The sequence below is a fragment of the Cryobacterium sp. M23 genome (assembly GCF_002929655.1).
GTDB lineage: Bacteria > Actinomycetota > Actinomycetes > Actinomycetales > Microbacteriaceae > Cryobacterium > Cryobacterium sandaracinum.
In genome coordinates, this window is record NZ_PJJV01000081.1 from 56469 (window position 1) to 168986 (window position 112518).

Sequence of the window (112518 nt, forward strand, 5' to 3'; positions counted from 1 at the left end):
GCCGTTTTTCTGGTTGGAGCGGCTGAAGAGGCCGTCGAAGAGGTCGGGGTGAGCGGTCAGCATCCGGCTGTAGAAGTTCTTCGCGATCTCGGGCATGCGCTCGCCCACCAGGGGCAGAGTCGCTTTGATGAGGGGCAGTGACTGGGTGGATAGCATGCAAACTCCAAGCAATTGAGGGACGTACCCAAAAGTATCATTTCAAATGCTTAATATCTGGTTGTATCCCATTACCCCCGATCGGCGCGGCGCGGCGGCGGGGGTGCCAGCGTGAGGACAACGGGAGCGGGGAAGCCGATATGGGGGAGAGCCGCGATCACAAGGTCGTCGAGTTCGGCGTAGAACGCCTCCCGTGCTCGTCGGAGCCCCCCGCGGAGTCCACAGCCGCCACTGAGCGGACAGTCACCGTGGGGCGTCTCGCAGTCGGCGACATCGTCGCGGGTGTCAAGTTGGCGCAGCAGCCAGCCTACGGTAGCCGTGCGCCCGACCGGGCTGATCCTCACTCCGCCGGTACGGCCGCGCAGTGACTCCACGAGTCCCAGCTCGCGGAGTCGCATGACGGCCTTGCTGACATGGCTGTACGGGGTGGCTACCGCCTCGGCGATGACCCGCGAGGTCTGAAGCTCGCCGTCGGGGAGCGTCGCCAGGAACATGAGCGCTCGCAGGGAGACATCCGAGAAGGCATTGATCCTCATGGGTCAACAGTATGGCCGCGGGTCAGCGCGATGCGCCGGCCAGGGTGCCGGTCACGGCGCCGGCCGGGTCGGTGATCAGGCACGAGACGTCGCGGCTGCCCGGGCCGTTCGGGCTGGCCAGGACGTCGGCGTCGGCCCAGCTCTGCGCCGTGGGGGTGAGGTAGGCGAAGTCCAGACTTGACGCCCGGTACTCGAGCAGCACGAAGTCCTCGAACAGGGAACCGCAGCCGGTTTCCGCCATTGCAGTCACGGCGTTGTCGCCGGGGAAGGCGTCGCCCGGCACCGGGAACCGGGCGAATACCTCGAACTCGTGGCTCTCGTCGCATGAAACCCGCGGAACGATCGATGCGTTCACGTCCAGTCCCTCCGAAACCTCACGCAGGCAGTCTCCGACGAGAAGGTCGGCCACAGCGGTGACCTCTCCGAGAGCGGATGCCGGCACGGCAGCCACGCTGCGGATCGGCGTCGGCAGCATGTCGCCGATCACGCTGCAGCCGGTGAGGCTGCCGGTCAGGACGCTGGCCGCCGCGATCAGCAGGGTCAGGGTTCCGGGGTGCGTGCGCGGCGGGATCATCGGTTAGCGGGTCGGCGCGCTCGGGGACGCGGGGGCATCCGTGGTGGTGGTCGCGGTGCCGAGGGCCCGCAGAGCCGGCTCGTGCAGCAGGCCGTTGGTGGCCAGAGCGCTGCCGTGCCAGGGGCCGGGCCGGCCGTCGGCGGAGGAGAACCGGCCGCCGGCCTCTTGCACGATCGGGGCCAGGGCCGCGAGATCGTATGGCTGCAGGTCGTATTCCGCGACGATGTCGAGCAGACCCTCGGCGAGGAGCATGTACGACCACATGTCGCCGTAGGCGCGGGTGCGCCAGACCTGGCGGGACAGTGTGATCAGCTCGTCGAGGTGCCCGGTCTGGTCCCACTGCTGGATGCTGTTGTAGCTGAGCGAGGCGTCGGCGAGCTCGGCCACTCCGGACACGGCCAGGCGCACGGGGTCGGCGCCGGGCGTGCGCTCGTCGGTCATCCAGGCGCCGCCGCCGGTGCGCGCCCACCAACGCTTGCCGAGGGCTGGGGAGCTCGCCATCCCCACCACCGGATCGCCATCGACGGCGAGGGCGATCAGGGTGCCCCAGATCGGGATGCCGCGCAGGAAACCGGCTGTGCCGTCGATCGGATCGATGATCCATTGCCGCACGCTGGTGCCCTCGGTGCCGAATTCCTCACCGAGGATGCCGTCGGCCGGGCGCCGCTCGGCCAGGGCAGTCCGGATCGCGCGCTCCACGGCCTGGTCGGCATCCGTCACCGGGGTGCGGTCGGGTTTGGTCGTCACGACGAGGTCCATCGCGGTGAACCGGTCGCGCGAGATCGCGTCGGCCAGATCGGCGAGCTCGGTCGCGAGCTGGAGGTCGTCATCGAGGGAGTACTTCTGGGGCTGGGTCACAGACCAAGACTAGTAATTTTGGCGCGACTCTCCGGTTTGTACCTCGATTGGCGCCGAAGGCAATCGTGCTGTTAGTATCTAGAGTCGGTTCGGGTCACCCTGGGTCGGAGAGTAAAGAAACACGCACCTCTAGCTCAATTGGCAGAGCAACTGACTCTTAATCAGTGGGTTCCCGGTTCAAGTCCGGGGGGGTGCACCACCAGGCCCCTTTCATCAGGTTTTCACCGAATGGAAGGGTTTTTTTGTGCCCTCCCCAGGTGCCCTCCCTAGGTGCTCGAGCCCGTCGAGACCCGGTCAGATGATCCCTGAAGGCTCCCCGTCTGACCTCCCCTCTCCCGGCGCACGGTGAGGAAGCAGGCGCACGTTAGAACGTCCGCCACGGTCCATAACCTGCGCCGCGAGACCGACACGCCGGCCCCAGACCATATCGGCATGCCAGCGCGACCTCCGCGTTCTGGTACTAGAACAAAGATCTGAATTTATCACAGTAATTGATGCATAAGTCTCGACTATACGTACCCGACGAGGTATCCTCATAACATGACGAACCTCGCGGATGACCTCAGGCGGGCGGCCGACGCTGTCGCCCTGCTGGGCTCCTCGAGCGCCGACCTCGCGGCTCTTCCCGACGCCGAGGCTTTGGCCGGCCAGAAGCGGATCGCCTGCGCGCGCCGTCTGCTCGACACCTATGCCGCGTTGATGGCCGCAACCATCGCCGAACGTTCCCGCCCGGAACTCGGCCAGTCGGGGCTGGCCGCGCAGCAGGGGTTCCTCTCGCCCGAGGCCCTGATCCAGAACTGGACCGGCTCATCCAAAGGCGACGCCTACAAACTCGTCGCGGTCGGCACGATGATGGCCGACACCGAGGCGGCCGACAAGCTGGTCGAAGAGGCGCTCTCGACGCTCTCGACGCCCGACGCCGATGCCGATGCCGACGCTGTCGACGTCGCGGCGTTTGTTGCGAGGGTGCCGTGGCAGGCGCCGATCGCCCGGGCCGTGACCGCCGGCACCCTTTCGGTTGACGCGGCCGAGTCGATCCGGGCCGGGCTCGGCCAGATCGACGCGGCAGTTACCGCGGAGAAGCTCCGGGTGGCCCTCGCGGCGCTCCTCACCGAGGCGTCAACGTTGAATGCCGACGAGGTCTTCAAACGGGCGAGACGGATGCGCGACCACCTCGATGAGGCCGGCATCGCCGCCCGGGAGAAGCAGGCCCACGACGACCGCTACCTGAAGGTCTACCGGCTGAGCAATGGCAACGTGCGCCTGAACGGGCTCTTCGCCCCCGAAGACGGCGAGTTCGTGCTCTCCACCTTCGACTCCATCACCGGACCCCGCCGCGGCGGAGTGCGCTTCGTCGACCCGGAACGCGCCGCCTGGGCCCAGAAAATGCAGGACGACCCGCGCAGCACCGAGCAGATCAACGCGGACTCCCTCGTGCAGCTGCTCACGATCGCCGGCGAGGCCGACCCCGGCCGGGTCTTCGGCGGCCGCCGCCCGGCGGTGCGCGTGATCGTGACCGAGAAAGCGCTCACGGCTGAGACCGGCGAGCCGGGTGCCGCCGAACCCGCCGCGCACGGGCAGATCGAGGGCAACCCGGTCCCCATCTCGCAGGAAACCATCGACCGGTTGCTCTGCGACACCGGCACCCGCGGCATCAAGTTCGACGACATCGGCCAAATCATCGACGTCGGCCGTGACGAACGACTCTTCACCGAGGCACAGCGCGCCGCGATGGGAGTGCGCGACGGCGGATGCCTCTGGGTCGGCTGCGACCGATCACCGGCCTGGAGCGAAGCCCACCACATCAACGAATGGCTCACAGACACCGGAGACACCAACCTCGCCGACGGAGTACTGCTCTGCCACCCGCACCACCTGCTGCTACACAACCAGCACTGGAAGATCACCCGCACGGGAACGCAATACTGGCTCCGGCCACCGGTGGAGAACGATCCGGAGCAGACACTGATCGCACTGCCGAGCAAGGCGGTGGGGCTGTAGGGCGTGGCTCTCGTCCCGGGTCTTGACAGGCTCGACCAGCGTCGTGGGGACCTCGGGAGGGCGGGTCACCGGGACTGGGCAGGCTCGCCCCCCCCCCCCCCCCCCCNCGGGCTTGACCGTTGGGGACGGGAAAGAGGCACTCCGTGGAGGGCGATGGGGTTTGGCTCGGGGGAGCAGACCCCAGCCAGATGCGAATCCGACTGGGGTTGCGTTGGTCCCCGGGTCCCCCTGAATCCCCCCGGTCAGTCGAGAACTGAATCTCACCCGGGGACTTGTACGATCGTACAGCACTCTCAGGTGAAGGCGTCCCGGCCCGATGGTTAGGCTGGTATATCGCACCATTCGGTCGAACGGTGACGATTCCCGGAGGTGCTGGTGGCTGGAAGTGATGCTCGCAGGATCGAGGCGCGTGAACGCATCCTGGCAGCGGCGGCAATCGAATTCGCCGACCGCGGCTACGCGGGCACCTCGATCGGCCTGGTTGCCGAGAAGTCGGGCACCGGCAAGGGGTTGGTACAGTACCACTTCAAAGCCAAGTCGGATATGGCGCTCGCGCTCGTGCATTCCTCGTTTTCGCGGGCTCCGTTCGCCAACGTACTGGGCGATGCGTCACCCATGCGCGGGATCGAGGCCATCGTGGCGTCGATCCGCGGGGTTGCCGGCGCTTTCCGGAACGACGTGCGCGTGCGGGCCTCGGTGCGGCTCGTGCGGGAATATCACCTGATCCCGGCAATCCTGCCGACCCCGTACGTGGGCTGGGTCGCGCGCATCGCGATGCTGCTTCGTGAGGCCGAGGCAGCGGGGGAGATCCCGTCCGGACTCGACCACGACCGCGAGGCCTGGCATCTGGTGGCGTACTTCAGCGGCGTTCAGGAGGTATCGAACCGGCTTGCCGAACGGGAGGACCTACCAGAACGGATCGAGGAGATGCTTGCGCGGTCCCTGGCTACGCTGGGTGTGGTGGACCTCGACCGGTTCCTCTGAGAGCCTGGCCCCGCGCTGCCGTTGCGACAATCATTCAGATCTCCTGTCTCACCGTTTCTCACAGACGGGCACCACCGCCGTTCACCCGCCCGCCGGCGCCGAGTGCCCCGCCGCGGGATACAACAACCGTTTTGGCGCTGGTTTCGGTTGCGCCTGAGGATCCTCCTTCGGTGCTGCGGTCCGCGCCGGTGGCCACGTCCGCCCCGACCCGCTGCCGGCTCCGCCCGTCGCGGCGTAAATCCGGCGGCCACTCGGTCTACTCTGTCTCCGACCGATCGGGGCCCACCGAAGGTTCGCCGGCTCACGACCAGACGAAAGACAACGAATGCTGTCGAGCTACCTGATTCGCCGAATCGTACGGGCGCGTCCGCGGAGTCGTGCACGCCGTGCTCAAGGATGCCGGTGCGGAGCTGCTGAACCTCCGGCCCGTCCCGGAGGCGAACAGCATCGCGTCGCTGATCCGGCATCTGACCCGGGCGCAGGACGACCACCTGTCCGAGATCATGAAGGAGGAGCTCTGAAACAGCTACCCGGACGGTTCACCGGCGCCAGACGTATTCGTTCTCTGGCCGCCCCGGCGTGCCGTAGCGCGGCGACCGCTCGAGCGAGCCGGTGTCGGCCAGATGCTCAAGGTAGCGCCGGGCGGTCACCCGCGAAATGCCGAGCTGCTCCATGACCTCGCTGGAGGAGACCGGAACGGTCTGCAGCTTCAGGAACTCGATCACCGCGCCCAGGGTGCCCTCGGACAGACCCTTCGGCCGCGGCAGCTCGGTGGGCGTGCGCAGGCTCGCGAACGCCAGGTCCACGTCGGTCTGGCTGGTCATCGCGGACAGGCCGCCCAGCTGAAGCCGGAAGTCCCGATACTGCACCAGCTTCTGCGCGAAGGTCGAATAGGTGAACGGCTTGATCAGGTATTGAACAATGCCGGCCGCCACGGCGCCGCGCACGATGTGCAGTTCGCGCACCGCCGTGATGGCGATGATGTCCGTGGTCAGGCCGGCCGCGCGCATCCGTCGGCTCACGTCGAGGCCGTGCAGGTCGGGCAGGGTCATATCCATCAGCACCAGATCGATGGGCTGCCCGGCGGTGACGGCCGTAGCCAGGGCGCGCAGGGCGGAATGGCCGTCGCCGACGGTGCCCGCGTGCACGAAACCGGTCAGACGCCCGAGGTAGGCGGCGTGCGCCTCGGCCGCAATGGCTTCGTCTTCGACGACGAGCACCCGGATGTCCCGGTCAGTCATGCGATCCGCCCATCATCGCCGCGAGGTCGGGTTCGATGCCCGCGGCGGGCTGCTCCGGCTGCCGGGGGAGGGTGACCGTGAACACGGCCCCCTCGCGTCGGGTGATGCTGAGGCTGCCGCCGAGCCGGTTGACCGTCTGCCGCACCAACGCCAGTCCGAGGCCGCGGCCGAAACTGCCGGGCTCCTTGGTGCTGTAACCGCGGCGGAGGATGTCCGTCACGGCGTCCGGGTCGACGCCGGGCCCGGTGTCGGCCACCTCGATCGCCACCGACGAGGGCGTGGAGCCGACCGAGAGGTGCACCCGGCGGGGTGCCTCGCCGCCGGCGGCCGCGTCGAGCGCGTTATCGACCAGGTTGCCCACGACCGTGACCAGGTCCTGCGCCGTCAGGCCGGAATCGGCGAGGGTTCCGGCCGCCTCAACCGTGAGCAGCACGCCCAGCTCGCTGGCTTGGGCGAACTTGCCCATCAGCAGGGCGCTGAGCACCGGTTCGTCCACCGAGTCGAGCATGTCATCGGTGAGTTGCTGGCTGAGCTCCAGGTCTTTGGTGGCGAAATCGAGGGCCTCGGCGCTGCGCCCGAGTTCCATCAGGGACACGATGGTGTGAAGCCGGTTGGCGTGCTCATGGGTCTGGGCGTGCAGGGCATCCGAGAGGGTGCGCATCGACCGGAGCTCGCTGCCCATCGATTGCAGGTCGGTGTGGTCGCGGATGGTCGCAACCCAGCCCATCGGCGCGGGTTTGGTGCGGCCGCTGCCCGGTTTCAGTGCCGGCAGCTGGCTGACGACCAGCACGCGCGTGTCGGTGACGTGGATCTCGTCGGTGGCGGGGCGGCCGCTCTTCAGTAGCTCGGCGAGCGCCGGGGGAAGGTCGAGACGGTCAAGGCTCTGCGTGGCGGCGGAGGATGCCCGGCCCTCAGTCGGTGAGCGCGGCGGCAGGCCCAGCAGCCGGGCAGCCTGATCGTTGTAGAGCACGACCTCGCCCGTGAGAGTGACGAGTACGAGACCCTCCCGAACCGAATGCAGCACCGAGTCGTAGTAGACGAAGAGCTGGGCGAGCTGCTCCGGTCCCCAGCCGAGCGTGACCCGGCTCAGATAGCGACCGAGCAGCCAGGCGGCGAGGGTGCCCGTGGCCAGCAGCATCAGGGCCACCCCCAGCACGGCCGGCAGCCGCGCGCTCAGCGCGATGGAGAGGTTGCTCGTCTTCACCCCCGCAGCCACCAGGCCCTGAACGGCTCCCTGCGCGTCGGTGATCGGAACGACGGCCCGCACCGAGGGTCCGAGCGTGCCCGTGGTCACCTCGGTGAACGGTTCCCCGGCCAGGGCGGGCGTGACGGTACCGATGTAGGGGCGGCCGATCTCCAACTCGGTCGGGTGGGTCCAGCGGGTGCGGTCGGGCGCCATGATCGTGATGAAGTCGAGGGTGGCGTCGGCGGTGACCCGCTCGGCGTACGGCTGGAGCACCGCGCTGGGATCGGCTGAGCGGCTGGCATCCAGTACGAGCGGGTTGTCGGCGATGGCGCTGGCGACGGACAGCATCCGTTCCTCGGCGGCGACGAAACCACGGTCGCGGGCGTCCACGAAGGCCGCGGTGCCCGCGAACACGGTTATCGCCATGATGACCAGGGCGTTCGCCAGGAACAGGCGGCGCGCAATGCTCCAGCCTTGCCCCATCGCATCCTTCTTCCATTTGCGCGACCGTGACCAATATGACCGCAACAGTGACGCGGGCGCCTCGGTCGTCCAGTGTGAAACACACCACGGATGGTCCGGGCGCACCAGCGCCTCACCCCAGCCTAGTTACTAGACAAAGGAGTCTTTTATGGCATCACTGCCTCGCGCTCGCGCTGCACAGCCCGCGAAGAAGTTTGACAAGTCCCACTACCTGTACATGGCGGTCATCGTCGCGGTGATCCTCGGCGTCATCGTCGGCCTGCTCTTCGGCGGCACAGGCGGATTCGCCGTCTCGCTCAAACCGCTCGGGGACATCTTCATCGCCCTGATCAAGATGATGATCTCGCCGATCATCTTCTGCACGATCATCCTCGGCATCGGGTCCATCGCGAAGGCCGCCACGGTCGGCAAGATCGGCGGACTGGCCCTCGGCTACTTCCTGACCATGTCCACCTTCGCCCTGGCGATCGGCCTCGTCGTGGGCAACGTGATCAAGCCCGGCTCAGGGCTCGATCTCACCGCGACCACCTTCGTGCCGCCGGAAGCCGCCGAATCGGACTTCTTCCTCGGCATCATCCCGACCACACTGTTCTCCGCACTGACCGCCGGCAACATCCTGCAGACCCTGCTGGTGGCCCTCATCGCCGGCTTCGCGCTGCAGAAGATGGGAGCCGCCGGCAAGCCGATCCTCGAGGGCATCGCGCACGTGCAGGCCCTGGTCTTTCGCATCCTGATCATGGTCATGTGGCTCGCGCCGATCGGCGCCTTCGGTGCGATCGCCGCCGTCGTCGGTGCCACCGGTTTCCAGGCCGTTATCAGCCTCTTCACCCTGATGGGCGCCTTCTACCTGACCTGTGTGCTCTTCATCGTCGTCATCCTCGGCGGGTTGCTCAAGATCGTCACCGGCATCAGCATCTTCAAGCTGATGCGCTATCTCGGCCGAGAGTACCTGCTGATCTTCTCTACCTCCTCCTCCGAGGCGGCGCTGCCGCGCCTGATCGCCAAGATGGAGCACCTCGGCGTCTCCAAGCCGGTCGTGGGCGTCACGGTTCCCACCGGGTACTCCTTCAACCTCGACGGCACCGCGATCTACCTGACCATGGCGTCGCTCTTCATCGCCACGGCCATGGGTCAGCCGCTCGCCCTGGGCGAGCAGATCGGGCTCCTCGCCTTCATGATCATCGCCTCCAAGGGTGCCGCCGGAGTGTCCGGTGCCGGGATCGCGACCCTGGCCGCCGGCTTGCAGGCCCACGCCCCGCAGCTGCTTGAAGGAGTCGGCTTCATCGTGGGCATCGACCGCTTCATGTCCGAGGCCCGCGCGCTCACGAACTTTACCGGCAACGCCGTCGCCACCGTGTTGATCGGATCCTGGACCAAGGAGATCGATCGTGCCCAGGTCGACCGGGTGCTCGACCGTCACGAGCCGTTCGACGAGACCACGATGATCGCCCACCACGGTGCGCCCAGCGCCGCCGAGACGGCCGCGGCGACCGAGAAGTCCGCGCAGATCGCGGCGCTCAAGGCCTGAGTCCGGCCCGGGTCGTCGAACGCGACCCGGCACGGATGCTCCGCGGCGGCTGTCTCGCGGCCTGCGGTAGGGCCGGTTCTCCCCGCTACCCGAAACCGTCGAAATCGCTGCTTCTGCGACGCAAATACCCCCGTGTTAGGGTTGCTGCTGGTCTTACGACCCTTCACCAGGACGCGAATGTACAGCCACGGCCCCATCGGTACGGCGCTTCGTATGGTGAGGCCATGACGGATGCGATCCCCATGATCGCCCCAGCCCACGCTTTCCATCGCGTCGAGGCCGGTCACGGCCTACCCGTCCGACACAGCGTGCATCCGTTCCGTCGGCCGTGATTCGGCCCCGCCCGGCGTGCACCGGGAGAATCCGTGACCGAAACTATTGCCGTGAAGGCAGATCGACTGTACAAAGCGTTCGGGCGTCGTCCGCACGAGCTCGTCAAGAAGCTGACCGCGGGAGCCAGCCGCGATGAGGTGTCCTCGCTGGGCACCGCCGCCGTTATCGACGCCTCATTCGAGGTTCACCGCGGCGAAATCTTCGTGGTGATGGGGTTGTCCGGTTCGGGCAAATCCACCCTGATCCGCATGCTCAACGGGCTACTGGACGCCACCTCTGGCAGCGTGACGGTGGCCGGCCAGGCCATCACCGGCATCTCCGCCGCCGCGCTGCGCGAGGTGCGCCGCACTAATATTTCCATGGTGTTCCAGCACTTTGCCCTGCTACCACATCGCACCGTGATCGACAACGTCGCCTACGGACTCGAGGTGCAGGGCATGGGCCGCGAGGAGCGGCTCGCCAAGGCGCGCACCATCATCCGCCTCGTCGGGCTCGACGGCTGGGCCGACAGCCTGCCGTCCGAGCTTTCCGGCGGAATGCAGCAGCGAGTCGGCCTCGGCCGGGCTCTCGCCGCCGACACCGACGTCCTCCTGATGGACGAGGCGTTCTCGGCCCTTGACCCGCTGATCCGCCGCGAAATGCAGGAGCAGTTGATCGAGCTGCAGGCCGAGCTCGGCAAAACCATCATCTTCATCACCCACGATCTCAACGAGGCCATGTTCCTCGGCGACCGCATCGCGGTCATGCGCGATGGTCGCATCGTTCAGATCGGCACCCCCGAGGAGATCCTGACCGATCCGGCGAACGACTACGTCGCTCAGTTCGTGCAGGATGTCGACCGCGCCCGGGTGCTGACCGCGGCCAGCGTGATGGAGCCCGTGCGCTCCGTGGTCACGATCACCGGCGGTCCCCGAGCTGCGCTCCGCACCATGCGCGACCTGCAGACCTCCGCCACCTTCGTGCTCAACCGCGACCGCACCTTCGCCGGTGTGGTGCGCGATCGCGACGTGCTGGGGCAGGTCAAGGCCGGCGAGACCGATCTGCGCGCGATAGTGCGCACGGATGCGATCTCCGTCAACCCGGACACCCCGCTGGTCGACCTGGTCGAACCCTCGGTCGGCAGTGATCTGGCCATCGCCGTGGTCGATGAGAAGAACCGTCTGCTCGGCGTCATCCCGCGGGTGACCCTGCTGGCCGCGCTCGGCAACGTGAGCACGAATACGGGGGACGTGCCCGTGATCGAGCCCGCAGCCACGATTTCCATCAGCGTGATCACCGAAACCCTCCGCGACACCGCTCTGGAAGGAGCCGACCTGTGAACGACTTCCGACTTCCTCTGGGTACCCTCGTGGAGGGGTTCATCGACTGGATCACCGACACGTTCGGGTTCTTATTCGACTTCATCCGGGCCGTCTTCGACGGTGCCTACGAACTGGTCGACTTCCTCCTGGTGGCGCCGCCCTTCTGGGTGATCATCGTGCTCTCGGCGGGGCTGGCCCTGGCCACCCGCGGTTGGAAATTCATGGTCGGTACCGTCCTCGGTCTGATCGTCGTCGTCGGCGTCGACCAGTGGGAGAACGCCATGGACACCCTCGCACTGGTGCTGGTCGCCAGTGTGCTCGCGATCGCCCTCAGCCTGCCGCTCGGCATCCTGGCGGCGAAGTCCGCGGTGGCGTCCAACATCATCCGGCCGATTCTCGACTTCATGCAAACCATGCCGGCCTTCGTGTACCTGATTCCCGCGCTGATTCTGTTCCGCGTGGGCGTCGTGCCCGGAATCGTGGCCACCATCATCTTCGCGATGGCTCCGGGAGTCCGCCTCACCGAGCTGGGCATCCGCGGGGTCGACCGAGAAGTGGTTGAGGCCGGGCAGGCCTTCGGCGCCTCGCCCTGGCGCATCCTCCGGCAGATCCAGCTTCCGCTGGCGATGCCGACGATCATGGCGGGTATCAACCAGGTCATCATGCTCTCCCTGTCGATGGTCGTCATCGCCGGTATGGTCGGTGCCGGGGGGCTGGGAGCGGATGTCGTCGCCAGCCTGAACCGCATCGACGTCGCACTCGGTTTCGAAGCCGGCCTCGCCGTGGTGATCCTCGCCATCTTCCTTGACCGCCTGACCGCCGCACTCGGCACCGGCGACACCCCGCTCGGTCGAATCATGTCGGCCCGCAAGCGCCGCGCCCAGCAAGCCCTGGCCGCCTGAGCCAGTGCGCCGCGCACACGACCTCCTGATTTCTGATTCTGCCCCGGTCGCCCACCAGGCGACACGAAAGGAAACAATATGAAAAACCGATCACTGTCCCTCATCGCCCTCGGAGCCGTTGGGCTCCTCGCACTCAGCGGCTGCGCCTCGGCCGAGGCCGCCGTCGTCGGCGACGGGAACAAGGACCAGAAAGACATCACCATCGCCGTGTTCAACGGCTGGGATGAAGGCGTCGCGGTCTCCGAACTGTGGAAGGCCATCCTCGACGAGAAGGGCTACAATGCGGAGTTGGAATACGCCGACGTTGCCCCCGTCTACTCGGGTCTCTCCACCGGAGACTACGACATCAACATGGATGTCTGGATGCCACAGACGCACGCGTCCTACGTGAAGGAGTACGGCGATGACATCGTCGACCTCGGCGCATGGAACGAGGAATCCCGCCTGACCATCGCCGTCAACAAGGATGCCCCCATCGATTCCCTCGATGAGCTGGCCAGGAACGCCGACAAGTTCGGCAACCGCATCGTCGGAATCGAACCCGGAGCCGGCCTGACCAAGGCCACCACTGAGAAGGTCATCCCGGCCTACGGCCTCGACGACATGGAATACCTGACCTCATCGACCGCAGCCATGCTCACCGAGCTGACCGCGGCCACCAAGGCCGGCGAGAACATCGTCGTCACCCTGTGGGAGCCGCACTGGGCCTACGGTTCGCTGCCGATCAAGACCCTCGAGGACCCCAAGGGAACCCTGAAGAACACCGAGTCGCTCCACAGCTACGCCAAGTCCGACTTCGCCGAGGACTTTCCGCAGGCCACCGAGTGGATCAAGGGCTTCGACATGGACCTCGACAAGCTGTACTCGCTTGAGAAGGCCATGTTCGTCGACTACGACGGCAAGGACTACGAGCCGATCGTGGCGAAGTGGATCTCCGAGAACCAGGAGTACGTGGACTCTCTGACCACCACGTAACACAGAACACAACCCGAGAGCGGCAGGAGAGGCCCCGGTCAAGGAGACCCGTGCCTTTCTTGCACCTCAGCGGGACAGCACGGATGTGCGCCCCCGGGTGTCGAAGGCGGCCGACCGCGCCCCGCAGGGTGCCGGGGCGACGCTGGGCGAGGAAGGCCTGCAAGCGTGGCGAAGGTTTCCAGCCCACGACCGCGCTGTCGACGGGAACTGCCCTGGTGCCGTCGCCGAGCTCGACGGCGATTGTCTCGGCAATGGTTGCCCTGGTTTTGGAGGTCGAATCGAAGATGACCAGGGTGCTCACGCCGTGCTCCAACGATCGGGTTCGTCAGGTGCCGGCCGCTTCAGTGCACCGCAACCGCGGACCGGGGAAGGTTGCCGACTACGGGGTTGTCTGTGTCAGGAATTCAGTGAGCTCGCGAGTGATTTCGGCGGCAACGGCATCCGTTGACATGGTGGCAACACCGTCGCCGTTCTCGACGCCGTAGTCGCCGAACCGCGCATGGTTGGCTCCTTCGATTTCGACGAAACGGGTGTCGGGCACAAGTAGATCTGCGCTGTCGGTGATCTTCTCCGGGGTGCTGAGGCCGTCGGCGCTCCCGCTGAGGCTGAGGGCCCGCAGATCGGTGCGCTCCGGCGCGGCCGCACAGTAGCTGCCGAACAGCACCAGCCCGGCCACCGCGGGATCGTCCGCCAGCATGCAGGCTCGCACGCCGCCGATCGAGTGGCCGCCCACGAACCAGGTGGAGACGTTGCGGACGGCGTCGGTGAAGGTGGACAACGTCCGGCGGTCGAAGATGGCGAGGTTGAGCACCGGCTTGGTGATCACAACGGTCACCCCGGTGTCTTCGACCGTGCCCGCCAGCTTGTAGAGGTAGGCATAGGGGTCAACCCGGGCACCGGGAACGAAGACCAGGCCGATGTCGCCGGCGTCGTCGGCGGGCGCGAGGACGACCGACGTGGGGGTGTCGGTGACGGTCACGTTCGGGTTGGCGAAGACCTCGTCCGCCGCGGCCCGATCGGCCACGCGCACCGTGTTCGCCCAGGCCAGGAACACGATCACGACGAGTACGAACGCGGTCAGGCTCCACCAGCCGCCGGCCCGGATGCCGCGCCGCAGCCGTCCTCGTCGCCGTGCCTCGGTCGTGCCGCCGGGCTGGGTCATCGCGCTCCGCTCCTCGCCTGTCCGGTCGGGGTGAGACCGGAAACCGCTGGTGGTCTCAACCTAGCCGCAACCGACCTGCCGGGGCCGAACCGCTCCGGCCTCAGTCGTCGAGACCGCGGGCGGCCAGAGCCTCGCCGATCGCATCCGCGGCGTAGAGCGAGCGCACGACCACCGGCACGGCCAGGGCGAGCAGCGAACCCTGGGTGCCGCGCGCCCGACGGGCCTCGATCACCTCGGACACGATCTCGGTGACGAGCGGGATGCACCGCAGGGTGAGGGCGAGGAGGAGGCCGACCCGGTCGGCGTCGACCCAGCGACGGAACGGTCGCAGAAGCTTCTGAAAGCCCTCGAGCACGGCCGTGACCGTGGTCGTCACGGTGAACAGCGCCGCCAGCGCCACGGCGATCAGCAGCCGCCCGGCCATCAGGCCGGCCGTGGTCCAGCCGGCGAACAGCGCCTGAAGTGGAACGGCGATCACCAAAATCCACAGGAGCGGGCCGATCTGCTGCCACGCCGCGCCCAGCGGCACCCGCGCCGCCAGGAACAGTGCGGCGACCCCGAGAAGGCAGGCGCCCAGCTGCCAGAGCTCGCCGAGCGAGCCGACGAGCAGCACGGCGAGCGAGAGAAGCACGAGCTTGAGCAGCATCGGCGCGCGGTGGATCAGCGAGTGGCCGGGGTGATAGAGCCCGATCATGCCGGCCCGATCATGCCAGCAGCTCCCGGTACGCGCCGAGCGCGGCATCCGGTGCACCGTCGGCGACCACCCGGCCGTCCTCGATCACAATCACGCGGTCGAAGGCGGCGAGCAGGTCCAGCTGGTGGGTGACCACGATGACCTGCTGGCTCAGGCCGAGCAGAAGTTCGGTGATGCGCCGGGCATTGCGTGCGTCGAGCAGCGTGGTCGGCTCGTCGGCGACCACGATCTCAGGCTCCGCCACGAGCACGGCCGCCAGCGCCAGCAACTGCTTTTGGCCGCCGGACAGCCGGTGCGCCGGATGGTCGGCGTGCTGGTCGAGCCCGAAGCGCTCGAGCGCCGCCCGCGTGCGGGTCGAGATCTCGAGCGGGGTCAGCCCGCGGCGGCGTAGGGTGAAGGCGACGTCTTCGGCCACGGTGGGCATCACGATCTGGTTGTCCGGGTTGGTGAAGATGAAGCCGACCTGCCGGCGCACCGCCTTGGCGTTCCGGGCCACGTCGAGCCCGCCGACGCTCACGATTCCGGTGTCGGGCTTGATCAATCCGTTGATCAGGCGCACGAGGGTGGACTTTCCCGACCCGTTCGCACCGACGATGCCGATGCGCTGTTCGGTGAGGGTCAAACGGATGTCCCGCAGCACCATCCGTTCACCGAACGCATGCGAGACACTGTCGAAGTCGATCCTGCTCATGATGCGGGCGTGACTGCTCCGGCGGTGACGTCGTCGGCCTCGGGCGCGGGAGCGGCGCGGCGGCGCGGCGGGATCAGACCCGGGTAGGCCCTGTGAACCTGGCGGGCCACCAGTACGGTGACGACCACCTTGATCAGGTCGCCGGGCAGAAACTTCGCGGCGTCGACGAGAGCAACCCAGAGCGGCAGGCCCAGGTTGATCGCGGTGACGGGCACGCCGATCAGGTAGACCACGACGATGCCGCCAAGCGTGGTGGCGCCGAGCGCCGCCCAGAGCCGGTAGCGGGGGAGGAGCAGGCCGGTCAAGTAGCCGATGACCAGGGCGCCGAGCAGCCAGCCGTAGAGGTAGCCGGCGGAGGGTGAGGTGGTGAACCAGACGATGCCACCGCGCCCGCCAGACAGCAGCGGGAGGCCGGCTGCGGCGAGGGCGAGCAGGAGGAGCACGGCGAAGAAGCCCTTGCGCGCCCCGAGGATCGCCCCGGCCAGCATCACCCCGAGGGTCTGGAAGGTGATCGGCACGGCCACCGCCCCAATACTCAGGGCGCCGGGCAGTCCGAGTGCGGCGATCAGGGCGGCGAAGATGGCGATCTGCGACAGGTCGCGCACGCTCATGATGCGGGGTGTCGGGGTGCGGGCGATGAGGGGGCTGGAAGTCATGATCTTCAATCTAGAATTCCGCGGCAGCGCGAGTCTGAAGAAGACCTACAAAGAATGCGGCGGAACTCTATACGAGCGCGTCCGGCAAGCTCCCGACGCAGGGGTGTCTCGGGGTTTCTGCCGGTAGAGCGTTTCCCCGCATTCGAGCATGCCGATGTAGGTCGCAATCTTCGCGGCGCGAGCCTCGGGCTGCTTCGTACCGTCGAGGCGGAACAGGATCGCGAAACGGTTCTGGGACGTGAGCGCCGGGAAGAACCCGGCGGGACGCATCCACCCCTCCGCGATGAGGGTGGCTGAGTCCCGGTTGAGCTGTGACCACACGCTGCGGGCTCGGCGGGGAGTGAAGGCCTGCGACAAGTAACCGTCGAGAGAGTTCACTTGCCCGTCGATCCAGCCGCAGCACAACGCGATCTCGAGCGCCTGGGATGGGTGGTCTCCGGTGCCGCGGGGCGTTTCTTCCGCAGCTGCAAACGGATGCGCTCGTCCGACGGAGTACTGCTGTGCCATGCTCACCCTTTGCTCCTGCACAACAAGCACTGGACGATCATCCGCACCGGAACTCAGTGCCGACTGCGGTCACCGATGCAGGTTGACCCGGAGTGGACGATAATCGCGTTGCCGAGCGAGCAAACAAGCGGGGCCGAGGGTCAGGCGACGAGGCGGGCGTTGTTCGTCGAAGCAGCGGCGGAGAAGCGCGGAAGGGTGGCCGTCGGCGCCCGCTCCGGTTCGGCCCAAACGGAGATCGGGGCGGGAATGAAGGGGAGCGCGGTGGGCTCGGCGGTGACCTCGCCGCGCAGAACGGCGGTCTCGGTGCGGAGCACGGAGGCCAGGGACGAGGCAATCTGGTTCGCCTTCAGATCGTGGAAGATCACGTCGGTGTCGTCACTGCTGCGGGGAACCAGAGTCCACTGGCCTTGGGCGCCGACGAGACGAGCGATTTGGATGTGCAGGAGCTCGAATATCTGAGCGTCGCTGAGCTCGGGAACGGGCGGGGGGATGACCGGTGCGACCGGTGCGACGCGACGTCGTCGACCAAACATCGGGAACCCCTTTCGGCTAACGTACCGTGAACTCTTCAGTTTGCCGTGCGGCGCGCTACGGCCCGCGTTGACACGCCGACAGCGGAGGACTTAGTCCTCGATTCGGCGATCGTCGGCATCCTGGATGACGGTTCCGATGGCGACGGCGGCGCTGAGCAGCCAGCCGATCCACATCAGCGCCAGGCGCCAGTCGCGCGGACCGGTGCGGGTGGCGCTCAGAATGTTCCAACCGCCGGCGAGCACGCCGATGATGGCACTGCTGAAAATGAACTTTCGCATGGAGACCTCCGCGTCTAACGCTACCCGGAAGTTGCCCGACTGCACGTTTCCCGACAATCTGACCGATCGGACAAGCTCTGACCGATCGGTCAGGTACCGTAATCGGGTGACTCCAGAGCCCGTTGTGCCCCAGCCCCCACACAACCGCCAGAGCACCAGCGCAGAACTGCGCGCGACAGCGCTGGAGCAGTTCGCCTCGGTCGGGTTCGCCGGCACCTCGCTGCAGCAGATCGCCGACGCGGCCGGGTACTCCAAATCGAGCGTGCTCTACCACTTCGCCTCCAAGGAAGCGCTCCTCGACGAGGTGCTCACCCCGGCGGTGAACCGGCTGGAGGCCATTCTCGAACGGTTCCTCGCCACCGAGGAGAGCGCCCTGACCCGGAGCCGGTTCGTGAACGACTTCATCGACTTCATCCTCGAATTCCGCCTCGAGCTGCACACCTTCATCAACCAGTCTCAGTCGCTGCGCGGCATCCCCGTGATCGACCGGGCAGGAGTGGTGATCGTGCGCCTCTCCGACACGCTGTGCCACGGCGATGCGAGTACGGAGGACCGCATCCGCTTCGGTATCGCCCTCGGCGGCGCCGCCTACACCCTGGTGGCCGGCATGACGTTCCTCGGGGAGGAGATAACCCCGGTGGAAGAGGTCCGACCGGCTCTCCTGACCGTCATCACCGAGCTGCTTGCCCCTGTCACCGTTCGCACCGCCCCGTCCCGGAAGTAGCACCCATGGCAACCCTGCTCTATCGAATCGGCCACTTCGCCTACCAGCGTGCGGGCCTGGTGCTCGGCATCTGGGCCATCCTGCTGGTCGGGATCCTCGGCTCCGGGGTGGCCCTCGGTGGCCAGACCCAGGAGTCGTACGCGATTCCCGGCACGGAATCACAGGACACCATCGACAAGCTCGGCGAGGTGTTCCCCCAGGCGGCCGGCGCCGCGGTACAGGTTGTCTACACGGCCCCGGACGGGGCATCCGTCACCGACGAGCCTTACCGCACGGCCATCGTCGACATTGCGGCCGAACTCGCGGACGTGCCCGGAGTCGACTCGGTGCTGACGCCCTATGACGAATATGCGTCGGGCGCGATCTCCGACGACTCAGAGAGTGCGTTCAGCCAGGTTCAGTTGTCCGGCTTATCAACCGACGTCACCGCGGAAACCCTCGACGACGTGACCGCGACGCGGGATATCGCCGAGCAGGCCGGCCTCGAGGTAGCCTTCGGCGGCCAGGTTTTCCAGGACAACACCTTCGGCATCACCATCTCCGAGGTTCTCGGCCTGATCTTCGCGGGCGTGGTGCTGGTGATCACCTTCGGTTCGCTCGCATCCGCCGGGATGCCGCTGCTGATGGCCCTGATCGGCGTCGGCGTCGCCATCGGCGGCATCACCGTGATTTCCGCATTCGTGCCAGTCTCGAGCACGGCCCCCATGCTCGCCCTGATGCTCGGGCTCGCCGTGGGCATCGACTACGTGCTCTTCATCCTGTCGCGGCATCGCACGCAGCTCGCCAATGGGGTCGAACCACACGATTCGGCCGCCTCGGCCGTGGCCACCGCCGGCAGCGCCGTCGTCTTCGCCGGGATCACCGTGATCATCGCCCTGCTCGGGCTGCTCGTGGTCGGCATCCCGTTCCTCAGCGTGATGGGGCTGGGCGCCGCCTTGGCCGTGCTGGTCTCCATCTTCGTGGCGGTCACGCTCCTCCCCGCCGTTCTCGGCCTCGCCAAGGGGCGCCTCACTCCCAAGACAGGCAGCCGCGCGCACCACCGGGCCACCCGTCCAGACACCGGCCGGCCCACCCTCGGCCACCGCTGGGTCAACCTCGTGCTCAGGGCGCCGGTCGTGGCCGTGCTCCTCGTGGTGGGCGTGCTCGGCACGCTGGCGATCCCGGCCCTCAGCCTCGACCTGAACCTGCCTGACGGGGCGTCCGAGCCGGCCGGTTCGACGCAGCGAGAGGCGTTCACCATGCTCAAGGAGGGCTTCGGTCCGGGCTACAACGGTCCGCTCATCGTCGTCGTCGACATCACCCAGACGACGGATATCTTCGGTGACCTCGACACCATCGGCGCGGCCCTGCGCACCCTGCCCGGCGTGGCCTTCGTCGGCAAGGGCACTCCGAACCCGACCGTCGACACCGCCATCATCCAGGTCATGCCGGACAGCGCGCCGAACGCGCCCGAGACCAAGGCGCTCGTGCAGGCCATCCGCGATCTGGCAACATCGATCGACGACGACTTGCGCACCCCCATCGCCGTGACCGGCGCGACCGCCGTGTCGATCGACATCTCCAACCGCCTCAGCAACGCGCTCGTGCCGTTCGCCCTGATCGTGGTGGGGCTCTCGATCATCCTGCTGACCATGGTGTTCCGGTCGATCTTTGTGCCGATCAAAGCGGCCCTCGGGTTCCTGCTCTCGGTGGCCGCATCGATCGGTGCGACCGTGGCGATCTTCCAGTGGGGCTGGTTCTCCGAGCTGCTCGGGGTGGAAACCCCCGGGCCGATCCTGAGCTTCCTGCCCATCCTGCTGATGGCCGTGCTCTTCGGTCTGGCCATGGACTACGAGGTGTTCCTCGTCTCCGGCATGCGGGAGGAGTTCGTGAAGACCGGCCTGGCCCGCGAATCCATCGTGCACGGGTTCTCCCACGCCGCCCGCGTGGTCACGGCCGCCGCCCTGATCATGTTCTTCGTCTTCTTTGCCTTCGTGCCCGAGGGCACCGGGGCGATCAAGGGCATCGCGTTCGCCCTCGCCGTCGGAGTCTTCCTCGACGCGTTCCTGGTGCGGATGACATTGGTCCCGGCCGCGATGGCCCTCGCCGGCGACGCCGCCTGGTGGCTGCCACGCTGGCTCTCCCGCATTCTGCCCAACGTCGACATCGAGGGTGAGGGTCTGCGCCGGCACCTGGCCGACAAGGAATGGGCCATCAGCCAGCCGCACGCCATCACGGCCGAGGGAGCCGTCTTCGGGCTGCCGGAGAGCCCCTTCGGGCCGCTGGACCTCACCATCGACGCCGGCGCGGTGGTGGTACTGACCGGCTCCGCCACCCACCGCCGCGTCGTCGCCGCCACCCTGGCCGGCCGGCTCGACCCGGTGTTCGGCCGCCTCCAGGTCATGGGCTTTCCGCTGCCGTCCGAGCGCAGCCGCGCCCTCCGCGCGGTGGCGCTCGCCGACGTGGGCGACAGCCGCGACAATGGGCTCACCGTGGGGGAGTTGCTGGCCGAACGGCTGGACCTGGCGCATCCGTGGTACCGCGCCGCGTCGCGCCGCTCGCTTCTCGCGGGGTGGATCGCGCGTCTGAACGGTGCGCTCGGCACCCCGTCGAGCGGCCGGGACGCCGGCCCGATCGTGGCCGGCACGACGGTATCGTCCCTCTCCGCCCTAGGCCGTGCCGCGGTGCACCTGACCGCGGCGCTCACCGAGACCCCGGGAGTTGTCATCGTCGACCTCGGCGAGGGACTGCCCGTCGACCCGGCGGGGCGGGACCTCGTGCAGGTGCTGGCGATCCTCGCCCCGGCCTCGACCGCCCTCATCGTCGGTGCCGCCTCCTTCCCCGAGGCGATCGCGGTCTACCGCGGGGCCCGCCCGCTGCAGACCCTCGAACTCGATTCCCGTGACCGAAAGGCCCTGCAGCGATGAGCACCAGGCTTGAGAAACTGTTCAGCCGCACGCCCGGGCAGCGCCGAGGGGCCCTCGGGGCCCTGCTGGCGGGCCTGATCGTGGTGCCGCTGGCGGTTGCCGGACTCTTCGCCGGGGCCCTCGCCACCGCCGATCAGCGCGGGGACACGCTGCCGGCGATCGTCGTCAACAACGACGAGATCGTCACCACCACCCTGCCCGACGGCACCGAGCAGCCGGTGCTCGCCGGCCGACTGCTCGTGACCGAACTCACCAAGCCTTCCGATGAGGGGTCCGAGGCCACCGGGTTCGACTGGACCATCTCCAACTCCGCGGATGCCGCGGCGGCCCTGGCCTCCGGCGACGCCTACGCGGTGCTCACGATCCCGAAGGACTTCTCGGCGTCGGTGACCTCGCTGGGCGGGGCGGCTCCCACCCAGGCCGACCTGGGCATCCGCACGGATGACGCGCACTCGTTCCTGGCCGGATCGGTGGCCCAGTCGGTGGGCACCGCCATGTCGGGCGTCTTCGGCCGCGAGATCACCTCGCAGTACCTCAACGGGCTCTACACCAGCCTGGCTGTGCTGGGCGAGTCCCTCACGCAGGCGGCGGATGGCGCCGCGCAGGTTTCGACCGGGGTCACCGGCGTGGCCACCGGACTCGATTCGCTGGCCGGCGGCACGGCCGCCGCGGCATCCGGGGCCTCGTCCGCCGCGACCGGCGCCGCCAGCTTCTCCTCCGGCGTGGCCGAGTACACCCAGGGCGTCACCGGACTGAGCGACGGCCTGACCCGGCTGAGCACGGGCGCGGCCGGGCTGGCTCCGCTCGCGACCGGCCTACCGGCCTACGCGGCCGGGGTGCAGTCCAACGCCGACGGTTTCAGGCAGCTGAACGCGGCCATGCAGAGCGACCCGCGGGTCGCCGACTACGCGCCGGCCCTGCTGCAGCTCCAGGGCGGATTCGACGCCCTCGCCGCGCAGAGCACCGGCATCGGCCAGGCCGGTCCGGGCCTCGAAGGCGTGCTCGATGGGGTGTCTCAGAGCGCCAACGGTGCGAGCCTGCTCTCCGCCGGCGGCAGCGACCTCCGCGGCGGTGCCAGCGACCTCGCCACCGGCGTTGCCGGCATCGCCACCGGCCTCTCGCAGCTGGCCACCGGAACAACGGATGCCGCGGCGGGCGCCCGCCTGCTCGAATCGGGCGCGGTCGAACTCGCCAGCGGGCTGCAGGACGGCGCGGACAGCGCGGCCCCGCTCACCGACACCGACCCGGTGACGACCGCGGCGGTCGTCTCCGAACCGGTCGGCATCACCGCGGAGCGCGACAACGCCTTCGCGTCGATCGGCCCGGTCATCGGCATGGTCTTCGTGCCGATCGGCCTGTGGATCGGTGCCCTGGCGATCTTCCTGGTGATGAAGCCGCTGTCCGCGCTCGCGCTCGCGTCGACCGCGTCGACCGGCAACCTCGTGGCCCGCAGCCTCGGCCGTGCGTTCGGAATCGCCGCAGCGCAGGCCGTGGTCGTGGTGTTGTTGCTGCACAGCACGCTCGGCGTCTCGTGGTCGATCCTGCCGTCGACCCTGGCCTTCGCGGTGTTCCTCGCCTTCGTGTTCGCGGCGGTGCACCACTTCCTCACGGCGGCGTTCGGCCGGGTCGGAATCGTGGTCTCCCTGGTACTGCTCGCGCTGCAGCTCACCGCGGTGGGTGGGCTCTACCCGATTGAGCTGGTGTCGGCGCCGTTCCAGATGATCAGCCCATTCCTGCCGCTCACCTGGGCGGTGCGGGGCATGCAGGCCATTGTCTCCGGGGGAGGCGGCAGCGCCGGCGGGCCCGCGGCCATCCTGCTGATCTTCGCACTGGTGAGCGTTCTGGCCTCGTATTGGACCGTCGCCAGCCGGCGCGGCGCCCGCTCGTTCGGCCTGGCGCAGGCCCGCAGCTGATGCGGGGTATCTGTTCCCGGAGGGAACGTGTGCCCGCCCGCGTGAGGTTGCGCCCCGTGCGCCGCACGAATTCGCCGGAGATTTTGGCTCACCCGAGCAACCGTGGTTCAGGTTCAGGTTCAGGTTCAGGCTCAGGCGAGCTTGCGTGTGGGGCTGACTCAGGACATCCGTCGCCCAAATTCTCCAGTCGGCGCGGACCAGTGCGGAACAGGTGCGGATACCCGGCTCGGCCCGGCCGGATCTCCTGAGGTGGCCACACCTCCCGCCTGATGCGCCGAAGTGCCTGTGCGGTTCGGGCGTGCACCTCGCGCTTTGTTCTGCCCCGCAGCGCGAACGAATTCGACGGAGATTTTGCCAAGATCGGTCCAGGATGCCCCGGAAAGTAGCGTTTCCGCCAAAATCTCCGTCGAATTGGTTCGACGACCTGGCTCAGAGTTGGTCGACGACCAGGATCAGGGGAGAGACGGGCCCTGGCCGATACTCAACCAGGCGTCGGTTCCTCCGCGAGCGTTCGGGCCAGGGCCTCGGTTCATGGCGCGGGCCTCCTTCATCGCTTGAAGCTGGCTGTCGACAGCCGCTCTGGTCGCCCCAGCCGAGAGCTGCCGCTCGAGGTCCGCGTCGAGCGGGGCCGTGACATCGTTCAGAGCGCCGCTGGAGAGCAGCTCGTCGGTGGCGGCGGCGCGGGCCTGCATCTGGGTGACCCGGTCCTTGGCCCGGTCGAGGTCGGCACCGACCGTGCCCAGTTGCGAGCCGATGCCGGACGCGGCCTCGTTGGCCTTGACCCGAGCCTCGGAGGCAGCGTAGGTGGCCTTGATGGTCTCCTTCTCCAAGCGGAAGGCGGCGACCCGTTCGGCGAGGCGTCGTTCGTTGTCCTGCAGTTGCGTTTGCTGCTGAGCCAAAACGAGGTACTGGTCACGGATGGCTGCCACCTGGCCCTCGAGGAGCGACCGGCGTTCCAGCGCCGTGCGGGCCAGATCTTCCCGGCCCTGGTTCAGCGCCTCCTGGGCCTGGTCGGCCAGCCGCTGGTAGCGGCCGCCCATGTCCTGCCCCTGCAACTCAATTCGCTTCTTTGCCGTTGCGACCTCGGCCAGCCCCAGGCGCACCTGCTGGAGCGACTTCACCTGCTGCTCGTAGCTGTCGTCGAGGGCCTCGCGGGGGTCTTCGATCCGGGTCAGGGCCTGGTTTGACTTGCTGCGGAGGATGACGCGCAGCCGCGAGGTGAGGCTCATGATTCAGTCCTTCTGTTGAAAGTATTCATGGGCAGGGGCCGGCGCGGATCGGAGAACCCGTCGTTGCCGTTATGGGAGTGGCCGTCGAGGGAGTGGCCGTCGAGGGAGCAGCCGTTGAGCGAGCGGCCGTTGAGGGAGCGCAACTCATCGACCCCAGCCCGGAGCGCGGCCACCTCGCGGTCGACCTCGGACCGAAGGGCCGTGAGGGTGTCATCGGTGAGCTCTCCGAGACCGGCAGCGACGGCCGAGCGCAGCCGGCGCACCAACCCGGCCACTTGGTCGACACGGCGGCCGGCCACCGACAGCGCCTCGGCGAGCACGACAGGATCGGCCTCGCTCGTCAGCAGCCGCAGTTGCGATTGCAGCGTGACGCTTTCGCCCTGAATGCGACGGAAAAGTCGCGGAAGCTCGCCGAGCGGGCCCTGGCTGCTCCGGGCCAGGTCGACGGCTGCCTGACCACTGTCGAGAGATTCCTTCAGCCGCAACTGCAGCTTCAGAACCTCGTGTTGCGGGCCCCGACTCAGGATGGTGCGAGAACGCAACACCGCGCCGGTCAGCCTGCGGCTACGGCGAATGCGCCGGTACAGCCTCCGCACCAGAACGAAGAACGAGACGAAGACAACGAGGCTGATGGTCGCGAGTGAGATCGACACCCAGCTCAGCAGTGAATTCAGGTCCATTGGTCCGCCTCTTTCAAACAGTCAGCCGGGGTCGCGCCACACCCGGACACGATCCACGGGTTAAATTACGCGCGTTACCTCAAAGTTGTCCCCATGTCGGGCGACCGTGGCCGAGGGGCCAGCCCGGCCACCGCTTTCGGCCCACTGGTAGCCTTGGGAGACCACCAAGGCGTCGCTCTGCGCCCGCCGGAACGGACGATCCCATTACCTCTGCAGCCGAACCCACGGCATCCGCCGCCCCGGACTCCACCTATTCGCTGGTCGTGGTCTCCAACCGCCTCCCGATCGAGATCGAGGTTTCCGAAGACGGAACCGAGGGCTGGCGCACCTCGCCCGGCGGCCTGGTCACCGCCCTCGAGCCCATGATGCGCAGCTCCGACGGCGCCTGGGTGGGCTGGCCCGGCATCGCCGACCGCTCGTTCGACCCGTTCGAGAACGACGGCATCTCCATCGTGCCGGTGCGGCTCAGCGAGTCGGAGTTGGAGGATTACTACGAGGGCTTCTCCAACGACACGATCTGGCCGCTTTACCACGACGTGATCGCGCCGCCGCGCTACCACCGCGAATGGTGGGAGGCCTACGTTCGGGTGAACCGCCGCTTCGCCGACGCCGCCGCATCCGCCGCTGCGCCCGGCGCCACGGTGTGGGTGCACGACTACCAGTTGCAGCTCGTGCCACGGATGCTGCGCGACGCGCGGCCCGACCTCGTGATCGGGTTCTTCAACCACATCCCTTTTCCGCCCTACGGGATCTACGCCCAGCTACCCTGGCGCAAGCAGATCCTCGACGGACTGCTCGGCGCCGACCTGATCGGTTTCCAGCGCCTCGCCGACGCCGGTAACTTCTCCCGAGCCGTGCGCCGCCTCTACGGCTATCCGACCCGCGGCGTCGCCATCGATGTGCCCGCACCCGAGGGCAAGCATCGCCGGGTGATCGCCAAGCACTTCCCGATCTCCATCGACGCCGCCGCCTACGAGGAACTGGCGCGGCGCCCCGAGATCCAGGAGCGGGCGCGCCAGATCCGCGAAGACCTCGGCAACCCCCAGACGATCATGCTGGGCGTGGACCGGCTCGACTACACCAAGGGCATCGCCCACCGCATCAAGGCGTTCGGCGAGCTGCTCGCCGACGGCAGCCTAAGCGTGGAGGACGTCACCCTGGTGCAGGTCGCCAGCCCCTCCCGGGAACGCGTCGGCCCGTACATCGCCCTGCGCGACGAGATCGAACTGGCCGTCGGCCGCCTCAACGGCGACTTCTCCACCATCAGCCACACCGCCATCAGTTACCACCATCACGGCTACCCGCGCGAGGAGATGGTGGCGCTCTACCTCGCGGCCGACGTGATGCTCGTGACCGCGCTCCGCGACGGCATGAACCTCGTCGCCAAGGAATACGTGGCCGTGCGCTTCGACCGCGACGGCGTGCTCGTTCTGAGCGAGTTCGCCGGCGCCGCCGACGAGCTCAAACAGGCCGTGCTGATCAACCCGCATGACATCGACGGCGTGAAGGCCGCCATCCTCAGGGCCGTCGCGATGCCCCGCCAGGAACGGCTGCGACGCATGCGCGCGCTCCGCCGCAAGGTCTTCGACAACGACGTCGACGCCTGGTCCTCTTCCTTCCTCCGAACCCTGACCGAAGGAGCCGCCGTGCGTCCCGGGATCCCCGACACCCTCGCCGGTGCGCTAAAGGATCTCAGCCGCGCCGACAACATCCTCGTGGCCCTCGATTTCGACGGGACGCTTGCCCCGCACGTCGACAAGCCCGAAGACGCGCGCGCAGTGGCAGGCACCCGCGAGGCCGTGCAGCGCCTGCTCGACCTCGACGGGGTGCGGGTCGCGTTCGTCTCCGGCCGGGCCCTGGTCAGCCTGCGGCACGTGTCGCAGCCGCAGACCGATGTGCTCCTCGCCGGCTCGCACGGGATCGAGGTGCAGCTGGACACCCCCGAGATCGAACTCGACCTCGTCACCGAGGAACTCGAGCAGCTCGACGCCCTCGCCCGGGTGCTTGAGCGCATCTCCGGCAGCATCGACGGAACCTGGATCGAACGCAAGCCGGCCGGTCTGGCCCTGCACACCCGGCTGGCGACGCCTCGGAAAGCGGCGGCCGCCCTGAAGGCCGCACGCGAGGAGCTGGGCACGCTGCTGCCCGGCCTGACCGTGCGGGACGGCAAGGACGTGATCGAATTCGCGGTGCGTGCCAGCACCAAGGGCGACGCCCTTGAGCGGTTGCGCCGGCACGCGGGGGCCGACCGGGTCTTCTACGCCGGCGACGACACCACCGACGAAGACGCCTTCGCCGTGCTGCGACCCGGCGACGTCGGCCTCAAGATCGGGGCAGGCGACTCGCTCGCCGGCTACCGGGTGCGCGGCCCCGAAGACGTGCCGCTGGTGCTGGGCCTGATCGCCGATGCCCGCGCGGCCGTCGCCGCGGAGCGTGAGGCCGCCGCCGGAGCATGACCCCCGGGCGACGTTCCGCCCTCAGCGGACGTTTAGACTCAGTGCATGACTGAGATCGATATGAAGCCTCGCAGCCGGGACGTCACCGATGGAATCGAAGCCACCACCTCGCGGGGGATGCTCCGGGCCGTCGGTATGGGCGACGCCGACTGGGAGAAACCCCAGATCGGCATCGCAAGTTCGTGGAACGAGATCACGCCCTGCAACCTCTCCCTGGACCGCCTCGCGCAGGCCGCCAAAGAAGGTGTGCACGGCGGCGGCGGCTACCCGCTGCAGTTCGGCACCATCTCCGTCTCCGATGGCATCTCGATGGGCCATGAGGGCATGCACTTCTCCCTCGTCTCCCGCGAGGTCATCGCCGACTCGGTCGAGGTTGTCATGCAGGCCGAGCGCCTCGACGGCTCCGTGCTGCTGGCGGGCTGCGACAAGTCGCTGCCCGGGATGCTGATGGCCGCGGCCCGCCTCGACCTGGCCAGCGTTTTCCTCTACGCAGGATCGATCGCTCCCGGCTGGGTCAAGCTTTCCGACGGCACCGAAAAAGACATCACCATCATCGACTCCTTCGAGGCGGTGGGCGCCGTCAAGGCCGGGCGGATGTCCGTGGCCGACGCCAAGCGCATCGAGTGCGCCTTCGCTCCCGGCGAGGGTGCCTGCGGCGGCATGTACACCGCCAACACCATGGCCAGCGTGGCCGAGGCTCTCGGCATGAGCCTGCCGGGATCGGCCTCCCCGGCCTCCGCCGACCGCCGCCGCGACTACTACGCGCACCGCTCCGGCGAGGCCGTCGTCAACCTGCTGCGTCTGGGGATCACGGCCAGGGACATCCTGACCCGCAAGGCCTTCGAGAACGCGATCGCCGTGGCGATGGCGTTCGGCGGCTCCACCAACGTGGTGCTGCACCTGCTGGCCATCGCGAACGAGGCCGAGGTCGAGCTCACACTCGACGATTTCAACCGCATCGGCGACAAGGTGCCGCACATCGGCGACCTGAAGCCGTTCGGTAAATACGTCATGAACGACGTCGACCGTCACGGCGGCGTGCCGGCCGTGATGCGGGCCCTGCTCGAGGCCGGCCTCATCCACGGCGACGCGCTCACCGTGACCGGCAAGACCGTGGCCGAGAACCTTGCCGAGATCGACCCGCCCGAACTGGACGGCGAGGTGCTGCGCACCCTCGACAACCCGATTCACGCCAGCGGCGGAATCACCATCCTCAAGGGCTCTATCGCCCCCGAGGGTGCCGTCGTCAAAACCGCCGGCTTCGACTCCGACATCTTCGAGGGACCCGCGCGCGTGTTTGAGCGTGAGCGCGCCGCCATGGACGCTCTCACTGCGGGGGAGATCCAGAAGGGCGACGTCGTCGTCATCCGCTACGAGGGACCCAAGGGCGGGCCCGGAATGCGGGAGATGCTCTCGATCACCGCCGCCATCAAGGGCGCCGGGCTCGGCGCCGATGTACTACTCTTAACGGACGGTCGATTCTCAGGCGGCACAACCGGACTGTGCATCGGCCATATAGCACCCGAAGCGGTGGACGAAGGTCCAATCGCCTTCGTGCGCGATGGTGATCTGATACGGGTCGATATCGCAGCTCGCACGCTCGACCTACTGGTCGACCCTGATGAGCTGACCGCCCGGAGTGTTGGCTGGGCACCTCTGCCTCCGCGCTACACCCGGGGCGTTCTCGCAAAGTACTCGAAGCTTGTCCAGTCTGCGGCCGTCGGCGCCGTCACGGGCTAGAACTCACTATTCGTCATCGAACTAGGGAACTGATCACATGACCGCGGAAACACCCGTGCCATCACCGTCGCCCTCGCCTGCCGCGGCCGCCGGGGCGCCCGACTCGGGGGCGCCGGAAATCCTCACCGGTTCCGGTGCGATCATCCGCTCGCTGGAGCTGCTGGGCGTCACCGACGTCTTCGGTCTACCGGGCGGCGCCGTCATTCCGCTCTACGACGAGCTGATGAGCCAAACCGTGATCCGGCACATCCTGGTGAGGCACGAGCAGGGTGCCGGCCACGCCGCGGAGGGCTACGCCTCGGCGAGCAACCGCGTCGGGGTGGCCATCGCCACCTCCGGGCCCGGCGCCACCAACCTTGTCACCGCCATCGCCGACGCGTACATGGACTCGGTGCCGATCCTTTGCATCACCGGCCAGGTCTTCTCCACCCTGATGGGCACGGATGCCTTCCAGGAGGCCGACATCGTCGGCATCACCATGCCGATCACGAAGCACTCCTTCCTGGTCAAGCGTCCCGAGGACATCCCCGCGGCTATCGCGTCGGCTCACCTGATCGCCTCCACCGGCCGGCCCGGCCCGGTCCTGGTGGACATCACCAAGGATGCCCAGCAGAAGAGCGCCCCGTTCATCTGGCCGCCCAAGCTCGACCTGCCCGGCTACCGGCCGGTCACCAAGGCCCACGGCAAACAGGTGCAGGCTGCGGCCCAGCTGCTTGCCGAGGCCAAGAAGCCCGTCCTCTATGTGGGTGGCGGTGTCATCCGTGCCCGCGCGTCGGAAGAACTGCTCGCGTTCGCCGAACTCAGCAAGACGCCCGTCGTCACCACGTTGATGGCGCGCGGCGCGTTCCCGGACTCGCACGACCAGCACCTGGGCATGCCCGGGATGCACGGCACCGTGTCCGCGGTGCTCGCGCTGCAGGAGGCCGACCTGATCATCGCGCTCGGCTCCCGCTTCGACGACCGGGTCACCGGCAAGGTCTCCGAGTTTGCGCCGCACGCCACGATCGTGCACGTCGACATCGACCCCGCGGAGATCGGTAAGATCCGCGCCGCCGACGTTCCCATCGTCGGTGATGCCAAGGAGGTCATCGCCGAACTCACCATCGCCTACGCGGCCGCCATCACCACGACGACGCTCGACGTCAGCGTTTGGTGGACCTACCTCAAGGGTCTGCGGGAGGAGTTCCCGCTGGGCTATTCCGAGCCGACCGACGGCCTCATGAGCCCGCAGTTCGTGATCCAGCGCATCGGCGAGCTGACCGGGCCGGAAGCCGTCTATGCGGCCGGTGTCGGCCAGCACCAGATGTGGGCGGCCCAGTTCATCAAGTACGAGCGGCCCAATTCCTGGCTGAACTCCGGGGGCGCCGGCACGATGGGCTACTCCATCCCCGCAGCGATGGGTGCCAAGGTGGCCGAGCCCGACCGGGTGGTCTGGTCGATCGACGGCGACGGATGCTTCCAGATGACCAACCAGGAACTGGCCACCTGCACGATCAACAACATTCCAATCAAGGTCGCCATCATCAACAACTCCTCGCTGGGCATGGTGCGCCAGTGGCAGACCCTGTTCTACGACGGACGGCACTCCTTCACCGATCTGCACACCGGGCACGGGTCCGCCATGGTGCCGGACTTCGTGAAGCTGTCGGAGGCCTACGGTGCCCTCGCCATCCGGGTCACCAGCCCCGATCAGGTCGACGACGCCATCAAGCTGGCGTTGGCGACCAACGACCGGCCCGTGGTGATCGACTTCATCGTGAGCCGGGACGCCATGGTCTGGCCGATGGTGCCGCAGGGTGTCAGCAACAGCTATGTGCAGTATGCCAAAGAGCACGCACCGACCTGGGAAGAGGAATAACCCGTGAGCACTCACGTTCTGAGCCTCCTCGTCGAGGACAAGCCCGGCCTGCTCACCCGGGTCGCCGGCCTCTTCGCCCGCCGCGGTTTCAACATCGAGAGCCTCGCCGTCGGCCACACCGAAATCCCCGGGCTCTCCCGCATCACGATCCTCGTCGACGTCGAAGACGCACCGCTGGAGCAAGTGACCAAGCAGCTGAACAAGCTGATCAACGTCATCAAGATCGTCGAACTCGACCCGGCCCAGTCGGTGCAGCGCGAACACCTGCTGGTGAAGGTGCGCGCCGACAACACGACCCGGTCGATGGTGCTCGAAGCCGTGACCCTGTTCCGGGCTCGGGTCGTCGACGTGTCCGTCGACGCGGTCGTGATCGAGGTCACCGGGGACTCCGGCAAAACGCAGGCGCTGCTGCGCGTGCTCGAGCCCTACGGGATCAAGGAAATCGCCCAGTCCGGCCTGCTCGCCATCGGCCGCGGGTCGAAATCGATCAGCGAGCGCGTCTTCAAAAACTAGAGCTCGACCACCGACTACAACAACAAGGAGAACATTTACTCGTGTCTGAGATTTACTACGACAAAGACGCCGACCTGTCGATCATCCAGGGCAAGAAGGTAGCCGTCATCGGCTATGGCTCGCAGGGTCACGCCCACGCGCAGAACCTGCGCGACTCGGGTGTCGAGGTCGTCATCGGCCTCAAGGAGGGCTCGAAGTCCAAGGCCAAGGCCGAAGAGGCCGGCTTCACCGTTCTCAGCACCGCCGAGGCATCCGCCTGGGCCGACGTCATCGTCATCCTGGCGCCCGACCAGGTGCAGCGTCACCTGTTCGCCGACGACGTGCTGCCGAACCTCGCTGCGGGCAAGGCCCTTGTCTTCGGACACGGCTTCAACATCCGTTTCGGCTACATCAAGGCCCCCGAAGGCATCGACGTCACCATGGTCGCCCCCAAGGGACCGGGCCACACCGTGCGCCGCGAGTATGAGGCCGGCCGCGGCGTTCCCGTGATCGTCGCCGTCGAGAAGGATGCCTCGGGCGCGGCCTGGCCGCTCACCCTCAGCTACGCCAAGGCGATCGGTGGCCTGCGCGCCGCCGGCATCAAGACCACCTTCACCGAAGAGACCGAAACCGACCTGTTCGGCGAGCAGGCCGTTCTCTGTGGTGGCGCGTCGCAGCTGATCCAGTACGGCTTCGAGGTTCTCACCGAGGCCGGCTACCAGCCGCAGGTCGCCTACTTCGAGGTGCTGCACGAGCTCAAGCTCATCGTCGACCTGATGTGGGAGGGGGGCATCGCCAAGCAGCGTTGGAGCGTCTCCGACACCGCCGAGTACGGCGACTACGTCTCCGGCCCGCGCGTCATCGACGCCCACGTCAAGGAGAATATGAAGGCCGTTCTCACCGACATCCAGAACGGCGCCTTCGCGGCCCGCTTCATCGCGGACCAGGACGCCGGAGCACCGGAGTTCCTCGCTCTGCGCAAGAAGGGCGAAGAGCACCCCATCGAAGCCACCGGCCGTGAGCTGCGCAAGCTGTTCGCCTGGAACGCCTCCGCCGACGACGACTACACTGACGGCGAAGCCGCGCGCTAACACCCGAGCTCGCATCGGCAGCGGGGCCAATCCACTGGATTGGCCCCGCTGCCGCGTCAACGGCGCTGATTGTCCCGAGGATGCGTTCGGGGTGCTTGCCACGCCCGGTCCGGGTGTTCACCATTGATGCCCGTGGATGAACCCGGCCTGCCGGTTCGCACAGGACACGACCCCCATTCGCAGCCGGTTCACGGCAGCCCCGACGGCCCGGCGGGGGAGACGGTCACGGCCGCGAAGCTCGAGCGCGCCTCGGACCCGGACACCGTCTTCCGGCTCGTCGCGCAGAAGAAGATCCCAGCCGACAAGCTGGCCACGCATCGGTTCCGGATGGACCAGATCCTCGAGGCGTACGACACCTTCTCCCGCGCGGCGGAAACCAAGGCACTGAAAGTCGTGATCAGCCGGTAGTGTGCGCCGCCCGGGCGGCGCCTCGGTACGCTGGACTCATGACTTCTGGACACTCCGGTGACGACAACCGGGACGACGCCCTGGGCTGGGCCGGCGACGACGACCCCACGCTCGTCTCCGGCGGCGAGTCTGGCGCGACCGCACGGCCCGCCGAGCCCGATTCGGGTGCTTTCGTCACGACCGGCGACGGCTCCGGCTCCGGCTCTGAAACCGACACCGGCACCGGCACCGCGGCCGGTACCGAGACCGGTTCCGTCGCGCCGCCGGAGGGATGGACCGTGGCCGGTCCGGCATCCGCTGTCGCGGCGAAGGCGGCGGCCGACGCCGCCCTGACCCGCACGGCCACGAGTTCCCTGGCGCTCGTCTCGCTCGGAATCTTCGGCGGAATATATCTGCTCTACACGGTGGGCTGGTTCATCGGCGTGGGCCGCATCCAGACCCCGCCCGCCGACGGGTTGTCCGAGTTCATGTTCTCCCTAGGTCTCTGGCTGGCCGTGGCCGCTCCCGCGGTCTGGTTCGCGGTGACGTTCTGGCTGACCAGAACGCATCCCCGAGCCCGGATCGGCTGGCTACTCCTCGGAGTCGTTCTGCTCGCCCCGTTGCCGTTCATCTCCGGACCGGGGGTCATCGCATGACCGATTCACCGGTGACCACGCCCGCGACCGTCCCCTCATCCCGGCGGCGCACCCCGCGCTGGCTGTCGACGGGCATCGCGATCCTGTTCGGCCTTTGCTATGCCTACGACATCTGGGAGGGCGTCGGCAACCTCGTCGGCCTCAACATCCTGGCTCAAAGCCTCGACACCCAGCTGAGCGGACTCGGTATTTTCGTGCTCCTCGTCGGCATCCTGGGCCCGCTCCTCGTCTTCGTGCTTGCCGCATGGATCGGGCGCTCACGCGGACCCGCCGCGCAGGCTGCCCTGTTCCTGGCCGGCCTGGGTCTGAACGCCGCGATCGCCGCCAACATCTTCACCCTCGGCGCGGGCAGCCTGCTCGCCTAGCCCTGCCTGCTCGCCTGGCCCTGCCTGCTCGCCTAGCCCTGCCGCTCGCCTGGCCCTGCCGCTCGCCTGGCCCTGCCGCTCGCCTGGCCCTGCCGCTCGGTGTCCCGAACGAATTCGACGGAGATTTTGCTCTCAACAGCGCGTTTGGGTTCAAAAACGGGTGTTTGACCCAAAATCTCCGTCGAATTGGTTCGACACCGGGCAGGGCGCTCCTCCAGTGTTGCACGGCGTCGCCTAGCGCTCAGGCGATCGCGACGACGATCAGCCCCATCAGCACGAGCTGCCCGGTCAGCCGCGGCACGAGGGGGATCGCGGCCACGCCGAAGCGGTCCGGGTAGCGCGCGGCGAAGGCGTTGGCCGGGAAGATCGCCGCCAAGAACACGATCAGGCAGACGCCGGCCGTCACCATCGTGGGTGGATACAGCAGTCCGAGCCCGCCCGCGATCTCGCAGACTCCGGTGAGGATGACGAGGTTGCCGGGGCGAAGCATCCCGGTCGTTCGCAGCCGTGGCGGGATCATCGCCCTCATCGTGCGCGCCACACCCGGCACGAAATGTGTGATGCCGGCGCCGATGAAGACCACCGCCAGCACGATGCGCACGGCGAACTGGAGGTCGGGGAATGTAACGCTGCTCATGGCTCTATTCTCCAGCCGATAGAGTGATTTCACATCTGGCGCCCCACGGTCGCGGCGCAAGCCATTTTTCTGCTGCAATCGGAGGATCCGTTTTCGTGTCAAAACCTGTTGTCCTAATCGCTGAAGAATTATCGCCTGCCACCGTCGACGCCCTCGGGCCCGACTTCGAGGTTCGCTCCGTAGACGGCACCGACCGGGTCGCGCTACTCGCCGAACTGGCCACGGCGCATGCCGTTCTGGTGCGCTCCGCCACGAAGGTGGACGCGGAGGCAATCGCCGCCGCACCGTTACTGAAGGTCATCGCCCGCGCGGGCGTCGGCCTCGACAACGTCGACATTAAAGCGGCCACGGCTGCGGGCGTCATGGTCGTCAATGCCCCGACATCCAACATTATTTCCGCCGCAGAACTGACCGTCGGGCACATCATCAGCTTGGCCCGTCACATCCCGGCCGCCCACGGCGCGCTGGCGCAGGGGCAGTGGAAGCGCTCCAAGTACACCGGCGTCGAGCTCTACGAAAAGACCATCGGCATCATCGGCCTCGGCCGCATCGGTGCCCTCATCGCGGCGCGGATGCAGGCCTTCGGCACGAACATCATCGCCTATGACCCCTACATCACCTCCGCCCGCGCCCAGCAGCTCGGCGTGGTTCCGGTCAGCCTCGATGAGCTCCTTGCACAGTCGGACTTCATCACCATCCACATGCCCAAGACGCCCGAGACCAACGGCATGATCGGCGCCGAACAGTTCAAGCTGATGAAGCCCACCGCGTTCGTCGTGAACGTGGCCCGCGGCGGCCTCATCAACGAGGACGACCTCTACGACGCCCTCACGGCCGGCACGATCGCCGGCGCCGGCCTCGATGTGTTCGTCAGCGAGCCGCCGACCGGGTCGAAGCTGCTCGGCCTCAACAACATCATCACCACGCCTCACCTCGGCGCCTCCACGGACGAAGCCCAGGAAAAGGCCGGCGTCTCCGTGGCCAAGTCGGTTCGCCTCGCCCTGTCGGGGGAGCTCGTCCCCGACGCGGTCAACGTCGCCGGAGGCGTTATCGACCCCTACGTGCGCCCCGGCATCCCGCTGGTGGAGAAGCTCGGCCAGGTCTTCTCCGGTCTCGGCGCCCACAGCCCGCTGACCAGCGTCGACGTCGAGGTGCGCGGCGAGCTCGCCGACTATAACGTGAGCGTGCTCCGGCTCGCCGCGCTCAAGGGCATTTTCACCAATGTCGTCAGCGAGACCGTGTCCTACGTCAACGCGCCGTTGCTCGCCGAGCAGCGCGGCGTCGCGGTGCGCATGATCACCGACAAGGAGTCGCCGGAGTACCGCAACGTCATCACGCTGCGTGGCGCCCTCGCGGACGGCTCGCAGGTATCGGTGTCCGGCACCCTGACCGGCACCAAGCAAATCGAGAAGATCGTCGAGATCAACGGCTACGACGTCGAGGTTCCGTTCGACGACCACCTGATCGTGATGCTCTACACGGACCGTCCGGGAATCGTGGCCGTCTACGGCCGCGAGTTCGGCGACGCCCAGATCAACATTGCGGGCATGCAGATCGCCCGCCACGTGGCCGGCGGCAAGGCCCTGAGCGTACTGACGGTCGACTCGCCCGTTCCGGCGAGCCTGCTGGCCGCGGTGCGCGACGCGATCTCGGCCGAGGCCATGATCGAAATCTCCATCACCGAATAGCAGTTCCGTCGGTCATCCGCCCGATCACCGCGAGCAACCGGTCCAACCTCGTCGTCGATGTGCCATCGACGGCAGGCTGGCCGGGGTTCGCGAGGGTGGATTCGTAGTACAGCCCGTCACTGACGAGCATGATCACCTCGGCCACGTCCGGGTCTCCCACCGCCTCCTCGATGACGCTCAGCCACTGGCGCCGAGTTGCGGCCAGGGCCGCATTGGCCAACGGATGTGCCCCCTGCGCCAGTCTGACGGCCGCACCGATCGACTGGTCGAGCACCGTCCCCTCGCTCATCGACGTGCGGATCAGGTAGTCGACCGCTCCGGCCGAGGCCGCTCGAATTTGTTCGACATCGTCGGCGACGAGCGCGTCGAGCCGGGCCAGGAGTCCCTCCACGAGCGCGTCTTTCGACCCGAAGTGGTAGAGCAGGCCGCCCTTGGACAGGCCGGCCGCCACCGCCACCGCCTCGAGGGTGGCCGCCCGCTCGCCCTGGTCGATCAGGAGGTGCGCGAACGCGTCCAGGATGCGATCGCGCGTGGGGGAGAGGCGGGGCACGTTCCGGGTCGGGGCTGCGGTATCAGAGCTCATGGTGCTACTATACCGTCTGGACGGTTTACTTTACCGTCTGGACGGTACAGCATCCGTCCCTGGAGCCGAAAGAAGTCGTTCCCGTGTCGAATACCGTCCGAGAGACCACCCCCGTCATCGCCGTCAGCCGTGTGATCAGCCCCCGCCGCCGGTGGTGGGCGCTCGTCGTGCTCATGCTGCCCGTGCTCCTGGTTTCGATCGACAACACGGTGCTCAACCTCGCCCTGCCGGCCATTTCCGAGGACCTGCGGCCGACCGGCACGCAGCTGCTCTGGGTAATCGACATCTACCCGCTCATGCTCGCCGGCCTCCTAGTGGCCATGGGCAGCCTCGGTGACCGGATCGGGCGCCGCCGGCTGCTGCTGATCGGCTCCGCCGGGTTCGGCGCCGTTTCCGTGGTGGCCGCCTTCGCCCCAAGCGTCGAGTGGTTGATCATCGACCGCGCCGTGCTGGGCTTCTTCGGCGCCATGCTGATGCCGCCGACGCTGTCGCTGCTCCGCTCCGTCTTCACCGAGCGCAACCAGCGGCGGCTGGCGATCGCGATCTGGGCGAGCGGTTTCGCCGCAGGCAGCGCGCTCGGCCCCGTGGTGGGCGGCGTGCTGCTGGAGCACTTCGCCTGGGGCTCCGTCTTCCTGCTCGCGGTGCCGCTGCTCCTGCCGCTGCTGGTTCTCGGGCCCCTGCTCGTGCCGGAGTCCCGCGACCCGAACCCCGGATGCATCGACGCCCCGAGCATCGCGCTCTCGCTGGCGACCATGCTGCCGATCGTCTACGGGATCAAGGCCCTGGCGGAGCACGGACCCACGCCCTTCTCGCTCGGCCCGATCGTGCTCGGACTCGCCGCAGGCGTGCTCTTCGTGCGCCGCCAGCCCCGGCTGACGCACCCGATGATCGACCTCGGGCTGTTCCGCCAGGGGGCCTTCAGCGGGGCGATCGGCGTCAACCTGCTGAGCGTCGTGGCTCTCGTCGGCGGCCTGTTCTTCGTCTCCCAGTACCTGCAGCTCGTGCTGGCCCTCTCGCCTCTGGAGGCGGGGCTGGTGCTCGTGCCGGGACTGGCGGCGATGATCGTGTCCGGCCTCGTTATCGTGCCCATCGCCCGGCGCGTGCGGCCGTCGATCGTCGTTCCGGTGGCACTGCTGATCTCGGCCGTCGGCTACGCGGCCGCCGCCCTGGGCGGGGGAGACCTCGACGCGGTCGGCATCGCGCTCGTCTTCGTGGCCCTCGGGATCGGGATCGGCGCGGCCGAGACGGTCTCGAACGAACTGATCGTGGCGAACGCCCCGGCGGACAAGATGGGGGCGGCATCCGCTGTCGGCGAAACGGCCTATGAACTGGGCGCCGTGCTCGGCACGACCATCCTCGGTACCATCCTGACGGCGTCGTACCGCAGTGCGGTCGTGTTGCCGGAGGCCCTCACCGCGGCGCAGAGCGCGGCGGCGGCGGAGACCCTCGGCGGTGCGGTGGCCGTGGCCGACGGGCTGCCCTCCGGCCTGGCAAACGTGCTGCTCTCGTCGGCCCGCGATGCCTTCACCGGCGGAATTTCGCCCACGGCCTGGATCGGAACCATTCTGGTGCTGGCGGCGGCGTTTGTGGCGCTGGTCACCCTGCGTAAGGCGACCTGATCACCTGAGCCGCCGCCGGCGAAGGCCGGTGCCGGGGCGCGTGTCGACGTCGACCTCGACACGGGCCCCGGCACGACGGACGTCGACCTAGACGTCGTCGACGGAACGCTTCTGCGACGTGACCTGTTCCCCGCTCGCCTGGTCGACGGCGCTGCGGGTCGTGGTGATGCTGCTGCGCTTGCGGGTCAGCAAGACGATGCCGATGACCATGATGACAGCACCGGCGCCCATCAGGATGTAGCCGACCAGCTCGATGTCCATCCACTCGACGGTCACGTTCAGGGCGAACACCATGATGGCGCCGACGACAAGAAGGAAGATTCCCAATCCGAGACTCATGCGGAACTGCTTTCTATTGGTTGTCAGGAATTGACCAGCTTAGACACTCGTTGCGTCGCAGTAGGGTTTATCTACAGCCAACTTTCAGACATACGGAGTCGAATGTCCCCTCTCATCAAGCTTGCTGTCATTCCCGGCGACGGGATCGGCCCCGAGGTCGTCGCCGAAGCGGTCAAGGTTCTCGAGGCCGCCACGTCTGCCGACGACGTCACCTTCGACGCAACCTGGTTCTCCCTCGGCGCCGCACGGTTCCTGGAAACCGGCGATGTGCTGACCGATGACGACCTCGCGGCGATCGCCGACCACGACGCCATCCTGCTCGGCGCCGTCGGCGGCGTGCCGGGGGACCCCCGCCTCGCCAACGCGAATATCGAGCGCGGCCTGCTGCTCAAGTTACGCTTCTCGCTCGACCACTACGTGAACCTGCGCCCGAGCGTTCTCTTCCACGGCGTGCCCAGCCCGCTGGCGTCTCCGGGCACCGTCGACTTCGTCGTCGTGCGCGAGGGCACGGAGGGTCCCTACGTGGGCAACGGCGGAGCGATCCGCCAGGGCACCGCGCACGAGGTGGCCAACGAGGTCTCCGTCAACACGGCCTTCGGCGTTGAACGCGTGGTGCGCTACGCCTTCGCCCAGGCCCAGGGTCGGCCCCGCCGCCACCTCACACTCGTGCACAAGACCAATGTGCTCGTCTTCGCCGGCAGCCTGTGGCAGCGAATCGTCACCGCCGTCGCAGCCGAATACCCCGAGGTGACCGTCGACTACCTGCACGTCGACGCGGCCACGATTTTCCTGGTCTCAAATCCGAGTAGATTTGACGTCATCGTCACGGACAACCTCTTCGGCGACATCCTCACCGATCTCGCGGCGGCAATCAGCGGCGGCATCGGCCTTGCGGCCTCCGGGAACATTAACCCTGAGGGCAGGTTTCCCAGCATGTTCGAGCCGGTACACGGTTCGGCACCGGACATCGCGGGCAAACAACTGGCTGACCCCACGGCGGCCATCCTGTCGGTGGCGCTACTCCTGGAGCACTTCGGACTCACGGATGCCGCGGCCCGGGTGACTGCCGCCGTGACCGCCGACATCGTGGCCCGGGCGGCTCTCGGCACACCCCGGAGCACCAGCGCCGTGGGCGACGCCATCGTGACTCGACTGACAGACAAGGGAATCCAATGAGCCAGCCAGCGCCCCCGACGACATCCGGCACCGCCACCTTCCCGCTGAGGTTCAGCCTGACGCCGTCGACCGCGGCCCGCACGAAGATCGAGCGCGAAGAGATCCTCGTCGATCCCGGCTTCGGCAAGAAGTTCACCGATCACATGGTCGCCATCGACTGGACCCTCGACGCGGGCTGGCACAACGCCCGGGTCATGCCCTACGGTCCGCTGCACCTCGACCCGGCCTCCTCGGTGCTGCACTACGGCCAGGAGATTTTCGAGGGGCTGAAGGCCTACCGTCACGCCGACGGGTCGATCTGGACCTTCCGCCCGGAGAAGAATGCAGAGCGCCTGCAGCGCTCCGCACGCCGCCTGGCACTGCCGGAGCTCTCCGAGGTCGACTTCATCGAATCGATCCGGCAGCTCGTGGCCGTGGACGGCGACTGGGTGCCCTCTGCTGCGGAGACCAGCCTCTACCTGCGCCCGTTCATGATCGCCAACGAGAGCTTCCTCGGCGTGCGGGCCGCGCACCAGGTCGGTTACTACGTGATCGCCAGCCCGGCCGGCGCCTACTTCGCCGACGGTGTGGCCCCGATCAAGATCTGGCTCTCGACCGAGTACTCCCGCGCCGGCCGCGGAGGCACCGGCGCGGCCAAATGCGGCGGCAACTACGCCGCCAGCCTGCTGCCTCAGATGCAGGCTTATGACAACGGCTGCGCCCAGGTGCTCTTCCTCGACGGGGAGACCAGCAGCCGCATCGACGAACTCGGCGGCATGAACGTGTTCTTCGTTCATGGCACCGACACGCTCGTCACCCCGCGCTTGACCGGCGCGATCCTCGAGGGCGTTACCCGCGACAGCATCATCCAGCTCGCCCGGGACCGAGGCCTGACCGTGGAGGAGCGCGACGTGACCCTCGGCGAATGGCAGGACGGTGTCGCATCCGGTGCCATCACCGAGGTGTTCGCCTGCGGCACGGCTGCCGTCGTCACCCCGATCTCGCAGCTCAAGGGCCCGAACCTCTCCATCGGCGACCCGGATGGCCCGGCCGGCCAGATCACGATGGCGCTCCGCCAGGAGCTGACCGACATTCAGTACGGCCGCCTGCCCGACCGCCATGGCTGGCTCACCCGGCTCGACGCCCCGGTGGGACCCGCGTGAAAATCGCACGGTTCAGTCACGAGGGACGCATCTCGTTCGGCATCGTCGACGACGACGAGATCGTCGTTTTAAAGGGCGACCCGATGTTCGCGGGCTATGACCCGTCCGGGGAGCGCGTGGCCCTGCGCGACGTGAAGCTGCTCGCCCCGGTGATCCCGCGGTCGAAGATCGTGGGCATGGCGTGGTCCTACTTCGCCGACGCGGCCGAGCAGTCCGCCGCGGCCCGCTCGCCCGGTGAGCCCAGGTTTTTCCTCAAGCCGAACACCTGCGTCGTCGGCCCCGGCGACCCGATCACCGTGCCGGCGTCCACGGACAACGTGCACGTCGAGGGCGAGCTCGCGATCGTGATCGGCAAGATCACCCGCAACGTGTCCGTCGACGCCGCCGAGGACTCCATCTGGGGCTGTACGGTAGCGAACGATGTCACCGCCCGCGATCTGCAGGAGCGCGACGGCGACCTCACACGGGCCAAAAGCTTCGACTCGTTCTGCCCGCTCGGACCGGTCATCGACACCGAATACGATTGGACCACGCTGACCATCGAGTCCCGCATCAACGGCGAGGTCTTCCAGAAGGGCAATGCGACGCTGCTCAAGCACACCGTTGCGGAGATGATCTCCTTCGTCTCCAGCGTGTTCACCCTGCTGCCGGGCGACGTCATTCTGACGGGTGCCCCCGACCGGTCCGCCTCCGTCGTGCACGGCGACGCCGTGCAGGTCGAGATCGCCGGCATCGGCGTGCTGGCGAACCCGGTGCGGCGCGCCTGATCGTCAGGCGTCGGTCGCGGCGTGCACGGGAAACCAGGACCGGATCTGCTCCGTCGCCGTGTCCAGCAGCGCCACCGATTCGGTCGCGTTGACCCGGGCGAGCAGCATGGCGCTCATGCCGAGCGAAGCCAGGGTGCGGGCGCGTTCCGGCGCGCGGTCCGGCGCGCTTCCTCCGGCCGCCCGGAGGGCGTCCTGCAGGGTGTCCTTCAGCTCGGACCGGTAGCCGTCCACGACCTGGCGGGCCAGGTCGTCGTGCCCGGCGAGGCCTGCGGCGCAGTTCACCAGCAGGCAGCCGCGGCGCGGGGAGTTCTCCGGCAGGGCGGAGACCGCCGACCTGAGTTCGCTGAAGTAGGCCAGCAGCGAGGCCCGGCCGATCCCCGGCCCGGTCAGGGTCCGCAATCTCGGGCGGATGACGGAGGTCTGGTAGTCCTCGACGGCGGCGTCGAAGAGGCCACGCTTGCTGCCGAAGGCGTGGTAAAGGCTGGATCGCCGGAGACCGGTCGCATCTTCGAGGTCGGCGAGCGAGGTAGCCTCGAAGCCCTTGTCCCAGAACAGGTCCCTGGCCGCCTGGACGACGGTTGTGCGCTCGAAACTCTGCAGCCGTCCCATGGTGTTTCCTCCGTTTTCGCTGTGAGTGGTTTTGTGTATCGATCAGTACACAATATATTAGACTATCCGTTACAAAAAAGCAGAGGAGCCGCCATGGCCTCGTCCATCACCAGCACCCAGATCCAGCTTGTCGCCCGCCCCACCGGCTGGCCAACGGATGCCGACTTCGGCACCATCCGCATCGACCTGCCCGAGCTGACCCCCGGTCAGGTTCGCGTGGCCAACGAGTTCGTCTCGGTCGACCCCTACATGCGCGGCCGGATGAACGACGCCAAGTCCTACTCCGCCCCCTACGCCCTCAACGAGACGATGACGGGCGGGGCCGTCGGCCGCGTCGTCGCATCCGCCTCTGACGCGGTTGCCGTCGGCGACGTGGTCGTGCACCAGTTCGGCTGGCGCGACCTGGTTCAGGAGGAGGCCGCCGGCTTCCGCGTTGTCCCGGAAATCCCCGGCGTGCCTCTCTCCGCCTACCTCGGCGTGCTGGGCATGACCGCACTCACCGCCTACGTGGGCCTGCTCGAGGTGGCCGGGCTCTCGGAAGGCGACACCGTTTTCGTTTCCGGCGCGGCAGGGGCCGTAGGCAGCATGGTCGGCCAGATCGCCCGTCTCAAGGGCGCGAAGCGCGTGATCGGTTCCGCCGGGTCGGCCGAGAAGGTTGCCCTGCTGACCGAGAAGTACGGCTTCGACGCCGCCTTCAACTACAAGGACGGCGACATCGCCAAGCAGCTCGCCGCCGCGGCTCCGGACGGCATCGACGTCTACTTCGACAACGTCGGCGGCGAGCACCTCGAGGCGGCACTGGCCAGCTTCAACGACGGCGGACGCGCCGCCCTCTGTGGCGCGATCTCCGTCTACAACAACACCGAGGCGACCGGCGGCCCGCGCAACCTGGCGAACATGATCGGTCGCGGGCTGACCCTCAAGGGCTTCACCGTGGGCAACTACGTGCAGCATTTCCCCGCGTTCTCGGCCGACATGGCCGGCTGGCTCGCCGCGGGCGACGTCGTCTTCGACGAGACCGTGGTCGACGGGATCGACCACGCGGTCGACGCCTTCCTCGGCCTCATGCGTGGCGAGAACACCGGCAAGATGGTCGTCCGCACGAACGTCTGACTTTCCCGACAGCATTCATTTCACACGATCACACACTCTGGAGAACCCATGAATTCCGTACTTTTTGTCGTCAGCGCCGCTGATCACTGGACCCTCAACGACGGCAGCCTGCACCCCACCGGCTACTGGGCCGAAGAGCTCGCCGAACCGCACCGCCTGTTCACCGAGGCCGGCTGGCGGATCACCATCGCGACGCCCGGCGGCGTCGCCCCCACCATCGACGCGGGAAGCCTGGCACCCCAGGCGGCCGGCGGGGAAGACCGGGCCGCGGCCATCGTCGCCTACCTCGACACCATCGGCAGTGAACTCGACGAGCCCCGCTCGATCAGTGACATCACGGTCGCCGACTACGACGTCGTCTTCTACCCCGGCGGCCACGCCCCGATGGAGGACCTGGCCGTCGACGCCGACTCCGGACGCATCATGACCGAAGCCCTCGACTCCGGAACGATTCTCGGCGTGCTCTGCCACGCCCCGGCCGCTCTGCTCGCCGCCCAGCGGGCCGACGGCAGCTGGCCCTTCACCGGCTACCGAATGACCGGCTTCACCGACGAGGAGGAGACTCTCGGTGGCCTCGCCCCCAAGGCGCCGTGGCTCGTACAGAGCCGCCTGGTCGCGCTGGGCGCCGACTTCGTCGCCGGCGCACCCTGGGCCGAGCACATGGAGATCGACCGCAACCTGTACACCGGCCAGAATCCGGCTTCCTCCGCCGCTCTCGCCGGCGCGATCATCACCGCCGTCACCTCCGTCACCGCACAGAAGTAGTCGAGTCGCCGCGAGGCCCTGTGGCCGAGCAAGCCCTGCGGTCACGCCCGTCGGGACCCGGCTATGTCCGTAGGGCGCGCAGGGCGTCGGCGACGTCGTCCTCGTCATTCCACAGGTGGAAAGCGACGCGGGCCCGCCCGGCCCTGCGCGACGCTGTGAGACCTGCCCGGGTGAGGCGGTCAAGGTCGGTGCCGTCGGCATCCGGCCAGGTCACGATCGACTGCCCGGCCGGGGCGAGCCCGAGCCCGGCGCAGAGCGCGTCGCCCAGCGCCACCGCGTGGTCGCGCACCGTCGACAGGTCGAGCCGCCCGAAGAGCTCCAATGCGGGTTCGGCGCCCACCCAGGCGTTCCAGGCCGGGGAGACGTCGAATCGGCGCGCATCAGCCGCGAGGTTCATGTCCGGTCCGTAACAGGAGGCCCACGGGTCCCGGCCGGCATACCAGCCCGCCTGCACCGGGTGCAGCACTACGGCCAGCCGCTCGGCCACGGTCAGGAAGGCCACGCCGCGCGGGGCGCAGAGCCACTTGTAACTGTGGCAGATAGAGGCGTCGAAGACGGATGCGTCCACCGGCATCCACCCGGCTGCCTGCGTCGTGTCGCAAACGGTGAAGCACCCGTGAGCACGGGCGGCGGCCACGATCCCCGCGGTGTCGGCGACGGCACCGGTGGCGGACTGCACGAGCGAGAACGCCACAAGCCAGGTGTCGGCGGTGATCCCGACGGCCAGCTCGGCCAGAGGCAGGTGCCGCACGGTGACCCCGCGGTGCGCTTGGCTGAGGAACGGGAACACCATCGAGCTGAAATCGCCGTCGACGCAGAGCACCTCGGCGCCGTCGGGCACGCTCGCGGCGAGAAGACCGGCCAGCACGGATGCCTGAGACCCGATCGCGACCCGGCTCACCGGAACAGCGACGAGTCTGGCATACGCGTGCCGGACCCGTTCGACCACGGCGGCATACCCCGCCGCCGACGCGGTGCCCAGCGCCCAGGCGTCGGCGTCCACGCGCAGGGCCGCTTCCGTTTCCCGGGTTGGCAGCCCGAGCGTGCAGGCTGCCAGGTAGCCGCGGCCGCCACGGAACCGCTCGCGCGCCTCGCGCACGCCGATGCGGGCCGGCAGCGTCGAACGGGACGCGGAAGAGTCGCTCTGGATCATTTCTCCAGCATGCGACCGGCCTATTCATTTGACAACAACCAGTAGCTGAGGCAATCCATAAGCATAAGTTATGATCACTTCGTGCCCGCCATCGCCCAGCCCGAACTCGACTCCACCATGCTGCGCGTCGTGGGTGCGCTCGCCGACTACGGCTCGATCACGGCGGCCGCGGCGGCGCTCGGCTACAGCCAGCCCGCCGTGAGCCAGCAGCTCAAACGGCTCGAGCAGCGCATCGGGATGACCGTGATCGAACGCATCGGCCGCGGCGTGCGGCTCACCGAGACCGGCCGGATGCTCGCCCGGCACGCCGCCACCGTGAGCGGGGCCCTGGACGCCGCCGCGGGGGAATTGTCCGAACTTCGCGGCCTGCGCGCGGGCCGGGTGCGTCTGGCGGCGTTCCCCTCCGCCTCGGCGACCATCGTGCCGCGCCTGCTCGCTGACCTGCAGCGCCGCCATCCGGGAGTCAGCGTCACCTACCTCGAGGCCGAGCCGCCCGAAGCCGTGGCCCTGGTGCGCCAGAATCAGGCCGATCTGGCGATCACGTTCAGCTACCCCGGCGACCGGGTCGACCCTCACCGGGACAGCGCCGAGGGCCTCGTCGTGACCCGGCTCCGCCGCGACGAGATGATGCTCGTGCTGCCGGCCGCACACGCCCTGGCCAGAGACAGCGCAGTCGACCTCGGCGACCTGGCCGAGGAGAATTGGATCGGCGGATGTCCTCGGTGCCGCGGCCACCTGCTGGAGCTCTGCGGTCACAACGGTTTCACGCCCCGCATCTCCTATGAGACCGACAACGCGGCCGCCGTGCTCGGCCTCGTGGCGGCCGGCATCGGGGTGGCGATGCTGCCCGCGCTCGCCCTCGACTCCGTCGGCGCGCAGCCCCTCGTCGCCATCCGGCCCACGCGCGGCCGCGACCACCGCACCTTGCACACGGTCACGGTCACCGGGGCCGCGGGCGTGGCGGCCATTGCCGTCACCCTGCGCCGGCTCGCCGCGCTGGCCGGACCGGACGCGGCACCCGCGGCACCACCTATATCCCCACGCGCGCCCTCACCCGGAGGCAACTAGAATCGGGGATGATGTCTGAGACAATTGCGCACCCGTTTTCCACTGCCACCGGCACCGACGTTCGCGTTCGGTTCTGCCCCTCGCCGACCGGAACGCCGCACGTCGGCCTGATCCGCACGGCGCTCTTCAACTGGGCTTACGCCCGGCACACCGGCGGCACGTTCATCTTCCGGATCGAAGACACCGATCCGGCCCGCGATACCGAGGAGAGCTTCGTGCAGCTCCTCGACGCGCTGCACTGGCTGCGCCTGGACTGGGACGAGGGCGTCGAGGTCGGCGGACCGCACGCTCCCTACCGCCAGTCCGAGCGCTACGACATCTACCGTGACGTGATCGAGCAGCTCAAGGCGTCCGGTCACATTTACGAGAGCTTCGCCACCGGCGAGGAGATCGAGGTGCGAAACGTCGCCCTCGGCCGCGACCCCAAAGCCGGATACGACAACTTCGAGCGCGACCTCAGCGATGAGAAGAAGGCGGCCTTCCGTGCTGAGGGCCGCTCGCCGGCGCTCCGCCTCAAGGTGCCCGACACGGACATCTCCTTCGACGACCTGGTTCGCGGCGAGATCACCTTCCCGGCTGGCTCGTTCAGCGACTTCGTCGTCGTGCGGCCCAACGGGCATCCGTTGTACCCGTTCGTGAACCCGGTCGACGACGCCATGATGGGCGTCACCCACGTGCTGCGCGGCGAAGACCTGCTCTCCTCCACGCCGCGCCAGATCGCCCTGTACCACGCGCTGATCGACATCGGACTGGCCACGTTCGTGCCGCGTTTCGGGCACATGCCCTACGTCATGGGCGAGGGCAACAAAAAGCTCTCCAAGCGCGACCCCGAGTCCAACCTGTTCCACCACCGCGCCCGCGGCTTCGTTCCCGAGGGACTGGTCAACTACCTGTCGCTGCTCGGCTGGTCCCTCTCCAGCGACCGCGACGTGTTCACGATCGATGAGATGATCGCCGCGTTCGACGTCGTCGACGTGCTGCCGAACCCGGCCCGCTTCGACCTCAAGAAGGCCGAGTCGCTCAACGGCGACCACATCCGGCTGCTCGACCCGGCCGATTTCGCCGCCCGGGTCATCCCGTACCTGGTGGCCGCCAGCGACGTGACCGAACCACTCAGCGAGGTGCAGCAGGCTATTCTCGAGGCCGCCGCACCGCTCGTGCAGGAACGCATCGCCCTGCTCGGCGAGGCACCCGGCATGCTCGGTTTCCTGTTCATCGGCGGCGACTCGCTGGCCTACCAGCCGGATGCCCTCGCCTCGCTCCCGCAGAACACGCGCGAGATCCTCGCCACGTCCACGGCAGCGCTGCTCGACATTCCCGAAGCGGAATGGACGCACGACCGCGTGCACACCACCCTGACCGAGACGCTGATCGACGGGCTCGCGCTCAAGCCGCGCGTGGCCTTCGGCCCCCTGCGGGTCGCGGTCTCCGGCCGGCGCATCTCGCCGCCGCTGTTCGAGTCGATGGAGATCCTGGGCAAGGCGGAGTCCGTGCTGCGTCTTGCACGTCTGGCTGCCACCACTCTCGAGTGACTGGCCGCGCGGGGCCGGGCCCCTCGGGGTCTGCCCCGGCAATCGGCTCGAGCCGGCGGCGATTTCGGCCCTGGGTTTGTCCCGGCCCTCTGAGTGGGTTAGAGTTACGAGTCGGTCCGTTCTGAGGAACAGGCATTGGGGTATGGTGTAATTGGCAACACGACTGATTCTGGTTCAGTTGTTCTTGGTTCGAGTCCAGGTACCCCAGCAGTAGCAGGTGCAGGATTCCGCGGTGAAATCACCCATCGCTCATCGTTGGGGCCCGAAACGGGCCCGGTGTCCAGAACCAATACCACAACAAGCGCCATGCGGGGCCACAGCGGCGCTGCCCGGGTTGATTCGCTCTCGTCACTACGCAACCGGGCTGACACTCGACGCCGTTCGGCGTTCAGCCCGCGCCGCCAAGGTGCACACCGCGATGTCTTTCCTGGCTCGTCCGGATGCGGTGGACAATCTGATTTTCAGACGATGACTCGAACAGTTGACGGATGGTTTGCCGCACCGTCGGTATCAGGAAGCGACGCATAACAACCGTCGGCATGCGCTTTGCGGCTTGGTATGAGCCTGGCCAGCGCGTTTCATCAAACCTTCACATGCTCGGGGGCTGGAGCTTCATGCGCGGTCTGCATGCTGGTGTGTAGACACCAACCTGGTGGCTGAACGTGAAAGGTGTTGAGACTGATGAAATTCAATCGGAAGAACATGACCGCTGGTATTGCGGGACTCGGGCTTGTCGGAGCGCATGTCACGGGCGGTGTTGCCGCGGCGCAGGCATCTACCGGTGATGGGGCCATTTCCCAGCCACCATCGACGACCTCGTCGTCAGTTTGCGACCACCGGTCAGGCCACTTGGCCGGCATAGCATTCGGGCAGAGTTCGCCCATGGTCGCGATCGCGAGCTACCTCGGCTTGAGTCGGACGGAGCTGCAGGACCGGCTGCAGTCGGGTGGGTCCCTCGCGGATGTCGCTGAAGCCCAGGGCAAATCGGTTTCTGGGCTCAAAGATGCAATGGTCTCACAGCAGAGGACCACGCTCGACTCCAACAGCACTCTGTCATCTGATGACAGGGAGTCAGCCGTAGAACAGATGAGGAGCCGCATTGACCCGATGCTGAACGCGACCCACACCCCAGGTGAGGGGAAGGGCATGGGTTCGGGAGTCGGTATGCACTCGGGCGCAGGGACGGGCACAGGGATGGGCTTGGGAATGGCGACGACCTGACCGTCTCCTGAACAGGCAGACCGGTCCACGGGCTGCCTGGATGTACGAAAATAAACACGAACTGAAGGAGCAGAAGAAATGATGTGGGGAAACGGATACAACGTGACGTGGGGATGGCCGGTAGGGCTGCTCATGCTCGTCGCAGTCATCCTCCTTGTTGTCTGGGTCGTGCGGGCTTTTGATGGCGGAACTGAACGCGGTGGGTTCCGCGGGACTACTCCGCTGACCCGCGGACAAGGCGAGCGCAGTCAAGCGCGTCAAATACTCGATGATCGCTTCGCGAAGGGTGAATTGAATGAAACGGAATACCGAGAACGGTTGCAGGTGCTCGAGAGGTAAGGCCTGAGGACGTCCTCCCTCGCCGAGTCCCTGGGGCGCAGTGCAGAGACCGTGCCGCCGGACGGCGATAATCAGAAGAAAAGGGTTGAGCGATGCAGAAGGTCCTGGTTGTCGACGACGAGGCGCAGATCAGGACGGTCCTGCGCGGCTACCTGGAAGCGGAAGGTTATGACGTAGCGGAGGCCGCGGACGGCGCCGAGGCGCTTGCGGTACTCCATAAGGACCCTCCCGCTCTCGTGCTGCTGGATGTAATGCTGCCGGGGATCGACGGGCTGGAGGTTCTCCGGCAGTTGCGAGGCTTCAGCGACGCGTACGTGATCCTCGTCACGGCCAGGGCGGAGGAGGTCGACAAGCTCGTGGGGCTCGGTGTGGGTGCGGATGACTATGTGACCAAGCCATTCAGCCCGCGCGAGGTGACGGCTCGAGTGAAGGCAATGCTCCGTCGTGACAATCGGGATGAGCGGACCGACAGAGACGCCCTGCTTCGCTTCGATGGCTTGTCCATCAAACCCGCCCACCGAGAGGTTGAGGCGAATGGAGTCTCCGTGGGGTTGTCGAGCCTGGAGTTTGACCTTCTCACCGCACTCGCAACCGAGCCCGGGCGGGTGTTTTCCCGGGCACAACTGCTTAAAAAAGTCTGGGGCTACGATTTCTACGGCGACGAACGGGTCGTCGATGTCCACATCCGCAGTTTGCGCGCACGACTCGGCGACGATGCCGGCGATCCACACCTGATCGCCACGGTGCGGGGCGTGGGCTATAAGTTTGTGGCCGGGCCCAGATGAAGATGCGCCTCTCGCTGCGCCTGTTCATCTCCTATGCCGCTATTGCCGTGGTCGGCGGCGTGGTGGCTTATCTGACGATCTCGCTGCTTGCTCCTCGACTGTTCGAAGACCGGCTGGGGATGATGATGGACAGTGAGGGCACCGGAGTGTCGATGGGGGCCATGGACGCGACCAGCGTGCGCTCCGCCTTCCTATCCGCGCTCACGACCTCGCTGATCGTCGGGGTACTGGCCAGCGTCATCGCCGCAGGTTTCGTCGCCGCGGCAGTCACGGGGCGCCTACTTCGCCCCCTCAACGCTGTGCGGGCCGCGACCAAGCTGATCGCTGCCGGAAAATACGGAGGCAGGGTTCCCGTCCCCTCCGAGCCGGAACTCGCAGCGCTGGCCACCGACGTCAACACGCTGGCCCAGGCCCTGGCCGATACCGAGTCCCGGCGAACCCGGCTGCTTGGGGAGGTTGCGCATGAAATGCGAACCCCACTGACCGTTCTGGACGGCTACGTCGAGGGGCTGATCGATGGCGTGTTCACCGCCAGCCCCGACACATTCGCCTCCCTCAGCGGGGAACTGCGCCGCCTGCACCGCCTCTCCGATGACCTGTCCAGCCTGTCGCGCGCTCAAGAACAGCGGCTCGACCTGCATCCAGTCGATGCCGACCTGGCCGATCTTGCTCGCCGCACGGCCAACCGGCTCGCTCCGCAATTCGAAGATTCGGGCGTGACGTTGACACTCAACGTCGCCACGCCGCTGCCCGTGCACGTGGACCCGGACCGGATCACCCAGGTTCTGACCAACCTTTTCGGCAACGCCCTGCTCGCCACCCCGGCGGGCGGTGCGGTCACGATCACGACGCACGGCGCCGACGGCCGTGGTGAGGTCGTCGTGATCGACACGGGAGTGGGCCTGGCCGAGGAGGACACAGACCGTGTTTTCGAGCGGTTCTACCGTGTGCCCGGACAGGCCCGCCGCTCCGCCGGATCAGGGATCGGTCTCACGATCGCCCGGGAAATAGCGCGTGCGCACGGCGGGGACGTGACGGCCTCGTCGGGAGGGACCGGGCAGGGAGCCAGCTTCGCGGTCGTGGTACCCCTGCGCGCCGCCGCCAGATCAGGCTGAAACTCCGACGTCATTCCCTGCTCCATCAGTCAAGGTGGTGGCCGATGTGCTCTCGGGCTGTCGCGGGAGGCGCAGCCGCTTGAGCAGCAGCGCGTTGACCGCGACGATGACGCTAGAGCCGGACATGGAGATGGCGGCGATTTCCGGACTGAGCCGGATGCCGAATGTCGGAAAGAAAACGCCCGCGGCAATGGGAAGCGCGATCGCGTTGTAGCCGACCGCCCAGCCGAGGTTCTGGCGCATCTTGCGCACGGTGCCTTTCCCGATGCGCAGGGTGATGGGGATGTCGAGGGGGTCGGACCGCATCAGGACCACGTCCGCCGTATCGATGGCGACATCCGCTCCTGCCCCGATGGCGATGCCCAGGTCCGCCTGTGCCAAGGCCGGAGCGTCGTTGACTCCGTCGCCGACCATCGCGACTCGTTTGCCGGAGGCCTGCAGCTCCTTGATTTTCGCGGCTTTGTCTTCCGGGAGCACCTCGGCGATCACAACATCGATGTGGAGCATGGATGCGATCCGCTGCGCGGTCGCCTCATTGTCGCCGGTGAGCATGACGACCTCGATGCCCGTTTCGTGAAGAGCGACAACGGCGGCCGCCGCGGTCTGTCGAACGGCGTCAGCCAGGGCGATGACCCCAGCGGCCTTCCCGTCGACGGCGACGAGGACCGCCGTCCGTCCGGTCGCGGCCAGCGTCTGACGCTGGGCGGACACCGGATCAATATCGATGCCCTGGGCAACCATGAGTTTGCGGTTGCCGACGAACACCTGGCGTCCTGCGACTGTGGCGCCGGCACCATGTCCCGGAACATTGCGGAACGCAGATGCTTCCAACGCTTTCGCGCCGCGCCCGACGGCGTAACTGACGACGGCTGCGGCGAGCGGATGCTCGGACTCCCGTTCCACTGCAGCGACAAGGGCCAGCAACTCGACCTCATCCATCCCGACAGCTATGAAGTCCGTCACCTCTGGTTCGCCCCTGGTCAGAGTTCCCGTCTTGTCCAGGACGACCGTGTCGATGCGAGCCGAAGTCTCCAACGCGGTCGCAGTTTTAAAGAGGACACCGCGTTTGGCGCCCAGACCGGTGCCGACCATGATGGCGGTCGGTGTCGCCAGGCCCAACGCATCCGGGCAGGTGATGACGACGACGGTGATCGCAAAGAGGATCGCGGTAGGAAGGCTCGCGCCGGCCAAGAGCCACGCACCCAGGGTGGCGCTGCCGCCAATGAGGGCTACGAGCACAAGCCAGAAGGCCGCGCGGTCGGCTAGCCGTTGTCCGGGGGCCTTGGAGTTCTGTGCTTCCTGAACCAGGGCCACGATCTGCGCGAGTGCGGTATCGGCGCCGACTTTGGTCGCCCGCACGCGAAGGGTTCCGGTGGTGTTCACTGTGGCGCCGATCACGGTCGATCCGATGCTCTTGGCGACGGGAAGGCTCTCCCCGGTGACCATGGATTCGTCGATGTCGGACTCACCGTCTTCTACGACGGCGTCAGTTGGAACTTTTGCTCCGGGCCGAACCAGGAGGAGGTCGCCCGGGACAACCTCCGCGGTCGGGACCTCAACCGGTTCCCCGTCGCGGATGACGAATGCCATCGACGGTGCCAACTCGAGCAGCGTACGGATGGCGTCGTTTGCGCCGCCCCTGGCACGCATTTCAAACCAGTGGCCCAGGAGGACGAAGCTGGTCAGAACGGTCGCAGCCTCGTAGAAAACTTCCCCACCACCGGTAAGGGTGACAGACAGGCTATAGAGCCAGCCCGCTCCAACACCGACGGCTACCAGAACCATCATGTCCAGGGTTCGGGCCCGCAGCGCCCGGAAGGCCCCATCGAAAAAGATCCAAGCCGAATAGAAAATGACCGGCAGAGACAGGATCAACGCGAAAACGTCATCCCGCAGCCCGAACGGGGCAGGAATCGCGAAACCGAAAACGTCCCGGCCGATCGGCGACCACAGGGTGATCGGAACTGACAGGATCGCCGCCACCATGAACCGGTTGCGCATGTCCCGGATCATGCCGGCCATGGACATGTCGCCGTGCGCTCCACCATGCCCCATGGTCTCCTGCATGGTTCGAGGCGGTTGTCCGGTCTTCATTTCATGTTCGGTGTGGTCGGTGACGGATGACGCCATCGGATCGCAGATGTGATCGGGCACGGAGCGTCCAGCGCAGTGGTAACCGCATTCCCGGACCCATGCCGCCAGATCAGTGACGGAGGTCTGCCTGGGATCGAAGGTCACGCTCGCGGTTTGCGCTACCGGATTCGCATCAACGCTTAACACGCCGGGGCGGCGGGCGAGCACCGACTCGACGATCGCTCGCGAGGATGCCCATTGAACGCCCCGCACTTCGAGGACAGTAGTTTCGGCTTCCTGAGTCATGTGAATCTTCCATTCTGAAGAATCGGCCTCACAGCGACAATCTCCGTGTCGAACACTCTCACCCTATACCCATGGGGGGTATACGATCGGGGCGATCCACCTCGTCGGTGGGAGGCTGTCGTAGGGCCTCTGGGTCGTTAATCAGGCAACGCTACTAGGATAGATAGTATTCCGGAATGCTTCTACCGGCTCACGGCTCGCTTGTCGTTCGTTGCTCGCCGTGACGGCTTGAGGCGCACTGAACGACTACCCCTTCCGGGAGGATGCACCGCCTGAAAAAGGGGAGTGGTGCACGCCGTTTGATTGTCCAAAATACCCCAAGGGGTATGCTTATGGCAGTGTCTATTCACGAAATATGAGTCGAAGGAGTCGGATCATGATGTGGGGCTATGGAGGAAGTATGGGGCTGTACTGGCTCTTCGGGCTGCTGACAATTGTCGGTATCTCGTTGCTGGTCGTGCTCATGGTTCGGCTGTTTTCTGGAGATCGTAGTGTCGGGCCGAAGCAGGGGGGAGAGGTTGGGCCTGGCCGCGCGCGCCAGATACTGGATGAACGTTTCGCCAGGGGTGAGCTGACCGCGGAGCAGTACCGCGAACAGCGCGCAGTCCTGGGCGAGGATAAGTGGTGAAGCCTCTCAGCCGTCGAAGCGCTCTCACGCTCGGTGGCCTCGGGCTGGCGAGCACGGTTGCCGGGGGAGCGGGACTTCTCTGGAGCCAGCAGACAGCATCGCCTTTGGCCACCGGCTCAGGCTTTGGGGCGCCCTCCGGGGATCCACTGGTTCAGCCGCCCGAGTTGCGTAGCGCCGATGGCCGCCTCAAGGTACGCCTGGATGCTGCACCGGGGGACGTGAAGATTTCCGGTCGCGGTGCCACCGTGCTGAGCTATAACGGGGGCGTGCCGGGGCCTACCCTACGCGTTCAGGCGGGCGACACGCTCAGTGTGCGCCTGCACAACGGCCTCAACGATCCGAGCAACCTGCACGTGCACGGATTGCATGTTTCTCCGTCGGACAACGGCGACAACATGTTCGTGACCGTGAAGGCCGGAGACTCATTCGACTACGAATATCAGCTGCCGCCTGATCACCCGCCGGGAGTGTACTGGTATCACCCGCACTACCACGGGTTCGTCGCCGATCAGGTCTTCGGCGGCCTTTACGGGGCCATCATTGTCGAGGACCCCACGCCTATCAGGGCAACGCGAGAGCGCGTGCTCGTCATCTCAGACATCACACTGGACAGCCTGGGCCGCATCCCTCCCGTCACGCCGATGGAACAGACGGCGGGACGGGAAGGACAACTCGTTCTGGTCAACGGGCAGGTGAATCCGGTCATGACCGCCCGTCCGGGGGGACGCGAACGTTGGCGCATCGTCAACGCCTGTGTGTCCAGGTATCTGCGGCTGCGCCTTGACGGGCAGCAGCTGCAACTTCTCGGCATCGACTCCGGGCGGTTCCAGACCCCCGGCGACGTCGACGAGGTGGTGCTGCTTCCCGGCAATCGAGCGGACCTGCTCGTTTCCACTATCGCAGGAACGTCCATCTTCCAGGCCTTGCCCTACGACCGCGGCAGCGCGAACGGAATGATGGGCGGGATGATGGGCGGCGGCGCTGGACCCAGCGGACAGGACGCTCAGGCCAACCCTCGCGGCGTTTCAGTGGCGACGCTGACGGTGTCCGGTGATGCGGTTACTGCTCTGTCCGCAGTCCCCGAGCAGGCCGCGCCCTCCGATCTTCGTTCGCGGCCGGTGACGGCTCGTCGCGAGCTCACGTTCGGGATGGGCATGGGCGGAATGAGGGGCGGCTCGATGATGAGTTTCACCATCAATGGGGAGGTGTTCGACGCGGCTAGAACGGACACCACGGTTCAGTCCGGCAGTATCGAAGAATGGACCCTGACCAACCCCACCCAGATGGACCACCCCCTGCATCTTCACGTGTGGCCAATGCAGCTCGTTGAGGAAAATGGCAGGGCAGTCGAGTCTGTGGTTTGGCAAGACGTCCTAAACGTTCCGGCAGCGGGGCGGGTGAAGGTCCGCGTTGCCTTCGACGACTTCGCCGGACGGGCTGTCTATCACTGCCACATCCTCGATCACGAGGACAACGGGATGATGGGCGTCATTGAAGCAAAGTAACAAGGACCGCTGACAGGGACTTTCCTGTGTGACCGCGGTTCACTGGGACGGGAGCCAACCCCGGCGACTACTATGAAAGATAGTAGACAAAGAAGGAGGCGCTCATGCGCTCACGAATCTGGATCATCTCCCTGGCCGCTGGTGCGTTGCTTGCAGCAGGCACCGTCGCTCCGGCCTACGCGGCCGAGGGCAGCAGCCCTCCGGCCCCGGCGGGTCAGGCCGAGGATAGCGCCCGCGGACACGTGGCCGCGATGCACAGAGCACCCGGTCTGGTGAAAATGCACGAACAGATGATGGCCGGGATGTCCGACACGGCTGACATGACGGCCGGTGCACCCGGCATGGCGAAAATGCACGAAGAGATGATGGCCCATCACCCGGCTGGCGACGCTTCGTCGGAGGCTGGCAATAAAAGCCCGGAGGCGTCACGGTGAGTACGGCGCTCTATGGTCTGGCCCTCCTGGCCTGCCCAGTGGTTATGGGCTCGATGATGTGGTTCATGATGCGAGGGAAGAAGACAGCTGATGCGCCGAAGTCGCTGTCGGCGGCCGATGAAATGGAGTTGACCACACTGCGCGCCGAGGTGGACACGCTGCGGGCGAGCGGGAATGGTGTGGGCGCCACGCGACGGTCGGATGTGGGCGCCCGGTGAGTGAGTTCAGCCCGAAGACCAATGAGCTGTACGAACGTGCACGTTTGCGTAAGGAAGTCTCAGCTTCGCGAGCCCAGGACTGACTAAAACCCCAATCCGACATCTGCCGGATTGGGGTTTTTTTCCTGCCTAGACACTTATTTTTTGATGGCCGTCAGTGCGGTTGCAGTGTGAGATCCGGGCTTCCGGGGGGAATGCGCAGCGTCGATCACATGGTCAAGGACTGCTCGTCCTCCGGGCACGGGTCCATTGTTCCCGCTGCGGATGCGGGGGCGATGGCGAGGAACAAGGGCAATGCGATCAACAATCCCATAGCCAAAGCAGCGACGGTTGTCTTCCCGGCGCCGAGGGGCCGAACCGGTGAAATGAGTCTCCTGACTCGGCTGGAAGCTGACTCTCCCCCAGCGCCGAGGGCCGCCGCCGGGGTCAGACCGTGTTCAGCCAGGCGCACCAGGGCGGTGGCCACTGTGGTCCGGTCGCTGTGTCTGCCCGCACTGTCATCGGCCAGCATCTCGACGAGCCGGCCGAGTTCTCTGCGTGCGGTTCGAAACGCTGTGACGCGGGGGAACGCATGCTGCAGCGCGTCGGATGCCGCGAGGATGAGGTCGTGGCGTCCTCGCAGGTGCGCCCTTTCGTGGGCCAGAACGGCGAGGAGCTGATTGTGATCCAACGCCGACAGGGCGGCGCTGGTCAAGACGACCTGGTGAATCCTGCCTGGTAGGCAGTACGCGGCGGCGGCCGGATGGTCGACGACGAGAGCGTCGTATCGGAGGTGGGGTCGCGCAATGAGGGCCAGGGCGTCCAGTTGCACTTTCCTGTTACGGGCTGCGATTGCCCGGTCCGCGGCCAGGCAATAGGCGACCCGGACGAGGATGGCACTTGCGGCGGCAGCGCCGGTGGCGCTGACCACGGCACCGCCTGGCGTGGAGTATTGCGCGAGGAGGGCCATCGCGCAGGTTCGGATCCAGTCGGCGAGGTTGATGGTCCAGGGAATCGCGGGGATGGCCAGGCTCGAACCGGCAAGCAGCACCGCCAAAACAATTGAGACGCTCAGCGTTTGCCAAGCAGCGATCCCGATCCGGGGAGACCGCTCGAGCCACGACATCCGGCGCAATAGGGCCGGCCCCAGGACGGCCAGAATCACGGCGAGGACCGTCAAAACAGCTGGAGCAATCATGGCGCGGTGCTTGTGCGACCCTGAAGGTGCTCGTCAAGGGCAAGACGGAGGCTGGCGACTTCCTCTGGCGGAATATGGTCGAGGAAGTGCAAAAGTGTCACCGAAGTGTCAGCTCCTCCGGCAAGGACTTCCCCCATGAACGCGGCAGTGTGCTGCTCACGAGTCTGCGCAGGTCGGTAAAGATACGCACGGCCGTCCTTCTCCCGGGTCAGCAAGCCTTTGCGGCGCAGGTTGTCCATAACCGTCATTACCGTTGTGTAGGCGAGTGTGCGCTCGCGTTGGAGATCCTCCAGCACCTCGCGAACGGCGACCGGGCGCCCCCAGGACCAGATGCGATCCATGACGTGCTGTTCCAGCGTGCCGAGTGGGCGCACCATGGGTTGCTCCCTTCTACGCTCTAATGGAAACGAAAACCCCTAATCAACTACCTTCCATAGTAACGTACGGTCCCTGCTGCGCCCGCGGGTTCCTGTGCTGATCAGCCCTGGACGCCACCAGAGCAGGGTGCGCCGGGTTCGGGTGTCTGTGGCCCCTGTAGGTAGGTCTGCAGGAACAACTGCAGGCGCGGGTCATCCACGCTGTCCAGTTGCAGTTGTTTTCCCCAGGCGCTGGCGATAATCGGGGCGGGGAGGTCGGGATACGGGCTCAAGAGTTCGTATGGGTTCGACTCGGCATCAGCCGTCAGAGTGTCGATCTGCTCTTGCGGCAGATCGGATCGGTAGGTGACCCACACCGCGCCATGCTCGAGCGAGTGCACGGCCCGCCAGGTGTCTACCGGCTTCGTATACACGCCGCAGTTTGTCAGCTCGGCGGAATGTTCTCCGCCGACGGGGGGAAGCGTTGGAAACGCAACCTCGTTGACCACGTGGTCGCGGCTCAATCCATCAGAACTCTCCACGCCGCTGATTGGCTTGTCTGTTGCCGATCTGGCCGCGTCCTGGTCTTTCTGGTTGACGATGAAGATGGAGACAACGGTTGCCACGAGGGTGATTGCGACGACGGTGCCCAAGCCGTAGATCCAGAACCTCCGACGCCGCTCGCCCCGCTTCAGCTCCGCTCGTGCGGCCGCAACGATCGCCTGCCGATGTGCTCTGTCCTCTGTGTTCGGGTGTTCCATTTGGACGGTCCTCTCTATTGCTGTTCTGCATTGTGATGTACGGCAACGCCCTGTGAGCTGCCGTTCGAGCCCGGCTGCCCCTGGGCGGCTACGTCGGGGCGGGACAGGTGGTGCCGCAGCTTCTTCTCCGATAGCCTCCGTAGCTGAACATGACGTCGTCGATCAGGATGCTGGGGGCAAAGATGATGCCGTTCCGAGCGGCCAGAGCCCGGCCTTCATCGGTGTCGAGGCCGATCGTCTCGACCTGAAAGGAGTAGTCCGCGGCGAGTCGGGACAGTACCAGCTTGGCTTGATCGCAGGCGTGGCACGAGGCTTGCGTCAGTACGGTGATTCGCATCAGGCGTCGGTCCGGAGAGCCTGCATCTGGGTGAGGATCTCGTCTACCGGCACGTACATGGTGTAGTTAGGCGGGCCGCCGTAGTCGGCTCGCCACTCAATTTCCCCCGTCGGCCCAACCAGGATGAAGCTGTGTCCGTTGCGGGATTCACCCATCATTCCGTACTTGTTGGTCTGGTAAGTCAGGGAGAAATCCAGACGGATGTCGGCCAAAGCGACCGCCGTCAGCTTGTCGTCGGCCATTTTTTGGGCGATCAGGTCCACCGGCCCGCTGGTGATGGTGAGGAGCTGATCGACGCCGACGGACTGCAGCTCGGTCTCGGCGGCGTCCAGATCGCGGATTTGGTCCCAGCACGGCTGGCACCCGATCCCCTCATGGAAAAAGAGCAGGACGGACTCGCCACGGTAGTCGCTGAGATTGACCGTCCCCCCGGCCGTGGAAGCGAGAGAAAAGTCGGGGGCTTCCGCGCCCGGGCCGGGAGCACCCACGGCATAACTGACGGAGGCGGTGTTTTCCACAGCCGTGGGGGTCCCGTTCCAAGTGCTTTCCATGACCACCAGGATGGCTGCCGCAACCGCCATGATGCCCACTATCATCGTTGCCCGGCGCAACCCGGTGCTCCTGGCGCGTGACTGCAGGCATGTGCCCGGACGGCCTTTCTTCCGTGATGCCACTACTGTGACTCCTCTGTCTGGGTGCGCGTATGCGCCTGGTCGGGTCGGTTGCCGGAGGCGGTCGGCGTGGCTGCGTGCTTTCGGCTGCGCAGCGCCGTCCAGACCAAAGCGCCGAGAGCGGCGAAGACGGCGAGCGTCGATATCCACCCTGGAATGAAGGCCAGGAACTGCTGGATGACGGCGGCCCAGTGCCCCAGTGCTGCGGCAAGTTCAACCTGCCACCCGTCCGGTGCCATGCCCGGTCCCTGCACTGCGAGGACGACGGTGAGCACGCCCATGGCGATCATCAACCCGCTTGAGAGCACTGTTCCCACGGGCAACCGCCACCGGGCCCCGGGCCCGATCGGGATGGTCGTGGCCGCGAGCAGGCGACTGGCTCCCCAGTCTTTTCTGTCCCACACCAACGCCAAGGCGCACACGGGAGCGACCATCCCGAATACGTAGGCGACGCCCACTGCGGCGGCGGCCGGGAAAGACGAAGTGGCACCGGAGAGCGCCGCCACTCCGGCGAGGACTGGGGCGCAGCACGCGCTGGCGGCACCGGAGAACACTCCGAGTCCGTACACCGAGCCGATGCCCGTTCCGCCGCCGCGTCCAGAAGGCATCGATAGCGTCATTTTCCAGCCCCCCAGGGTGGCAACGCCCACTGCCACCATCGCGAGACCGACGACACTGAAAATTCCCAAAATGGTACTGGAACAAAATGCGGCTGAGGAACGCAGCGCCCAAGGCGATGGGGAGGATGATGGTGCCGACCCCGGCGGCGAACACCAGTGTCATGCCGAGGATCTGGCTCCGGCTGCGGAAGCTGGAAGCGAAGAACGCCGGCAACATGACGGAGGCGCAGCATGGGACCAGGAGGGCCACGCCGCCGCCGAGAAACGCTGCCAGGATCGTTGTCGAGAGCAAGACCTGCCCCATGAACGAGCTCCAATCAATACCAGTCGGGCGCATCCCAAACTACTATTCACCATAGTAGTTAAGCGTGGCTGAGCGTTCACCCTACGGCCGACGACGGCTCCTGGAGGCTGCTGCACTGTCTTGAATGACGACGTTTGGCTGGACGGCGGGGGTGACCGCCTGGACGCTTCCGCCATCGATCAACCCGTGGAGTAGCTCGCGGGCGCGCGATCCGAGATTCGCGAAACTTTGGTTCACTGTCGTCAGCTTGGGCAACCAGATCTTCGCGAGCGGATGGTCGTTGACTCCCACGACGCTCACGCCAACCGGAACTGACTTGCCACCGTCGGCGAGGCCGCTGATGACCCCTATCGCCAGGACGTCGTTGCCGCAGAAGATGGCTGTGATCTCACCGATCTTCGCGAGTAGACGGCCGATCTCTCGTCCTGAGTGGGGGTCTCCACTGGCGTGAATGACCTCGGGTGGGACCACCCCGGCGGCGCGGAGAGCACGTCGCCAGCCCGCGCCTCGGTCGTCTTCTTCCTGCTGTGGGGGAGCGTTGGCGTAATGAACTTGCGAGTGGCCGAGGTTCAGGAGGTAGGTGACGAGTTCTTCGGCTGCGCTTGTGCTGACCCGCGCGGATCCGTTGACAACGCGAGAGACGGTCGCCACGGCAACGCCGGTTAGGCGAGCGACGCCGTTGATGACCGGCTTGGTGTTGTGGTCAGTATCAGGCATTAGCCGGCGCATCGATAGTGTGAACGGGGACCCCGGGTCGAGCCTGCGGAGCCCAGCACCTCGAATTCGGGTCGTCCATAAGTTGGCTCCGGGACACAAATAGTCCGTCGGATGGGTGGCCCCATGGTGGAGCCGCCCGCTGATGACCCCGAAAGGGACTGCCCACAAGGTGAAATCAAGGACGATTCCGGGTCCTCCACCACGGTGGGTGAGCCGCCGGGAAGTCAGAATGAGGGCGGCTGCGATGGCCGCGAGGATGAACAGGGCGTAGAAGTGGAGCAGGATCGGCTCCAGTTGGATGGACCTGACATCGGGGCTCGGGATGCGGGCATGAATGTTCATCAGCGGGGAGATCTTTCGTGGGTTGAGTGTGGATGGCGCGTATTGCTGTGGGGCTGGCGGAGGGCCCGTCTGATGCTGCCGCGCGTTTTCGGGACCCCCGCCTGGGGCTAACCAAGGGTGATTCCTCGCGCGCTCATGAAGGGTGCCGGGTCAATGCGCGCTCCATCAACCCGAGCCTCGAAGTGCGAATGGCAACCGCTGGACGCCCCGGTCGTGCCGACGAGGGCGGTCGTCTCGCCGGCGGCCACGCTCTGGCCATTGCCGACAAGGATCTGGCTGTTGTGGGCATAGCCGGTCTGCACACCGTTGCCGTGATCGAGGAGAACCCAGTTGCCGTAACTGCCGAGATAACCGGAGTAGATGACGGTGCCGCCGGTGGCCGCCGAGACCGCCTGCCCGCACCCGGCAGCGATGTCGGTGCCGTAGTGAAAGGCTCCGACACCGTCAACGGGTTTGGAGGCTCGTGGGCCGAAGGAGTCGCTGATCCATCCAGACACAGGAAGCGCCCATCCCTGGCCGCTGAGTTGACCGAGATCGCGGTCCGCGCTCCCAGCGTCACCGCCGGTGCTGGGGGCAGCGGTTGCAGCGGCGGCCGCCGCAGCCGCCGCCGCCGCCGATCGTCGTGCTTCCTCGTCCGTGGCAAAGTCAGCTTCTGTTGCCGCACGATTTTCGGTCAGGACCGCCAGTTGAGCCTGGAGGGTGCCCGAGTTCTGTTCTTGTTCGGTGAGCTTGGTCTCCAAGGCGGTGCTGGCGGTGGTGGCATCGGTCAGAGCCGTCTCCGCTTTCTTGGCCAACGCGCCAAGCTCCTTCTGTGCAACATTCGCCTGGTCGGTCAGGGAGGTCGCGGAGTTACGGTCTGCTGCTGCCTGGTCATAGATCTTGCTTGAACGCTCGGTGAGATTGCTCATGGCGCCGAGCTGGTAGAGCAGCGCGTCGGAGTTTTCTCCTTCAAGGAAGATGTTCATCGAGAGGTCGGAGGCACTCGCACGCGCCAGCAAAGCCGCCAATCGGCCGGCTTGTTGCTGCGAAATGTTGGCGAGCTGGTTCGCTTTATCGGCCTGGCCCTGGAGCGTCGTGGCACGGTAGGTGGCCTCGTCGAATGCGCCTTGAGCGTGCTCGTAATCAGCGCCACGGCGCGTGGCCAGGTCACGGGCCGCAGCCACCTCGGTCGTCAGCCCGGCGATGAGGTTTTTGAGCACCGTGATTTGAGTTTGCTTCGCCGTCTCGTTTGTACGGGAGGTCTCAACGTCTGACCATGACGGGTATTCGGCTGCCGCCGCACGCGGCGCGACCCCGATGATGGCGAGGAGGGAAAGAGTGGCCACCATCCCTCCAGCCCACTTCGGGAGAAGCGGGTGTCGAGGTCGTGATTCAGTTTGCGTCATTGGGGCGAACTCTCTCTGTGAGCCAGGCGAATGGGTCCGTCGGCTTTGAACCGCCGAGGAGGATCTCGAAATGAAGGTGTGGACTGGTGCTCTGCCCGGTGCTGCCGACGTTGCCGACGAGCTGGCCGACGAGTACGGGTTGCCCGATTTCGAGAGCTAGGGTGCCTTCCGACATATGGGCGTAGAGGCTTCTGACCAGGCGGCCGTCGATCATGTGCTCGATGATGGCGTACACGCCGAGGCCGCTGTCGTCGGTTGCCGAGACGTCCTTCACGATGCCGTCCGCGATTGCCTGGATGGGAGTGTTCACGCCGGGATTCATGTCCAGGCCCTTGTTGAAGCTTGAGTAGCCGTCGCAGGACGGCACACGCGGACCGAAGGCCGTCGTGATGGGGACCCCGACTGTGAACGGCCACTGAACTGGCGAAGTCACGTCCTTGACATAGCTGGCCGACCTTTGGTTATAGGCGCCTGGCTACGGCTTCTGCACTCGTCCCACGGTGAAACCGTCGCGTAGGATTCTGACGGTGTCTGCTTCGTTGATGGGCACGACCTGGGGTGCGTCAGCGGCCAGTTGGCTCTGTGGATTCGCCGCGGCCGGGCCGGGTTTCACAGCGAGAGCGGGGAGCGAGACACTGACGGCGAAAAGCGCGACGAAGGCCATCGCCACGACGCCGAACAATAGCCGCCGCACTGGTGGCGGAGCCGGTCGGTCGGACTGTTGTCGGCGCGGTTTGTGTGCCAGCCTGCGGGGCTGCCGATAACGCTGTTGTTTTTCTGCCGCCCGCAGAAGGCGACGGGTCTCGATAGGCTTTACCGCCGGGAAAGGTGAGGGGTCCTACAGGGTGGAGAGGATGTCCTTCATGACATCGATCTCATTGGTCTGGCTCGTGACGATGTTCGACGCCATGGCCTTGGCGTCCTCGTTTTGACCTTCATCCAGTTCCACCTCCGCCATCATGATCGCGCCCTGATGGTGGACGATCATCTGTTCCAGGTACAGCTCGCCGGCCTGCGGGCCCGACGCATTCTCCAGGGCCATCATGTCGTCGTCGGACATCATTCCATCCGAACCGTCACCCATCCCCGACATTCCATCCATGCCGCCGGTGCTGGTCTCATCGGTGCCCCACTCGGTGAGCCAGTCTCTGAGCTGCTCTATTTCCGGTTCTTGGGCAGCTTTGATCTGCGTGGCGAGGTCAGTGATGCGCACGTCGACCTCGCCCTTGGCGAGGATGTCCTCGCTCATCTCGACGGCTTGCTCGTGGTGAGGGATCATCATCTGTGCGAAAGTCACATCAGCCGACGCGAAAGAAGCGGAGGCAGTGGGGGCGCTGGATGACCCGGACGAGCTGCTGGGCTCCGTCCCGTTGGTGCAGGCGCTGAGCGTGAGAATGGCGGCGAGGGCCGCCCCTGCCAAAAGATACGTACGTGGTTTAACCATTGTTTTTCCATTCATGAGTAGACCTGAGAAACCGAGGCGCCGGCAGGGCGCAAGAAAGCCACGCGGCCACGAGGGCGCGTCGGTGGCGGTTCGGTCTAAATGCGACTGATGGAAAGAATGGTCAGATTCGGCCTGTGAATATCCAGTACAGGGCGGAGAGAGAGCCAAACGATGTGACCGCCCGCGTCGAGCAGTCGGCGGTACGTTGACGGCAACCGAGCCAACAAGATCAATGATGCAATCACCAGCAGAATGGTGCAGGTCATCGCGACGATCGCACAGTCCAACAAGCAGTCGGAACAATCGACGGCTCCGAGACCGGTGTGGGCGATGACGGACATCGCCGGGACTGCGACTGCCGCGACGTTCGGGACGACACCGGCCTGTGTGGTGTGGTCGGACGCAACTTGGGTCCAACCTGTCTCGTGCCCGGCATGCGTTGAGTTCATGGCCAGCACACCGAACAGAAGTGCGGCCATGGCGACCAGCGCCACCAACCCGGACGTGAGGACGGGGCGGTTGCGCGAAGCAATGTGTGCCGTGCTATCCAGCTTCATGTCACCTCCGGTACCGTGCCTGGCGGAGTCGATTCCCGCACATGCCTGCCCCAAGAGTATCGACTTTCACATGGTGTGACCTGTGAGATGCGATTCCACAGGTCACCCGATGGTGGCAGGATGTTCGGTGAGCGTTCCGGTAGGTATCGGGGCACTCGCCACGTTGAGTCCGCGAAAGCCGCGCAGCCGAAGGCTGTTGCTCACCACGAAAACAGATGACAGCGCCATGGCCGCGCCGGCGATCAACGGGTTGAGCAAGCCCAGCATGGCCAGCGGGATCGCCGCCACGTTGTAGGCGAAGGCCCAGAACAAGTTGGCCTTGATGGTCGACAGGGTGCGCCGGGAGAGTCGGATCGCATCAGCTGCCGCGATGAGGTCGCTTCTGACCAGGGTCAGATCGCTGGCCTCGATGGCGACATCCGTTCCCGTTCCCATCGCAATGCCCAGGTCCGCGGTGGCCAGTGCCACAGCGTCGTTCACGCCGTCGCCGACCATGGCAACCACGCGACCCTCGCTCTGCAGCTCCCGGATGATCTGAGCTTTCTCGGCCGGCAGCACACCGGCACGAACGTCGCTGATACCGACCTCAGCCGCAACGAAGGCCGCGACGGCCTCGTTGTCGCCGGTGAGGAGCACCGGCTGCAGACCCAGGCGACGGAACTCCGCGATCGCGGCAGCGCTGGTGTCTTTGACGACGTCAGAGACGGCGAGGATACCCCTGGCCTGGCCGTCCCAGGCGACGGCGACCGCGGTTCGACCCTGTGCCTCGAAGGCGGCCAGCACCGTCTCGAGCTCTGACGGAAGCGGGATAGTCCACTGTTCCGTCAGCCAGCGCGGACGTCCCACGAGAACGACCCGACCGCCGACCAGGGCTTGAACGCCGAGACCGTCCGTCGACGCGAAGGACTCGGGTGACGGTAGTTCGCCGGCGCGTTCCCGGGCACCAGACACAATCGCCTGGGCGATGGGATGTTCGGAACCCGTTTCCGCGGCTCCGGCGAGGTGAAGCAAGAGCTGCTCGTCTCCACCAGCGACGGGAACGGCGGCCACGAGCGTCATCCGGCCGGTCGTGACCGTGCCGGTCTTGTCGAGCACGATGGTGTCTACCCGGCGGGTTGATTCGAGAATCTGGGGTCCCTTGATCAGGATGCCCAACTGCGCACCACGCCCGGTGCCCACGAGCAGAGCGGTCGGGGTCGCCAAGCCGAGCGCGCACGGGCACGCGATGATGAGCGTCGCCACGGCCGCGGTGAATGCGACGACGGTCCCTGCTCCGAGCAGCAGCCAGACCACAAGGGTGGCCAGCGACAACCCGATCACGATCGGGACGAAGATCGCTGAGACCCGGTCGGCGAGGCGCTGTACTTCGGCCTTACCGGTCTGCGCCTGTTCGACCAAGCGGCCTAGCTGGGCGAGCTGCGTGTCCGCGCCAACGCGGGTGGCCCGCACGACCAGGCGACCACCCGAGTTCAAGGTGGCGCCGACCACGGCTGCGCCGGGCCCGACCTCGACCGGAACGGACTCGCCGGTGAGCATGCTGACGTCGATCGCCGAGTTACCTTCTACAACGGTTCCATCCGTGGCGATCTTCTCGCCGGGACGGACGACGAACTGGTCGCCGACGACCAGCGACGCGGTGGGGACGGTGGTCTCGACACCATCCCGCAGAAGGGTCGTCTCTTTCGCCCCGAGTTCGAGCAGCGCCTTCAGCGCGGCACCAGACTGTTTCTTCGCACGGGCCTCGAAGTAACGGCCGGCCAGGATGAACACCGTGACGGCGGATGCGACCTCCAGGTAGATTTCATCGGCACCGCTTCCCGGGGTGGTGGTGAAGCTGAAGGCCATGGTCATGCCCGGGACTCCAGCCATTCCCAGGAAGAGGGCGTAGAGCGACCAGCCGAGTGCGGCGAGCACTCCGATACTGATCAGGGTGTCCATAGTCGCAGCACCGTGGCGCAAATTCACCCAGGCAGCGCGATGGAACGGCCATGCTCCCCAGACGGCGACCGGGGCGGCAAGGGTGAGAGCCAGCCATTGCCAATTGGTGAATTGCAGCGGGGGGATCATCGAGAGCAGGAGCACGGGGGTGGCGAGCAGGGCGGACAGGATCAGCCGCTGGCGCAGGCTGGCCACTTCGCGGTCTTGGTCCGTGGGCATATCGAGTGTCGGCGCCTCAGGCGGTTTCGGACGTGCGGCCGTGTATCCGGTCTCCTCAATCACCGCGATGGCATCCTCAACCGTCGTGCCGTCAGGGATGAGGACACTGGCCTTCTCGGTGGCGTAGTTCACCGATGCCTCGACCCCGGGCATCCGGTTGAGTTTTTTTTCAATTCGCGCCGCGCAGGAGGCGCAGGTCATGCCGCCGACGAGAAGGTCGACCTGCTCTCCACTCATCGGGTCGCCGTGACCAGTTCGTAGCCTGCCTCATCGATGGCGGCGGCCACAGCGGCGGGATCGAGGGGTCCGGAGCTGGAGACGGTGACCACGGAGACGCCGCCCGGAACAAGGTCAACGTCCACGGCTTCGGCTCCGGCGACCTGGCCCACTTCGGCCGTCACGCTCTTCACACAGTGAGAGCAGGTCATTCCCGATACCTGGAAAGTGGTGGTCATGCCGGTAGGTTCTGCGGTGCGCTCGGATTTGTGATCGTGCGACCCGCACGTGCACGAAGAGTCAGAAAGACCAGGGTCGTTCATATTCAACGTCGACATAGTATTCGCGATTCCTTTCGTTCCTCGGCGATCGAAGCAACCGTCGGGACGTACTCCCAGGGGATACACCCACGGTATACCCCAGGGGGGTACCCGGTCAACATGAGACCGGTGCGCACAGTTGGTCACCCCGCCGCGTGTGAGGTATACCACCCGGGGGTATACTCGGAAAATTCAAAGTGCCACCACTCGCCGGCAGGCCACCGGGATCGCGCGGGGCAGACCAGATCGGATACACACATCAATGAGTGATTTCAACGACGAGAGCGCGATGACAACCCACGCTGGCCCGCGCGGCTATATATCGAGCAAAGACGCGTATGTGAAGCGCCTCCGACGAATCGAAGGACAGGCCAGGGGATTGCAGGGAATGGTCGCAGATGAGCTGTACTGCGTCGACATTCTGACGCAGATATCAGCTATGACCAGCGCTCTGCAGTCCGTGGCCTTGGGCTTACTCGAGGACCACATGAGCCACTGTGTTGTTGCCGCTGTCGCTGCTGGCGGTGAAGAAGGCGACGCCAAGATCAAGGAAGCTTCAATCGCAATCGCACGATTGGTCCGCTCCTAACCTCCCCCATGCGCACTGCGCCGCCAGCGCCTGACAGTGCCTAGTGCTTCATCGTCGACGAGTCGCCAGAAACCACCGGAAGCTCCAGCTTTGTTTCCGGGGACGGTTCGACGGTCTGCGTTGAGAAGCTAATTCCATTCGGTGTGGATCCGACCGGGATACGTGCCACGACGGTGAGCGACTTCAGATCGAGGACGGCGACCGTGTCTGCGGCCATGTTGGTGACGTACGCGTGTCGGCTGGAGGGGTCAATGACGACGCCGTGGGCGCCGTCGCCCGTCTTCACGCTCTTCACAACCTTGAATGTATCGACACTCAGGATCGAGACTGTTGTGCCTGGTTCGTCGTCGGTGCCCTGGTTGGCTACCAGTAGGTACTTGTTGTCCGGGCTCACGAACGTCTGGATCGGTCCGGAGCCGACCGCGGTCTTTCCAACCAGCTTGCGGGTGGCCACGTCTACCTTGGCAACGGCATTTTCCCCACTGAGCGAGGCGTACACGAAGCGTCCGTCCGGCGAGAATGCCACTTGGGCGGGCGCCGCGCCGACCTCAATCTCTGCGACCTGTGAGTTAGTTGCGGTATCGACGACGCTCAGAGTCGTTCCGCCGATGTTGGCGACGTAGATCCATTTTCCATCGGGGCTTGGCCGGAGCCCGTGTGGGCCTGTCCCGACGGGGATGGTGGCCACCGACTGCATCGTCGAGGCATTGACTGCCGTCACGGTGTCGTCAGCGTTATTGGTTGTGTAACTCGTCGTGAGATCCGGAGTGACGACAACGTGAGCAGGCATGGCGCCGGTGGCGACCATTCCCGTCACAGCCAACGTTGATGCGTCGAGCTTGATCGCCATAGACGTGGATCCACTGACGGCCCACACGGACTCCCCATCGGCTGTCGCCTGCACATTGTGTGGGCTCTTAAGACCGGTCAGGGTGGTTGCGACCTTGTTCGAGGCCGCGTCGATCGCGCTCAGGCTGGCGCCATCTTCGTTGGCGACCCAGACCGTTCCGGTCACGAGACCCTCATGCATGGCTACCCGGGCCTCCGGGTCATCGGTTGTGGTCATCAGAATTGTCGTCGCGGCCGCCACGATGACAAGGGGGATCGAGCCCATGGCCACTGCACGTCTTCTGTTCATTGCATTCCCGTCACTCATGCCGTTGTCTCTTCGGACGGACCCTCAGCGAGACCATGATTCGTCGAATTGTATTATTTACGATAATACTGCTTTCTATACAGGCCTGAGCAAAAACTCGCCTGCGCATCGGCTGCTGATGTGGTCGCGGCGACCGGCGGTCGGAGCACGTGCTCTCCGATGCCGCTGTTCCCGCAGCCCATGGCACGGTTCAATGTGTTCGACGCGAGGTCTTCAGGTAGTTGCAGATCTCGTCAGGATCGCATCCTGTGGGGTCTGCCGCAGCGACGTCTTGATGGAAGCCGGCAACTGTCGCGCGCCCGCCGAAAGCTCAGCCGACTGAGGGTGTCGTGCCCATATTCCCGATACCCCTTCGAGGCTCGCTCCGGCGGAGGAAGCAAGCCTCGATCCTCGACATAGCGCAGCGTTTTCGCCGTCATCCCGGCCACATCAGCCGTTCCTCCTATGCGCACCCTGTGCTCCTGCCATGACCGGACTCGTGGTCCGTGCACACCGCACTGCGCGGCGGCAGCGCGATTGCCGATTGGAAGCACTTGGAGGATTCATGTGTAAAACAACGCCGACCGACTTTGACTTGGCGATCATCGGTTCCGGTGGTGCAGCATTCGCGGCCGCGATCCTGGCGACCAGGCTTGACAAGCAAGTGGTAATAGTCGAGCGTGCAACTATCGGAGGCACCTGCGTCAATACGGGATGTATGCCGTCTAAGGCCCTGTTGGCGGCCGCCGAAGCTCGCCATGTTGCCTTCGATACGAGGCGATTCCCCGGCATCGCAGCCTCTGCGGAGCCGGTGGATATGAAGGAGCTAATCGAGGGCAAGCGCGCTCTGGTCACCACGATGCGGGCCAGCAATTAGGGGGACTTGATCGCCGAATACGATTGGGCCTTCCGTCACGGCGACGCAACGTTTACGGGAACTACGGAGGAGCCGCTACTGGAGATCACCTCGGACGACGGCAGCGTGGAAACCATGCGTTCGGACCAGTACCTTGTGGCCACCGGCTCCGCCCCGTGGGCACCACCCATTGCGGGGTTGTCCGAGGTGGGCTACCTGACCTCGGCGAACGCCATGGAGCTAGACGAAATGCCCGAGTCATTGCTGGTCCGGGGGGGGGGGGGCTACGTGGCCNTGTTCTCCCGGCTCGGCTGCGAGGTGACCGTCCTGGTGCGCTCCCGGCTGGCGTCGCAGGAAGAATCCGAGGGCACCCGCGACGTGATCGCCGAGGTGACAAGCGCCACCGGCAAGGAGACAATCCGGACCAGCAAGCTCCTCGTGGCCACCGTACGTAGACCCGCCACCGCGGACCTGCACTTCGACAAGGTCGGCGTCACAGTCGGGACACGAGGGCAGATCGAAGTCTCAGGCATGTTGACTCACACGAAGCCGTAGTCCTTCACCTATTGGCCTTCTGAAGCTGTGTTGACGCGGATGTCCACGACCGGACCGCCGCGAGTCCGGCGAGTACGGCGATGGCGGCCAGGGCGAGGGCAGTCGGGGCAAGTCCGAGCGTTGCCCCGAGGATCCCGGCCAGCAAGTAGGTGATGATGAAGCAGGCGTGGGAGAGCGAAAACTGGGCGGCGAAGACCGCGGGCCGGTTGGTGTCGTCGGAGTAGCGGCGGAGGAGCCGGGCCGACGGCGTGAGGATCAGTGCGGTCGCGGCGCCGAGAACGAACCAGACCGTGAGCACGCCGGGCCAGGCCGGCGCGGAGTCCTGAGCCAGGACCAGCAGCGCGACGGCGACGAGCCCGCTCGGGAGGATGGCGCATCCGGTCAGCATCACGCGTCGATCCGGATAGCGATCCAGCACCCGCGGCAGGTTGAGGGCGACGAGCATGGAGCCGAGTCCGTAGCAGGCGAGGGTGATCGCGAAATCGACCTGGGTTCGTTCGAGGCTGTTCCGCACGAGGATGACGGTGTTGACGATCACCATCGCGGTAGACGCGGCGACGACGAGGTTCATCGCGAGCAGTGCACGGAGCGGCGGGGTGCGCCAGAACACGCGCACGCCTCGAGTGAGCCGGTCGACGAACGGTGCGGCTGCGGTGGATCTCATCGCCGGGAGGGTGGTGGAGAGCACGAGTGTGGCCGAGCCGACGAGGCCGAGCGCTGTTCCCACGAACAGGGAGTGGTAGCTGATCACGGTCAGGAGCGCGGCCGCCAGGATGGGACTGAGCAGGGATTCCAGGTCGTAGGCCAGACGGGACAGCGACAACGCCCGCGTGTATTCGCTTTCCTTAGGAAGAACATTCGGGATCAGCGCCTGGAACGCGGGCGTGAAGGTCGCGGAAGCGGCCTGCAGCACAAAAATGAGAATGTAGATCTGCCAGGCCTCGGTGACGAACGGGAGCGAGATCGCAACCCCGGCCCGGAGAACATCTGAGGACACCAGCAGCACCTTGCGGGGGACGTGGCTGGTGAGCGCGGACACGACCGGGGCGACGCCCACATAGGCGAGCATCTTGATGCCCAGGACGATGCCGGCGTCCCCGCCGGCCAGATCGAAGGCGAGCAGCCCCAGTGCGACGGTGAGCAGGCCGGTGCCAATCAGCGCCACAACCTGGGCGCTGAACAGTTTTCGGTAGGCGGTGTTCCGCAACACGTCACGCATGCGCGTCCACCTCAAGGTCTGTGCTGGCGGTGTCGTGCGGGTGCCGGTGGTGGGCCGGAACGCCATCGAGGGCGTGCTCGGCCTGAAAGATGGCGTCGGCGACAAGCTGGCGGGCGTGCTCGTTCGCGAGGCGATAGAACACCCGGGTTCCTTCGCGCCGGGTAGTCACGAAGCGGGCGAGGCGCAGCTTCGCCAAATGCTGCGATACGGCGGCCTGGGACTTGTTGACGATTTTCGCCAGTTGGTTCACCGACAGTTCCGAGTCGCGCAACGCGAGTATGACCCGGATGCGCGTGGCGTCTGCGAGCATCGCGAAGACCTCCACGGCCAACTCGACATACTCACTTTCTGGGCCGAGCGTGCAACCATCCTCATATGCATTTATGCGCAGATTATTGCACACGGGCGAGCACGTTGCGGTGGCTGATACGGCCAAGCCACGAGTGTCCGCCTGTCGAGCCAGTCGATGGAGTTTCTGGCGTCTCCGCTGAATCGTTGGGCCGTGCCTGCGTGGAGGGTCCTGACCTGCCCGGCGCCGGAGGGATGGTGTACACGGTCAGCGCTGCATTGATCAGACCGGTGATCGCGGTAATGGTCTACGGGTCCAGCTGCGCGTTGATCGCCGCGTCGGTCGCGGCCCGCACGGCCACCCAGCCGATATGCGCGGACCTGAATCCTCGTGCCGTCCCGGCGGACGCGCGGGGGTTGTAGAGGAGCCGGATGCTGATCAACCCCAGGTCGGGGGCCACCCCGCGCGAGAGCATGGCTTCGGCGTTCACGCTGCCGCTTCCAGTGCTGGGGCGGACTGCGCGGCTCCCAGCGCGGTTGTGCGGCTCAGCCGGCCCGCCCGGACGCCGTTGGCGATCACGACGATTTCGGCCAGTTCGTGGATCAGGACCACGGCGGTCAGGCCGAGCGTGCCGAATAGTGCCAGGGGAATGAGCACGGCGATCAGCAGCAGGGACAGGCTCACGTTCTGGACCATGATGCTCCGGGTTCTCCGCGCGTGGTCGAGCACCTGGGGTAGGTGGTTCAGGTCCTCGCCCATCAGGGCGATGTCGGCTGTTTCGATGGCGACGTCGGAGCCCATGGCGCCCATGGCGATGCCGGTGTCGGCGGTTGCGAGGGCCGGCGCATCATTGACGCCGTCGCCGACCATGGCTGTGGGCTGGCGGGCTTTGAGGGTGCGGATGATTTCCGCTTTGTCCTCGGGGCGGAGGTCGGCGTGGACTTTGGTGATGCCCGCAGCCTTCCCCAAGGCGGTGGCGGTGATCAGGTTGTCGCCGGTGAGCATGACCGTGGTGTATCCGGATGCGCTCAGCCGGTCTATGACCTGCCGGGTTTCGGGACGCAGCTCGTCACGGACTGCGATGGCGCCGATGACCTGCCCATTGTCCTCGATGAGGACAGCGGTGGCGCCGGCCTGTTGCATCCGCTGGACGTCGGCGGCCAGGGGGCCGGCATCGATCCACCCCGGCCGGCCGAGACGCACACGTCGCCCGTCCACCCGGCCCTCCAGGCCGGCGCCGGGGACGGTATCCACGTCGGTGACAAACGCCCGGTCCGGAGCCGCGGCGAGAATGGCGTGGGCGAGGGGGTGTTCGCTGCGGGATTCCAGACCGGCCGCGAGGAAGAGGACATCGTCTTTGGAAGCGGATCCGGTGGTGGCGACATCGATCACGGCGGGTTTGTTGCGGGTGAGGGTTCCGGTCTTGTCCAGTGCGATGGTGCGGATCCGGCCGAGGGTTTCCAGGGCACCCCCGCCCTTGATAAGAACGCCCATGCGGCTGGCGGCGCCGACGGAGGCGACCACGGTGACCGGGACAGAGATGGCCAAGGCGCAGGGCGAGGCGGCGACCAGAACGACGAGCGCACGTTCGAACCACAGCAGTGGTTCGCCGACGATGAAGCCGAAGATGATGATCAGGACTGCAACGATCAGGATGCCCGGAACCAGCTTGCTGGCGATCGAGTCGGCCAGCCGCTGACCGGGCCCCTTGCGGGACTGCTCGGCCTCCACGATCCGAACGACCCTGGCCACCGAGTTGTTCTCAGCGGTGCTGGTGACCTCAACTTCGAGCGGGCCTGTGCCGTTGATGGACCCGGCATAGACCTCGGTTCCCGGTCCCGCCTCGACGGGGACGGACTCTCCGGTGAGCGCAGAGGTGTCCAAGGACGTGCGGCCGATGATGATCCTCCCGTCGGTGGCTAGACGTTCCCCGGGCCGGACGACCATGCGGTCGCCGGGGGCGAGTGCTGACAGGGCGACGGTGACCTCGGCGCCGTCGCGCAGGACGATCGCCTCAACCGGGACCAGGTCCAGCAGTGCGCGCAGACCGCGGCGGGTTTTCGCCAGGGAGTATTCCTCAAGCCCTTCCGAGATCGCGTAGAGGAATGCCAGCATGGCTGCTTCCTCGAACTGCCCGAGCGCGACCGCGCCGGCGGCGGCGATCGTCATCAGTGTACCGACCCCGATTTTGCCTTTGAGCAGTCGTCGGAGGGTGGACGGAACAAATGTCCAGGCGGCAATCAGAAGCGCCATGATTTCCAGCGGTAGCAGCAGCCCCTGGGGGCCGCCGGTCAGCGAGACGATCCACGCGGCAAGGAGAAGTGCACCGGAGGCTGCCGCCGCCCGGATCTCGCTCACCTGCCAGAAACTGGCGGCCTCCTCCTCTTCGGATTCCTCGGTCCCGTTTTTCTCGTCGCTGCAACCGCAGGCAGCACTCATGGTGTGCGCTTCTTTGTCAGGGGGACGCCGGTACTGCCGGTGCCGTAGATCGGGCACAGGCTGACCGCGTTGCCGGTTGCGGCGAGTAGAACCTCGGCCTGGGCGAGCATGTCAATCAGCTCCGGACGGGACAGCGAGTAGTACACGCTGCGGCCCTGCATACGGCCTTCCACCAGGCCGCACTCACGCAGGCACGCAACGTGCGCCGAAACCGTGGACTGGGCGAGGCCCAGCTCGCCGGTAAGGTCACTGACCCGTACCTCGCCGCCGGCCATTCGCTTCACAATGCTCAACCGGGTTGGGTCACTGAGGGAGTGGAACAGCGCCGCCGCAGGATCGCGTTGCCCGCACCCATCGGACAGAACCGAAGATTTGATCGTCATTAAACGATGATAGCGCTCAAGATGGATCCTTCTTCGCTCACCGCCGGGAGTCGGACATCGGCCCATCCGACGCGAGGGTAAGGGCGTTGTGCGTTTGCACGATGGCGGGACCCGTGCGGTAGATGGAGCGCCGGCGGATTGTGGACATCCGTTTTCTGGGCACCGTGATTGCCGTCAACTTCATCGTCGTTCCGGTGGTCGCGTTCGGCCTGTCACGATTCGTTGCCGGCGACCGGGCACTGCTCCTCGGTGCCCCGCTCGTGCTGCTGACTCCGTGTGTCGACTATGTGATCGTGTTCACCGGTCTGGCCGGCGGGGCACGTGAACGACTCTTGGCGGCCACACCTCTGCTGATGCTTCTGCAGATTGTTCTACTTCCCATTTACCTGCTGCTGTTCGCCGGCCCGGACACCGTCTCGATGATCGAGATTGAGCCGTTCCTCGAGGCGTTCCTCGTCTTGATCGTGATTCCCCTGCTGGCTGCGGTCACGGTTCAATGGGTTGGCCGTCGGCACCGGTTCGGCCGGGCAATCGAAGCCGTCATGCAGGTCCTTATGGTGCCGCTGATGATGGCCACCCTGGCGGTGGTGAGCGGATCCCAGATCGCGGCGGTGGGCACGCGGATCGCCTCGCTTCTGCTGGTGATGCCGCTGTACATCGCGTTCCCGGTCATCATGGTCGTCGTCGGGTTGTCAGCGAGTCGACTCGCACGCCTGGAAGTGCCGGCGACCCGTGCGCTCGTCTTCAGCGGGTCCACCCGCAATTCCCGGGTGGTGCTCCCTCTGGCGCTTGCGCTACCGGAGTCCCTGTCCGTGGCCGCACTGGCCGTGGTTCCCCAGACGCTCGTGGAGCTGGTCGGCATGGTGATCCTCGTGCGTCTCGTACCTCGGCTCACCGGCCAGCGTCGAGCCGCCGACAAAATCGCACATCGATGACGGATGTGGCGGCGCATCCAGTGCCGCCTTCGGTCTATGAGAGGCCTTTCACTCTGTGTACGGCACGCGCGAGGATGTGACCGGAAACGCACCGAAAACCCCTTGGCGTGACCAGAGTAGGCCCGTATTCGTCCGTGCCAGCGCGTGCACTAGCCATATCAAAACCGCGGAAATCCGCGGCATTTTGCCCCTATTGCGGGTGGGCCGCACGGCCGAGATTACTATCAGTTGTTTGGGTTCGAGTCCAGGCACCTCAGCACTACCGTGAGTTTTCATGAAAACCTGAGATTTGCGTATTTCCAGTCACACTGTTCGCACCGGGGACACTCAATCGCTGTCGTCGGCATGGTGTCTGTGAACGACGTCAGGGCACTAGGGAAGACTCTTCCCATGACGAGTGGAGAGTGACATGGTGACTGCGCGCCGAGGAGTGCCGGAAGTTGATGCGATCGTGGTCGGCTCCGGGCCCAACGGCCTCGCCGCCGCGGTCACCCTCGCCCGGGCCGGACTCTCTGTGCGCGTCTACGAGAAGTCCGCCGGCGTCGGTGGCGGCGCCGCGACCGCGGAACTGACCTTGCCGGGCTTCCACCACGATGTCTGCTCCGCCGTGCACCCACTCGCGCTGGCTTCGGAGTTCTTTCAACGATTCGGGCTCGCGGATCGGATCGAACTGGCAGTTCCCGAGGTTTCTTACGGCCACCCGCTGCCGGGCGGCACCGCCGGCCTCGCCTACCGCAGCTTGACGCGCACCGTCGCCGAACTGGGCAGGGACGGCGCGGCCTGGAATCGGTTGTTTGCGCCCCTCGTGGCGCATGCCGAGCAGGTCGCTCAGTTCACCGGTGCGCAGCTCCTGCGACTGCCGAAGCATCCGGTCACCGCACTGCGCTTCGGCTTACGCTCCCTCGAACAGGGCAGCCCGCTCTGGGGCCTGCGCTTCTCGGGCGAAGCCGCGCCTGCCCTGTTCTCCGGCGTCAGCGCCCATACGATCAGGTCGATGCCGAGCATCGTCACAGCCGGTGCGGGCCTCACCCTCGCCACGTATGCGCACGCGGGCGGCTGGCCGATACCGGTCGGCGGCAGCGGCGCGATCGTGACCGCGCTGGTCGACGATCTGCTCGCTCACGGCGGTGAGATCGTCACGTCGACCGAGGTGCGGCGGCTGAGCGAACTGCCGCCGGCCCGCGTGGTGATGCTTGACCTGACGCCGCGTGCGCTCCTGCGACTCGCCGAGGGCGAGCTTCCCGGCGCCTACGCGCGACGGTTGCGCGCCTTCCGGTACGGAAACGGCGTCGCCAAGGTCGACTTCGCGCTTTCGGGTCCGGTGCCCTGGCAGGCTGCCGGGGTGCGGGCGGCTGGCACCGTGCACGTGGGCGGCACTCGGGCTCAGATCCGGCGAGCCGAGAACACCGTTGCGCGCGGCGGACACGCCGAGGAGCCGTATGTTCTCGTGTCCCAGCCCAGCGGCACCGACCCCAGTCGCGCACCGGCCGGTCAGCACACTCTTTGGGCGTACACCCATGTTCCGCGCGGCTCAACCATCGACCAGACCGAAGCGATCGTGCGCCAGATCGAGCGCTATGCCCCGGGTTTCCGTGACACGATCCTGGCCAGCGCCGGTCGCACCGCGACGGAGATGGAACAGCTCAATCCCAACTACGTCGGCGGTGACATCTCGGCCGGCGAGGTGAGTCTGACCCAACTCGTGCGCCGCCCGGTACTGTCCACTGACCCTTGGCGCACCCCCCTGAGCGGCGTGTACCTGTGCTCGTCGTCCACACCGCCGGGCCCCGGCGTGCACGGCCTGGCCGGCTGGTACGCGGCCCTGAGCGCTCTTCGACACGACCTCGGGGTGCGCACAGCCCCAGATCTTTCCCCGACTAACCAGAAATAGGTGACACAGTGGCTGTGAACTACCGCACCATGAGCTGTCCGCCCGAGAACGTCTTCGCCGTCCTCGCTGACGTCTGGCTGTACCCGAGCTGAGTCGTCGGAGCCTCCCGCATGCGGGCTGTCGACGCGGCCTGGCCGACAGCCGGAAGCTCCATCCATCACTCGGTGGGCGTCTGGCCGGCTCTGATCGACGACTCCACCTCTGCTCTGGAGTGGGAATCACCTAGGCACGCGCTGTTCACGGCCAGTGGCTGGCCGATCGGGGAGTCCCACGTGGCCCTCGATGTGAAGGCACGAGGTGGCGGATGCGTCGTGCGCATCACCGAGGACGCCACCGCCGGCCCCGGCCGGTTCGTGCCCTCCTTCCTGCGCGACCCGGCCATCAGTATGCGAAACGTGGAGACTTTGCGCCGACTCGCTTTCCTGGCCGAGGGCGGTGCCGGGAGGGGCCCGAGAGCGCTCACCGACGCGTGACCACCCCCGGGACCGCGGCCATGATTGAGATGACCTAGTCCCAGTCCCAGCACGCTGGAGCGCACAGGAACAGCCGGGTCACGGGTGACCTCGGCCAGCAGATCACCCAATGAGGTGTCTGCGGCATGTCGCTCGGATGGGACGGGCCAACATATTATTGACGGCACTGCCGCGGCCGCGGTGAAGAGAGTCGTGCCGTTCCATATGCACCTGGAAGGACCACAATGTCAAACGTCATCAATACTCTGCCGGCGTAGTCCCGTATGAGCGCAGGGAACCCGAAAAAGTGACCATCCCGAATCGTTTAGACGCCGATGAGTACGACCGGCCTCGACACAAGAAGTCCGACTCCGTGCCCGATCCCGCCGCGCAATCGGGGAAGTAGATCGTGTTCCTTCTCTTCGGCACGCGTGCGCATCGTGCCGTGATAAACGTTGTCTCGTTTGTGTGCGGATATTGTGGGATTCTGGCCCAGCAGCGGGTGGTGAAAAAGTCGACGAAGCTTACGCTGTTCTTAATGCCATTGTTTCCCCTTGCCAAGTCGTACGCCAACGAGTGCACCAACTGCGGTGGCACCACACGACTCACCGCCACCCAGGTTCGGCACTCATTGGATTGGGCGACATCACGGGCCGCAGAAGACTAGGAAAGTTCAAAACAGCAAAGAGTTGTCTGCCCTGAGCCCGTGCCGCTGCGCACTGGCGTCGACGGACAGGCCTGGTTCGGAGAGCAACGCCCGAAGTCCTCCGGGAAATGGTTCGATTGAGTCGACCGCGTTGTCCTCAACGACCGTCTTATCGACACCCAGCAAAGTCCGCCATAAAGTTAGAGACCGCACGCCGTTTTCCTGCCCCTTGAGTTTCTGTTCCTAGACAGTCAGAAACCTAGACAGGAAGCGGCGTGCGGCCGTTAAGGCGCTCCGCAACACCCACGGATGAAGCAGGAGAGCCAAAATCTCCGTCGAATTCGTTCAGGACGGAGTCGTCCATCCGTGAAACCGTCACCGCCGAAAGCAATTGGTGCGCACTCCTCTCACACCACCGCAAGCGCGCGTGAACATCCATAGGGACGATTTCTGTCATCCGACGACTCTCAGGATCAGTCCGGTCGGGCGTCTAGGATCGAAAGTCCACGACGTCCTGGAGGAATCTTATGAAGTGCCCAAATGACTCAACCACCCTCGTGATGAGCGAACGCAGTGGCGTGGAAATCGACTACTGCCCCGAATGCCGCGGCGTGTGGCTGGACCGCGGCGAACTCGACAAGATCCTCGACCGCGTGGAAAAGGAAGCCGCCCAGGCGGCGCCGGTCCCGCCGGTCGCCGGGACACCGGTTCAGCCGTATCCGGACACCCGCAACCGCGCGCAGTACGGCGAGCGCGACCGGAGTTATGACGACCGAGACCGTGGCTACGACAAGCGTGACGGGTACCGTCCCAAGAAAAAGGAGAACTGGCTCGGCGAACTCTTCGGTTAGACGTGCGCGGGCTCACCCGCTCACGGCTCGGCGTCTCTATTTGTGAGCAACCTCCCAGCGGGATTCCGAGCCGACTGTCAGAGCCCCGGCGTAGCATCAGGGTATGAACCGTTTCGGAACAGGTCGTTGATCATGTCACGCAATTCAACCAAGTGGCTTCCCGCCATCGTCGTTCCGGTTGTCATCGTCGCCGGTGTGATTGCTGTACCTCTGCAGGCCGGTGCAACCGTCGATTTGCCCGACAAAACGCCCGAGCAAGTGCTACTCATGGTCAGTGACAGCACGATCAGCGCCTTCTCCGGCACCGTCGAGAAAACAGCCGAGCTGGGACTACCCGACATCGACCTGAGCGCTGGCATGTCCGAGTCCATGAGCGACTCGATGCCCGAGCCCGCACCGGAAGGTACGACCGAACCGGGGGCGGCGGCCACCGGAGCGCTCGCCTCCGTGATGGAACTCTTCAGCGGCTCGCACACGGCCCGCATTTACGTAGACGGCAGCGACTCCGACGGCCCCGCGAAAGCCCGCGTGCAGATCCAGGACCGCATGGCCGAACGCAACGTGGTGGGCAACGGCACGGATGTCTGGACCTACGACTCCAAGACCAACACCGCCAGCCACCTGAATATCCCCGCCGACGCCCGGGCCATCGCCGAGGCGAAGATCGCCGAAATGGTTGACTCTGCCCCGGCCGGCCTGTCGACGCCCTCGCAGGTTGCCGAGCGCTTTTTGAGCGAGATCGACCCGAGCACCACCGTCTCGGTCGGCACCGACGGCACCGTGGCCGGTCGCACAGCCTACGAGCTGGTGCTCACCCCCAAGACCACACGGACCCTGGTCGAATCGGTGTCGATCTCGGTCGACTCTGAGACGGGGGTGCCGCTGCAAGTCACCGTGCGCGCCGACGGCCAGGTAGACCCGGCTTTTCAGGTCGGCTTCACCGCCGTCGACTTCAGCACCCCGTCCGCCGATTTGTTCGACTTCAGCCCGCCAGACGGCACCACCGTCGAAGAGGTCGCCCTTCCGGTCATGCCCGAGATGACCGAGATGCCCGCCGACCAGGCCAAGCCTGAGATTCCGGCTGAGAAGCTTCCCCTCGTGACGGGAAGCGGCTGGGACGCCATCGTCGAGGTGCCCGCGGCATCCGTTCCGTCCGAACTCAACGCCAACCCGCTCATGTCGGAACTGGCGACCGCGGTCGACGGAGGGCGACTATTCTCGACAGCCCTGGTCAACGTCTTCCTGGCCGATGACGGCCGTGTCTTCGCCGGATCCGTTCCGGTGGAGATGCTCCAGGCCGCCGCCGCCCAGTGATCACGACACAGTGACAGCAGCAACCCCGGCTCCCGATCTCGCGATCGAGAGCCGGGGTCTCACCAAGCGCTTCGGCGAGCAGATCGCCGTGAACGAGATCGACCTGGCCGTCCCGCGCGGAGCGGTCTTCGGATTCCTCGGGCCGAACGGCTCCGGTAAGACCACCAGCATCCGCATGCTGCTCGGCCTAACCCAGGCCAGCAGTGGGCAGATCAGCGTGCTGGGGCAGAGCATGCCCGACAGTCTGCACGCGGTGCTACCGCGCGTGGGCGCCCTCGTGGAGGGACCGGCGTTCTACCCATTCCTCTCCGGAGCCGCCAACCTGCGCCGGCTCGACACCGCCGACCGCAACGCGCCGTCTGGCACGCGAGGCGCCCGGGTCGAGCAGGCACTGGCGCGCGTGGGCCTGACCCACGCCGCCGGCAAGAAGGTAGCTGCCTACTCGCTGGGCATGAAGCAGCGCCTCGGCATCGCCAACGCGCTTCTGCAGCCGCGGGAACTGCTCGTGCTCGACGAACCCACAAACGGGCTCGACCCGCAGGGCACCCGCGAGGTGCGCAGCCTGGTGCGGTCGCTCGCGGCCGAGGGCACCACGGTCTTCGTCTCGAGCCATCTGCTCGCCGAGGTGGAGCAGATGTGCACTCACGCCGCGGTGATGAGCGGCGGCAACCTCGTGGCCCAGGGCACGCTGGCCGACCTGCGCCACGTGGGCCAGACGCGGGTCCGCGTGCGCACACCGGATGCCGCCGCGGCCGCAGCCGTGCTGACCGGCCTCGGTCTGGCACCCGTGCACAGCGACGTGCCCGAGCAGGACCCCTGGATCGCGGCTCCGCTGCCCCGAGAAATGTCGGTCGACCTGACCGGGCAGCCGGAGTCCATCGTCACGGCTCTCGTCGCCGGTGGCGTGCGCGTGCGCGGTTTTCTGATCGAGGAATCCAGCCTGGAAGAACGTTTCGTGGCCCTGACCGGAGAAGGTTTCGATGTCCTCCAATAGCGTGGCGAGCTCGAAGGTGTCGGGCAACGGCGTTCCGAGCCGGCGCCGATCAGCCGGACCGGCCCTGCTCGGCTCCGAGTTAACGGTGCTGTTCCGCCGCCGCCGCACCTGGGCGATGCTGGTCGCCATCGCTCTCATCCCCATCCTGCTCGCCGTCGCCGTGCGGCTTTCGTCGGAGACCTTGGCACCGGGCGAGGGCCCGCCCTTCCTGGACCGGGTCACCCAGAACGGCCTGTTCGTGGCGTTCACCGCCATGATCGTGGCCATCCCGTTGTTCCTTCCGCTCACCATCGGCGTCGTCGCCGGCGACACCATCGCGGGGGAGGCCGGGCAGGGCACCCTGCGCTACCTGCTCGTGGCCCCGGCCGGGCGTTTGCGCCTGCTACTCGTCAAGTACGCCGGCGTCGCCGTGTTCTGCCTGGCCGCGACGTTGACCCTTGCGGTGGCCGGGACCCTGATCGGGGCCGCACTGTTCCCGGTCGGGCCGGTGACACTGCTTTCGGGCGATGTGATCAGCGTGCCGGAATCGCTGCTGCGCTCCGGGCTGATCTCGCTCTACGTGACAGTCTCGCTGCTCGGCTTTGCGGCGATCGGGTTGTTCATCTCCACCCTCACCGATGTTCCCGTGGGGGCGATGGCCGCCACGGTCGTGGTGTCGGTCGTCGTGCAGATCCTCGACGTGCTCCCGCAACTGTCGTGGCTGGATCCGTGGCTCTTCAGCCACTACTGGCTGGGCTTCGCCGACCTGTTGCGGCAGCCCATGGACCTGGGCTCGTTCGGCGACAACGTGCTCCTGCAACTGGGCTACATCGCCGTGTTCGGTGCCCTGGCCTACGGCCGGTTCTCCACCAAAGACATCTTGTCCTGACCCTTCGTCCGGTTGGGACCACCACGCCCGAACAGCCGACGACGTTTGGCCCGCGGATGCTCGACATCTGTCGATCAGGTCTGGCCCGCGGCCGCGGGGTGCGGGCTGGGGTGCGCCTCGGCTGCCACCCGGGTTCGGGGGACGCCCGCCCGAGGACGTAGCGTTGCTACTTCAGAACCCGAGTCGGGCCGCTTCACAACCGTGAGGCCCCAACGGGTTGACACGGTCGTCCTCTAGGTGGCTGCGTCTGCGCCGTTTTGAGGAAGAAGCCCCATGCCTGAACGCACCACCGCGGTACCCGGAACCTCACGTACCGGGGCCGCAGCCCGAGACTCGCACGCGGATCCGAGCCTTGCTCGCTCGTTGAGTCGGCGGCACATCCAGATGCTCGCCATCGGCGGCACGATCGGAACCGGGCTGTTCATGGGCGCCGGCAAGACCATCTCCCTCGCGGGGCCGGCCGTGATCTTCGTCTACATGATCATCGGCTTCATGCTTTTCTTCGTGATGCGGGCCATGGGCGAGATCCTGCTGTCCAACCTGGACTACAAGTCGTTCAGCGACTTTGCCGGTGACCTGCTCGGCCCGTGGGCGAGCTTCTTCACCGGCTGGTCGTATTGGGCGTTCTGGGTGGTCACCGGCGTCGCCGACATCGTGGCCATCTCCGGCTACGTCGACGTGCTGGCACCGGGCACGCCGCTGTGGATCCCCGCGCTGCTCACTCCGGTTGCGCTGATCCTGCTCAACCTGCCGAGCGTCAAGGCGTTCGGTGAAGCCGAGTTCTGGTTTGCGCTGATCAAGGTCGTCGCCATCGTGGCCCTGATCGGAACCGGCCTGGTAATGATCATTACGCACTTCACCTCCCCGTCGGGTGCCGTGGCCGGCTTCGAGAACATCTGGAACGACGGCGGGATGTTCCCGCACGGCGTCGCCGGCTTCGTGCTCGGCTTCCAGATCGCCATCTTCGCCTTCGCCGGAATCGAGCTTGTCGGCACCGCGGCCGCGGAGACGAGGGACCCGGAGAAGAACTTGCCCCGGGCCATCAACACCATTCCGCTGCGGCTGCTGCTCTTCTACGTGGGTGCCCTGGTGATCATCATGTCGGTCAACCCGTGGCGCACCATCGACCAAGGCAGCAGCCCTTTCATCGGCATGTTCGCCCTCGCCGGGCTGGGGGTCGCGGCCATCGTCGTCAACCTGGTCGTGCTCACCTCCGCCGCCTCGAGTGCCAACTCCGGCATCTACTCGACCTCCCGGATGGTCTACGGCCTCGCGCAGGACGGCAATGCCCCGAAGACCTTCGGCACGCTGAGCAGCCGCAAGGTGCCGAGGAACGCCCTGCTGTTCTCCTGCATATTCCTGCTGGCCGGGCTGGTGCTGCTGTACACGGGTGATTCCTTCATGGGCGCTTTCACGCTTGTCACCTCGGTGGCATCTGTGCTGACGATGTTCGTCTGGTCCATCATCATGGTCAGCTACCTCGCCTTCCTGCGCCGCCGTCCCCACCTGCACGCCGCCTCGAAATACAGGATGCCGGGCGCTCGGTTCATGCCCTGGGTCGTGCTGGCGTTCTTCGCCTTCATGCTCTGGGCCCTGGGCCAGGCTGACGACACGCGCCTCGCGCTGGTCGTGGCCCCGGTCTGGTTTCTGGCCCTCGGCGCCGCGTGGTACGTCAACCGCAAGGCGCCGCTGCAGCAGGCCCGGATCGTGGAGTGGAAGGCCGACGTTCAAGCAGAGAAGGCCACGCTCGTCCGGCGCTAGATCCGCGGCCGCCGCGACCAGCGGTCTGCCTTCATCGCGAGGTGCAGTTCCAGCCGCACCTGGCCGCCCAGCGGGTCAGCGCCGATCAGGGTGCGGATCTTCGCCAGCCGGTTGTAGATGCTGCTGCGGTGCAGGTGCAGGGCCGCCGCGACATCCTGAACCGACCCGTCGGTGTCGTAGAGCAGTTCCAGCATCGGAAGCAACTCGTGGTTGTCGTCGAAGTCCCGCAGCTCGGCGAAGTAGACCGATTCCACGGGGGAAAGGTTGCGGCTGCTGGCCGCGAGGAACTGGTAGACGCCGATCTGGCGGAAATCGGCGATGGTGCCCAACCGGGCGTCGACGGCGGCGGCCTGCACCGCTTTGCGGGACTGGATGTAGGCATCCGGGAACCGTCTGAGATCGGTGAACACCTCGCTGAAGCCCATCAGGTCGGGACGCTCGGGGGTGCCGCCACGCCGGGCGAGTTCGGACCGATAGCGGTGAAGCATCTCGGTGTGTGCCACCTTGCCCGGTGAATCGCGCAGCAGCACAACCGCGTGGGTCTCGGTGCCGGCGCTGAACCGGGCCGCGTCGATGCCGACCGTGGCGTGCAGCGCCGAGATCCGCTGGAGCAGAACGCCGGCGGCGAAATCGGGCGTGGCCTCGCCGCCGTCGGCCTGCTCGACGGGGCGGGGCATCAGGGTGGCGAGATGCCACGGTCCGGTCCCATGAATCTGCGGCCAGCCCGCGATCTCCTCGATGGCGGATGTCTCCGCGTGGCAGGCCGCGAGGAATAGGGCCTCACGTTGCCGGCGGTGCTCGGATTCGGCGGTGTTGGTGTCGAGCAGGGTCTCGGCCAGCCGGTCCAGCTGGCCGCGCACAGCGGGCAGCTCACGGAGGATCGCCTCCGGGGATTCGTCGTGCGACCCCTGCATCGCCCACAGGTAGCCGACCCGGAACCCCCGCACCATCAGCGGCACACAGACGCGGCCGAGCATGCCCAGCGCGGCGTTGGCGGGAACGGCGACGGGACGGACCGCTGTGCTGATTCCGTGCTGCAACTGCCAGGCGCTGACGTCGGCGGGCACCTTCTTGCTCAACAGGAAATTGACACGCACGCTGTCGGCGAGCGGCTGGTCCCTGCTGTACGCCAGCAGGCCTCCGTCGAGGTCCTCGAGCGAGAGGGCGCGGTCCAGGCCGGCCGCGAGGTGTTCGACCAGGTCTTCGATTTCCGCGGTTCTCATTGGCTCAATGCTAGGGGGCCGGAGCAGGCCGGAAACGGACATCAGGCGACGCTTGCCGGGTTGACGCGCGACAACTGTCGAGTGACAAAGCGGTTCCCCGTCTCGGTGACCGGTGCGGTCCGGAGCGAAGCCGACCGTGATCACCAGGAAAACCCCTGAACGCGAGGCTTATTTATGCTGCGGTGGAGCCGTTGTCGGCATCGGTCTCCGCCGCTGGAGCGCAGGGCCGACGGCGGCGTGCGGCTCGGGCCGAATTGGTGGATTTAGTCTTGACCCCGCTGCGGTTCACCGTCGAAAGTGGCGCCGCAGCCACCTGTCACAAGTTCAACGAAGCAGTACTGAGCAACGGAGTCGGCCATGATCATCGGTGTACCCAAGGAAATCAAGAACAACGAATTCCGCGTAGCCATCACAGCCTCGGGCGTGCACGAGTTCCTGGCCGCCGGCCACACCGTGTTGGTCGAAAAGGGTGCCGGCCTCGGATCGCACATCACCGACGACGAGTACCACGTGGCCGGCGCCGAGCTGGTCGACTCCGCCGACGAGATCTGGGCCCGCGCCGACATGGTGATGAAGGTTAAGGAACCGGTCGCTTCCGAGTACCACCGCTTCCGCGAGGGTCTGATCCTCTTCACCTACCTGCACCTGGCCGCCGAGCCTGACCTCACCCGCGCCCTGACCGAAGCCGGCGTCACCGCCATCGCCTACGAGACGGTGCAGACCGCCAACCGCGCGCTGCCGCTGCTGGCCCCGATGAGCGAGGTGGCCGGCCGACTGGCCGTGCAGGTCGGCGCGCAGTCCCTGATGGCCCCGGCCGGCGGCAAGGGCGTGCTGCTCGGCGGCGTGCCCGGGGTGCGCCCCGCGAAGGTCGTCGTGCTGGGCGCCGGCGTCGCCGGCACCAACGCGGCCGCCATGGCAATGGGCCTCGGCGCCGACGTCACGATCCTCGACATCAACATCGACCGGCTGCGCCAGCTCGACGCGCAGTACCAGGGCCGGCTGAAAACTGTCGCGTCCAACTCCTACGAGATCGAGAATGCCGTGACGGATGCCGACCTGGTCATCGGCTCCGTGCTGATCCCGGGCGCCAAGGCCCCGAAGCTGGTCACCAACGCCCTCGTGGCGCGCATGAAGTCCGGCTCCGTGCTGGTCGACATTGCCGTGGACCAGGGCGGCTGCTTCGAGGACACCCACGCGACCACGCACGAAAACCCGACCTACCGCGTTCACAACTCGATCTTTTACTGCGTCGCCAACATGCCCGGCGCCGTGCCGAACACGTCGACCTACGCGCTGACCAACGTCACCCTGCGGTACGCCCTCTCACTGGCCAACCTCGGCGTGAAGGCGGCGCTCGAGCGCGATGACGCCTTGGCCCTCGGCCTGAACGTCGCCGCCGGAGCGGTCACGAACCGTTCCGTGTCCGAAGCCCACGGCCTGCCGCTGGCCGACTGGCGCGAGCTCGTCACCGCGTAGCGCCGCGAGCGTTCCTGGCCTGCCGCCGGTCGAGCAACCGGTGGTCGGGCTCGTCGAGAAGCGGCGACCCGACGTCCGGAGGCTCCCGTTCGGCGCTCGAGCTCGTCGAGACCCGGTGCGCCACCCCGCGCTAACTTCGGAGATTTTCGCAACACGCCGCTCAGCCGGGCGCGAAAACCGGGGTTTCCCGAAAATCTCCGAGATTGCGTCACGATGGATGCCCGTTTGCGACGCTGCGGCGCCCGTTAGCGGGGCGCCGGAACAGCCGTCTCCGTCAGGCGCTGCACCAGGGTGAGGGAGTGGTGCAGTAACTCGCCGGGGCTGCCGGTGAAGCCGCCGGAGAACCACTTCTGCATCGAGTAGCGCATGACACTGCCCGCGAGGGCGACGACCATTCTGGCCTCGTCGGCCAGATCGGGGGTGCCCGTCTCGGTGCGCCCCTGGGCGTGGAAGCGGTCGAGGACGAGCTGCACCAGATGCTCCTCCAGCTCCGCGATGCGGGACGTCTCCCCGGTGAGGAGTTCCGGGGTGCGCTCGATCAGCATCCTACGGTTACGGAGGAGTTCCGTGTCGGGGGAGTGGTCGGCCACGGCGGCAGCGATCATTTCAACGAGGTCGCCCAGCACGTCCCGGCCGGTGCCGTGCACGAACGCCTGGTGCTCGGCATCCGTCGGCTGAGGCGGCGCACCGCCGAGGAACGCGCCGTCCTTTGTGCCGAAGTAGTTGAAGAAGGTGCGCGGCGAGACCACGGCCGCCTCGCAGATCATGTCGACCGTCACCCGGTCGTAGCCGTGCTCGAGGGCCAGCGAGATGGCGGCCCGCTCCAGCGCCGACTGGGTGGCCGCGCGCTTGCGGGCGCGCAGCCCCAGGTCGGCGGCGGGGCCGGCCGGACCGGGGCCGTTCGGGCCCGCACCGCTCGGGCCCGTGCTACTCATACCGCAGGGCGTCGATCGGGTTCTGCCGCGCCGCGGCCCGGGCGGGCAGGGTACCGGCCAGGAAGGCGATCAACATGACGACGCCGATGATGATGGCGATCGAACTCGGCGCGAACTGCACGACCTGAAGTCCGGGCAGGTTCTCGAACACGGTCGTAGCGAGGATGTTGCTGATCACCGAACCGACGCCCACCGCAACGAGCGCGCCCAGGGCGCTGCCCAGGAAGCCGATGAAGACGGCCTCGGTGCTGAACAGGGCGTAGACACGGCCGCCGTTCATGCCCATAGCCTTCATCAGCCCGATCTCCCGGGTGCGTTCCTGCACGCTCATCAGCAGCGTGTTGATGATGCCGAAGCCGGCGGCGATCAGCGCGATCACGGCGAAGGCGTTGAGCACGCCGATGATGACGTTGATCACGGTTTCGAACGAGCCGATCTGGTCCGCGACGGTCTGTGAGGCGTAGCCCTGGTCGGCGAGGTCGGCCTTGAGCGCGACGATCTCCTCGTCGGAGGCGTCCAGGTCGAACCGGGCGGTCGCGCTGGCGTAGCTCTGTGGTGCCCCGGCGGAGGTGCCGGCGAGTTCGACGTCGTGCAGCCGGTCGGTCAGCGGCTGGTTGAGGCCGGCCCCAGCGCCAAGGATGGTCTCGTTCTGCACGCCGACGATGGTGGCCGGAACCTGCTGCGGGGTGCCCGCGAAATCAGTGATGCCGATGGAGACGGTCTGGCCGATGGCCGACTCCGGGGTACTGAAGCCCAGCGCGTCGAGGTAGGTGGTCGGCAGCAGAAGCTGGTCGGTGGCGCTCTCGTTGTCCAGTTGAGCCCCGGCCGCCAGGTCGGCCGTGGTGAGGGTGGCGGCCGCGTTCACGGTCAGCTCGAACTTTCCGCTGCCGTCGTACTCGATGAAGTCGGGCGTCACCTGCACCGCCGGGTCGACGCCGAGGATGCCGCTGGTGGCCTTGATCGTGTCGAGATCGGCGTCGGTGAGCGCCTGGATGGTGCTGCCAGGGCGCGAGCCGTTGCCCAGGCTGATCGTGGTGGCCTTCTCCGGGTCATACGCCGCCGGTCCGTCGCTCTCCGTCGCCGCGGCGTCGTCGGTCTTGGAGACCGTGAGAACATCCGCCGCACCGATCGCCGAGACCTGGCTGTTGATGTAGCTCGTCACCCCGGTGCCGATGCCGCTGGTGATGGTGAGCGTGAACGCGCCGATGAAGATGGCGATGACGGTCAGGCCGGTGCGGAGCTTGCTGCGAAAACTGTTCGCGATCGCGGTTGTGATGATGTCGACGAATTTCATGCGCGCGCTCCCTCGGGCTTCGAGATGGCTTCAGGAGATCTGGTGACGTCCTCGATCCCGTCCCGGATGAAGATCTGGCGGTCGCAGCGGGCAGCGAGATCGATGTCGTGGGTGACGATGATGAGCGTGATGCCCTTGTCCTTATTGAGGGAGAAGAGGATGTCCTCGACGACGGCTCCGGTGGCCGTGTCGAGGTTGCCGGTCGGTTCGTCCGCGAAGATCACCTTCGGGTTGTTGACCAGGGCCCGGGCGATGACGGCGCGCTGCTTCTGCCCGCCGGAGAGGTTCATGGCCTTGTTCTTCGCCTTGTCGGCCAGCTCCAACTGCTCCAAGGCCTTCATTCCGCGCGCCCTGCGCGCCTGCGGGCTGACCCCGGCTATCTTCAGGGGGAGCACGACATTCTCGAGCACACTCGCATTGGCGGTGAGGAAGAACTGCTGGAAGACGAACCCGAAGTCCTGGTTACGAAGCCGGTTCACCTCCTTGCCCTTGAGCTTCTTCGCATCCGTTCCCTCGACCAGCAGCGCGCCGCTGTCCGGGTCGTCCAGCAGCGCCAACAGGTGCATGAGCGTGGACTTGCCGGACCCGCTCTTGCCGACGATGGCGACGGATTCACCGGCGCGGATGTCGACGGAGACTCCCTTGAGCGCGTCGAAACGGTTCGCCCCGCTCCCATAGGACTTGCCGATGTTCTGGGCCGAGAGAACGGGAACAGTCATAGGGGCAGCATCCTTCGGGGGAGACGTCATCGGGTCGCACTTGTGCAGAGCCATCAAAATTACAGTAGCTGCACCGATGCCCCGTCAGCTGGGTGCGCCCTGTGCAGGGGCGGTGCATCCCCTTCTTTGGTTTTGGGCCGGACAAAGCGGGGCCCGGATCAGTGGATCCAGGCCCCGCGGCCTATCGGTTCTCGGTCAGCGCCCCATTCTCAGGCGGCGGATCAGCCAGACGGTTGCCCCTGCCAGGACCAATCCGATTAGGACCATGATCCCGGGAGCCGCGCGATTGAAGCTCAGCGTCTCGGCGCCATCGGCCAGCTTGCCTGAACCCGCGGCCACCTTGGCATAGCCGGCGCTCAGCTCGGCGGTGCCGGCGGCGAGCGTGTTCGCACCGTCGAGGAGCGTCCCGGATCCGTCCGACACTTTCTCGGTGCCTTCGGCCAGGGCAGTGGACCCGGTTTCGAGCGCAGTGGTGCCGGCGACCAGCGTGGACGCCCCCGCCGCGAGGGTCTGCGTGCCGTCGGTCAATGACCCGGCGCCGACCGAGATGCGGGTTGCGCCGTCGGCGAGACTCACAGCGCCAGTTGCCAGGGTCGTCGCTCCCGTGAACAACGACGAGGCGCCGGCGGCTACTCGGCTGGTGCCGCCCTGGAGGGAGCTTGCACCGGTGGAAACCGCGCTGGTGCCGGCCGCAACCCGTTCGGAACCGGCGGTGAGGGCCTGCGTACCGACCTGGAGTTCCGAGGCCCCCGTCGCGACGGCACCTGTCCCCGCGGCCACCGCGGCAGCTCCGCCGGACACCTGGGCCGCGCCGGCGGCGAGGGTTGTGAGCCCGTCGCGCAGTTCTGCGGATCTCGTCTGGAGCACCGCAGTGCCCTCGCTCAGGGGCGTCAATCCGTCGCGGAGGACGGCCGAACCGTCCCGAAGGGCAACAGCCCCGGACTCAACCCCCGTGGTGCCCGTGTGCAGGCTGGAGGCGGCGGAGCTCAGCCCCTGGAGAGTGGCCAGAAGGGCGTCCGGGGTGATCGTGTCCGCCTCGACCTGGTCGGCCAGGGTGGCGAGGGCGGCATCCAGCCTCGTGGCGCCCGCAGCGACGCTGCGGGCTCCGTCGCTGAGCTCGGTCGCCCCCAGCGCGAGGGCCTCGGCGCCGCGCCGGGCCTGGTTCGTGCCCTGGGCGGCGGATGCCGTTCCAACGGCGAGCAGGACCGAGCCGTCGCGAGCCGTCCTGGCGCCGAGGGCAGCCTGGCCGGCGCCGGTGGCCAGGGTTGCCGCACCCGCGGCAACCTGCGTTGCGCCGGCGGAGACCTTCATGGCGCCGGTCCCTGTCGTGGCGACGCCGGCGGCGAGAGTCGCCGCACCGGTCGCAGCAGCTCCGGCACCGGCGGCGAGAGCGCTCGCTCCGCTGGCGGCGGTGGCGGCGCCGGCGGACAGCGTCTCCGCGCCCCGTGCGGCCGATTCGGCGCCGAGCACCAGCCTGGTGCTGCCGCTGACGCTCGTGAGTGCTCCGTCGAGGAGGGTGCCGGCGCCGGCCGAAGCGTTCGCCGCACCTGTCGCCAGGCTGATGGCGCCCGTGTTGGCCCGGGTCGCCCCAGCCTGGAGGTCGGTCGCACCGGCGGCCGCGGCGGCCGCGCCCTCCGACAGCGTTTCGGCGCCCACGGCGAGTTGTGCCGCGCCGCCGGTGACTTTCAGGGAGCCGGTTTCCACCGTGACGGCTCCGGTGGAGAGTTCTCCGGCGCCGCTGGCCAGCCGCCCGGTGGTCAGGAAGAAGAACGTCAGCAGCATGACCAGCATGAGGCTGAGCCCGGCCACAGTGGAGCGAATGCCAATGGTGCCTGGGCGGGATAGTGCACGGTCAGATCTCGTCATTGAGGCTCCTTGAAAGACGTGAGCAGGCATGCGGGCATGCCGGAACTCACATGGTGTGGTGTGCGGTGCGCGGTCAGACTCCGACGTCACGGCCGGTGGTTCACGGCCGTGCGGCACGGTGGCGCGCCGGAGTGACACGACCGTAGCAGTGGGGAGAGGCCACGAACCGAAGCCCGGAAAAGTTCGGGGCCAGGGCTAACGCATTCCGCGCTGACTATATATCGTTTGTGGGATTCCTACAGGGCTACCCCCCGAAAGGAGCGTCAAACATCACAGGTCAAGGGACTCGTTCGGCTCGAGCGGGAAGAACTCGCCGCCGTTCTGCTCGGTGGCCCACTGAATCCGGGCGTTGGACAGTTCCTTGCCACCCCGGGAGAGTCCCATTTCGTGGGTGGGGAAGGTGCGGCGCGGCTCGAGGGCCAGCACGTAGTCCATCACCTCGCTGATCTTGAGCCAGGGCGCGCCGGCCGGAACGGCGAGGGTCTGCACTGTCACGCCTTCCGGAATCGCAAACGAGTCACCGCCGTAGTAGAGCTCCTCGTCGACGAGTACGCCGAGGTTGTCGATCACCGGAATCGTTTTGTGGATGATAGCGTGCGTGCCGCCGAAGAAGCGCAGCCGAAACGGCCCGGCCTGCACGGTGTCGCCCGCGCTGACGACGGTCACGGGATAGCCGGCGGCGGCGGCCGCGACCCCGGCCGGGGCAAAGATCGCCACGTCGGGGTTCAGGGCGATGATGCGGTCCAGCTGTTCCGGGGTCCAGTGGTCGGGGTGCTCATGGGTGAGCACGACGGCGACGGCCCGGGCGGTGTCGGTGAGCGGGCTCGTGAACGAGCCGGGATCGATGAATAACTTCTGGCCGGCCTTGTCAAGAATCAAAGCCGCGTGCTCGAGTTTCGTCAGTTTCATGGATTGAGCTAATACCCAATCCCAGAGCGCTGCAAGCTGAGACCATACTGGAGCGGTGCCTCCATGTCTTCACCTCGTCGTCGCCATCAACGCCGCCGCCGCTTTCGGTCGCCGCAGGGACGTCGGCCCTCGGGTTGCCCAGGCCCTGGTCGCGGCCGGCCATCAGGTGACCAGTCTGAGCGCCCCCAGCTTCGACGCGCTTCGCCGCGACGTCCAGGGCGCGCTGGTGTCGCGGGTCGACGCGCTCGTGGTCGTCGGCGGCGACGGGATGGTCAGCCTTGGCACCAACCTCCTGGCTGGCACGAGTCGACCCCTGGCCATTGTGCCGTGCGGCACGGGCAACGACCTCGCGCGCGGGCTGGGGATCCCGGTCGCGACACGGATGCCGCCATCCGTCACCTGCTCGATGCCCTCACCCGCCCGCCGCGGGCCATAGGCGCCGCCCGGGTGCGGTGCGGCGACACGACGATCTGGTTCGCGGGCGTGCTTTCGGCCGGGCTCGACGCCGTGGTCAACGAACGGGCCAACCGGATGCGCCGGCCCCGCGGGAAGAGCCGCTACACCCTGGCCATGCTGCTGGTGCTGACGACGTTTCGGCCCATCTCCTACCGGCTGACCGTCGACGGCCGGCCACGCCGGGTGCGGGCCATGCTGATCTCCGTCGCCAACAACGTGTCAATCGGCGGCGGCATGCGCATCGTTCCGGGTGCGGTGATCGACGACGGCCTGCTGGACCTCTTCATCGTGGCCCCGCTGTCGCGGGCGGGTTTCCTCCGCGTCTTCCCGAAGGTATTCTCGGGCACGCATGCAACCCTGCCGCAGGTGGAAATCACCCGGTGTCGCAGCATCCGGATCGACGCCAATTGGTCGCCGCCTACGCCGACGGGGAGAGGGTCAGGGCAATGCCGGTGCAGGTCGACGTGGTACCCAAAGCCCTGCTCGTGCACGCCTGAGCCGCTCAGTTTGGTTTTAGCTATCGGCGTGTGGCATATTAGGTGAGTTGCAAAACGGCCCCATCGTTTAGCGGCCTAGGACATCGCCCTCTCACGGCGGTAACGCGGGTTCGAATCCCGCTGGGGTCACAACAGCCCGGTTTCCTTCTTTTCGAGGGGCACCGGGTGTCTTATTTAAGCGAGACCCCGGTAGACTCCACGGAGTGAAGGGGAATATCCCTGTGCCCGTTTCGGGCACCTCGCCGTGAACGTCAACACGGGCCGCGTCGCAGGGGCCCGGCACGGCGGTATCGATCCATCGATACGGGAGAGACTCTCAGGTTTCCTGCTGCCTCCAGCATCCCCTTCAGTGAAAGGCTCAACACGCATGGAAATTGCTCTTCCGCTCTGGTTTGAGATTGGGTCGCTCGTCGTCCTGACGCTCGTCCTGGTTGCCGACCTCCTCATCGTCTTCAAGCGGCCGCACGTGCCCTCGATGCGCGAGGCCAGCCTGTGGGTTGCCTTCTACGTGGGACTGGCCCTGATCTTCGCCCTGCTGATGCTGGTTCTGGGCGACGCCGAGCACGCGGGACAGTTCCTCGCCGGCTGGCTCACGGAGTACAGCCTCAGCATCGACAACCTGTTCGTTTTCGTCATCATCATGGCGAGGTTCTCGGTGCCCCGGAAGTACCAGCAGGAGGTGCTGATCGTGGGCATCATCATCGCGCTGGTGCTGCGCGGCATCTTCATCCTGCTCGGAGCCCAGCTGATCGAGAACTTCAGCTGGATCTTCTACATTTTCGGCGCGTTCCTCCTCTACACGGCCGTGCACCAGGCGGTCGCAAAAGAGCCCGACGTGGACGAGGCCGACAACGGGCTGATCCGTTACCTGCGTCGGCACATGAACATCTCGTCGACCTTCGACGGTTCGAAGTTGCGCACCCTGGTCGACGGCAAGAAGGTCTTCACCCCCATGCTGATCGTGCTCCTCGCGATCGGCACCACCGACCTGGTCTTCGCCCTCGACTCCATCCCGGCGATCTTCGGCATCACGCAGAGCCCCTTCATCGTGTTCACCGCGAACGTGTTCGCCCTGATGGGGCTGCGTCAGCTGTACTTCCTGCTGGGCGGGCTGCTCGAACGCCTCGAATACCTCAATTACGGGATCGCGTTCATCCTGTTCTTCATCGGCGTCAAGCTTGTCTTCCATGCCCTGCACAACAATGAGGTCTTCTTCATCAACGGCGGCGAAGGCGTGGGCTGGGCTCCGGAGATCGACACCTGGACTTCTCTCGGGGTGATCGTGGTTTCCATGGCCGTGGCCACCATCGCCAGCCTGATCAAGGCTCGGCGGGATGCTCGCCGGCGCGGTCACACCCTCGCCGAGGAGATCCCCCACTTCGTCGAGGAGTGACATTCGCCGACGTGCCTCGCACGCACTCGAACACAGGAGCTGACGTGGCCTCGCAGAGTGAGAGCGAACTGGTGCTCCCCGCAACCCGTGCGCGGTTCGTGTTCAGTGCCCGGAGCGACGTCGGCCGCGAGCGCAAGGTCAACGAGGACAGCTTCCTGGCCCAGGCCCCGGTCTTCCTGGTCGCCGACGGCATGGGTGGTCACGCCCAGGGCGACGTGGCCAGCCAGACAGTCGTGCGGGTCTTCGAGGAACACATCGCCTGCGACGCACCTTCGACCCCGGAACGCGTGCTCGACGCCATCCACTCGTCGAACGATGCGGTGCGCGACCTCAGCGCCGTCGACGACTACGGCACCGCGGTGTCCGGCACGACGCTGTCGGGCATCGCGTTCGTCGACGCCGGCGACGACGTCGGCTTCCACTGGATGGCCTTCAACGTCGGCGACTCGCGGGTCTACACCTGGGACGGGCACACGTTGGCGCAGCTGAGCGTCGACCATTCCGCTGTGCAGGAGATGGTCGACGCGGGTCTCATTTCCAGTGACGAGGCGGAGCAGCATCCGGAACGCAACGTGATCACCCGCGCGATCGGCGCCGACGAGTCCGTGGACGCCGACGTGTGGCTGCTACCGGCGTCCGGGCGGCACGCGTTCCTGATCTGCTCCGACGGACTGACCAAGGAACTCGGCGCGGCCGAGATCGCGAAGATCCTGGCATCCTATGACGGTGATAGCTTGCCCAGCCGGTCCCGCGCAGACGTGCTCGTCGACGCTGCTCTGGCCCGCGGCGGACACGACAACGTGACGGTCGTCTATGTGGAGTCGGAACTGGGCAACCCTGAGCAGGACGACACCGCCGACACGGGCGAAGCAGCGCGCCACAGATAGAGTGGCGTCGTGGACACAGAGGAAAGCACCCTCGAATGAGGGGCGTCAGGCAAAGCTCGCACACGCACAGTGTTAGCCTGTCAGGGTGCTGCTGCGTCGACTCTCTCTTCCCTGCCGCGACGAGTCCCAGTTCTGAGGCCTCTCTCGTCGTGGAGTTTCTGGTTGGCTGCATACCCATCGTTGAGGAAGACGCACACACACATGACTGACGCACCACTGCTGGAAGAACGTCCGCGTACTCTGGCCGAAAAGGTTTGGGACAAACACCTCGTCGCCAAGGGCGAAGACGGCACGCCCGACCTGATCTACATCGACCTGCACCTCGTGCACGAGGTCACCAGCCCGCAGGCCTTCGACGGGCTGCGCCTGGCCGGACGCCCTCTGCGCCGCCCCGATCTCACCATCGCCACGGAAGACCACAACACGCCGACCCTGGCGATCGACCAGCCCATCGCCGACCTCACCAGCCGCACCCAGATCGAGACGTTGCGGCGCAACTGCGAGGAATTCGGCATTCGCCTGCACTCGCTCGGCGACATCGAGCAGGGCATCGTGCACGTCGTCGGACCGCAGCTGGGCCTGACCCAGCCGGGCATCACCGTCGTCTGCGGCGACTCCCATACCTCCACCCACGGCGCCTTCGGGGCCATGGCGCTCGGCATCGGCACAAGCGAGGTAGAGCACGTGATGGCCACCCAGACTCTGCCCCTGACACCCTTCAAGACCATGGCGATCACCGTCGACGGCACTCTCCGCCCCGGCGTGACGGCCAAGGACATCATCCTCGCCGTGATCGCGAAGATCGGTACCGGCGGTGGCCAGGGCTACGTGCTCGAATACCGCGGCAGCGCCATCCGCGCCCTCTCCATGGAGGGTCGCATGACCATCTGCAACATGTCGATCGAGGCCGGCGCCCGCGCGGGCATGGTGGCCCCGGATGCGATCACCTACGACTACCTTCAGGGTCGCGCACACGCCCCGGAAGGCCAGGATTGGCTCGACGCGGTCGGCTACTGGGACACCCTCGCCACCGACGACGGCGCTGTGTTCGACGCCGAGGTGCTGCTCGACGCCGACACTCTCGAACCCTTCGTGACCTGGGGCACCAACCCCGGGCAGGGCGTGTCCCTGAGCGATACCGTGCCGGACCCGTCCGGAATCATCGACGCCAACGAGCGCTCGGCCGCCGAACGCGCCCTCGAGTACATGGACCTGGCGGCTGGCACCCCGATGAAGGAGATCCGGGTAGACACCGTCTTCCTCGGCTCCTGCACCAACAGCCGGGTCGAGGACCTGCGCGCCGCCGCCAACATCATCCAGGGCCATAGCCTGGCCCCCGGCGTGCGGATGCTGGTGGTGCCCGGTTCTGCGCGGGTGCGCATCGAGGCCGAGGCGGAGGGCCTCGATAAGATCTTCACCGACTTCGGCGCCGAATGGCGCTTCGCCGGCTGTTCGATGTGCCTCGGCATGAACCCCGACCAGCTCGCTCCCGGCGAGCGGTGCGCTTCCACGAGCAACCGCAATTTCGAGGGCCGTCAGGGCAAGGGCGGGCGCACGCACCTCGTCTCCCCGCTGGTCGCGGCGGCGACCGCTATCCGCGGTACGCTGTCGAGCCCGTGGGACCTGGTCCAGGATGGAGACGAGTAAGTAATGGAAAAGTTCACAACCGTCACGGGCATCGCGCTTCCACTGCGCCGCTCCAACGTCGACACCGACCAGATCATTCCCGCCGTCTACCTCAAGCGCGTCACCAAGACCGGCTTCGAAGACGCCCTCTTCGCCCGCTGGCGCGCCGACCCCGACTTCGTACTCAACAATCCGGCCTACGAGGGTGCCCGCGTGCTCGTGGCCGGCGCCGACTTCGGCACCGGCTCCTCGCGGGAGCACGCCGTCTGGGCGCTACGCGACTACGGCTTCGACGTGGTCCTCAGCCCCCGCTTCGGCGACATCTTCCGCGGCAACTCCGGCAAGCAGGGTCTGCTCGCCGGCCAGATCTCCGAGGCCGACGCCCAGCGCCTGTGGGACATCATCGAGGCCTGTCCCGGAGTCGAACTGACGGTCGACCTCGTGTCGAGGACCGCCCGCGTGGGCGGCCTCACCGTTCCGTTCGAGATCGATGACTATACCCGGTGGCGCCTCCTCGAGGGCCTCGACGACATCGGCCTCACACTGCGCGATGAAGCGCGGATCGCAGAATTCGAATCCCACCGGGAGCCATGGCGGCCCCGCACTCTCCCCGCAAGGCAGGTACGTTTGTGAGCACCATCAGCGAAATCACCCAGGACCGTGAAGACGACCAGAACCGGTCGGACGCGCAGAACCGCGAGAACGCCCAGAACTGGGGCGCGGCCGTCGGGCTGCAGGGCGACCGGATCACCATCCGCGGCGGCATCCCCCTGGTCGGCCGGATCGAACTTAAAGGCGCGAAGAACCTGGTCACCAAGGCCATGGTCGCGGCCCTTCTCGGTGAGAGTCCCAGCACGCTCAAGAACGTGCCGAACATCAGCGACGTGCGCATCGTGCGCCAGCTGCTCGAAGTGCACGGCGTCAAGGTCACCGACGGCGCCGAGCCCGGCGAACTGCTGCTCGACCCGGTCGACGTCGAGAGCGCGCATTTCGCGGCGATCGACGCGCACGCCGGTTCCTCGCGCATCCCGATCCTGTTCTGCGGCCCTCTGCTGCACCGCCTCGGGGAGGCGTTCATCCCCGATCTCGGCGGCTGCCGCATCGGCGACCGCCCGATCGACTACCACCTGGACGTGCTGCGCAAGTTCGGCGCCGTCGTCGAGAAGCAGCCCAACGGCATCCGGATGTCCGCGCCCAACGGGCTCAAGGGCACCAAGGTGTCCCTGCCCTACCCGAGCGTCGGCGCGACCGAGCAGGTACTCCTGACCGCCGTGCGCGCGGAGGGCATCACCGAGCTCAAGGGCGCGGCGATCGAGCCCGAGATCATGGATCTCATCAACATTCTGCAGAAGATGGGCGCCATCATCACGGTCGACACCGACCGGGTGATCCGGATCGAGGGCGTCGAGCGCCTCGAGGGCTACAACCACCGCGCCCTGTTCGACCGGAACGAGGCGGCCAGCTGGGCGGCAGCGGCCCTGGCCACCGACGGCGACATCTTCGTCGGCGGCGCGCGCCAGCCCGAGATGTTGACGTTCCTGAACGTGTTCCGCAAGGTCGGTGGGGCGTTTGACATCGAAGACGACGGCATCCGTTTTTACCACCCGGGCGGCGACCTCAAGCCCGTCATCATCGAGACGGATGTGCACCCCGGCTTCATGACGGATTGGCAGCAGCCGCTCGTGATCGCCTTGACCCACGCGCACGGCGTCTCGATCGTGCACGAGACCGTCTACGAGCAGCGCTTCGGCTTCGTGGACGCTCTCGTCGAGATGGGCGCCACCATCCAAATCCACCGGGAATGCCTCGGCGGGCACCCCTGCCGGTTCGGCCAGCGCAACTTCAACCATTCGGCCGTGATCACCGGGCCGACGAAACTGACCGGCGCCGACATCGAGGTTCCCGATTTGCGTGGTGGCTTCAGCCACCTGATCGCGGCGCTGACCGCGAAGGGAACCTCCACCGTCAGCAACGTCGGAATCATCAGCCGCGGCTACGAGAACTTCATCACCAAGCTTCAACTGTTGGGGGCTGACTTCGATCTCGAAGGATAATGGGGCTGTGCCAGCATCCGATCCAGCGTCCGTGTCCGATCCAACGCCCCAGACCCACATCTCCCGTGACGTCGTGAACCCCGGGCGGGAGCGTTCGGAGACCCGGCGGCCATCCGTGTTCTGGGTGCTGGCGATGATGATCCTTCCGGTGATCAATCTCGCCGTGCGGTACAAAGTCACCGACGCCGCGAAGTTCCCCCGTTCGGGGGCGTTCGTGATGGCGCCCAACCACTTCAGCGAGATCGACCCGCTTCTGATGGGGGTGCTGAGCTGGAATATGGGGCGCGCGCCCCGGTTCATGGCGAAGGCATCCGTCTTCAAAATCCCGGTGATCGGGTGGCTGCTGCACAAGTCGGGACAGATCCCGGTGCAGCGCGGCGGCAGCGTGCGCGGCAGCGAGCCCGTGAAGGCGGCCGAGCGACTGGTCGAACGTGGCCAGATGGTCGTCGTCTACCCGGAGGGGTCGCTGACCCGGGACCCCGCGCTGTGGCCGATGCGTGGCAAGACCGGCGCCGTGCGGATCGCTCTCGAGCAGGGTATCCCGATCGTGCCGGTGGCCCACTGGGGAGCGCAGGCGATCATGCCGCGCTACTCGAAGCGCCTGAGCCTATTCCCGCGCAAGACCGTGCTGGTCAAGATCGGTGACCCGCTCGACCTGGCGCAGTTCCGGGGCCGCAACCTCGACCCGGCGACGCTCAACGAGGCCACCACGCTCGTCATGGCCGCCATCACCCAGTTGCTCGAAGATCTTCGGGGCGAGACGGCGCCGTCCAAGCGCTGGAACCCGACCGAACACGATCAGAAAGAGACCGGCCGTTTTGAAGCCTAAGGTTCAGCCAGGCAAACGGGTGGCCGTTCTCGGCGCCGGCAGCTGGGGCACCACGTTCGCCAAGATCCTGGCCGACGGCGGGGCCGACGTCGTGCTGTGGGCCCGCCGTCCCGAGCTCGCCCGCGAGATCACCGAGGCCCGGCGCAACAGCGACTACCTGCCCGGCATCAACCTGCCGGAGGGCCTGCGGGCCACCGCGAGGCTCGACCTGGCCCTCGCCGGCGCCGAGCAGGTGTTCGTATCGGTGCCGAGCCAGTCGCTGCGCGAGAACCTGATCCTGGCCGAGCCGTTCCTGGCTCCCGGCGCCATCGTGGTGTCGCTGATGAAGGGCGTCGAGCGCGGGTCCGGCCTGCGCATGAGTCAGATCATCGCCGAGATCCTGCCGATCAACCCCGACCTGATCGCGGCGATCTCCGGACCCAACCTGGCCCTGGAAATCGCCAAGGAACAGCCGACGGCGGCCGTGGTCTCCTCGAACAGCCTCGAGACCGCGCAGGCCGTTGCCATGCTGGCCCGCAACCGCTACTTCCGCTCCTACGTCAACACGGATGTCATCGGCACCGAATTCGGCGGCGTGCTGAAGAACCTCATCGCCGTGGCCATCGGCATCGTCGACGGCGTCGGCTACGGGGAGAACACGAAGGCGTCGATCATCACCCGCGGCCTCGTGGAGATGACCGATTTCGCGGTGGCCTACGGCGCGCATCCGGAAACGCTGGCTGGCCTGGCCGGCCTGGGCGACCTGATCGCGACCTGCCAGTCGCCGCTGTCGCGCAACAACACCGCCGGCCGGCTCCTCGGCCAGGGCTACGGCATCAACGACGTCGTCAAGCAGATGCAGCAGACCACCGAGGGTCTTGCGTCCGTCGGACCGATTCTCGATCTCGCCCGCGCCAAGGGGGTGGACATGCCCATCGTTGAGCAGGTCCGCCAGGTGCTGGCCGGTACTCTGAAACCGCGGGATCTCGCCCCGCACCTGACCACGGACTCAGCGGAGCCGCAGGGCGAAAGGACGATTGATGACGAACAAGCTCACGGTGGCGCTGCTCTTTGGGGGTCGGTCAAGCGAACATTCGATCAGTTGCGCCACAGCGGGCGGCGTCCTGGCGGCGATTGACCGCGACCGCTACCACGTCATTCCGGTCGGCATCACCCGCGACGGAGCCTTCGTGCTCGAAGCGGATGACCCGGCCCGGTTCACATTGGACGCGGACGAACTGCCGGAGGTCTTCGACAACGGCACCCGCATCCGCTGGCCGGAGAGCAGCCTCAGCCGCCAGTTGACCGTCAGTGACGGCGCCGGCTACCGTTCGCTCGGCAACGTCGACCTGGTCTTCCCGATCCTGCACGGCCCGTTCGGCGAGGACGGCACCGTGCAGGGGCTGCTCGAACTCGTCGGGCTGCCCTACGTGGGCTCAGGCGTGCTCGCGTCGGCGCTCGGAATGGACAAGCACTTCACCAAGACCGTCTTCCAGCAGGCTGCCCTCCCGGTCGCCCCGTGGCGGACCATCACCGCCGGCGATTGGGCCGAGGCTCCCGGGATGGCGTTCGCGGCGGCCGAGGAGCTCGGGCTGCCCGTGTTCGTGAAGCCGGCTCGGGCAGGGTCGAGCGTGGGCGTGAGTCGGGTGTCGACCCTGGACCAGCTCGCCGAGGCGATGCGGGTTGCTCTGCTCGAGGACAGCAAGGTTCTGATCGAGGCCGGGTTGCGCGGACGCGAACTCGAGATCGCGGTGCTGCAGGGGCGTCCTGGGGAGCCGACGCGGGCATCCGTCGCCGGCGAGGTGCGGGTCACCGGGCGGGACTTCTACGACTTTGCCGCCAAGTACCTCGGTGCGTCCGGCATCGACCTGGTCTGCCCGGCCGACCTCACCTCCGAGGAACTCGCCCAGATACAGGCCCTGGCCATCCGCGCGTTCGACGCGATCGATGGCGCCGGCCTGGCGCGGGTGGACTTCTTCCTCACCGATGACGGCTGGGTGATCAACGAGATCAACACCATGCCCGGGTTCACCCCCATCTCGATGTTCCCGAGCTGCTGGCTGGCCAGTGGCTTCACCTACCCGCAGTTGATTGATGAGCTGATCGAGGTGGCGATCGCCCACCGCGCCGCGTCGGCCGCGCTGCACCTGGCGGTCTAGCCGCCCAGCCGCGCGCCCGGCGCGGCGATCAGGCCTTCTGCACCGTGATGGTCCAGTGGGCGTCCCCGACGCGATCGAAGTGCGTGACCGGGTAGCCGCTCTCCGCCGCCCAGCGTGGCAGGGCGTCCGTCGCTTGCGTGCAGTCGAAGTTGATGGTGAGCTCGTCGCCGAGGTCGAGCTTCTCGATTGCGGCTCCGGCCTCCACGAGCGGGAACGGGCAGACCTGACCGTCGGTCTCAAGTACGTACTGTGCCATGTCGGGCTTCTTTCTCCTGGTTGGCTACGGGGTTGCTACTGGTTGGCCGGAACGCGAGCGGGGGAGACCCCTACCCGCGCGGACCCGGTGATGAAGAGGCGCGTCGCGGCGCCGGTGCCGATGATCATGAACACCAGCGCCACCCAGCCCTGGAGGCCGAAGGTGGCGGTGTCGACCATGCCGTTGCCGATGGTGCATCCGCCGGCCAGGCTGGCTCCGACGCCCATCAGCACCCCGCCGAGGATGCTGCGGATGGTGGTGGTGACATCGGGCAGTCGCACCCGGAACTCGCCGCTGCCCTTGGCTGCGATGACCGAGCCGAGCAGGATGCCGATCACCAGGTACACTCCCCAGTCGATCAACTGGGGATTGCCGCGCACGAGGTAGTTGACGATGTTCGAGGACGGCCCGGTGATACCGAGCCCGGACTCGCGCCCGGTTGCCCAGCTGAGCGGCCAGGCGAGGATGGCGAGCGGCGCGATGATCAGGGCGGTGGTGAACGCGCCCCATTTCTTCTCGAACAGGAGATGCCGGATGCCGCTCGTGCGGGCCGGGAGCGACGCGACCGGCAGGGACGACCGCAGCCGCAGGTGGTGCCGGGCGAGCAGGCCGACGCCGGTGACGAGCACCGCGACCAGCACCCACGGTGAGATGCCGAGGACTCCGTGGATGGTGGAGGCCTCCACGGTGATACCGCGCAGCGCCGCGACCGGAGCGGACAGCGCGCCCGTCTTCGAGATGGCGGAGAAGAGGGCGTAGAAGATCAGGGCGAACCAGCTGCCCACCAGACCCTCGCCGGCGCGGTAGTAGGTGCCCGTGGCGCATCCGCCGGCCAGCACGATGGCGAACCCGAAGATGAACGCACCGATGATCGTGGCCAGCCAGGCGAAGGGCTGGGGGTCGAGGGTGATCACACCGGCAGCGTCGAGGGCGAAGACTCCCACACTCTGCACGGCGATGACGATCAGAAAGGCCGTCAGCCAGCGGGTGCTGCCCGTGAGCCACAGGTCTCGGAACGCGCCGGTGACGCAGAACCTGCCCCGCTGCATGGTGAAGCCCAGGGCGACGCCCAGGCCGAGTCCGGTGAGAAGCATGTCGTGTCCCCGTCCATCAGAGGCCGCACGCCGTGTGACGGCGACTCCCCGGCGACGTTACGGGCCGGCCGGCGGCGCTGCTCCCAGACGTCGCGGCGTAACGAAATGAGACGTAACACTTGACAACTCCGTACCCGCACTCGTCCGTGCGGCCGCAACCCCTAAAGCTGTCGACTCGGGGCAGCAGGCCGGCGGGGTGGCGGGCTATGGAGCGGGCGCCACCGTCTCGCCGTCGGTCGGCAGCAGCAGGTCCGCGGCGCCGAGGCACTGGCCCGTCGCGGGGATGTTACCCACGGCCTGCGCCAGGTCTACGAGCACCGTGGACCCGCTGACCTTGTCCGAGTCGATGACCAGTTCGGTTGCCGGGTCGCGGCCGTAGGTGGTGTAGCGGTAGAGCGGGGCATCCGAGTCGTCTTCGATCCAGTCGATGCCGTTGACCGTGAGGCAGGGGAGCGTCGTCGGTGGGGGAACGGCAACGCCGCAGTGCAACAGGACCGCGCTCGGGGTGCCCCACGCGCCCGTGGCCTGGGCGTTCGTCTCACGTTCCGGAAGCGAGGCCACCGAGGTCGGAAGGCGAACGATGAGGTCGGCGCAGGTGGGATTGACGGCATCCGCGGCCGGTTCCAGCGGCACGACCGCCGTGCAGCCGGTGAGGAGCACGGTACCGGCGACGAGCGTGAGCGCGAGGCCGGTGTGGAGGAAACGGATGCGGGGAGTCATTGCATTCAGGCTACCGTTTGAAGCATGACGAATGCTGCGGGCGCGATGTTCCCCATGAGTGCGACGCTGGCCGACCTGAGCGAAGGGGAGGTGCTCGCTCGGATCTTCCCGCGACTGCCGGGCTCCGCGGCCCAGCTCCTCGGCCCCGGCGACGACGCCGCCGTGATGCGGGCCCCGGACGGGCGCTACGTCGTCACCACGGACATGATGATCCAGGGTCCGGATTTCCGGCTCGCCTGGTCGTCCCCGCACGACCTCGGCTGGAAGGCCGCCGCGACGAACCTGTCCGACGTCGCCGCCATGGGGGCCCGTCCCACCGCACTGGTGGTGGCGATCGCCGCCCCGCCGTCGACGCCGATCACGGTGATCGAGGGCATCGCCGACGGGTTGCGCGACTGCTGCGAGGCGCTGGCCCCCGGCTGCGGCGTCGTCGGCGGCGACCTGTCCGCGTCCGACGCCCTCACGCTCGCTGTGACAGCCTTCGGCGACCTCGAGGGACGCGAGCCCGTGCTGCGCTCCGGGGCGCGGCCAGGCGACGTCGTGGTCCTGGCCGGGCGCCTCGGTGAGGCCGCCCGAGGCCTGGACCTGCTCTTCCGTCTCGCCGTGGACGAAAACGGTGTTCCGGATGCTGCGCTGGCGGATGCACTGCGGGCGCAGCATCCTGAGGCGGTCGCCGCGCAGCTCGCACCGGTGCCGCCCATCGACCGAGGTCCGGCCGCCGCCGGCGCCGGCGCGACCGCGATGCTGGACGTGTCCGACGGACTCGCCATCGACGCCGGGCGCCTCGCCCGGGCCAGCGGCGTGGGCATCGACTTCGCCCGGTCGGCCCTCGGCGAGAATGTCGAGCGTTCCCTCGGCGGCGGCGAGGACCACGGCCTGCTGGCCACTTTCCCGCCGGGCGCCGTGCTGCCCGCCGGCTTCCGCGCCGTCGGCGTGGTGACGGATGCCGCAGGCTCGGTCCTGGTGGACGGCCGCCCCCACGACCAGGCCGGTTGGGACCCCTACCGCGGCTGGGACGGCGCCGTCGCCTGAGAGCGCCTCAGGCCGCCGGCAGCACGGGGGAGGCGTACCAGACGGTCGTGTCGCCGTAGTCCTTGCGCCGGTCGGATCCGAGGCCCGCTCCCCAGACCGGTTCGGGGGAGCGCGAACTGCGCTCCACGATGACGAGTGCGCCCGGGTCGAGCAGCGGCGCCAGGGCGGCAAGGTTGTGGCCGAGCTCGGTCTCGGCCAGGTCGTAGGGCGGGTCGATGAAGACCAGGTCGAACCCTTCGCCGGTGGCCGCGAGGAACGACTGCACGGCCTGGCTGCTCACCTTGATCTTCGGGGCGCCCCGCCCCGGTGCCGCCCGCAGCACGGCCTCGGTGTTCTTCCGGCACATCTGCGCGGCGCCGAAGTTGTTCTCGACCAGGGTCACGATGCGCGCTCCCCGGCTGGCCGCCTCCAGGCCGAGCCCGCCCGATCCGGCGTACAGATCGAGAACCCGAGCGCCACGGATGATGTCGCGCGCGTCGAGGGCGGAGAAGATCGCCTCCCGAACGCGGTCGCTGGTGGGGCGGGTGCCGGTCTTGGGCACCGCCAGGGGCAGGGAACCGGCAAACCCGGCGACGATTCGCGTCATAACCCGTCGAGTTTATCGCCCGTCGGCGGCCGAGCTCGCGGCGCACCCGCGCCAACCCGGTGCCGCATGTCGCACGTGCCGCCTACGATCGAGACATGACCGATTCGGAGGCTGGGGAGACTCTCGCCCCGGTGACCCTCGACAGCAAGCTGGCCACCGTGGTCGGCGGCAAAACGGCCGTCGCCCTGGGCAAGGCCTTCGGCTCGCACACCGTGGGCGATCTGCTCAGCCACTACCCGCGCCGCTACGCCCGCCGCGGCGAGCTCTCGTCGATCAGCCTGCTGCCGCTCGACGAGAACGTGACCATTGTGGCGGAGATCCGCTCGGTCGAGGAACGCCCGATGAAAGCCCGCAAGGGGTCGATCGTCGAGGTGAAGATCTCCGACGGCCGCGGCATCCTCAGTCTCACCTGGTTCAACCAGTCCTGGCGGGCCAGGCAGCTCCAACCCGGCATGCGCGGAATGTTCGCGGGGAAGGTCACCGACTACCGGGGCCACCTGCAGCTCACGCACCCGACCTACAAGCTCTTCGGCCCCGGCGCCGACGACGAACCCGAGATGCCCACGGATGCCGCGGCCGCCAAACTCTGGATCGAGCAGCCCGTCGCGATCTACCCGGCCACCAACACCGTGGCCAGCTGGCAGGTCGCGCAGTCCATCGCGATCCTGCTGGACAGCGTGGGCCCGGTGCCCGACCCGATCCCGCCGGGGCTGCGCGCCGAGCGCGGGCTGCTGCCGCAGGGCCGGGCCTTCGAGCTGATCCACCGCCCGGAAACCGATGCGGACTGGCGCCGCGCGAGGGACACCCTGCGGTTCACCGAGGCCTTCGTGCTGCAGAGCGCCCTGGTGCAGCAGCGGCTCACCGCCCGGCAGCAGCACTCCACCCCGCGAGTGGCGTCGTCCGGCGGCCTGCTCGAGCGCTTCGACGCCGGCCTGCCCTTCAGCCTCACCGCGGACCAGCAGGGCGTGGCCACGGAGATCTCCGCCGACCTTATCGAGACCCACCCGATGAACCGGCTGCTGCAGGGTGAGGTCGGCTCCGGCAAGACCGTCGTGGCCCTGCGGGCCATGCTCACCGTCGCCGACACGGGCGGCCAATCGGCTTTCCTCGCTCCCACCGAGGTTCTGGCGGCCCAGCACCTGCGCACGATCGTGCGGTCGCTCGGCCCCGAGCTGGCGGGCACGCTGATGCCCACCCTGCTCACCGGGCAGCTGCCGGTGGCAGAGCGCCGCAAGGCGCTGCTCCGAGTGGTGTCCGGACAGGCCAAGATCGTGATCGGCACGCATGCGCTGCTCGGCGACAAGGTCACGTTCTTCGACCTCGGACTGGTCGTCGTCGACGAGCAGCACCGGTTCGGCGTGGACCAGCGCGAGGCGCTGCGGCTGAAGGGGGCCGTGCCGCCGCACGTGCTGGTGCTTACCGCCACCCCGATCCCGCGCACCGTGGCCATGACCGTGTTCGGCGACCTCGACGTGAGCACGATCGCGGAGCTGCCGGAGGGGCGGCAGGGCATCGAGACGTTCGTCGTGCCTGTGTTCGAGAAGCCCGGCTGGGTCACCCGGGTGTGGACCCGGCTGGCGGAGGAGCTCGCTCAGGGCCGCCAGGGTTTCGTGGTGTGCCCGGCCATCGCCCCGAAACAGCTCGAGGAGGGCGCGGAGGTCGATCCCGAGGCTGCAGCGCCGGCATCCGTCGAAATGGTGCTCGCCGAACTGCGTCGTAACCCGGCCCTGGCCTCTGCCCGCATCGAACCGCTGCACGGGCGCATGACCAGCGAAGAGAAAGACGTGGCCATGCGCGCGTTCGCGGCCGGTGAGATCGACGTGCTCGTGGCGACGACCGTCATCGAGGTTGGCGTCGACGTGCCCAACGCCTCCGCCATGGTGGTGCTGGACGCCGACCGGTTCGGCGTCTCGCAACTGCACCAGCTGCGCGGCCGGGTGGGCCGCGGCGGCGTGCCGGGGCTCTGTCTCCTGGTCACGAGCGCGGAGGCCGAAACCATCGCGCGCGAGCGAGTCGAGGCTGTCGCTGCCACCCTCGACGGGTTCGAGTTGGCCCAGGTCGACCTGGAGCTGCGCCGGGAGGGCGATGTGCTCGGCAGCAACCAGTCCGGGGGCCGCTCTTCGCTGCGTCTGCTGAGGGTGGCGACCGACGGCGACCTGATCGGGGAGGCCAGAGGCTATGCGCAGCGCCTGAGCGAGCACGACCCGCACCTCGAATCGGTCCCGGCGTTGCGGGAGGCGGTGCGGCGGCGCCTCGACGACGCGGAGCGGGCCTCGCTCACCAAGTCCTGACAGCAGGATCGGAGCGCGCTCAGGCACCGTTCACGCACTGGGGCTAGGGTGATCGCTATGCGCAGGATCGCCGTCGTCCCCGGTTCATTCGACCCCGTCACGCGGGGTCATCTCGACGTGATTGAACGGGCGTCCGGTCTCTTCGACGAACTGCACGTGCTCGTCGTGCACAACCCCGGCAAGACGGCTCTGCTGCCGATCAGCCAGCGGGTTTCCCTGCTGCAGCGGTCCATCCTGGACGCCGGGCTGCCGGGCAACATCGTGGTGGCCTCCTGGGGCATGGGGCTGCTCGTCGAATACTGCACGGAGGTCGGCGCAAGCGTGCTGATCAAGGGCATCCGCTCACAGGTGGACGTGGCCTACGAGACCCCAATGGCGATCGTGAACCGCAACCTCGCCGCCGTGGAAACGATCTTCCTGCTGCCGGACCCGGCCAACGCCCACGTGTCCAGTTCCCTGGTGCGCCAGGTCGCCGCGCTCGGCGGCGATATCACCCCGTATGTGCCGCCGGCCGTGGCGGCGTTCCTGCAGAAGACACGCGTGTGAATACGTCGCCCGTGCGCTCGGTTTCCGTTCCGGCGCTCGCCGGGAACGCGGGCGGCCCTGTCGCCGACACGGACGACGAGACCCTGATGGACCTTCCGGCCGTCGAGGCTGCGGCGCGTGCGATCATCCGCAATGTGGAAACCGTCATCGACGGCAAGCACACGGCCGTCACGACGGCTCTCACGGTGCTGCTGGCCCAGGGGCACCTTCTGATCGAGGACGTTCCCGGCGTCGGCAAGACCATGCTGGCCAAGGCGCTGGCCAAGTCCGTGCACTGCACGGTCAGCCGCGTCCAGTTCACCCCCGACCTGCTGCCCTCCGACGTGACGGGCGTGTCGGTGTTCAACCAGGTGGACCGCCGATTCGAGTTCAAGCCTGGCGCCATCTTCGCGAACATCGTGATCGGGGACGAGATCAACCGGGCGAGCCCGAAGACCCAGTCCGCGCTGCTGGAATGCATGGAGGAACGCCAGGTCACCGTCGACGGCTCCACCTATCTGCTGCCGCTGCCCTTCACGGTCGTGGCCACCCAGAACCCGATCGAGATGGAGGGCACCTATGCGCTTCCCGAAGCCCAGCGGGACCGGTTCATGGCGCGCATCTCGATGGGGTACCCCGACACCGAGTCCGAGCTGATGATGCTGGATGCCCGCGACACGTCGAGCCCGCTGGCCGGCATCGAGGCGGTCGTCTCCGGCGCCCAGCTGCGCGGAATGATGACGGCCGTACAGCGGGTGTTCGCCTCTCCCGCGGTGAAGGAGTACACGGTCAGCCTGGTGCGGGCCACCCGCGACGACCGCGACCTGCGCCTGGGCGCCAGCCCCCGTGCCACACTGCAGCTGATCCGGGCGGCCAAGGCCCAGGCGGCGCTGCACGGCCGGGACTATGTGCTGCCCGACGACATCGACTCTCTCGCCGTCGCCGTGCTCGGGCACCGCCTCGTGGCGAGCAGCCGGGTGCTCGGCCACCATCAGGACAGCGGCCCGGTGGTCGACGACATCGTTCGCCGGATCGTGACGGCCACCCCCGTTCCCGTCGGTGCCACCGGGCATCCCTGACGCCATGCCGGCGAAGCAGCGGCGCGTCCGGTTTCCCCGGCTCACCCTTCGAGGCGGGATGTTCCTCGCCGCGGGAGCCGGCCTTCTGCTGCTCGCCCTGCTGACGAACCAGCGCGACCTTCTGTTCATCGCCGGTGTGCTTTTGGCCATCCCAGTCGCCGCCCTCGGGTACGTCTCGATCCATCGGGTGCGCCTGCGCGTCACCCGGATGCTGCGCCCACCGGTCGTGCCGGCCGGCGGCGAGGTCGTCGTGGGGCTCGGGGTGCGGAACCTTTCCCCCCGGCCCCTGGCGGGCCTGCATCTGCGGGACACCGTGCGGGGGCGGGACGCCGGCGACGCCGGACTGACCGTGCCGGCCGGAACGCCGCTGCCGGCCCTCGACCGCTACGAGGGCGGCCCGGACACCGGTGCAGACAGCGTGAGGTTCGAGTACCGGTTCAGCTTGCCCCGGCGGGGTCTCTACGCAACGGGCCCGGTGCTGATCAGGCGTTCGGATCCCTTCGGCCTTGCCTCGGGCGAGTGGGCCGTGGGGGAGCCGCACGACCTGGCGGTGACGCCCCGGGTGACCGCCCTGGCCGGCCGGGGCCTCACCGGCACCCTGAACGACGGCGACGTTCCGGAGCGGCTCCGGCACCTGAACCACAACGCAGACCCCTTGATCGCGCGCGAGTACCGGCCGGGCGACCCGCTGCGCCGCGTGAACTGGCCGGCCACGGCCCGCCTGGGCGCGATCATGGTGCGGCAGGAGGAAGAGCAGAGCAACCCCGGAGCCCGACTCGTGCTTGACACCGCGCTGCGCGGCGGCCGCGGCCGCCCGACCGTCGTCGGTGCCGACACTGGTGCCGGTGCCGACAGCGGCACCGATCTCGGCGGGCCGCGCCTCGAGCAGGCGTTCGAGGTGGCCGTCGAGCTCGCGGCATCCGTGGGGGTGCACCTGCTGGCGGCCGGCTACCGGCTCGACCTGGTTGCGCTGGGACCGAGCCTGTCCGGACCGAGCCTGTCCGGACCGAGCCAGTCCGGACCGAGCCTGTCCGGACCGAGCCTGTCCAGTCCCAGCTCGGGCTCGTCCGGCAGGCTGGCGAGCCCGGGTCAGGCGAACGCCACCCCGGGGCGAGCCGGCGGCCGCGGCGGCCTGCGCGGCGACCCTCCCACCGTCTTCCTGCCGCCGGGCGGAGTCGCGCTGCTGCTCGAAGGGCTGGC

General features: G+C 67.0%; 112 protein-coding genes, 3 tRNA genes and 1 pseudogene (2 of these 116 running past the window's edge). 64 read left to right on the plus strand and 52 right to left on the minus strand.

Annotated elements, in window-relative coordinates; translation table 11 throughout:
• From CXY82_RS14830 to CXY82_RS14845, 4 genes are all read right to left on the minus strand, one after another.
• On the minus strand, window positions 1-156 hold the 5' portion of the coding sequence (locus CXY82_RS14830) for a globin domain-containing protein (protein WP_104171596.1). The gene continues 1008 nt to the left of window position 1, outside the view; the window shows 156 of its 1164 coding nt (coding positions 1-156); its start codon is at window positions 154-156; the stop codon falls past the left edge of the window.
• A gap of 71 nt (window positions 157-227) precedes the next feature.
• Window positions 228-692, minus strand: coding sequence for an Rrf2 family transcriptional regulator (locus tag CXY82_RS14835; protein ID WP_104171597.1), 465 nt, complete (start codon window positions 690-692; stop codon window positions 228-230).
• A gap of 22 nt (window positions 693-714) precedes the next feature.
• Complete coding sequence (locus CXY82_RS14840) at window positions 715-1266, minus strand: septum formation family protein (RefSeq protein ID WP_104171598.1); 552 nt, start codon at window positions 1264-1266, stop codon at window positions 715-717.
• A gap of 3 nt (window positions 1267-1269) precedes the next feature.
• Window positions 1270-2124 carry an inositol monophosphatase family protein gene (locus CXY82_RS14845; protein WP_104171599.1) on the minus strand — a complete coding sequence of 285 codons (855 nt, stop codon included), beginning with the start codon at window positions 2122-2124 and terminating at the stop codon, window positions 1270-1272.
• A gap of 123 nt (window positions 2125-2247) precedes the next feature.
• On the opposite strand from CXY82_RS14845, the gene CXY82_RS14850 reads away from it, so the two are divergent.
• From CXY82_RS14850 to CXY82_RS17140, 4 genes are all read left to right on the plus strand, one after another.
• Window positions 2248-2323: transfer RNA gene (locus tag CXY82_RS14850), tRNA-Lys, on the plus strand.
• Window positions 2324-2664: 341 nt separating this feature from the next.
• Window positions 2665-4125, plus strand: a complete 1461-nt coding sequence (locus tag CXY82_RS14855; RefSeq protein WP_104171600.1) for a DUF222 domain-containing protein — start codon at window positions 2665-2667, stop codon at window positions 4123-4125.
• 375 nt (window positions 4126-4500) lie between these two features.
• Window positions 4501-5109, plus strand: coding sequence for a TetR/AcrR family transcriptional regulator (locus CXY82_RS14860; protein ID WP_158252068.1), 609 nt, complete (start codon window positions 4501-4503; stop codon window positions 5107-5109).
• Between the two features lie 377 nt (window positions 5110-5486).
• Window positions 5487-5630, plus strand: a complete 144-nt coding sequence (locus CXY82_RS17140) for a hypothetical protein (RefSeq protein WP_134543578.1) — start codon at window positions 5487-5489, stop codon at window positions 5628-5630.
• A gap of 18 nt (window positions 5631-5648) precedes the next feature.
• On the opposite strand, the gene CXY82_RS14865 is transcribed toward CXY82_RS17140, so the two are convergent.
• Together CXY82_RS14865 and CXY82_RS14870 are read right to left on the minus strand one after the other, a co-directional pair.
• Entirely contained in the window at window positions 5649-6350 is a 702-nt protein-coding gene (locus tag CXY82_RS14865) for a response regulator (protein WP_104102814.1), read from the minus strand.
• On the minus strand, window positions 6343-8019 hold the full coding sequence (locus CXY82_RS14870) for a sensor histidine kinase (protein WP_104171602.1): 1677 nt from the start codon (window positions 8017-8019) through the stop codon (window positions 6343-6345). Before CXY82_RS14870 ends, CXY82_RS14865 begins: the two co-directional genes overlap by 8 nt.
• 148 nt (window positions 8020-8167) lie before the next feature.
• Between CXY82_RS14870 and CXY82_RS14875 the strand changes: the two genes are divergently transcribed.
• The 4 genes from CXY82_RS14875 (at window position 8168) to CXY82_RS14890 (ending at window position 13058) form a co-directional block, all read left to right on the plus strand.
• On the plus strand, window positions 8168-9547 hold the full coding sequence (locus tag CXY82_RS14875; RefSeq protein ID WP_104102820.1) for a cation:dicarboxylate symporter family transporter: 1380 nt from the start codon (window positions 8168-8170) through the stop codon (window positions 9545-9547).
• A 383-nt stretch (window positions 9548-9930) separates the two neighbouring features.
• Complete coding sequence (locus CXY82_RS14880; RefSeq protein WP_233191517.1) at window positions 9931-11199, plus strand: glycine betaine/L-proline ABC transporter ATP-binding protein; 1269 nt, start codon at window positions 9931-9933, stop codon at window positions 11197-11199.
• Window positions 11196-12083, plus strand: coding sequence for a proline/glycine betaine ABC transporter permease (locus CXY82_RS14885; protein WP_104102826.1), 888 nt, complete (start codon window positions 11196-11198; stop codon window positions 12081-12083). Before CXY82_RS14880 ends, CXY82_RS14885 begins: the two co-directional genes overlap by 4 nt.
• A 78-nt stretch (window positions 12084-12161) precedes the next feature.
• Window positions 12162-13058 (plus strand): glycine betaine ABC transporter substrate-binding protein, encoded by an 897-nt coding sequence (locus CXY82_RS14890; RefSeq protein ID WP_104171603.1) that lies wholly within the window; start codon window positions 12162-12164, stop codon window positions 13056-13058.
• Window positions 13059-13437: 379 nt separating this feature from the next.
• Here the strand turns inward: CXY82_RS14890 and CXY82_RS14895 are convergent, their stop codons facing one another.
• The 7 genes from CXY82_RS14895 to CXY82_RS14925 form a co-directional block, all read right to left on the minus strand.
• A complete protein-coding gene (locus tag CXY82_RS14895; RefSeq protein ID WP_104171604.1) occupies window positions 13438-14220 on the minus strand; it encodes an alpha/beta hydrolase in 783 nt (260 codons plus the stop codon).
• A 100-nt stretch (window positions 14221-14320) separates the two neighbouring features.
• Complete coding sequence (locus tag CXY82_RS14900) at window positions 14321-14914, minus strand: energy-coupling factor transporter transmembrane protein EcfT (RefSeq protein ID WP_104171605.1); 594 nt, start codon at window positions 14912-14914, stop codon at window positions 14321-14323.
• 10 nt (window positions 14915-14924) lie between these two features.
• A complete protein-coding gene (locus CXY82_RS14905; RefSeq protein WP_104102835.1) occupies window positions 14925-15605 on the minus strand; it encodes an energy-coupling factor ABC transporter ATP-binding protein in 681 nt (226 codons plus the stop codon).
• Window positions 15602-16261 (minus strand): biotin transporter BioY, encoded by a 660-nt coding sequence (locus CXY82_RS14910; RefSeq protein WP_104171701.1) that lies wholly within the window; start codon window positions 16259-16261, stop codon window positions 15602-15604. The genes CXY82_RS14905 and CXY82_RS14910 overlap by 4 nt, the downstream gene beginning before the upstream one ends.
• A 45-nt stretch (window positions 16262-16306) precedes the next feature.
• Complete coding sequence (locus tag CXY82_RS14915; protein ID WP_104171702.1) at window positions 16307-16768, minus strand: YdeI family protein; 462 nt, start codon at window positions 16766-16768, stop codon at window positions 16307-16309.
• 140 nt (window positions 16769-16908) lie between these two features.
• Entirely contained in the window at window positions 16909-17301 is a 393-nt protein-coding gene (locus tag CXY82_RS14920) for a hypothetical protein (RefSeq protein ID WP_104171606.1), read from the minus strand.
• A 90-nt stretch (window positions 17302-17391) separates the two neighbouring features.
• Entirely contained in the window at window positions 17392-17580 is a 189-nt protein-coding gene (locus CXY82_RS14925) for a hypothetical protein (protein ID WP_104102840.1), read from the minus strand.
• A gap of 106 nt (window positions 17581-17686) precedes the next feature.
• On the opposite strand from CXY82_RS14925, the gene CXY82_RS14930 reads away from it, so the two are divergent.
• Genes CXY82_RS14930 through CXY82_RS14940 form a run of 3 tightly spaced genes read left to right on the plus strand, consistent with a single transcriptional unit; the run spans window position 17687 to window position 23123 of the window.
• A complete protein-coding gene (locus CXY82_RS14930) occupies window positions 17687-18304 on the plus strand; it encodes a TetR/AcrR family transcriptional regulator (protein WP_233199368.1) in 618 nt (205 codons plus the stop codon).
• A 5-nt stretch (window positions 18305-18309) separates the two neighbouring features.
• Window positions 18310-21210: an MMPL family transporter gene (locus CXY82_RS14935; RefSeq protein WP_104171608.1), complete on the plus strand. Its 2901-nt coding sequence runs from the start codon at window positions 18310-18312 to the stop codon at window positions 21208-21210.
• Window positions 21207-23123 (plus strand): YhgE/Pip family protein, encoded by a 1917-nt coding sequence (locus CXY82_RS14940; protein WP_104171609.1) that lies wholly within the window; start codon window positions 21207-21209, stop codon window positions 23121-23123. The genes CXY82_RS14935 and CXY82_RS14940 overlap by 4 nt, the downstream gene beginning before the upstream one ends.
• 452 nt (window positions 23124-23575) lie before the next feature.
• Here CXY82_RS14940 and CXY82_RS14945 read toward each other — a convergent pair whose 3' ends face one another.
• Both CXY82_RS14945 and CXY82_RS14950 read right to left on the minus strand, forming a co-directional pair.
• Entirely contained in the window at window positions 23576-24352 is a 777-nt protein-coding gene (locus tag CXY82_RS14945; protein WP_104171610.1) for a PspA/IM30 family protein, read from the minus strand.
• The gene (locus CXY82_RS14950; protein WP_104171611.1) at window positions 24349-25032 is read right to left on the minus strand and encodes a hypothetical protein; all 684 of its coding nucleotides are present in this window, start codon (window positions 25030-25032) and stop codon (window positions 24349-24351) included. The genes CXY82_RS14945 and CXY82_RS14950 overlap by 4 nt, the downstream gene beginning before the upstream one ends.
• A gap of 203 nt (window positions 25033-25235) precedes the next feature.
• Between CXY82_RS14950 and CXY82_RS14955 the strand changes: the two genes are divergently transcribed.
• From CXY82_RS14955 to CXY82_RS14990, 8 genes are all read left to right on the plus strand, one after another.
• Window positions 25236-27488 (plus strand): bifunctional alpha,alpha-trehalose-phosphate synthase (UDP-forming)/trehalose-phosphatase, encoded by a 2253-nt coding sequence (locus CXY82_RS14955; protein ID WP_104171703.1) that lies wholly within the window; start codon window positions 25236-25238, stop codon window positions 27486-27488.
• Window positions 27489-27533: 45 nt separating this feature from the next.
• Window positions 27534-29228, plus strand: coding sequence for a dihydroxy-acid dehydratase (ilvD, locus tag CXY82_RS14960; protein ID WP_104171612.1), 1695 nt, complete (start codon window positions 27534-27536; stop codon window positions 29226-29228).
• 37 nt (window positions 29229-29265) lie between these two features.
• On the plus strand, window positions 29266-31086 hold the full coding sequence (locus CXY82_RS14965; RefSeq protein WP_104171613.1) for an acetolactate synthase large subunit: 1821 nt from the start codon (window positions 29266-29268) through the stop codon (window positions 31084-31086).
• A gap of 3 nt (window positions 31087-31089) precedes the next feature.
• Entirely contained in the window at window positions 31090-31599 is a 510-nt protein-coding gene (gene ilvN, locus CXY82_RS14970; protein ID WP_104102867.1) for an acetolactate synthase small subunit, read from the plus strand.
• Window positions 31600-31640: 41 nt separating this feature from the next.
• On the plus strand, window positions 31641-32669 hold the full coding sequence (gene ilvC / locus CXY82_RS14975) for a ketol-acid reductoisomerase (protein ID WP_104171614.1): 1029 nt from the start codon (window positions 31641-31643) through the stop codon (window positions 32667-32669).
• A 132-nt stretch (window positions 32670-32801) separates the two neighbouring features.
• Complete coding sequence (locus CXY82_RS18695; protein WP_104171615.1) at window positions 32802-33077, plus strand: hypothetical protein; 276 nt, start codon at window positions 32802-32804, stop codon at window positions 33075-33077.
• Between the two features lie 38 nt (window positions 33078-33115).
• Window positions 33116-33712: a DNA polymerase III subunit gamma/tau gene (locus tag CXY82_RS14985; RefSeq protein ID WP_104171616.1), complete on the plus strand. Its 597-nt coding sequence runs from the start codon at window positions 33116-33118 to the stop codon at window positions 33710-33712.
• Window positions 33709-34077, plus strand: a complete 369-nt coding sequence (locus CXY82_RS14990) for a hypothetical protein (RefSeq protein WP_104171617.1) — start codon at window positions 33709-33711, stop codon at window positions 34075-34077. The genes CXY82_RS14985 and CXY82_RS14990 overlap by 4 nt, the downstream gene beginning before the upstream one ends.
• Before the next feature lie 241 nt (window positions 34078-34318).
• Here the strand turns inward: CXY82_RS14990 and CXY82_RS14995 are convergent, their stop codons facing one another.
• A complete protein-coding gene (locus tag CXY82_RS14995) occupies window positions 34319-34714 on the minus strand; it encodes a DoxX family membrane protein (protein ID WP_104171618.1) in 396 nt (131 codons plus the stop codon).
• 95 nt (window positions 34715-34809) lie between these two features.
• On the opposite strand from CXY82_RS14995, the gene serA reads away from it, so the two are divergent.
• Window positions 34810-36402 (plus strand): phosphoglycerate dehydrogenase, encoded by a 1593-nt coding sequence (serA, locus tag CXY82_RS15000; protein WP_104171619.1) that lies wholly within the window; start codon window positions 34810-34812, stop codon window positions 36400-36402.
• On the opposite strand, the gene CXY82_RS15005 is transcribed toward serA, so the two are convergent.
• Window positions 36392-36985: a TetR/AcrR family transcriptional regulator gene (locus CXY82_RS15005; RefSeq protein WP_104171620.1), complete on the minus strand. Its 594-nt coding sequence runs from the start codon at window positions 36983-36985 to the stop codon at window positions 36392-36394. The genes serA and CXY82_RS15005 overlap by 11 nt on opposite strands.
• A gap of 131 nt (window positions 36986-37116) precedes the next feature.
• Here CXY82_RS15005 and CXY82_RS15010 point away from each other — a divergent pair, with 131 nt between their 5' ends.
• Window positions 37117-38604 carry an MFS transporter gene (locus CXY82_RS15010; protein WP_233199375.1) on the plus strand — a complete coding sequence of 496 codons (1488 nt, stop codon included), beginning with the start codon at window positions 37117-37119 and terminating at the stop codon, window positions 38602-38604.
• Window positions 38605-38691: 87 nt separating this feature from the next.
• On the opposite strand, the gene CXY82_RS15015 is transcribed toward CXY82_RS15010, so the two are convergent.
• Window positions 38692-38943, minus strand: coding sequence for a DUF6458 family protein (locus CXY82_RS15015; protein WP_104102889.1), 252 nt, complete (start codon window positions 38941-38943; stop codon window positions 38692-38694).
• 102 nt (window positions 38944-39045) lie between these two features.
• Here CXY82_RS15015 and CXY82_RS15020 point away from each other — a divergent pair, with 102 nt between their 5' ends.
• From CXY82_RS15020 to CXY82_RS15030, 3 genes are read left to right on the plus strand one after another with little or no spacing between them, the layout of a single operon-like run.
• Window positions 39046-40119 (plus strand): 3-isopropylmalate dehydrogenase, encoded by a 1074-nt coding sequence (locus CXY82_RS15020; protein ID WP_104171621.1) that lies wholly within the window; start codon window positions 39046-39048, stop codon window positions 40117-40119.
• Window positions 40116-41261, plus strand: coding sequence for a branched-chain amino acid aminotransferase (locus CXY82_RS15025; protein WP_104171622.1), 1146 nt, complete (start codon window positions 40116-40118; stop codon window positions 41259-41261). The genes CXY82_RS15020 and CXY82_RS15025 overlap by 4 nt, the downstream gene beginning before the upstream one ends.
• Window positions 41258-42028, plus strand: coding sequence for a fumarylacetoacetate hydrolase family protein (locus tag CXY82_RS15030; protein WP_104171623.1), 771 nt, complete (start codon window positions 41258-41260; stop codon window positions 42026-42028). Before CXY82_RS15025 ends, CXY82_RS15030 begins: the two co-directional genes overlap by 4 nt.
• 3 nt (window positions 42029-42031) lie before the next feature.
• On the opposite strand, the gene CXY82_RS15035 is transcribed toward CXY82_RS15030, so the two are convergent.
• Window positions 42032-42637: a TetR/AcrR family transcriptional regulator gene (locus CXY82_RS15035; protein WP_104171624.1), complete on the minus strand. Its 606-nt coding sequence runs from the start codon at window positions 42635-42637 to the stop codon at window positions 42032-42034.
• 93 nt (window positions 42638-42730) lie between these two features.
• On the opposite strand from CXY82_RS15035, the gene CXY82_RS15040 reads away from it, so the two are divergent.
• Both CXY82_RS15040 and CXY82_RS15045 read left to right on the plus strand, forming a co-directional pair.
• A complete protein-coding gene (locus CXY82_RS15040; protein WP_104171625.1) occupies window positions 42731-43750 on the plus strand; it encodes an NADP-dependent oxidoreductase in 1020 nt (339 codons plus the stop codon).
• Window positions 43751-43798: 48 nt separating this feature from the next.
• On the plus strand, window positions 43799-44515 hold the full coding sequence (locus tag CXY82_RS15045; RefSeq protein WP_104171626.1) for a type 1 glutamine amidotransferase domain-containing protein: 717 nt from the start codon (window positions 43799-43801) through the stop codon (window positions 44513-44515).
• A gap of 61 nt (window positions 44516-44576) precedes the next feature.
• Here CXY82_RS15045 and CXY82_RS15050 read toward each other — a convergent pair whose 3' ends face one another.
• Window positions 44577-45668 carry an aminotransferase class V-fold PLP-dependent enzyme gene (locus CXY82_RS15050; protein WP_104171627.1) on the minus strand — a complete coding sequence of 364 codons (1092 nt, stop codon included), beginning with the start codon at window positions 45666-45668 and terminating at the stop codon, window positions 44577-44579.
• Between the two features lie 81 nt (window positions 45669-45749).
• Between CXY82_RS15050 and CXY82_RS15055 the strand changes: the two genes are divergently transcribed.
• The 6 genes from CXY82_RS15055 (at window position 45750) to CXY82_RS15085 (ending at window position 51728) form a co-directional block, all read left to right on the plus strand.
• On the plus strand, window positions 45750-46736 hold the full coding sequence (locus CXY82_RS15055; RefSeq protein ID WP_370443713.1) for a LysR family transcriptional regulator: 987 nt from the start codon (window positions 45750-45752) through the stop codon (window positions 46734-46736).
• Between the two features lie 11 nt (window positions 46737-46747).
• Window positions 46748-48268: a glutamate--tRNA ligase gene (gene gltX / locus CXY82_RS15060; RefSeq protein ID WP_104171706.1), complete on the plus strand. Its 1521-nt coding sequence runs from the start codon at window positions 46748-46750 to the stop codon at window positions 48266-48268.
• Window positions 48269-48404: 136 nt separating this feature from the next.
• Window positions 48405-48476, plus strand: a tRNA-Gln gene (locus CXY82_RS15065).
• A 1091-nt stretch (window positions 48477-49567) separates the two neighbouring features.
• Window positions 49568-49828, plus strand: coding sequence for an SHOCT domain-containing protein (locus CXY82_RS15075; RefSeq protein ID WP_104171629.1), 261 nt, complete (start codon window positions 49568-49570; stop codon window positions 49826-49828).
• A gap of 92 nt (window positions 49829-49920) precedes the next feature.
• A complete protein-coding gene (locus CXY82_RS15080; RefSeq protein WP_104102914.1) occupies window positions 49921-50613 on the plus strand; it encodes a response regulator in 693 nt (230 codons plus the stop codon).
• Complete coding sequence (locus CXY82_RS15085; protein ID WP_104171630.1) at window positions 50610-51728, plus strand: cell wall metabolism sensor histidine kinase WalK; 1119 nt, start codon at window positions 50610-50612, stop codon at window positions 51726-51728. Before CXY82_RS15080 ends, CXY82_RS15085 begins: the two co-directional genes overlap by 4 nt.
• Here the strand turns inward: CXY82_RS15085 and CXY82_RS15090 are convergent.
• A complete protein-coding gene (locus CXY82_RS15090; RefSeq protein ID WP_104171631.1) occupies window positions 51720-54107 on the minus strand; it encodes a cation-translocating P-type ATPase in 2388 nt (795 codons plus the stop codon). The genes CXY82_RS15085 and CXY82_RS15090 overlap by 9 nt on opposite strands.
• Before the next feature lie 376 nt (window positions 54108-54483).
• Between CXY82_RS15090 and CXY82_RS15095 the strand changes: the two genes are divergently transcribed.
• The 4 genes from CXY82_RS15095 (at window position 54484) to CXY82_RS15110 (ending at window position 56892) form a co-directional block, all read left to right on the plus strand.
• A complete protein-coding gene (locus CXY82_RS15095; protein ID WP_104171632.1) occupies window positions 54484-54735 on the plus strand; it encodes an SHOCT domain-containing protein in 252 nt (83 codons plus the stop codon).
• The gene (locus CXY82_RS15100; RefSeq protein WP_104171707.1) at window positions 54732-56240 is read left to right on the plus strand and encodes a multicopper oxidase family protein; all 1509 of its coding nucleotides are present in this window, start codon (window positions 54732-54734) and stop codon (window positions 56238-56240) included. Before CXY82_RS15095 ends, CXY82_RS15100 begins: the two co-directional genes overlap by 4 nt.
• A 104-nt stretch (window positions 56241-56344) precedes the next feature.
• Window positions 56345-56674 (plus strand): hypothetical protein, encoded by a 330-nt coding sequence (locus CXY82_RS15105; RefSeq protein ID WP_104171633.1) that lies wholly within the window; start codon window positions 56345-56347, stop codon window positions 56672-56674.
• A complete protein-coding gene (locus CXY82_RS15110) occupies window positions 56671-56892 on the plus strand; it encodes a DUF2933 domain-containing protein (RefSeq protein ID WP_104171634.1) in 222 nt (73 codons plus the stop codon). Before CXY82_RS15105 ends, CXY82_RS15110 begins: the two co-directional genes overlap by 4 nt.
• Before the next feature lie 208 nt (window positions 56893-57100).
• Here the strand turns inward: CXY82_RS15110 and CXY82_RS15115 are convergent, their stop codons facing one another.
• From CXY82_RS15115 to CXY82_RS15185, 14 genes and pseudogenes are all read right to left on the minus strand, one after another.
• Complete coding sequence (locus CXY82_RS15115) at window positions 57101-58069, minus strand: M56 family metallopeptidase (RefSeq protein WP_104171635.1); 969 nt, start codon at window positions 58067-58069, stop codon at window positions 57101-57103.
• Complete coding sequence (locus CXY82_RS15120) at window positions 58066-58446, minus strand: BlaI/MecI/CopY family transcriptional regulator (protein WP_104171636.1); 381 nt, start codon at window positions 58444-58446, stop codon at window positions 58066-58068. Before CXY82_RS15120 ends, CXY82_RS15115 begins: the two co-directional genes overlap by 4 nt.
• A gap of 101 nt (window positions 58447-58547) precedes the next feature.
• Window positions 58548-59186 carry a DUF3105 domain-containing protein gene (locus tag CXY82_RS15125; RefSeq protein ID WP_104171637.1) on the minus strand — a complete coding sequence of 213 codons (639 nt, stop codon included), beginning with the start codon at window positions 59184-59186 and terminating at the stop codon, window positions 58548-58550.
• 88 nt (window positions 59187-59274) lie between these two features.
• Entirely contained in the window at window positions 59275-59523 is a 249-nt protein-coding gene (locus tag CXY82_RS15130) for a glutaredoxin family protein (protein WP_199180986.1), read from the minus strand.
• Window positions 59523-60104, minus strand: a complete 582-nt coding sequence (locus tag CXY82_RS15135) for a redoxin domain-containing protein (RefSeq protein WP_304481777.1) — start codon at window positions 60102-60104, stop codon at window positions 59523-59525. Before CXY82_RS15135 ends, CXY82_RS15130 begins: the two co-directional genes overlap by 1 nt.
• A gap of 92 nt (window positions 60105-60196) precedes the next feature.
• On the minus strand, window positions 60197-60802 hold the full coding sequence (locus CXY82_RS15140; protein ID WP_146067701.1) for a hypothetical protein: 606 nt from the start codon (window positions 60800-60802) through the stop codon (window positions 60197-60199).
• 397 nt (window positions 60803-61199) lie between these two features.
• Complete coding sequence (locus tag CXY82_RS15150; RefSeq protein ID WP_233199377.1) at window positions 61200-61835, minus strand: substrate-binding domain-containing protein; 636 nt, start codon at window positions 61833-61835, stop codon at window positions 61200-61202.
• Window positions 61836-61964: 129 nt separating this feature from the next.
• Window positions 61965-62177: pseudogene (locus CXY82_RS18700) on the minus strand (prolipoprotein diacylglyceryl transferase family protein); the annotation flags it as partial.
• A gap of 107 nt (window positions 62178-62284) precedes the next feature.
• Entirely contained in the window at window positions 62285-63505 is a 1221-nt protein-coding gene (locus CXY82_RS15155) for a M23 family metallopeptidase (RefSeq protein ID WP_158252204.1), read from the minus strand.
• A 43-nt stretch (window positions 63506-63548) separates the two neighbouring features.
• Window positions 63549-63995 carry a M23 family metallopeptidase gene (locus tag CXY82_RS15160; protein ID WP_146069148.1) on the minus strand — a complete coding sequence of 149 codons (447 nt, stop codon included), beginning with the start codon at window positions 63993-63995 and terminating at the stop codon, window positions 63549-63551.
• Window positions 63996-64400: 405 nt separating this feature from the next.
• Complete coding sequence (locus tag CXY82_RS15170; RefSeq protein ID WP_104171645.1) at window positions 64401-65021, minus strand: DUF305 domain-containing protein; 621 nt, start codon at window positions 65019-65021, stop codon at window positions 64401-64403.
• Window positions 65022-65101: 80 nt separating this feature from the next.
• The gene (locus CXY82_RS15175) at window positions 65102-65563 is read right to left on the minus strand and encodes a hypothetical protein (RefSeq protein ID WP_104171646.1); all 462 of its coding nucleotides are present in this window, start codon (window positions 65561-65563) and stop codon (window positions 65102-65104) included.
• Between the two features lie 102 nt (window positions 65564-65665).
• A complete protein-coding gene (locus tag CXY82_RS15180; protein ID WP_104171647.1) occupies window positions 65666-67957 on the minus strand; it encodes a cation-translocating P-type ATPase in 2292 nt (763 codons plus the stop codon).
• A complete protein-coding gene (locus tag CXY82_RS15185) occupies window positions 67954-68175 on the minus strand; it encodes a heavy-metal-associated domain-containing protein (protein WP_104171648.1) in 222 nt (73 codons plus the stop codon). The genes CXY82_RS15180 and CXY82_RS15185 overlap by 4 nt, the downstream gene beginning before the upstream one ends.
• A gap of 343 nt (window positions 68176-68518) precedes the next feature.
• Between CXY82_RS15185 and CXY82_RS15190 the strand changes: the two genes are divergently transcribed.
• Window positions 68519-68845 (plus strand): metal-sensitive transcriptional regulator, encoded by a 327-nt coding sequence (locus CXY82_RS15190; protein WP_304481776.1) that lies wholly within the window; start codon window positions 68519-68521, stop codon window positions 68843-68845.
• Window positions 68846-68885: 40 nt separating this feature from the next.
• Here the strand turns inward: CXY82_RS15190 and CXY82_RS15195 are convergent, their stop codons facing one another.
• Together CXY82_RS15195 and CXY82_RS15200 are read right to left on the minus strand one after the other, a co-directional pair.
• Window positions 68886-69983, minus strand: a complete 1098-nt coding sequence (locus CXY82_RS15195; protein WP_233199370.1) for a beta-propeller fold lactonase family protein — start codon at window positions 69981-69983, stop codon at window positions 68886-68888.
• Between the two features lie 251 nt (window positions 69984-70234).
• Window positions 70235-70420, minus strand: coding sequence for a MerR family DNA-binding transcriptional regulator (locus tag CXY82_RS15200; protein WP_233194188.1), 186 nt, complete (start codon window positions 70418-70420; stop codon window positions 70235-70237).
• Window positions 70421-70545: 125 nt separating this feature from the next.
• Between CXY82_RS15200 and CXY82_RS18705 the strand changes: the two genes are divergently transcribed.
• Together CXY82_RS18705 and CXY82_RS18710 are read left to right on the plus strand one after the other, a co-directional pair.
• On the plus strand, window positions 70546-70857 hold the full coding sequence (locus CXY82_RS18705) for an FAD-dependent oxidoreductase (protein WP_370443714.1): 312 nt from the start codon (window positions 70546-70548) through the stop codon (window positions 70855-70857).
• Window positions 70858-70863: 6 nt separating this feature from the next.
• Window positions 70864-71391: an FAD-dependent oxidoreductase gene (locus CXY82_RS18710; protein ID WP_370443715.1), complete on the plus strand. Its 528-nt coding sequence runs from the start codon at window positions 70864-70866 to the stop codon at window positions 71389-71391.
• A 4-nt stretch (window positions 71392-71395) separates the two neighbouring features.
• Here CXY82_RS18710 and CXY82_RS15210 read toward each other — a convergent pair whose 3' ends face one another.
• The 5 genes from CXY82_RS15210 to CXY82_RS15230 all read right to left on the minus strand — a co-directional run bounded on the left by CXY82_RS15210 (window position 71396) and on the right by CXY82_RS15230 (window position 75721).
• Entirely contained in the window at window positions 71396-72610 is a 1215-nt protein-coding gene (locus CXY82_RS15210; protein ID WP_104171650.1) for an MFS transporter, read from the minus strand.
• Window positions 72603-72941 (minus strand): ArsR/SmtB family transcription factor, encoded by a 339-nt coding sequence (locus CXY82_RS15215; RefSeq protein ID WP_370443716.1) that lies wholly within the window; start codon window positions 72939-72941, stop codon window positions 72603-72605. The genes CXY82_RS15210 and CXY82_RS15215 overlap by 8 nt, the downstream gene beginning before the upstream one ends.
• A gap of 265 nt (window positions 72942-73206) precedes the next feature.
• Window positions 73207-73374, minus strand: coding sequence for a hypothetical protein (locus CXY82_RS17420; protein WP_158252205.1), 168 nt, complete (start codon window positions 73372-73374; stop codon window positions 73207-73209).
• An 11-nt stretch (window positions 73375-73385) separates the two neighbouring features.
• Window positions 73386-75338 carry a cation-translocating P-type ATPase gene (locus CXY82_RS15225; RefSeq protein ID WP_104171652.1) on the minus strand — a complete coding sequence of 651 codons (1953 nt, stop codon included), beginning with the start codon at window positions 75336-75338 and terminating at the stop codon, window positions 73386-73388.
• On the minus strand, window positions 75335-75721 hold the full coding sequence (locus CXY82_RS15230; protein ID WP_104171653.1) for a helix-turn-helix transcriptional regulator: 387 nt from the start codon (window positions 75719-75721) through the stop codon (window positions 75335-75337). The genes CXY82_RS15225 and CXY82_RS15230 overlap by 4 nt, the downstream gene beginning before the upstream one ends.
• Window positions 75722-75861: 140 nt before the next feature.
• Between CXY82_RS15230 and CXY82_RS15235 the strand changes: the two genes are divergently transcribed.
• From CXY82_RS15235 to CXY82_RS15275, 8 genes are all read left to right on the plus strand, one after another.
• A complete protein-coding gene (locus CXY82_RS15235; protein ID WP_370443717.1) occupies window positions 75862-76656 on the plus strand; it encodes an arsenic resistance protein in 795 nt (264 codons plus the stop codon).
• A gap of 409 nt (window positions 76657-77065) precedes the next feature.
• Entirely contained in the window at window positions 77066-78547 is a 1482-nt protein-coding gene (locus CXY82_RS15240) for an NAD(P)/FAD-dependent oxidoreductase (RefSeq protein WP_104171655.1), read from the plus strand.
• A 110-nt stretch (window positions 78548-78657) separates the two neighbouring features.
• A complete protein-coding gene (locus tag CXY82_RS15245; protein WP_233199371.1) occupies window positions 78658-79020 on the plus strand; it encodes an SRPBCC family protein in 363 nt (120 codons plus the stop codon).
• A gap of 1152 nt (window positions 79021-80172) precedes the next feature.
• Window positions 80173-80496 (plus strand): zf-TFIIB domain-containing protein, encoded by a 324-nt coding sequence (locus CXY82_RS15255; RefSeq protein ID WP_104171657.1) that lies wholly within the window; start codon window positions 80173-80175, stop codon window positions 80494-80496.
• Window positions 80497-80628: 132 nt separating this feature from the next.
• Window positions 80629-81810: a DUF2092 domain-containing protein gene (locus tag CXY82_RS15260; protein ID WP_104171658.1), complete on the plus strand. Its 1182-nt coding sequence runs from the start codon at window positions 80629-80631 to the stop codon at window positions 81808-81810.
• A gap of 10 nt (window positions 81811-81820) precedes the next feature.
• Window positions 81821-82804: an ABC transporter ATP-binding protein gene (locus CXY82_RS15265; protein ID WP_233194171.1), complete on the plus strand. Its 984-nt coding sequence runs from the start codon at window positions 81821-81823 to the stop codon at window positions 82802-82804.
• Window positions 82791-83672: an ABC transporter permease gene (locus CXY82_RS15270; RefSeq protein ID WP_104171660.1), complete on the plus strand. Its 882-nt coding sequence runs from the start codon at window positions 82791-82793 to the stop codon at window positions 83670-83672. The genes CXY82_RS15265 and CXY82_RS15270 overlap by 14 nt, the downstream gene beginning before the upstream one ends.
• A gap of 273 nt (window positions 83673-83945) precedes the next feature.
• Window positions 83946-85433: an amino acid permease gene (locus CXY82_RS15275; RefSeq protein ID WP_104171661.1), complete on the plus strand. Its 1488-nt coding sequence runs from the start codon at window positions 83946-83948 to the stop codon at window positions 85431-85433.
• Here the strand turns inward: CXY82_RS15275 and CXY82_RS15280 are convergent.
• Window positions 85430-86656 carry a CdaR family transcriptional regulator gene (locus tag CXY82_RS15280; protein ID WP_104171662.1) on the minus strand — a complete coding sequence of 409 codons (1227 nt, stop codon included), beginning with the start codon at window positions 86654-86656 and terminating at the stop codon, window positions 85430-85432. The genes CXY82_RS15275 and CXY82_RS15280 overlap by 4 nt on opposite strands.
• A gap of 357 nt (window positions 86657-87013) precedes the next feature.
• Between CXY82_RS15280 and ald the strand changes: the two genes are divergently transcribed.
• Window positions 87014-88132 (plus strand): alanine dehydrogenase, encoded by a 1119-nt coding sequence (gene ald / locus CXY82_RS15285; RefSeq protein WP_104171663.1) that lies wholly within the window; start codon window positions 87014-87016, stop codon window positions 88130-88132.
• 245 nt (window positions 88133-88377) lie between these two features.
• Here ald and CXY82_RS15290 read toward each other — a convergent pair whose 3' ends face one another.
• From CXY82_RS15290 to CXY82_RS15310, 5 genes are all read right to left on the minus strand, one after another.
• Window positions 88378-89067, minus strand: coding sequence for a TetR/AcrR family transcriptional regulator (locus CXY82_RS15290; protein WP_104171664.1), 690 nt, complete (start codon window positions 89065-89067; stop codon window positions 88378-88380).
• The gene (locus CXY82_RS15295) at window positions 89060-90361 is read right to left on the minus strand and encodes an ABC transporter permease (protein WP_104171665.1); all 1302 of its coding nucleotides are present in this window, start codon (window positions 90359-90361) and stop codon (window positions 89060-89062) included. Before CXY82_RS15295 ends, CXY82_RS15290 begins: the two co-directional genes overlap by 8 nt.
• Window positions 90358-91080 carry an ABC transporter ATP-binding protein gene (locus CXY82_RS15300; RefSeq protein ID WP_104171666.1) on the minus strand — a complete coding sequence of 241 codons (723 nt, stop codon included), beginning with the start codon at window positions 91078-91080 and terminating at the stop codon, window positions 90358-90360. Before CXY82_RS15300 ends, CXY82_RS15295 begins: the two co-directional genes overlap by 4 nt.
• A gap of 195 nt (window positions 91081-91275) precedes the next feature.
• Window positions 91276-92946 (minus strand): hypothetical protein, encoded by a 1671-nt coding sequence (locus tag CXY82_RS15305; protein ID WP_134543711.1) that lies wholly within the window; start codon window positions 92944-92946, stop codon window positions 91276-91278.
• A gap of 270 nt (window positions 92947-93216) precedes the next feature.
• Complete coding sequence (locus tag CXY82_RS15310) at window positions 93217-93855, minus strand: MBL fold metallo-hydrolase (protein ID WP_104171668.1); 639 nt, start codon at window positions 93853-93855, stop codon at window positions 93217-93219.
• 55 nt (window positions 93856-93910) lie between these two features.
• Here CXY82_RS15310 and CXY82_RS18165 point away from each other — a divergent pair, with 55 nt between their 5' ends.
• The 11 genes from CXY82_RS18165 to CXY82_RS15360 all read left to right on the plus strand — a co-directional run bounded on the left by CXY82_RS18165 (window position 93911) and on the right by CXY82_RS15360 (window position 103735).
• Window positions 93911-94291: a diacylglycerol kinase family protein gene (locus tag CXY82_RS18165; protein WP_233199372.1), complete on the plus strand. Its 381-nt coding sequence runs from the start codon at window positions 93911-93913 to the stop codon at window positions 94289-94291.
• Between the two features lie 11 nt (window positions 94292-94302).
• A complete protein-coding gene (locus tag CXY82_RS18170) occupies window positions 94303-94854 on the plus strand; it encodes a hypothetical protein (RefSeq protein ID WP_233199373.1) in 552 nt (183 codons plus the stop codon).
• 10 nt (window positions 94855-94864) lie between these two features.
• Window positions 94865-94937 (plus strand) — tRNA-Glu (locus CXY82_RS15320).
• Window positions 94938-95175: 238 nt separating this feature from the next.
• Window positions 95176-96201: a TerC family protein gene (locus tag CXY82_RS15325; protein WP_104171669.1), complete on the plus strand. Its 1026-nt coding sequence runs from the start codon at window positions 95176-95178 to the stop codon at window positions 96199-96201.
• Between the two features lie 44 nt (window positions 96202-96245).
• Entirely contained in the window at window positions 96246-97088 is an 843-nt protein-coding gene (locus CXY82_RS15330; RefSeq protein WP_233194172.1) for a PP2C family serine/threonine-protein phosphatase, read from the plus strand.
• Window positions 97089-97289: 201 nt separating this feature from the next.
• Window positions 97290-98735, plus strand: coding sequence for a 3-isopropylmalate dehydratase large subunit (gene leuC / locus CXY82_RS15335; RefSeq protein ID WP_104171670.1), 1446 nt, complete (start codon window positions 97290-97292; stop codon window positions 98733-98735).
• A 3-nt stretch (window positions 98736-98738) separates the two neighbouring features.
• Window positions 98739-99347, plus strand: a complete 609-nt coding sequence (gene leuD / locus CXY82_RS15340) for a 3-isopropylmalate dehydratase small subunit (RefSeq protein WP_104103024.1) — start codon at window positions 98739-98741, stop codon at window positions 99345-99347.
• Between the two features lie 98 nt (window positions 99348-99445).
• A complete protein-coding gene (murA, locus tag CXY82_RS15345) occupies window positions 99446-100768 on the plus strand; it encodes a UDP-N-acetylglucosamine 1-carboxyvinyltransferase (RefSeq protein ID WP_233194190.1) in 1323 nt (440 codons plus the stop codon).
• A gap of 133 nt (window positions 100769-100901) precedes the next feature.
• A complete protein-coding gene (locus CXY82_RS15350) occupies window positions 100902-101597 on the plus strand; it encodes a 1-acyl-sn-glycerol-3-phosphate acyltransferase (RefSeq protein ID WP_233194191.1) in 696 nt (231 codons plus the stop codon).
• Entirely contained in the window at window positions 101587-102714 is a 1128-nt protein-coding gene (locus CXY82_RS15355; RefSeq protein ID WP_233199374.1) for an NAD(P)H-dependent glycerol-3-phosphate dehydrogenase, read from the plus strand. The genes CXY82_RS15350 and CXY82_RS15355 overlap by 11 nt, the downstream gene beginning before the upstream one ends.
• Window positions 102617-103735, plus strand: coding sequence for a D-alanine--D-alanine ligase family protein (locus CXY82_RS15360; RefSeq protein ID WP_104171672.1), 1119 nt, complete (start codon window positions 102617-102619; stop codon window positions 103733-103735). The genes CXY82_RS15355 and CXY82_RS15360 overlap by 98 nt, the downstream gene beginning before the upstream one ends.
• A 28-nt stretch (window positions 103736-103763) precedes the next feature.
• Here the strand turns inward: CXY82_RS15360 and CXY82_RS15365 are convergent, their stop codons facing one another.
• The 3 genes from CXY82_RS15365 to CXY82_RS15375 form a co-directional block, all read right to left on the minus strand.
• A complete protein-coding gene (locus CXY82_RS15365) occupies window positions 103764-103991 on the minus strand; it encodes a sulfurtransferase TusA family protein (protein WP_104171673.1) in 228 nt (75 codons plus the stop codon).
• A 35-nt stretch (window positions 103992-104026) separates the two neighbouring features.
• Window positions 104027-105085: a YeeE/YedE family protein gene (locus tag CXY82_RS15370; protein WP_104171674.1), complete on the minus strand. Its 1059-nt coding sequence runs from the start codon at window positions 105083-105085 to the stop codon at window positions 104027-104029.
• Between the two features lie 204 nt (window positions 105086-105289).
• A complete protein-coding gene (locus tag CXY82_RS15375; protein ID WP_104171675.1) occupies window positions 105290-105805 on the minus strand; it encodes a DUF3515 family protein in 516 nt (171 codons plus the stop codon).
• A gap of 24 nt (window positions 105806-105829) precedes the next feature.
• Here CXY82_RS15375 and thiL point away from each other — a divergent pair, with 24 nt between their 5' ends.
• On the plus strand, window positions 105830-106837 hold the full coding sequence (thiL, locus tag CXY82_RS15380) for a thiamine-phosphate kinase (RefSeq protein ID WP_369828391.1): 1008 nt from the start codon (window positions 105830-105832) through the stop codon (window positions 106835-106837).
• Window positions 106838-106844: 7 nt separating this feature from the next.
• On the opposite strand, the gene rsmD is transcribed toward thiL, so the two are convergent.
• Window positions 106845-107423, minus strand: coding sequence for a 16S rRNA (guanine(966)-N(2))-methyltransferase RsmD (gene rsmD, locus CXY82_RS15385; RefSeq protein WP_104171677.1), 579 nt, complete (start codon window positions 107421-107423; stop codon window positions 106845-106847).
• A 95-nt stretch (window positions 107424-107518) separates the two neighbouring features.
• On the opposite strand from rsmD, the gene CXY82_RS15390 reads away from it, so the two are divergent.
• The 4 genes from CXY82_RS15390 to CXY82_RS15405 all read left to right on the plus strand — a co-directional run.
• Complete coding sequence (locus CXY82_RS15390; protein WP_104171678.1) at window positions 107519-109714, plus strand: ATP-dependent DNA helicase RecG; 2196 nt, start codon at window positions 107519-107521, stop codon at window positions 109712-109714.
• Window positions 109715-109771: 57 nt separating this feature from the next.
• Window positions 109772-110260: a pantetheine-phosphate adenylyltransferase gene (gene coaD / locus CXY82_RS15395; RefSeq protein ID WP_104103054.1), complete on the plus strand. Its 489-nt coding sequence runs from the start codon at window positions 109772-109774 to the stop codon at window positions 110258-110260.
• Between the two features lie 86 nt (window positions 110261-110346).
• Window positions 110347-111318, plus strand: coding sequence for a MoxR family ATPase (locus CXY82_RS15400; protein ID WP_104171712.1), 972 nt, complete (start codon window positions 110347-110349; stop codon window positions 111316-111318).
• A 4-nt stretch (window positions 111319-111322) separates the two neighbouring features.
• Window positions 111323-112518, plus strand: the 5' portion of a protein-coding gene (locus CXY82_RS15405) for a DUF58 domain-containing protein (RefSeq protein WP_146069149.1). Its footprint extends 415 nt past the window's final position; only the first 1196 of its 1611 coding nucleotides appear in the window; the start codon lies at window positions 111323-111325; its stop codon lies beyond the right edge, outside the window.

Excerpts from the sequence above, each read along its gene's own strand:
- CXY82_RS14835 (WP_104171597.1), bottom strand. The coding sequence starts at position 692 with ATGAGGATCAATGCCTTCTCGGATGTCTCCCTGCGAGCGCTCATGTTC.
- CXY82_RS14840 (WP_104171598.1), bottom strand. The coding sequence starts at position 1,266 with ATGATCCCGCCGCGCACGCACCCCGGAACCCTGACCCTGCTGATCGCG.
- CXY82_RS14855 (WP_104171600.1), top strand. The coding sequence starts at position 2,665 with ATGACGAACCTCGCGGATGACCTCAGGCGGGCGGCCGACGCTGTCGCC.
- CXY82_RS14865 (WP_104102814.1), bottom strand. The coding sequence starts at position 6,350 with ATGACTGACCGGGACATCCGGGTGCTCGTCGTCGAAGACGAAGCCATT.
- CXY82_RS14870 (WP_104171602.1), bottom strand. The coding sequence starts at position 8,019 with ATGGGGCAAGGCTGGAGCATTGCGCGCCGCCTGTTCCTGGCGAACGCC.
- CXY82_RS14875 (WP_104102820.1), top strand. The coding sequence starts at position 8,168 with ATGGCATCACTGCCTCGCGCTCGCGCTGCACAGCCCGCGAAGAAGTTT.
- CXY82_RS14890 (WP_104171603.1), top strand. The coding sequence starts at position 12,162 with ATGAAAAACCGATCACTGTCCCTCATCGCCCTCGGAGCCGTTGGGCTC.
- CXY82_RS14895 (WP_104171604.1), bottom strand. The coding sequence starts at position 14,220 with ATGACCCAGCCCGGCGGCACGACCGAGGCACGGCGACGAGGACGGCTG.
- CXY82_RS14900 (WP_104171605.1), bottom strand. The coding sequence starts at position 14,914 with ATGATCGGGCTCTATCACCCCGGCCACTCGCTGATCCACCGCGCGCCG.
- CXY82_RS14905 (WP_104102835.1), bottom strand. The coding sequence starts at position 15,605 with ATGAGCAGGATCGACTTCGACAGTGTCTCGCATGCGTTCGGTGAACGG.
- CXY82_RS14910 (WP_104171701.1), bottom strand. The coding sequence starts at position 16,261 with ATGACTTCCAGCCCCCTCATCGCCCGCACCCCGACACCCCGCATCATG.
- CXY82_RS14915 (WP_104171702.1), bottom strand. The coding sequence starts at position 16,768 with ATGGCACAGCAGTACTCCGTCGGACGAGCGCATCCGTTTGCAGCTGCG.
- CXY82_RS14920 (WP_104171606.1), bottom strand. The coding sequence starts at position 17,301 with ATGTTTGGTCGACGACGTCGCGTCGCACCGGTCGCACCGGTCATCCCC.
- CXY82_RS14925 (WP_104102840.1), bottom strand. The coding sequence starts at position 17,580 with ATGCGAAAGTTCATTTTCAGCAGTGCCATCATCGGCGTGCTCGCCGGC.
- CXY82_RS14935 (WP_104171608.1), top strand. The coding sequence starts at position 18,310 with ATGGCAACCCTGCTCTATCGAATCGGCCACTTCGCCTACCAGCGTGCG.
- CXY82_RS14940 (WP_104171609.1), top strand. The coding sequence starts at position 21,207 with ATGAGCACCAGGCTTGAGAAACTGTTCAGCCGCACGCCCGGGCAGCGC.
- CXY82_RS14945 (WP_104171610.1), bottom strand. The coding sequence starts at position 24,352 with ATGAGCCTCACCTCGCGGCTGCGCGTCATCCTCCGCAGCAAGTCAAAC.
- CXY82_RS14950 (WP_104171611.1), bottom strand. The coding sequence starts at position 25,032 with ATGGACCTGAATTCACTGCTGAGCTGGGTGTCGATCTCACTCGCGACC.
- ilvD (WP_104171612.1), top strand. The coding sequence starts at position 27,534 with ATGACTGAGATCGATATGAAGCCTCGCAGCCGGGACGTCACCGATGGA.
- CXY82_RS14965 (WP_104171613.1), top strand. The coding sequence starts at position 29,266 with ATGACCGCGGAAACACCCGTGCCATCACCGTCGCCCTCGCCTGCCGCG.
- CXY82_RS14985 (WP_104171616.1), top strand. The coding sequence starts at position 33,116 with ATGACTTCTGGACACTCCGGTGACGACAACCGGGACGACGCCCTGGGC.
- CXY82_RS14990 (WP_104171617.1), top strand. The coding sequence starts at position 33,709 with ATGACCGATTCACCGGTGACCACGCCCGCGACCGTCCCCTCATCCCGG.
- CXY82_RS14995 (WP_104171618.1), bottom strand. The coding sequence starts at position 34,714 with ATGAGCAGCGTTACATTCCCCGACCTCCAGTTCGCCGTGCGCATCGTG.
- CXY82_RS15005 (WP_104171620.1), bottom strand. The coding sequence starts at position 36,985 with ATGAGCTCTGATACCGCAGCCCCGACCCGGAACGTGCCCCGCCTCTCC.
- CXY82_RS15015 (WP_104102889.1), bottom strand. The coding sequence starts at position 38,943 with ATGAGTCTCGGATTGGGAATCTTCCTTCTTGTCGTCGGCGCCATCATG.
- CXY82_RS15020 (WP_104171621.1), top strand. The coding sequence starts at position 39,046 with ATGTCCCCTCTCATCAAGCTTGCTGTCATTCCCGGCGACGGGATCGGC.
- CXY82_RS15025 (WP_104171622.1), top strand. The coding sequence starts at position 40,116 with ATGAGCCAGCCAGCGCCCCCGACGACATCCGGCACCGCCACCTTCCCG.
- CXY82_RS15035 (WP_104171624.1), bottom strand. The coding sequence starts at position 42,637 with ATGGGACGGCTGCAGAGTTTCGAGCGCACAACCGTCGTCCAGGCGGCC.
- CXY82_RS15040 (WP_104171625.1), top strand. The coding sequence starts at position 42,731 with ATGGCCTCGTCCATCACCAGCACCCAGATCCAGCTTGTCGCCCGCCCC.
- CXY82_RS15045 (WP_104171626.1), top strand. The coding sequence starts at position 43,799 with ATGAATTCCGTACTTTTTGTCGTCAGCGCCGCTGATCACTGGACCCTC.
- CXY82_RS15050 (WP_104171627.1), bottom strand. The coding sequence starts at position 45,668 with ATGATCCAGAGCGACTCTTCCGCGTCCCGTTCGACGCTGCCGGCCCGC.
- gltX (WP_104171706.1), top strand. The coding sequence starts at position 46,748 with ATGTCTGAGACAATTGCGCACCCGTTTTCCACTGCCACCGGCACCGAC.
- CXY82_RS15075 (WP_104171629.1), top strand. The coding sequence starts at position 49,568 with ATGATGTGGGGAAACGGATACAACGTGACGTGGGGATGGCCGGTAGGG.
- CXY82_RS15080 (WP_104102914.1), top strand. The coding sequence starts at position 49,921 with ATGCAGAAGGTCCTGGTTGTCGACGACGAGGCGCAGATCAGGACGGTC.
- CXY82_RS15085 (WP_104171630.1), top strand. The coding sequence starts at position 50,610 with ATGAAGATGCGCCTCTCGCTGCGCCTGTTCATCTCCTATGCCGCTATT.
- CXY82_RS15090 (WP_104171631.1), bottom strand. The coding sequence starts at position 54,107 with ATGACTCAGGAAGCCGAAACTACTGTCCTCGAAGTGCGGGGCGTTCAA.
- CXY82_RS15095 (WP_104171632.1), top strand. The coding sequence starts at position 54,484 with ATGATGTGGGGCTATGGAGGAAGTATGGGGCTGTACTGGCTCTTCGGG.
- CXY82_RS15105 (WP_104171633.1), top strand. The coding sequence starts at position 56,345 with ATGCGCTCACGAATCTGGATCATCTCCCTGGCCGCTGGTGCGTTGCTT.
- CXY82_RS15115 (WP_104171635.1), bottom strand. The coding sequence starts at position 58,069 with ATGATTGCTCCAGCTGTTTTGACGGTCCTCGCCGTGATTCTGGCCGTC.
- CXY82_RS15120 (WP_104171636.1), bottom strand. The coding sequence starts at position 58,446 with ATGGTGCGCCCACTCGGCACGCTGGAACAGCACGTCATGGATCGCATC.
- CXY82_RS15125 (WP_104171637.1), bottom strand. The coding sequence starts at position 59,186 with ATGGAACACCCGAACACAGAGGACAGAGCACATCGGCAGGCGATCGTT.
- CXY82_RS15130 (WP_199180986.1), bottom strand. The coding sequence starts at position 59,523 with ATGCGAATCACCGTACTGACGCAAGCCTCGTGCCACGCCTGCGATCAA.
- CXY82_RS15135 (WP_304481777.1), bottom strand. The coding sequence starts at position 60,104 with ATGGCGGTTGCGGCAGCCATCCTGGTGGTCATGGAAAGCACTTGGAAC.
- CXY82_RS15140 (WP_146067701.1), bottom strand. The coding sequence starts at position 60,802 with ATGCCTTCTGGACGCGGCGGCGGAACGGGCATCGGCTCGGTGTACGGA.
- CXY82_RS15150 (WP_233199377.1), bottom strand. The coding sequence starts at position 61,835 with ATGCCTGATACTGACCACAACACCAAGCCGGTCATCAACGGCGTCGCT.
- CXY82_RS15155 (WP_158252204.1), bottom strand. The coding sequence starts at position 63,505 with ATGGTGGCCACTCTTTCCCTCCTCGCCATCATCGGGGTCGCGCCGCGT.
- CXY82_RS15170 (WP_104171645.1), bottom strand. The coding sequence starts at position 65,021 with ATGAATGGAAAAACAATGGTTAAACCACGTACGTATCTTTTGGCAGGG.
- CXY82_RS15175 (WP_104171646.1), bottom strand. The coding sequence starts at position 65,563 with ATGAAGCTGGATAGCACGGCACACATTGCTTCGCGCAACCGCCCCGTC.
- CXY82_RS15180 (WP_104171647.1), bottom strand. The coding sequence starts at position 67,957 with ATGAGTGGAGAGCAGGTCGACCTTCTCGTCGGCGGCATGACCTGCGCC.
- CXY82_RS15185 (WP_104171648.1), bottom strand. The coding sequence starts at position 68,175 with ATGACCACCACTTTCCAGGTATCGGGAATGACCTGCTCTCACTGTGTG.
- CXY82_RS15190 (WP_304481776.1), top strand. The coding sequence starts at position 68,519 with ATGAGTGATTTCAACGACGAGAGCGCGATGACAACCCACGCTGGCCCG.
- CXY82_RS15195 (WP_233199370.1), bottom strand. The coding sequence starts at position 69,983 with ATGAACAGAAGACGTGCAGTGGCCATGGGCTCGATCCCCCTTGTCATC.
- CXY82_RS15200 (WP_233194188.1), bottom strand. The coding sequence starts at position 70,420 with ATGACGGCGAAAACGCTGCGCTATGTCGAGGATCGAGGCTTGCTTCCT.
- CXY82_RS18705 (WP_370443714.1), top strand. The coding sequence starts at position 70,546 with ATGTGTAAAACAACGCCGACCGACTTTGACTTGGCGATCATCGGTTCC.
- CXY82_RS15210 (WP_104171650.1), bottom strand. The coding sequence starts at position 72,610 with ATGCGTGACGTGTTGCGGAACACCGCCTACCGAAAACTGTTCAGCGCC.
- CXY82_RS17420 (WP_158252205.1), bottom strand. The coding sequence starts at position 73,374 with ATGCTCTCGCGCGGGGTGGCCCCCGACCTGGGGTTGATCAGCATCCGG.
- CXY82_RS15225 (WP_104171652.1), bottom strand. The coding sequence starts at position 75,338 with ATGAGTGCTGCCTGCGGTTGCAGCGACGAGAAAAACGGGACCGAGGAA.
- CXY82_RS15230 (WP_104171653.1), bottom strand. The coding sequence starts at position 75,721 with ATGACGATCAAATCTTCGGTTCTGTCCGATGGGTGCGGGCAACGCGAT.
- CXY82_RS15240 (WP_104171655.1), top strand. The coding sequence starts at position 77,066 with ATGGTGACTGCGCGCCGAGGAGTGCCGGAAGTTGATGCGATCGTGGTC.
- CXY82_RS15245 (WP_233199371.1), top strand. The coding sequence starts at position 78,658 with ATGCGGGCTGTCGACGCGGCCTGGCCGACAGCCGGAAGCTCCATCCAT.
- CXY82_RS15255 (WP_104171657.1), top strand. The coding sequence starts at position 80,173 with ATGAAGTGCCCAAATGACTCAACCACCCTCGTGATGAGCGAACGCAGT.
- CXY82_RS15260 (WP_104171658.1), top strand. The coding sequence starts at position 80,629 with ATGTCACGCAATTCAACCAAGTGGCTTCCCGCCATCGTCGTTCCGGTT.
- CXY82_RS15270 (WP_104171660.1), top strand. The coding sequence starts at position 82,791 with ATGTCCTCCAATAGCGTGGCGAGCTCGAAGGTGTCGGGCAACGGCGTT.
- CXY82_RS15275 (WP_104171661.1), top strand. The coding sequence starts at position 83,946 with ATGCCTGAACGCACCACCGCGGTACCCGGAACCTCACGTACCGGGGCC.
- CXY82_RS15280 (WP_104171662.1), bottom strand. The coding sequence starts at position 86,656 with ATGAGAACCGCGGAAATCGAAGACCTGGTCGAACACCTCGCGGCCGGC.
- ald (WP_104171663.1), top strand. The coding sequence starts at position 87,014 with ATGATCATCGGTGTACCCAAGGAAATCAAGAACAACGAATTCCGCGTA.
- CXY82_RS15290 (WP_104171664.1), bottom strand. The coding sequence starts at position 89,067 with ATGAGTAGCACGGGCCCGAGCGGTGCGGGCCCGAACGGCCCCGGTCCG.
- CXY82_RS15295 (WP_104171665.1), bottom strand. The coding sequence starts at position 90,361 with ATGAAATTCGTCGACATCATCACAACCGCGATCGCGAACAGTTTTCGC.
- CXY82_RS15300 (WP_104171666.1), bottom strand. The coding sequence starts at position 91,080 with ATGACTGTTCCCGTTCTCTCGGCCCAGAACATCGGCAAGTCCTATGGG.
- CXY82_RS15305 (WP_134543711.1), bottom strand. The coding sequence starts at position 92,946 with ATGACGAGATCTGACCGTGCACTATCCCGCCCAGGCACCATTGGCATT.
- CXY82_RS15310 (WP_104171668.1), bottom strand. The coding sequence starts at position 93,855 with ATGAAACTGACGAAACTCGAGCACGCGGCTTTGATTCTTGACAAGGCC.
- CXY82_RS15325 (WP_104171669.1), top strand. The coding sequence starts at position 95,176 with ATGGAAATTGCTCTTCCGCTCTGGTTTGAGATTGGGTCGCTCGTCGTC.
- leuC (WP_104171670.1), top strand. The coding sequence starts at position 97,290 with ATGACTGACGCACCACTGCTGGAAGAACGTCCGCGTACTCTGGCCGAA.
- leuD (WP_104103024.1), top strand. The coding sequence starts at position 98,739 with ATGGAAAAGTTCACAACCGTCACGGGCATCGCGCTTCCACTGCGCCGC.
- CXY82_RS15350 (WP_233194191.1), top strand. The coding sequence starts at position 100,902 with ATGATGATCCTTCCGGTGATCAATCTCGCCGTGCGGTACAAAGTCACC.
- CXY82_RS15360 (WP_104171672.1), top strand. The coding sequence starts at position 102,617 with ATGACGAACAAGCTCACGGTGGCGCTGCTCTTTGGGGGTCGGTCAAGC.
- CXY82_RS15365 (WP_104171673.1), bottom strand. The coding sequence starts at position 103,991 with ATGGCACAGTACGTACTTGAGACCGACGGTCAGGTCTGCCCGTTCCCG.
- CXY82_RS15370 (WP_104171674.1), bottom strand. The coding sequence starts at position 105,085 with ATGCTTCTCACCGGACTCGGCCTGGGCGTCGCCCTGGGCTTCACCATG.
- CXY82_RS15375 (WP_104171675.1), bottom strand. The coding sequence starts at position 105,805 with ATGACTCCCCGCATCCGTTTCCTCCACACCGGCCTCGCGCTCACGCTC.
- thiL (WP_369828391.1), top strand. The coding sequence starts at position 105,830 with ATGACGAATGCTGCGGGCGCGATGTTCCCCATGAGTGCGACGCTGGCC.
- rsmD (WP_104171677.1), bottom strand. The coding sequence starts at position 107,423 with ATGACGCGAATCGTCGCCGGGTTTGCCGGTTCCCTGCCCCTGGCGGTG.
- CXY82_RS15390 (WP_104171678.1), top strand. The coding sequence starts at position 107,519 with ATGACCGATTCGGAGGCTGGGGAGACTCTCGCCCCGGTGACCCTCGAC.
- coaD (WP_104103054.1), top strand. The coding sequence starts at position 109,772 with ATGCGCAGGATCGCCGTCGTCCCCGGTTCATTCGACCCCGTCACGCGG.
- CXY82_RS15400 (WP_104171712.1), top strand. The coding sequence starts at position 110,347 with ATGGACCTTCCGGCCGTCGAGGCTGCGGCGCGTGCGATCATCCGCAAT.